Source organism: Luteimonas sp. KH_071 (genome assembly GCF_057838005.1).
Genome location: NZ_CM174458.1, coordinates 1,247,300 through 1,357,074 on the forward strand (window position 1 = coordinate 1,247,300; position 109,775 = coordinate 1,357,074).

A 109,775-nucleotide genomic window follows, 5' to 3' on the forward strand; every position below is an offset into this window, starting at 1 on the left:
CTGCAGCACGCATCCGAACTGCGGCCGAAGCTGATTATCGCCGATTCGATCCAGACCCTGTGGACCGAATCGCTGACCGCAGCGCCGGGCTCGGTGAGCCAGGTGCGCGAATCCGCCGCGCGTCTGGTGCGCTACGCCAAGGAAACCGGCACGGCAGTATTCCTCGTCGGCCACGTGACCAAGGAAGGCGGCATCGCCGGTCCGCGCGTGCTCGAGCACATGGTCGATGCGGTGCTGTATTTCGAAGGCGACAGCGGCAGCCGCTTCCGGGTGATGCGTGCGTTCAAGAACCGCTTCGGCGCGGTCAACGAACTCGGCGTGTTCGCGATGGGCGACAAGGGGCTCAAAGAGGTGCCGAACCCCTCGGCGATCTTCCTGTCCGGCGGCAGCACGCCGCAGCCGGGCAGCTGCGTGATGGTGACGCGCGAAGGCACGCGGCCGTTGCTGGTCGAAGTGCAGGCGCTGGTCGATGCCTCGCCGCTGTCGAATCCGCGCCGCGTCGCGGTGGGCATGGAAGGCAACCGGCTGGCGATGCTGCTGGCGGTGCTGCATCGCCACGGCGGCATCATGACCGGCGACCAGGATGTGTTCGTCAACGTCGTCGGCGGCATTCGCGTGCAGGAGACCGCGGCCGATCTGCCGGTGCTGCTTTCCGTGCTGTCGTCGCTGCGCGATGCGCCGCTGCCGGACAAGACGATCGCGTTCGGCGAGGTTGGCCTGAGCGGCGAGATCCGGCCGGTGCCCAACGGCGAAGAACGTCTGCGCGAAGCGGCGACGCATGGTTTCAAACGCGCGATCGTGGCGAAAGCGAATGCGCCCAAGACCGGCAGCTTCAAAGGCATGGAGGTCATCGGCGTCGAGCGCCTGGCCGAGGCGCTGGAACACATCTGACGCGGCGCGCCCGCTACCATCGGGCGATGCCCCGCACGTCCATCACGACGACCGCCGCGCGCGTCGTCTCCATCGCCCTGCATCCCTTCCTCGTGCTGGCAGCGCTCGCGCTGCTGGCCGCGTGGCGCGTCGATCCCGCATCGCTGCCGCGCACCGCGCTGGGGATCGGTGTCGCCATCGCGATCGTGTCCGTCTTCATCTGGCAGCGCCGCCGAGGCGGGCACTGGCAGACCGTCGATGCGTCACGGCGACAGGAGCGGCCGCTGCTGTACGCACTCGCGCTGCTCGTCGCCGGGGCCTACTGGCTGTGGATGGGCGGCCGCGCGTCGGCGACGTCGAGCGGTGTGCTTGCTGCAGTCGCGATGCTGTGTGTCGCCGGCATCGCCAACCGCTGGATCAAGCTGTCGCTGCACATGGCGAGCCTGGCGTTCGCCGGCGTCGCTGCGTGGCCGCTGTGGCCGGCGGTGGGCATCGTCGCGCTGGCCGCATTGCCGCTGCTCGGATGGGCGCGGTTGCGGATGGCGCGGCACACGCTGCCGGAGGTCGTCGGCGGCGCCGCATTGGGGCTGGTGACGGGCGCGACACTGCTCTTGTAGGAGCGCGCTGGCGCGCGAGGGCCTTCACCGTAAATGGCGATCGCGCGCCAGCGCGCTCCTACAGGGGCTTGAGTCCCGGTTTAACGCCGCCGCTGGCCGGGGCGTCGCGGTGGATGGCGCGACCTACCGGGGCCGAAGCCGTCGGCGGTACTACTGCAGTGGGCCTGGTAACGGCAGGACACTGCTCTTGTAGGAGCGCGCTGGCGCACGAGGGGCGTTCAACGCAAATCCAATCGCGCGCGAGCGCCTTCCTACATGGGGAGTCACGTCTCAATGGCCGCCGGCCCCAGCGCCGCCGACCTTGGCCGCGAACGGCGGTTTCGCCATCCAGACGAAGGCGATCACCACCAGAAACAGGATACCCAGCAGGTGGAAGATCTCGTTGAAGCCGATCTGCGTGGCCTGCTGCGCGATCATCTGCTCGAGCAGCAGTGCGCCGCGCTGCACATCACCGTTGCCGAGCGCGCTCACAGTCTGTTGCATCGCGGGATCGTGCGCGGGGATGTGTTCGGTCAACTGCGCATGGTGGAGGGTGCTGCGCTGGTTCCAGGCCCAGGTCGTCAGTGACGCGGCGAAACTGCCGCCCAGCGTGCGGCAGAACGTCGCCAGGCCCGAGCCCGCGGCGATCTCGTGCGGCTCCAGATCCGACAGCAGAATCGTCAGCACCGGCATGAAGAACAGTGCGACGCCGAGCCCCATCCACAGCTGCACCATCGCGACGTGCTGGAAGTCGACGTCGAGATTGAAGCCCGAGCGCAGGAAGCTGGTGAATGCCATGACCATGAAGGCGAAACTGGCGAGGATGCGCAGGTCGAAACGCGTCGCGTACTTGCCGACCAGCGGCGTGAGCAGCACCGGCAGGATGCCGATGGGAGCCGTCGCGAAGCCGGCCCAGATCGGCGTGTAGCCGAGGTTGCGCTGCAGCCACAGCGGGATCAGCAGGCCGACGGCGAAGAACGCCGAGTAGCCCAGCACCATCGCGATCGTGCCGAACGCGAAGTTGCGGTGCCGGAACAGGCGCAGATTGACGATTGGATCCTTCTCGGTGAGCTCCCAGATCAGGAACACCGCCAGGCCGATCACCGCGGTGATGCCGAGCCAGACGATCTTGGTCGATTCGAACCAGTCTTCCTCGTTGCCGAGATCGAGCAGCGTCTGCAGCGCGCCGACGCCGATGATCAGGGTGAATAGGCCGACGTAGTCCATCTTCGGCGTCTCGAGCTTCTCCGGCCGGCCGCGCAGCTGGCTGGCGACGACGAGGCTGGCGAAGATGCCGATCGGCACGTTGATGAAGAAGATCCATTCCCAGCTGTAGTTGTCGGTGATCCAGCCGCCGAGGATCGGCCCGCAGATCGGGGCGACCACGGTCACCATCGCCAGCAAGGCGATGGCCTGTCCGCGTTTGGCGGGTGGATAGATCGAGATCAGCAGCGCCTGGGTGACCGGATACATCGGGCCGGCGACGAAGCCCTGGATCGCGCGCGCGGCCACCAGGAATCCCATGCTCGATGCGAGGCCGCACAGCAGCGAGGCGACGACGAACGCGAACGTCGCCCGGACGAACAACTTGCGCTCGCCGAAGCGCCGGGTCATGTAGCCGGTCAACGGCAGGGCGATTGCGTTGCTGACCGCGAACGAGGTGATCACCCACGTCGCCTGGTTGGAACTCGCGCCGAGATTGCCGGCGATCGTCGGCAGCGACACGTTGGCGATCGTGATGTCGAGCACCTGCATGAACGACGCCAGCGCGAGGCCGATCGTCGTCAGCGCGAGGTTCGGCGGACGGAACGCAGGTTGCGCGGCCGGGGCGGAAGCACCCGGTGCGTCGGCAGTGGTCGTGGACATGGGAGAATCCGGTGCCGTTGGGAAAGGCGCGCGCCAGCGCGCCATGCGGGGATCAGCGGCGCGCGAGCGCGCCTTGCGGCAGGTTCTGCGCGATGGTGCGTTCGATCAGCGCGTCGGCCTGCGCCAGCTGCTTCGCATAGGCGTCGGTCGACAGCAGCGGCGTGCTGCGCGGCGCGTCGACCGAGGCGAGTACGGCGCCGTCCTGGTCGCGGATGGCGACATCGACGTGCATCGACAGGCCGAGTCGCAAGGGATGCTCGACGACCTGCTTCGGATCGAGTTCGATCCGCACCGGCACGCGCTGGACGATCTTGATCCAGTTGCCGCTGGCGTTCTGCGCCGGCAGCAGCGAGAACGCACTGCCGGTGCCCATGCCGAGACTCGCGACGCGGCCGTCATAACGCACGTCGCTGCCGTAGAGATCGGCGTGCACGTCGACCGGCTGGCCGATGCGCATCTTCGTCAGTTGGGTTTCCTTGAAGTTCGCTTCGATCCACACCTGTTCCAGCGGAACGATCGTCATCAGCGTGTTGCCCGGCGCCACGCGCTGGCCGAGCTGCACCTCGCGCCTGGCGACATGGCCCGACACCGGCGCGACGATCGCCATGCGCTGCAGGTTGAGCCACGCTTGGCGCAACTGGCCGGCGGCGGCCTGCACCTGCGGCTGGCTGGCGATTTCGGTCGCATCCACCAGCGCGCGGCTGCGCGAGAGTTGGCCCTGCGAACCGGAAAGCGCCGCTTCCGCGCCGGCAAGGATGTCGCGCGCATGTGCGAGTTCCTCGCGCGACACCGCGCCGCTGGCGACCAGGCCTTCGCGACGCTTCACGTCCTCGCGCGCCTGGCGCACGGCGACCTGGCGCGCGACCAGATCGGCCTGGCCGGATTCCACGCTGCTGTAGAGCCCGCGCACCTGGCGCACGGTGCCGGCGAGATTCGCGACGGCCTGATCAAAGGCCACTTGCGCGTCGTTGGGGTCCAGATGCACCAGCGCCTGGCCGGCTTCGACGCGCATGCCTTCGTCGGCATCGATCGAGACCACCGTGCCCATCGTCTGCGGCACGATGCTGACGACGTTGCCCTGGACGTAGGCATCGTCGGTGTCCTGGTGCCAGCGCGCGACCAGCAGATACCACGCGCCCCAGCCGATACCGGCTGCGATGGCGACGGTGGCGAGGATTGCGAGTGCGCGACGGCGCTTGCCGTTCGTCTGCGGCGCGGTGGCGGCAGCAGGGGATGTGGAGTCGGAAGTCATGGCGTGGTCGCCCCGGCAAGGTCGTGCGTGGAAGAGGTGGGTGCGGTCGACACGAGGCCGCCGCCGAGTGCGCGATCGAGATCGACCGCGGCGCCCAGACGCTGCGCGCGCAGCGCGGCGAGCTGCTGTTCGAGCTGGAACAGCGGACGTTGCGCGGCGAGCACATCGAGCTGGTTGCCGAGCCCCGCGCGGTAGCGCGTGTCGGCGAGCGCGAACGCCTGGCGCGCGGCTTCGGTGGCGTCGGTGACGGTCGCGATCTGCGCATCGAATGCGCGCGCCGACTGCAGCGCATCGGTCACTTCGCGCAGGGCGCTCACCAGGGTCTGGTTGTAACTGGCGACCGCGAGGTCGTAATCTGCATCGCGCTGCGACAGCCCGGCGCGCAGGCGGCCGCCATCGAAGATCGGCAGGCTGATCGCCGGTCCGCCGAGGCCCAGCGCCGCATCGCTTCCGAACAGGTCCGACAGATTGCCGGCGGCAAGGCCGACCAGCGCGCTGAGATTGACGCTGGGCTTGAACGCAGCCTGCGCCGCATCCACGCCGCGCGCCGCGGCTTCGACCCGCCAGCGCGCGGCGACCACGTCGGCGCGATGGCCCAGCAGTTCGCTCGGCAGCACGGCCGGCACGTTCGGCGCGGTGGCCTGCAGCACCTGCGGGCGCGCGATGTCGAGGCCGCGGTCTGGCCCCTTGCCCAGCAACGCGGCCAGCGCATTGCGCAGCGCGTCGATCTGCTGCTGCGCGGCTTGCGCCTGCTGGCGGGCGATGCCGATCGAGGTGTCGGCGTTGCGCAGCTGCAACTGGTTGTCGAGACCGGCGTCGACGCGCTGCGCGGCGAGGTCGCGCAGGCGGGTCGCGCGAGTCTGTTCCCGCGCGGCGACGTCCTGCGTGTCGAAGGCCTGCGCCAGCGCGATATAGGTGCGCGCGACGTTCGCCGACAGGGTGAGTCGCGCCGCCTGCGCGTCCACCTCGGCGGCACGCGCTTGGCCGGCGGCGGCTTCGAACGCGGCGCGCTGGCCGCCCCACAGATCGGGCGTCCATGCGAAGTTCAACAGCAGCACGTTGCTGGCCTGGAAGTCGCCGCCCAGTGGCTCGGGCGCGAGGGTCCCGGGCAACTGCAGGCCACTGACGCGCGCGCTGGCGCCGAGCGTCGGCTTGCGCTGCGCATCGGCGAGCCCGGCCTGCGCACGCGCGCTGCGGGCGCGGGCATCGGCCGCGGCCAGCGACGGGCTGTCGCGCAGGGATTCTTCGATCAGCGCATCGAGCTGCGGATCGGCGAATGCGGTCCACCAGTCGACCTGCGGGAAGTCGGCCGCGCTCAGCGAAGTGCCGCCGAGGCTGCGCGCGCTCGCGAGCGTGTCGGCGTCGGTGGCGGTCAGTTGCGGTGCGAGTCCGTGGCTGCTGGCGCAACCGGCAAGCAGCAACGCGGCGGCAAGCCCGGCGAGGAGCGGAAACGGCGCGGCCTGCGCCCGTCTCGGGGCGCGCGCGGTGGAAGGAGACATGGTCACTGTCCGGGGAAGGAGAGGTTGTCGCGAACCTGTTCGAGGACGCGGATGAACTGCAGGCGCTGCGCCTCGTCCATGCCCGACATCGCGCGCTCGCGCACGCGGTTGCCGCACTGGTCGATATCGCGCCAGATCGACTGGCCCTGTGCGCTGAGCTGGATGCGCACCACGCGCCGGTCGCCGGGATCGGCATGCCGCTCGACCAGGCCGCGCTCGATCAGCTTGTCGATCAGCCGTGTCATCGCGCCGGGATTGAGCTCGGCCGCGCGCGCCAGCTCGGTCGCACCGGTGGTGCCGAGGGCGAGCTTCTTCAGCGTGATGTACTGGCTGAAGCTCAGGTCGTGGCCGGCGTTCGACAGCTCATCGGCCATCCGCGCCCACATGGCATCGCGGACCTGCCGGAACAGCAGGCCCAGCGAAGAACCGCTGGCGGAAGCGCAAGGGCGGGTGGTGTCCATGGCGCGCATACTCCTCGCCTCTGCAATTGTTGTCAAGGCAAGTAATTGGGATGGGCTGTAGGTTTAGGTGGGGTTGCGGAGATGTCGTAAGAGTTAAGCGCCTGATCAACGCGCTGCGGGCGCCGTTAGCGCCGCGTCGTGTGCTTTCAGGATGGCAGTTGGGCCACGTAAAGAGCGACAAGCGCCCTTAGGGTCTTCGGCGCATTGCGGCGCGCCGCATCTAGATCGGCGGCGAGAGCGCCAGAATCGAACCGGAATCCACGCTTGATCGTCGGGTCGACGAGACGTAGAGCCTCGGCGGACTGGCTCAGCGCCCGGTGGAAGGGTTTCAGCGCGAGCGCCTGGCCGGCCTCGCGCTTGAGCTGCCTATCGCTTGGCCAGTGCACAGGCAGGCATATCCGCAAGGAGTGACCGCGATCGTGGCTGGACACCTGCGGCAGGGTCGAACGCCATTGCGCGAACTCGGCATGGAGGTGTTCTAGGGTACCGGCCGGCGGGCCGTCGCTCGGGCAGCAGAGCTCGACAACGAGGGTCTCGAATGCGTCGCCGTAAGCACCCGGCAGGCCCGCTTCCAGCCACTTCGAGAGTGTATGAAGCGTGGGGTCGGGCCCGTAAAGGCGATAGGTGCGGTGGACGAACTCGAATTTCATGCCATCGTGCTTGTCAGGCTCATGCCCGCTTTGTTTTGTACGGAACTCGCTTCAAATGTTGCGCTGCAGCACCAGTTCCAGCACGAACTTGCTGCCGAAGAACGCCAGCACCAGCAGGGCCATCGCCGCGAGCGTCCAGCCGACCGCGCGGGCGCCGCGCCAGCCGTGGCGCCAGCGGCCGAACAGCAGCGCGCCGAAGGCCAGCCACGACAGCACGCTGAGCACGGTCTTGTGCATCAGGTGCTGGGCGAAAAAATCGTCGACGAATACAACGCCGGTGACCAGCGTCGCGGTGAGCAGGGCGAAGCCGACCCAGATCGTGCGGAACAGCAGCGATTCGAGTTCGGTCAGCGGTGGCAGCGCGCGCAGCCAGCGGTGGAACTCGCGCCGGCGCAGCGCGCGCTCCTGCGCCCACAGCAACATCGCGAGCAACGCGGCGACTGCGAGCGCGGCGTAGGCGAGCAGCGCGAACCAGGCGTGCATCTGCAGGCGCCAGTCGAGTGTGTCGGATGACGGGTGCGCGGCCTGGCCGTAGCCGAGCAGGGTGAGCGCGGCGATCGGAAACACGATCACGCCCAGTGCCGCCATGCGCCCGCGCGCGTCGTAGAGCACCGTCAGTGCCGCCATGCCGAGGCCGACGAGGGACAGCGCAGCGAAGAAATGCAGCTCCGCGCCGACATCGCGCCATACCAGTAGATGCGCCGTGATGTGCAGCGCAATGGCACCGAGCGCCGGCGCTGCCCACCACAGCTTGGCGGGCGCCGGCTCGCGCCCGACGCCGCGCACGAGCGCTGCGGCCGCCAGCAGATAGAGCAGGGCTGCGATGAGAACGATTGTCATCGCGCGAGTGTCGCACGCCCTGCGCGTTCCGGGCAGCGTCGCGACGTTCCGAGGGAGCCCTGAGCGCGGGCCGCGTGGGGCTGCGGGCTATAATCGGCGGCCGTATTCCGCCGCATCGAGTTCCGTATGTTCGAGTCCCTGACCCAGCGCCTGTCCGGCACCATGGAGCGCCTGCGCGGCCGCGGTCGTCTGACCGAGGAGAACATCCGCGAGGCCACCCGCGAAGTGCGCATCGCGCTGCTGGAAGCCGACGTCGCGCTGCCGGTGGTGCAGGCGCTGATCGAGCGCATCAAGGTCCGTGCGGTCGGCCAGGAAGTGCTGAAGTCGCTGACCCCCGGTCAGGCGCTGATCAAGGTCGTCCGCGACGAGCTGACCGCTGTGATGGGCGCGCAGGCGACCGAGCTCAACCTCAACGTGCCGGCGCCGGCGGTGATCCTGATGGCCGGCCTGCAGGGCGCCGGCAAGACCACGACGGTCGGCAAGCTGGCCAAGCTGCTCAAGGAAAAGCGCAAGAAGAAGGTCATGGTGGTCTCGGCCGACGTCTACCGTCCGGCGGCGATCGAACAGCTCAGGACGCTCGCCGAGCAGGTCGACGTGACGTTCTTCCCGTCGGAGTCCTCGCAGCAGCCGGTCGACATCGTGCGCGCGGCGATCGCTGCGGCGAAGAAGTCCTTCATCGACGTGCTGCTGGTCGACACCGCCGGCCGCCTCGCCATCGACGAAGCGATGATGGACGAGATCAAGGCGCTGCACGCCGCGGTCAATCCGGTCGAAACCCTGTTCGTCGTCGACTCGATGACCGGCCAGGATGCCGCCAATACCGCCAAGGCCTTTGGCGAAGCGCTGCCGCTGACCGGCGTGGTGCTGACCAAGACCGATGGCGACGCCCGTGGTGGCGCGGCGCTGTCGGTGCGCTACATCACCGGCAAGCCGATCAAGTTCGTCGGTACCGGCGAGAAGGTCGACGGACTCGACGTGTTCCATCCCGAGCGTGTCGCCAGCCGCATCCTCGACATGGGCGACGTGCTGTCGCTGGTCGAGCAGGTCGAGGGCCAGGTCGACAAGGACAAGGCGCAGAAGCTCGCCGAGAAGGTCGCCAAGGGCAAGAAGTTCGACCTCAACGACATGCGCGACCAGCTCGAGCAGATGCAGAACATGGGCGGCATCGGCAGCCTGATGGACAAGCTGCCGGGACTGGGCCAGGTGCCCGAGCACCTCAAGCAGCAGGTCAGCCAGGGCAAGGAAGTCCCGCGGATGATCGCGATCATCAACTCGATGACCAAGAAGGAACGGCGCAACCCGAACCTGCTCAACGGCTCGCGCCGCTCGCGCATCGCCGCAGGTGCAGGCACCACACCGGCCGAGGTCAACAAGCTGATGAAGCAGTACATGCAGATGGAAAAGATGATGGGCAAGATGGCCCGCGGCGGCATGAAGGGCATGATGCGCGGCCTGCAGGGCATGATGGGCGGCATGGGCGGCGGCCGCATGCCGTTCCGTTGATGGCATGACCTCCGCAGCCCGCCAGCGCAGCGACGCCTTCTGTTCGCGCTTCGGGCTGCGTCTGCCGGTGCTGTTGTCGCCGATGGCCGGCGCCTGCCCGGTCCCGCTGTCACGCGCGGTGATCGGAGCCGGCGGCATGGGCGCCATGGGCGCGGTGCTGTCCCAGCCCGATGACATCGGCGCGTGGATGCACGATCTGCGCGCCGCGGGTGGCGGACCCGCCCAGATCAATCTCTGGATTCCCGATCCCGCGCCGGTGCGCGATACCGCGGCCGAAGCTGCGTCACGCGCTTTTCTGGCGCACTGGGGGCCGGCCGCGCCTGCGGAGGCAGGTGATGCGACGCCAGCCGATTTCGATGCGCAGTGCGAGGCGCTGCTCGCCGCGAAACCAGCGGTGGCCTCGTCGATCATGGGCGTGTTTCCGGCGTCGTTCGTCGCCCGGTTGAAAGATGCAGGCATCGCCTGGTTCGCGTGTGTGACGACGCTCGGCGAAGCGCTCGCCGCCGAAGCCGCCGGCGCCGACGCGGTGGTCGCGCAGGGTTTTGAGGCGGGCGGTCATCGCGGTGCCTTCGATGCGGCGAATGCCGACACACAGCTGGTCGGCCTGTTTTCGCTGGTCCCGCGACTGGCCGACGCACTGCGCGTGCCGGTGATCGCCGCGGGCGGGATCGCCGATGGGCGCGGCATCGCCGCGGCGCTGACGCTCGGCGCGAGCGCGGTGCAGATCGGTACCGCCTTCCTGCGCACGCCGGAGGCCGGCATTGCACCGGCCTGGGCCGAGGCGCTGGCTTCGGCGGCACCCGAACAGACCTGGCCGACACGCGCCTTCAGCGGTCGGCTCGGTCGCGCGCTGGCAACGGATTACGTTCGCGCAGCCGCGTCCAAAGATGCACCGCGGCCGCAGCCCTATCCCGTGCAGCGCGCATTGACCGCGCCGATGCGCGCGGCCGCAGTGCGCGACGGCCGGATCGATGCGATGCAGGCCTGGGCCGGCCAATCCGCTGCGTCTGCGCGGGCGCGTCCTGCGGCCGAACTGGTCGCGGCCTGGTGGCGCACGGCTGACGCGCTGCTGTGAATCGCATCGCGTCGGTCACCCGTCTCTGGATCGACGGCCGGCCTGCCGATGCGGCCACGCTGTCTGCGCTGCAGACCAACTACGGCCACCTGTCGACGATGCAGGTGCGCGGCGGCGCGGTGCAGGGATTCGGGCGCCATCTGGCGCGGCTGCAATCGGCCAACACCGAACTCTTCGGCGGCGCGCTGCCTGCTGCGCGTATTCGAAGCGAGCTCGCATCGGCGTTACGGGCGGCGGAGATCGAAGACGCCACGCTGCGGGTTTCGGTCGGCGCACTGGATTTCGCCGCGGTGGAGCGGGGCGATGCCGCCGAGGTGGTGCTGCTGGTCGCACTGTCCCCGCCGCGCACCGCGCCCACAGCGCCGCAGCGTCTGCAGACATGTCGACACCAGCGCCCACTGGCGCATCTCAAGCACCTCGCCACGTTGCCACTGCTGCATGCCCGCCGCACCGCGCGCGCAGCGGGTTTCGACGATGCGCTACTGGTTGATGACGCGGGCTACGTGCTCGAAGGTGCCTTGTGGAACATCGGCTTCGTGGATGCCGAAGGTGGCGTCATCTGGCCGGATGGCGATGCGCTGCGGGGCGTGACGGAAGGTCTGCTGCGGACCGGGCTGGAGGCCGCGGGCATGTCCCAGCGGATCGAGCGGATTCGACTCGTGGACTGCGCAGGTGTCGGCGCGGCGTTCGCCTGCAACAGCAGCGGCCTGTGGCCACTGGGCTCGATCGACGGGCGGCCATTCACAGGTGAACCGCGCGTGCCGGGGGCGCTTGAAGCCATTCTGGCGGCCGTGCCGTGGGACCCGCTGTGGCCCTGAGCGGCCCCGGCTTGCCGAGCAGGCGGGGGTTTCCGCTATAATCGCGGGCTTACCTCGCCACCCTGGCGACTGGGCAACACAGGAAGCAAAGCAATGGTCAAGATCCGTCTGACGCGCGGCGGCGCCAAGAAGCGTCCGTTCTACCACATCATCGTGACCGACTCGCGCAGTGCGCGCGACGGCCGCAACATCGAGCGCGTGGGTTACTACAACCCGGTCGCCACCGGTGGCGAGCAGCGCATCGTCCTCGACACCGCGCGCGTCGACCATTGGGTGTCCAAGGGTGCGCAGATGACCGACAAGGTCCGCGCCCTGTACAAGGACGCCGGCAAGGTCGCTGCCGCGACCGCGACTGCCGCTGCCTGATTGACGGGCCGCGCCTTCGGGCGCGGCCGCTTTCGACATGAACGACCCGACGCGCCAACCTCCCCGCCGGATGATCCAGGTGGGCAAGGTCCATGGCGCGTTCGGCGTGCGTGGCGAAGTGAAACTCGAATCCTTCACCGAGCCGCGTAGCGCGATCTTCCGCTACCAGCCCTGGGTGCTGCGCGACGCGCGCGGCATCGAGCGCGAATGCGAAGGCGCGAAGGGCCGCGAAACGCCCAAGGGCGTCGTCGCGACGCTGCCGGGTGTCGAGGATCGCGATGGCGCGGAAGCGACACGCGGGCTCGAGGTCTTCGTGCCGCGCGAAGCGCTGCCGCCGCCGAAACCCGGCGAGTACTACTGGGTCGACCTCGAAGGCCTGCGCGTGCGCAACGTCGAAGGCGTCGACTTCGGCGTCGTCTCGCACCTGTTCTCGACCGGCGCCAACGACGTGCTGGTCGCGCAGGGCGACCGCGAGCGCATGATTCCCTTCGTGCTGCCGGACTACATCGTGTCGATCGATTTCGACACCGCGCTGGTGACGGTGGACTGGGATCCCGATTTCTAGGACGGTGCGCCGCGCCTTCGAAACGGCCGCTTTGGCCGTCGATACACCGCTGCGCGGGCAGGCACCGCACGCGCGGCGCGATGCGACCGCCAGGGACACGCCATGACGTCCGACATCATCCCGACTCCAGAAGACGCCCCGTCCGCGGCTGAAGCGCGCGTGCCTGCGGCTGCACGCGCCATCCGCATCGACGTCGTCAGCCTGTTTCCCGACTTCATCGACCAGGCCGCAGCCGTCGGCGTGGTGGGCCGTGCGCGCGAGCGCGGGCTGTTGACGATGCAGGGCTGGAATCCGCGCGATTACGCGGAAGGCAACTATCGCCGTGTCGACGACCGCCCCTTCGGCGGCGGTCCGGGCATGGTGATGCTGATCGAGCCCCTGCGTGCCGCGCTGGCCGCTGCCCGCGCAGCGGACCCGGCGCCGGTGCGCGTGATCTACATGAGCCCGCAGGGACGACCGCTGACCCAGGCCAAGGTGCGCGAGCTCGCGGCCTTGCCTCGCCTGCTGCTGCTGTGTGGCCGCTACGAGGGCGTCGACGAACGCCTGCTGGAGGCCGAGATCGACGAGGAACTGTCGATCGGCGATTACGTGCTGTCGGGGGGTGAACTGGCCGCGGCGGTTGTGGTGGACGCCGTCGCGCGGTTGCAGGACGGCGCGCTGGGCGATGCGGAATCCGCGGTGCAGGACAGCTTCGAAGGCGATGGCCTGCTCGACTGCCCGCACTACACCCGCCCGGTCACGCATGCGCTGGGACAGGTGCCGGACGTGCTGCTGTCGGGCAACCATGCCGAGATCGCCAAGTGGCGGCGCCAGCAGTCGCTGGTCCGCACGCTGGAACGACGTCCCGACCTGATCGACGAGGCCGCGCTGGGGAAAGCCGATCGGCGCCTGCTGGCAGCCTGGTGTGCGGCGCAGGGCGGGGATGTGTCGGGTGGCTCTGACGCCTGATCCCGTCCGCTCTGGTGCTGGCATTCGTCCCGCGACCCCGTCTATAATGCGCGGCTAACCCGTTTCACCAGAGCCCAAGAGCTCGCCGAAAAGCCAGAGCGTGCGTCCACGTGCACCACGCCAATAACGACACCAACAGGCCAAGACCATGACCAACAAGCCCTCCCTGCACACCCTGCTGCAGAACTTCGAAAGCGCCCAGACCACCCGCGAACTCCCCGAGTTTGGCCCGGGCGACACCGTTGTCGTCAACGTGAAGGTCAAGGAAGGCAACCGCGAGCGTCTGCAGGCGTACGAAGGTGTGGTCATCGGCAAGAAGAACGCCGGCCTGAATTCCGCGTTCACCGTCCGCAAGATCTCGCACGGCTTCGGCGTCGAGCGCGTGTTCCAGACCCACAGCTCGATCATCGATTCGCTGGAAGTGAAGCGCCGTGGCGCCGTCCGCGCCGGCAAGCTGTACTACCTGCGTGGCCTGGAAGGCAAGAAGGCGCGCATCAAGGAAGACCTGTCCGCTTCGGCGAAGGCGAAGAACGAGAAGGCGCGCGCCGACAAGGCCGCAGCCGCTGCAGCACCGGCTGCCGCCGCCGAGTAATCGGACCGCTCCGAGTCGCACGACGGCCGCCGCAAGGCGGCCGTTTGCGTTGGGGGGTAAGTAGCGTGCTGCCGTGGTCTTGCGCGCGCGAATACGCCGCACAGGTCTACCCGCACCTCTCCCTTTGGGAGAGAGCCTGCCCCGGACCTGATCCGGGGTCGACGCGCATGCGCGTCGGGTGAGGGAAGGATTTCAGCAGCGTGTCGCAGGCGAGCGTCTGCATCGTGAGCCGAAGACGCCTCATTCGATTCGCTGCCATTCGCCGGCCGCAAACAGTTCCGCCAGCTTACAAAAAAGGCGCTGGATCAAATCCAGCGCCCTTCGTTCCGGCAGTCTGCCGTCGAACGATCAGTCGTAGTCGGTCTCCAGCAGGCGGCCTGTGCGAGCCGAATATTCCAGTTCGACGATGCGGCCATCGTCCTGGCGGATGTCGATGTCGTACTCGCCATCGTCGTAGGACACGTCGATGACACGACCCGGGTGACGGCGCTGCGCATCAGCGAGAATGCTGTCGAGCGACGCGCTGTTGGCGCGGAAGCGCGGATCGGCCTTGGCGGCGGCCGCGGCGTGCACGCGGTCATCGTCGCCGCGGTCCTGGGCGAACGCGAGCGGTGCAGCGACGGCGAACGCGGCGGCGGTGATCAGGCTGGCAATGGCGGTACGGGTCATGGCGATTCCTCGGTATGGATGGAGAGCACCGGTCTGCAACCGGTTGACGCCAGTCTCCCCATCCCGCTTAACGCGGTTCTGATCGAGCCGTTCACGGTTTTGTTAATCCGCGTCGCCACACTTGCGCCCATGCGTACTCTCATCGCTCCCATTGCACTCGCCGCCGCCCTGGTCGCCGCGCCGCTCGCCGTGCCCCTGCACGCCGATGCGCAGGATCCGCAGGGCACCGCCGACTACGCCCGCGACGGTGTGCGCAGCGGCGAGTTCGTGCGGCTCGAACGCCTGCTCGCCGATGCCGAACGCCGCTATCCGGGGCGCGTCATCGAGGTGGAACTCGACCAGGACGATGACGAGTACGAAATCGAGATCCTGATGCGCGACGGTCGCGTGGTGGAGCTGAAGTACGATGCGCGCTCCGGGCGCCTGCTCAAGGTCGAGATCGACGACTGATGCGCATCCTGCTGGCCGAAGACGACGTCGAACTCGCGGCGCGCGTCGCCGCTGCGCTCGGGGCCGCGGGCTTCGCGGTCGACCGTGCGGAAGACGGCGCGGATGCCGAGTTCCGCGGCCAGACAGAGGCCTATGACGCGGTCGTACTCGACCTCGGCTTGCCGAATCTCGATGGTGTCTCGGTGCTGCATCGCTGGCGCGAAGCCGGCGTGGCCCTTCCGGTGCTGGTGCTCACCGCGCGCAGCCGCTGGCACGACAAGTTGGCAGGCTTCAATGCCGGCGCCGACGACTACCTGACCAAGCCCTTCCAGATCGAGGAACTGGTGCTGCGACTGCAGGCGTTGATCCGCCGCAGCGCAGGTCACGCGTCGCCGCGCCTGCGTTGCGGGCCGCTCGAGTTCGATGCGAATGCAGGCCGCTTCGCGCTCGATGGCGATACGCTGGCACTGACTGCACAGGAACACCGTATCCTCGCGTATCTGATCCATCACGCCGGGCGTGTGGTCAGCCGGGGTGAGCTCGGCGAGCACGTCTACGACAACGGTTTCGATCCTGATTCCAATGCGCTCGACGTATTGATCGGGCGCGTCCGTCGCAAGCTGGGCGTCGCGCTGATACACACCGTGCGTGGGCAGGGCTTCCGGTTGTCGGAGACGCCATGAGCGCACGCCGCGTGCTGTCGCTGCGCTGGCGGTTGTGGCTGGCCGGCGCACTGGGCGTGCTGATTTCCGCGGTGATCGCCGGTGGCCTGCTCGGCGCGATGTTCGAGCGCTCCGGACAGCGTGCGCTCGATCGCCGCCTCGACGATGATTTTGCGACCCTCGCGGGCCTGCTCGAAGCACGCGCGGACGGCGGCTGGCAGCTGCGTCGTTCACCGGCCGACGAGCGCTGGGCGCGGGTGTTTTCCGGCTGGTACTGGCGCATCGGTGATGGCGAGGCGGCGGTGCGCTCGCGCTCGCTCTGGGATGACGAACTCGTTGCGGACGATGTTCCCGGCAATGCGGCGGCGTGGTCGATCGTGGAGGGTCCGCGCGGCCAGCAATTGCGTCTGCGCGCGCAGTTGTTGCGGCTACCGGGTGTCGCCGACCCCATTCCCGTGCACGTCGCTGGCGACCGCGGCGATGTCGTCGCCGAGACGCGTGGTTTCCGTCAGGCGGCGATGCTGGCGTTCGCCGGCGCGGCGGCGGCACTGCTGGCGCTGCTGGCCTGGCAGATCGAGTGGGGCCTGCGTCCGCTGCGGCGCATGCGCGGCATCCTGCAGCGGGTGCGCAACGGCGACGACGTGCGGTTCGGTGCCGAGCGCTGGCCGGCCGAGGCGGCGCCGCTGGCGGAGCAGATCGACGATCTGCTCGACGAACATGCACGCCGCGTCGCCCGTGCGCGCCACGCTGCCGAGGATCTCGCGCATGCGCTCAAGACGCCGCTCGCCGTGCTGTCGGCGGAGGCGCAGCGACCAGGAGACGACATCGCCGATGTGGTCTCGACCCAGGTGCAGCGCATGCGCAGCGAAGTGGAGCGCAGGCTTGCCGGCGGCTTCGCGGTGGATGCGCGCCAGCGCACGCGGATCGCCCCGGTGGCCGAGGCCTTGTGCGGACTGTTCGCGCAGACCGCAGGCGATCGCGTGAGGCTGCACTGCGAGGTCGCGCCGGATCTGGTGTTCGCCGGTGCGCGCGAGGATCTGGAAGAGATGCTCGGCAACCTCGTCGACAACGCAGTGAAGTGGGCGCGCGCGCAGGTGCGCATCCACGCGAGCATCGCTGACGGACGCGTGCGGATCGCAGTCGACGACGACGGCCCCGGCATGCAGGCCGACGCGATGGCGCAGGCGCTGCAGCGCGGCGTGCGCCTTGACAGCCGGATGCCGGGGCATGGCCTGGGGCTGTCGATCGTCGACGGAGTCGCGGTGTCCTATGACGGCACGCTGGTGCTCGAGAATCTGCAGGGTGGCTTCCGCGCGCTGCTTGATTTGCCGGCCGGCGCACCGATATCGGGCGCATGAGCGAAGCCCTGGTTCCCAACGCCGCCGACAGTGTCCGCCTCGACCTCTGGCTCTGGGCGGCGCGTTTCTTCAAGACCCGCGCGCTGGCCAAGCAGGCGATTGAAACCGGAAAGGTCGATGTCGGTGGTCAGCGCGCCAAGCCTGCGCGCGCGGTCCGCATCGGTGATGCGCTGCGCGTGGCGCGCGGCGAGGAAGTGTTCGACATCGCGGTCGCCGCACTGTCGGACAGGCGTGGCCCGGCAAGCGTCGCGCAGACGCTGTACACCGAAACCGACGCCTCGCGTGAAACGCGCATGGCGCGGCTGGCCGAGGCGCGCGCCGCGCGTGCCGGTTATCAGGCGCCGGAGCACAAGCCCGACAAGCGCGCGAGGAAACTGATCCGCGCACTCGGCGACATCGACGCGCTCTGAGGCGCGCCTGTTCAAGTCGAGGCCGGTGTGTTGCGGCATGCTGGCACCACCACCCACGGAATGGCAGGTGCACGATGCGGATTCGGCAGGCGATGGTATTGGCGGGCGTGATCGGGCTTTCAGGATGTGCGAGCCAGGACGAGATGCGGGCGGACGCCGGATCGCGCTATCCCGCCTGGTGCGCCGACGCCGCGCGGCAGTTGCGCGAGGCGCAGTTGCCGGGTTCGCCCGCCCCGAGCGCTGAATCGCTGCCCAGGGAATGCCGGGAAGCCGCGCCCGGGATCAGGATAGGCGGCAGGCCGTAGCCCGGCTGAGCGACATCGTCAGCCCGGCAGCCAGTCGCTGACGAGGCTCTCGGAGACGGCCCACAGCCGCGCCGCCATGGCGGCATCGCGCTGCGCGTCGCTCTGCGGCGCCGGTGCGAAATCGCGGTAAAAGGCGCCATTGATGCCGGATGCTGCGGGCGAGGCCGCCAGCCAGCACGGCGTGGCCGCACCCTGTTGCACGCTGCGCGCATCGTCGCGGTAACGGCTGCCGACGTTGCGCAGGATGTTGCTGCGCGTGTGGCCGGGCGAGACGCAGTTGGACGTCGCGCGCGTACTCGCCAGGCGCCGCGAGAGTTCCAGCGAGAACAGGCCGTTCGCCAGCTTGGAATGCGCATAGCGCGCATCCCAGCTCGCCCCGGAAAGATCGTCGAACTGGATGCCGCCCGTCGGCGCGTTGCGTTCGTCGCCGCTGCCCAGCACCACCACGCGGCCCTGCGGCGCGGCGGTCACGCGGTTGAGCAGGCGCCGCACCAGCAGGTAATGACCGAGATGGTTGACGACGAAGGTCTTTTCGATGCCGCGGACCTGCTCCAGTTCGTCGAGCACTACCCCTGCGTTGCAGACCAATGCATCGACCGGCACGTCGAACCCGCGGATCGTGTCGCTTGCGGCCACCACCGAATCGAAATCGGCGAGATCCAGCACCACCGGCGTCGCGCGGCCTTCAACCGCAGCGCAGGCGGCTTCGCCGGTCGCGCGCGAGCGCGCGGTACCGATCACGTGCGCGCCGCGCAATGCCAGCACGCGCATGGTCTCCTGGCCGATGCCGGAGTTGCAGCCGGTGACGACGATGGTGCGGCCACGGAGGTCGAGACCGGCGGTCGCTTGTTCGGCGGTGGTCGTCGCATCGAATGCCGGTTTGTGCGCGAAGCCGGGCAGGGCGGTCGACAGTGCGGCCAGCGTGCCGGCCTGCAGCAGGCGGCGCCTGCGGTGATCAAAATGCATCTGTGTTCGGGTCCGTGACGGCTCGGGTTGTCGAGTGTAGGACGACCGCGCGACGACCTCACGAAGAGGCGATACCCGCAAACGCGAACGCCGATGCGTGTGCATCGGCGTCCGGTCACACCGTCGCCCGAGGGCGACATCTTGCTTCGATCAACGCAGGTCGTAACGATCCAGGTCCATGACCTTCGTCCATGCCGCGACGAAGTCGTGCACGAACTTCTCCTGCGCGTCATCACTGGCGTAGACCTCGGCCAGTGCACGCAGGACCGCGTTCGAACCGAAGACGAGATCGACGCGCGTGCCACTCCATCGCGTGGTGCCGGTGCCGCGTGTCCGACCCTCGAACGTGGTGCGGCCCGACGGCGCCCACTCGGTGCCCATGTCCAGCAGATTGCGGAAGAAATCGTTGGACAGCACGCCCGGGCGATCGGTCAACACGCCGAGCTGCCCACCGTCGTAATTGGCGCCGAGCACGCGCAGGCCACCGACCAGCACGGTTGTCTCCGGCGCGGTCAACGTCAGCAGCTGCGCGCGGTCGATCAGCAGATGTTCCAGCGGCACTTCCGAGTGCCCCTTCGCGAAATTGCGGAAGCCGTCCGCCCAGGGTTCCAGTGCATCGAAGGATTCGACATCCGTCTGGTCCTGCGAGGCATCGCCGCGGCCCGGCGAGAACGGCACGGTCACCGACACGCCGGCGTCCTGCGCGGCCTTCTCGACCGCTGCCGCGCCACCCAGCACGATCAGGTCGGCCAGCGAGACCTCTTTGCCGCCTGCAGCCTTGCCGTTGAAATCCGCCTGCACGTTTTCCAGCGCCGCCAGTACCTTCGCCAGCTGCGGCGGATTGTTGACCGCCCAGTCCTTCTGCGGGGCGAGCCGGATGCGCGCACCATTCGCGCCGCCGCGCTTGTCGCCGCCGCGGAACGTCGAGGCCGAGGCCCATGCCGTGGAGACCAGTTCGGAGACCGACAGGCCGCTGGCGAGGATCGCCTGCTTCAGCGAGGCGACATCGGTATCGTCGATCAGCGCGTGTTCCACCGCCGGCACCGGATCCTGCCAGATCAGCGCTTCCTCCGGCACTTCGGGGCCGAGATAGCGCGCGCGCGGACCCATGTCGCGATGGGTCAGCTTGAACCACGCCCGTGCGAACGCGTCGGCGAACTGGTCCGGGTTTTCGAGGAACCGGCGCGAGATCTTCTCGTAGGCCGGATCCACGCGCAGCGACAGGTCGGTCGTCAGCATGGTCGGCACCAGCTTCTTCGATGCGTCGTAGGCGTGCGGAATCGTCGCCTCGGCGTTCTTTGCCACCCACTGGTGCGCGCCGGCCGGACTCTTGGACAGTTCCCACTCGAAGCCGAACAGGTGTTCGAAGTAGTCGTTGCTCCACTGCGCCGGCGTCTTCGTCCAGGTGACCTCGAGGCCGCTGGTGATCGTGTCGGCGCCCTTGCCGCTGCCGAAACTGTTGTGCCAGCCGAAGCCCTGGGCTTCGAGTGTGTTCCCCTCCGGCTCTTCGCCCACGTGCTCGGACGGCGCCGCGCCATGGGTCTTGCCGAAGCTGTGACCACCGGCGATCAACGCGACGGTCTCCTCGTCGTCCATTGCCATGCGGGCGAAGGTGTCGCGGATGTCCGCTGCTGCGAGCAGCGGATCGGGATTGCCGTCCGGGCCTTCGGGATTCACATAGATCAGGCCCATCTGCACCGCGGCCAGCGGATTCTCGAGCTTGCGCGTGTGCACGTCGCCGTCGGCGTTGTCATCCGACACCAGCACGCCGTCGTCGCCGCCCTTCGGCACGCCGTGCGAACCGTGCGCATAGCGCACGTCACCACCGAGCCACGTCGTCTCGCGGCCCCAGTACACGTCGAGGTCCGGCTCCCAGGTGTCGTCACGGCCGCCGGCGAAGCCGAAGGTCTTGAAGCCCATGGTTTCCAGCGCGACGTTGCCGGTGAGGATCATCAGGTCCGCCCAGGAAATGGCGCGGCCGTACTTCTGCTTGATCGGCCACAGCAGGCGGCGTGCCTTGTCGAGGCTGACGTTGTCGGGCCAGCTGTTGAGCGGGGCGAAGCGCTGCTGGCCGCGACCGCCACCGCCGCGTCCGTCACCGATGCGGTAGGTGCCGGCGCTGTGCCAGGCCATGCGCACGAACAGGCCGCCGTAGTGGCCGAAATCGGCCGGCCACCAGTCCTGCGAATCGGTCATCAGCGCGGCGAGGTCGCGCTTGAGGCCGTCGTAGTCGAGCTTGGCGAATTCGGCGGCGTAGTCGAAATCCGCGCCCATCGGGTCGGACTTCGACGAATGCTGGTTGAGCAGGTCCAGGCGCAGTTGCTGCGGCCACCAGTCACGATTGCTGGTGCCGCCGCCGGCGGTCTGGTGGAACGGACATTTGGCTTCGGTCGACATGGCTGGAATTCTCCCGGGTGATCGAGCGGCGAGGGCGCGCCAGAGAGGCGGCCATCGGGTCAGGTATACGGAACGCAGGTGACGGTCGAGCCGCAGGTGACGGTCGAGCCGCCGGTGGCGGATCGACGCGAAGCGCGGGTCAGCCCGCGGATCGAGCGAACGGTGGGGGACGGCGTGACCGGGCTCGGTGTCGATCGATGTGCTGGCGCATGGCTGGCGACCTCCCGGACTGGACGTTCAGGGTAGGCCCTGTCATTGCCGGGAGGGAAATCGATTGTTCGGGCCTATTCGATAGGTGTGGACTATCGGAAGTTGCGCGCGCTCTGCCGATTCGATCCAGTCGTGCGCGTGCGTGCCGGAAAGCGCCAATGCGCGTCGTCGTGTTGCATGCAGGCTCATCCGCTCTGATGCTCGCCCGGTGCGCCGCGATCAGAATGGGCCCCGGCATGCGTTGGGGCGACGGTCCTCGAGGCGCGCGGAAGCGCAGGTCGAACGCGTGGAGGCGTGAGTCGGACGAGCCGCGCTTCTCAGAGCAATGCCCGCAGCCGGTACAGCGCTTCCAGCGCCTGCTTCGGCGTGAGTTCGTCGGGATCGAGTCCGGCCAGCGCTCCCATGGCCGCCGATGGCGGCGCGAACAGCCCGATCTGCTGCGGACTGTCGAGCGTGCCCGCCGACATCGGCGCGGCCGCGGGCGTGTCGTGGCGACGCTGTTCGAGTTCGGCCAAGCGCGCGCGGGCATCGCGGACGACGGCCCTGGGCAGACCGGCCAGCGCGGCGACCTGCAGACCGAAACTGCGGTCGGCCGGACCGGCCTTGACCGCGTGCATGAACACCAGCGTCTCGCCGCCCTGCTTGTCGCGATGCTCGACCGCATCCAGATGCACGTTGGCGATGCCGCTGCCGGGCTGGGCGAGCGCGGTGAGTTCGAAGTAGTGCGTCGCGAACAGCGTGTAGCTGCGGTTCGCGGCCGCCAGATGCCGCGCGCAGGCGTCGGCCAGCGCAAGGCCGTCGTAGGTCGAGGTGCCGCGGCCGATCTCGTCCATCAGCACCAGCGACTGGTCGGTGGCGTGATGCAGGATGTAGCTGGTTTCGGCCATCTCGACCATGAAGGTCGACTGGCCCTTGGCGAGATCGTCGCCGGCGCCGATGCGGGTGAGGATGCGGTCGATCGGTCCGATCACCGCGCGCGACGCGGGCACGAAGCTGCCGATGTGCGCGAGCAGCACGATCAGCGCGTTCTGGCGCATGTAGGTGCTCTTGCCGCCCATGTTCGGGCCGGTAATGACCAGCATGCGGCGCGCGTCGAATGCATCGCCGTCGCCGAGCACCAGATCGTTGGGCTCGAACGGTTCACGGCGCACCGCTTCAACTACCGGATGGCGGCCGCGTTCGATGCGGATGCCCGGCGCGTCGTCGAGCTGTGGGCGCGACCAGTCCAGCGCCTGTCCGCGTTCGGCGAAGCAGGCCAGTACGTCGAGTTCGCTGAGCGCGCCGGCGCAGTGCTTGAGCGCTTCGATGCGGTCGTTGAGCGCGTCGAGCAGCTGTTCGTACAGCAGCCGTTCGCGGGCCAGCGAACGCTCGCGCGCCGACAGCACCTTGTCCTCGAAGGTCTTGAGTTCCTCGGTGATGTAGCGCTCGGCGTTGGTCAGCGTCTGCCGGCGCGTGTAGTGCGCCGGCGCCTTGGCCGAATGCGCCTTTGAGACTTCGATGTAATAGCCGTGGACGCGGTTGTAGCCGACCTTCAGCGTCGGAATGCCGCTGGCCGCGCGCTCGCGTGTTTCCAGATCCACGAGGAACTGGTCGGCGTGCGTGCTCAGCCGCCGCAGCTCGGCGAGTTCTGCGTCATGACCATCGGCGAACACGCCGCCGTCGCGCGCGAGCACCGGCGGTTGCTCGACCAGCGCGGTGGCCAGCAGATGCGCTTCGCCTGCGTGCTCGCCGAGGCTGTCATGCAGGGCGCGCAGCCGCGGCGAATCGAGGGCGCCGAGAACGCCGCGCAGATCCGGCAGCATGGCGAGGCCATCGCGCAGCGTGGACAGGTCGCGCGGGCGCGCCGAACGCAGCGCGATTCGCGTGAGTACGCGTTCCATGTCACCGAGCGCGCGGAAGCGCTCGCGCAGGGTTTCGTCGCCGCCCGAATCGATCAGCGTCTGCACCGCATGCAGGCGTTCTCCGAGCACGACGCGGTCGCGCAGCGGCCGGTGCAGCCAGCGCCGCAGCAGACGTCCGCCCATCGGCGTGACGGTGGAATCGAGCACGCCGAGCAGGGTGTTGCGGGTGTCGCCGTCGACGCGCGTGTCGAGTTCGAGATGCCTGCGCGTCGCGGCGTTCATCGCGATCGCGCCGTCTCCGCTTTCGACGGAGATGGAGGTCAGATGCGGCAGCCGCTGCTTCTGCGTTTCCTCGACGTAGCCGAGCAGCGCCCCCGCGGATGCGATCGCCAGCGGTTTGTCGTCGATGCCGAAACCGGTGAGGTCGTGCAGGCCGAAAAACTGCAGCAGCTGGCGGCGGCCGGAGTCGGCATCGAACAGCCACGGCGGTCGACGACGCGCGCCTGTGCGCTCGGAGAGAAACGCCGGCCAGCCATCCTCATCCGGCACCAGAAGTTCAGCCGGATCGAGCCTGGCGATTTCCGCTTCGAGCATGTCTTCGGTCGCGCATTCGCAGACCAGAAAACGGCCGCCTGCAAGATCCGCCCAGGCGATGCCGTAGTGGCCGGCGCGGTTGCGCGCGACCGCCATCAGCAGGGTGTCGCGCCGTTCCTGCAGCAGCGCCTCGTCGGTCACCGTGCCCGGCGTGACGATGCGCACCACCTTGCGTTCGACCAGACCCTTGCTCGCCGCGGGATCGCCGATCTGCTCGCAGATCGCGACCGACTCTCCGAGCGCGACCAGGCGCGCCAGATAGCCTTCGGCCGCGTGGTGCGGCACGCCCGCCATGGGGATCGGCGCGCCGGCCGAATTGCCGCGCTGTGTCAGGGTGATGTCGAGCAGCCGCGCCGCCTTGCGGGCGTCGTCGTAGAACAGCTCGTAGAAATCGCCCATGCGGAAGAACAGCAGCACATCGGGGTGATCGGCCTTGGCGGCGAAGAACTGCTGCATCAATGGCGTGTGCTGGGGCGCGGACATCAAATCGCTCGTGTAACCGGTCGCATAGTCTGCCCGAAACCCGGTTTTCCCGCGGTCCGGAACAGGGGGCCGAGGTCCTCGCGCCGCGGCGCAAGAACTCCATGCGCACGCGTGTGGAAGGTGTGTTAGGTTTCCGTTCACGGCAGGCGACTGCCGGACGTTCCGGTCCGTCCCCCACGCTGACCGGAACGGCGGGGAATCCCGATGGCGCAACGCCGTCGGGCGTCGGTTTTTGAGAACGGACCACACCACGTCACTCGGGGGACAACATGGATTCACGTAAGTTGCAGCGCAGCCTGCTCAGCCACGCCGTCGTCATTGCGTTGGCGGCCACTGCGACCGCGCCCGCGCTGGCGCAGTCGACCACCACGGACAGCGAGACACCGACCACGCTGTCGGCGATCACCGTCACCGCGCAGAAGCGCGAAGAAGCGCTGCAGGACGTGCCGATCGTCATCAACGTGCTCCCCGAGCAGTTGCTGCAGGACACCGGCGTGCGCGACATCAAGGACATGCAGGTCCTGGTGCCCGGCCTGACGGTCACCAGCACCCAGTCTGCGGCGCAGACCACGGCGCGCATCCGTGGCATTGGCACGGTCGGCGACAACCCGGGTCTGGAATCCTCGGTCGGCATCGTCATCGACGGTGTCTACCGCGCGCGCAACAGCGTGGGCTTCGGCGATCTCGGCGAGATGGAGCGCATCGAGGTGCTCAAGGGCCCGCAGGGCACGGTGTTCGGCAAGAACACCTCGGCCGGCGTGATCAATGTGATCACCCGGCGCCCGAGCTACACGCAGGCGGTCGAGGGCGAGGTCACGGTGGGCAACTACGGCCTGATGGGCGTGTCGGGTTCGTACAACGACGCGCTCAGCGACAACGCCGCGTTCCGCATCTTCGCCACCAAGCGCAAGCGTGACGGCGTCGACAATGTCGACACCTCGGGCGGCCCGCGCCAGGAGACCGACGACGGCGACCAGAACTATCACTCGTTGCGCGGCCAGCTGCTGCTCGAACCGTCGTCAAACCTCAACATCAACTTCATTGCCGACTACACCAGCCGCGAAGAAAACTGCTGCGTCTCGATGACCACGTTCCGCGGTCCGACCGCGGCCATCATCGACGCGCTGACGCCGGGCGGCGAGGGCATCATTCCGGTCGTCGATCTCGATCGTCGCCTGGCCTATGCCAACCGCACGACCGAGCAGGACCTCAAGGACAAGGGCGTCTCGGCCGAGGTCAACTGGACCACGCCCTGGGCCAACGATGCGGTGCTGACCTCGATCACCGCGTTCCGCGACTGGGAAGCGATCACCAGCATCGACTTCGATTACAGCGGTGCGGACATCCTCTATCGCCCGCCGAATCCGGATGGTTCGCTGGTGAAGTTCGAGAACTTCAGCCAGGAATTCCGCCTGACCGGCGCGACCGACCGCCTCGACTGGATGGTCGGCTTCTTCTATTCCGACGAGGACCTGGGGCGCAACGACTCGTACTTCTTCGGCCCGGCCTACGAGCCCTACCTGTCGACGGCCGTCGCCTCGCAGGTGCTGCCTGCGATCGCCGCGCAGCTGGCCCCGCTCGGACTGACGGTCAACACCGCGAATCCGGCGACGTTCCTGTCGCAGGTCAGCGGCCGCCCGTTCGGCACGAATTTCACCGGCCAGGGCGCGCTCGACCGTTACGAGCAGAACGCCAAGAGCGCTGCGCTGTTCACCAACAACACTTTCCGCGTGACCGACGCGCTCGACATCACCCTGGGCCTGCGCTACACCCGCGAGAAAAAAACCCTGCAGTCGGATTTCACCAATCCAAACGGCGCGCAGGGCTGCGCGGCGACGCTGGCCAATCCGGCCGCACGCGTCGGCGGCGCGCTGGCGCAGCGCATCAACGGCTTCGGCAGTCTGCCGCCTGCGTTGCAGCAGCAGCTGCTGGCGGGCCTGGTGCCGGCGGTCGCGCCGCAGGTCGCGGGCTTCATGTGCCTGCCGTGGGCGAACATCGCCCACAACGGCCGCAGCACGTTCCAGGAGCGCACCGAGAAGGAATGGTCGGGCACGCTGAAGGTCGCCTACGACTGGTCGGACGATGTGATGACCTACGTCTCGGCGTCGCGTGGCTACAAGGCCGGCGGCTTCAATCTCGACCGCGTGCAGGTCGGCATCACGCCGGTGGACGACACCTCGTTCGACGGCGAGTTCGTCGACAGCTACGAGCTGGGCCTGAAGACCAGCTGGGCCGGGGGCAACCTGGTGTTCAACGGGGCGCTGTTCCACCAGACCTACGAGGACTTCCAGCTCAACAGCTTCCTGGGGACCGCGTTCGTCGTGCGTTCGATCCCAAAGGTCACTTCGCAGGGCATCGACGCCGAAGTGCTGTGGCAGACCCGCATGCCCGGCCTGATGCTGCAGGGCGGCGTGACCTATGCGGAAACCGAATACGGCAACGACATCGTGCCGGACCTGCCGTTGCTGCCGGGCAACCAGATGAGCTTCGCGCCGAAATGGTCTGGCAATGCGTCGGCGACCTACCAGTGGGACATCGGCTCGGCGCTGCAGGGCCGCTTCAACATCGGTGCGAAGTACATGTCCGAGTACAACACCGGCTCGGACCTCAAGCCGGAGAAGATGCAGGACGCCTACACGGTGCTTAATGCGCGCGTCGGTTTCGGGCGCCAGGACCAGCGCTGGATGCTGGAGTTCTGGGGCCAGAACCTGACCGACGAGACCTACAAGCAGGTCGGCATCGATGCGCCGATCCAGACGGGCTCGTTCAACGCCTTCCTCGGTGCGCCGCGCACCTACGGCATGACGTTGCGCATGCGCTACTGATCCATCGTGTCGACGCGACGGCCGGCCCGCGAGGGTCGGCCGTTCGCGTTTCAGCGCCCTTGAAATGCAGCATCACTGTGGCGCGGGGCGACGCGCGCACCGCGATGCGGTACAACGGCCGCTTCCCTCACCGGGCCGATCCATGCACGACACCCACACCGATGCCGCGCTGCACGGACTCGCCGAAGCCACCGGCGCGCTGCTGCGCAACCATCACCATCGTCTCGTCACGGCCGAGAGCTGCACAGGCGGCTGGATCGCCAAGGCCGTAACCGACATCGCAGGCTGCTCGGACTGGTTCGACTGCGGCATGGCCGCCTACAGCTACGAGGCCAAGCAGGCGCTGCTGGGCGTGAATCCGCACACGCTGGAAACGCACGGCGCGGTCAGCCGCGAGACCGTGATCGAAATGGTCTCCGGTGCGCTGGTGAACTCAGGCGCCAGCGTCGCGGTTGCGGTGACCGGCATCGCCGGGCCCGGCGGCGGCAGCGAGGACAAGCCGGTCGGCGCGGTATGGATTGGCTGGAAACGTCGTGGCGGCTATGCGCGCGCGGAACTGTTCCAGTTCGACGGCGACCGTGATGCCGTGCGTCGCCAGACCGTGGTGGCCGCGCTGCAGGGACTGGTCGAGACCGTGGGCGAGCGCTGATGTGGGAGACGCTGGCCACCGTCCGTGATCTTGGGCGGGTGCAGGAAATCGGCGCGGTGCTGGTGCGCTACGGTTTCGGCGATCTGGTCCAGCGCATCGGTATGGCCGGCGCCCTGGAGCGTGCGGGACGCCTGTTGCACATCGGGCACGGCGGCGAGGATTCCGTGCTGCGGCTGTCGCCACCCGAACGCGTGCGTCATGCCTTGCAGGATCTCGGGCCGACGTTCGTCAAGCTCGGCCAGGTGCTGGCCACCCGCGTCGACCTGCTGCCCCCGGAGTGGATCGAAGAACTCGGTCGCCTGCAGAGCCATGTGCCGGCGGTGCCGATCGAGGCGCTGCGCGCGCAGCTGGAAGAGGATCTGGGTGATGCGCCCGAACGCGTGTTCGCACGCTTCGAGGACGTGCCGATGGCCGCGGCCTCACTGGCGCAGGCGCACCGCGCATGGCTGCATGACGGCACGCCCGTGGTGCTGAAGATCCGCCGCCCCGGCATCCGCGAAGTCGTCGAGGCCGACCTGCGCCTGCTCGCGCGGTTGGCCGAGATCGTGCAGTCGCAGGCGCCCGACCTGCGCCGCTACCGCCCGGTCGAGGTGGTGCGCCAGTTCGACGCGTCGCTGCGCCGGGAACTGGATTTCGCGCGCGAATGCCGCAATGCCGAACGCATCGCCGGCAATTTCGCCGACGACACGCGCGTGCTGATTCCGCGCGTGTACTGGGAATGGACCAGTGAACGGCTCAACGTGCAGGCGCTGGTCGACGGCATTCCGGCTGGCGACCTCGCCGCGATCGACGCCGCCGGCCTCGATCGCCACGCGCTGGCGATGACGGGCGCCGACATCGTCATGCAAATGGTGTTCGAAGACGGCCTGTTCCACGCCGATCCGCATCCCGGCAATCTGTTCTTTATGCGCGACGGGCGCGTGGCGCTGATCGACTTCGGCATGGTCGGACGCGTGTCGCCGACGCTGCGCGAGCAGGTCGCCCGGCTGCTTTACGGCCTGGTGTTCCAGCAGCCGCAGACGGTCTGCGACGTGCTGCTGGACTGGACCGAAGGTGCCGAGGTCGACGAGGCACGGCTGCAATCGGAGATCGACGCGTTCGTCGACCAGTACCGAGGGGTGTTGCTCAAGGACCTGCGCATGGGCGCGATGCTCGGCGACGTCACCGCCCTGCTTCGCCGGCACGGCCTGATGCTGCCGCCGGATCTCGCATTGCTGATCAAAGCGCTGTTGACGCTTGAGGGTCTGGGCCGGCAACTCGATCCGGACTTCGACATGACCGGCGCCGCGCAGCCCTGGCTGCAGCGGCTGATGTGGCAGCGCCATTCGCCGCGCGCGCTGGCGCTGCGGGGCCAGCAGTCGCTATCGGGTGCGCTGGATCTGTTGGCGGACCTGCCGCGCGACCTGCGCCGGCTGGTGCAGAGCGCACGTCGCGGACGGTTGCGCGGACAGATCGAGGTGACCTCGCTCAAGGCCTTCGGCGACCAGGTCAACAGCGCCGCGAACCGGATGACGATGGGCGTGGTCGTGGCCGCGCTGATCATCGGCTCATCGATCGTGATGAACGCGGTCAGCGCCGGGTCCGGCAACCGCTGGCTGATGGCGCTGGGCGTTGTCGGCTTCGTCGGCGCCGCGCTGGGCGGGGTGTGGATCCTGTTGTCGATCTGGCGATCGGGCCGACGCCGCTGAGCCGCGGCGCCGATGCGGCGTCAGCGGTGCGGCGTCAGTCGACGCGCACGTCCACCCAGACCAGACGATGGTCGGTACCGTCGACGATGTCGGCATGCGCGGCGTCGCTGCGCGGCCAGAACACGCCGCTGCCGACGAGCGCATGGCCTACCGACGGCAGGGCGTAATCGAGGCGCAGGTTGCCCACGCGCGGGCCGAAGCTGCCCGTGTCGTGCGCGGCCGAGCCGCGATGCTGTGCGTTCGCACCACCGTCCGCCTCGGCGGCCTCGATCGCGCCTGCGCTCTTCGGCGTGGCCATGCGCAGCACGCGTGGATGTTCGAGCAGTTCGACAATCGCCGTGTGGTCGCCAGCGCCATCGACGGGATCGTTGTTGAGATCGCCGAGGATCACGAAGCGTGCGTCGGGTGCGAGCCCACCGCAGCGGCCGGCGTCGTCGCACAGCCACTCGTGCGTGCCCGGCGACAGGTAGTCGGCCCAGAAGCGGATCTCGTCGTGATTGCGTGCGACGTTGCGCTTCTCGGGGCCGTCGAATGCGGGCGGCGTCGGATGCGAGGCGAGTACGTGGAGAACGCCGCCCGGTGCGCGCACCTGCACATCCCAGTGCGATTTCGACGACAGCCGCAACTGCGACCAGGTGGCGTCGGGGTGGAACGCGCGGCCATCGGGATGGCGCGGACGCCGCGCATCCGGCATCGCCTCCCACTTCAGCAGCTGGAAGGTGCGCGCGGTCGCCGCATCGATCGGATAGCGCGACAGCAGCAACATGCCGTACTGGCCTGGGTGCAGACCGTAGCCCCAGGCATCGTTGCCGCGGTCGCGGCCGTCACCGCCGATGGTGCCGTTATTGTCGAGATCCAGGCCGCTCTGCACGCCGGTGTTGACCGGTGCGAGATAGCGGTAGGGATAGTGCAGCGCTTCACCGCCACCGGGCTGCGCACGTTCGAGCCAGCGCTGCTGGAACAGGTCGGCGGCGCTGCCGTCGGCCACGTAGTCGAATTCGTTGAGCAGCACGATGTCCGGACGCACCTGCTGCAGAACGGCGGCGACCTTGCGCGCCCCCGCGTCGTCGCCGCGCAGCCGTTCGATCAGGCCGCCGGCCTCGTCGCTGTTGAGCGAGGTGTTGTAGGTCGCGATGCGCAGTGTCCCGGTCGGATCCGCGTCTGCGGCAGGCCGGGACTGGCCGTGCGTGTTGATGCGCACGCAGGCGGCGAGCAGCACGACGACGGCACAAGCGAGCAGTGCGAACAGCCACGTGCGGCTCATGGCGTCGCGTCCGTCAGCGGTCGCCACTGGTGCCCATCGAAGCCTTCGAGCGGCTGGAAATTGCGTTTGTAAGCCATCTTGCGGTGTCCATCGATCCAGTAGCCGAGATAGAGATAGCGCCGGCGGTCGCGCTGCGCCCACGCGATCTGTCGCAGGATCGCCAGTGTGCCCAGCCCGCGTGACACGACGTCGGGGTCGTAGAAAGTGTAGACGGCCGACAGCGCGTCCTCGATGAGATCGGTCACCGCGACCGCCACCAGTTGCCCGTGCAGACGCAGTTCCAGCAGGCGGCCCTCGTTCCAGCTGCCGATCAGGAACTGGTCGAACTCGTGTGCGCCGTGGTCGTCCATGCCACCGGCGGGATGGCGCGAGACGAGATATTTCCGGTACAGCGCAAGCCGCTCGTCGTTGCGTTCGGCCGGCACCACACGCGCGTCGATGTCGGCGTTGCGCGCGAGCGTGCGGCGCTGGCTGCGGTTGGGTGCGAACGTCTCGACGGGCACGCGCACCGCGACGCAGGCCTGGCACGCCGCGCAATGCGGTCGATAGACGATGTCGCCCGAGCGGCGGAACCCCCAGCGCAGGGACTGTGCGTACACGCGTGCCAGGCGGGGATCGCGCGGATCGAGCACGAGGTCGCGCGCTTCGCGTTCGGGCCAGTAGCCACAGGCATGCGGCGCGGTGTGGAACAGGCGCAATTCGCCTGTGCCGGCATCCGGTTCTGGGGCAGGGCGTGACGGGGTCTGCATGCCGGCAGGATACGCACCGGCGTCGCAGACCACGCGACCGGTTCGCCGACCGCAGGCTGAACCGGACCGTCGGCGGGTCAACGCCAAGCGCGGTGCGGGCGTTGATCCCTGCACAGCGGCACGGTGCCGCGGCAACGGGAACACACCCATGAAGACGAGGCTCATCACCACTGCGCTGCTGGCGGCGCTGTCCATCACCACGATCGGCGCGGCTGCAGCGCAGGCACCCGCCGCCGGCACGCAGGCGGCCAAGCCCGACGGCGAACGTCATCGCGGCCACGGTCCGCGCGGTCACGGCGGCGATCGCGTCGACGCGATGGCGCGGCTCGACACCGACAACGACGGCCGTATCAGCCGTGCCGAAGCGCAGGCCGCGCAGCAGGCGATGCAGGCCCGTCGCGACGCACACCGCGCCGAGCGCGCTGCGCGCGGCGAAGGCGCCCGCAGCGCCGATGCACGCGGCGAGCGTCCGCAGCGTGGGCCGGGCGGTCCGCGTTCGCACAAGGGCGGTGGCTTCGATCTGGTCGCGAACTTCGATGCGATCGACACCAATCGCGATGGGTATCTCACCCGCAGCGAGCTGCGCACGTGGCACACGGCGAAGTCGGCCGAGCGCCGCGCCGAGGGCGAGCGTCGCTTCGCCGCGAAGTTCGGCGAGGCCGACCTCAACAAGGACGGCAAGCTGAGCCGGGTCGAAGTGTCGGAGAAGATGCCGCGTCTTGCAGAGCGCTTCGCCTGGCTCGACGAGAACCGCGACGGCTTCCTGAGCCGCGAGGAACTGCGTCCGGCACGTCCGCAGCGCTGAGTCGCGGGCGACACGTCAACGGAAAGGCCGCGCATTGCGCGGCCTTTTTTTGAACGCGGGATCGCAACGGGCTTTCAAGGCAGCGCATTGTCGGACCGAGTTCTCGTATCTGCTCGGCGCATCCGCGAAACGTGACATGCGCGGGCAAACCCGCTGCGCGACACCTTCGGAAAGACGGATCAGGCGGTCTTGAACCACAGGATCAGCAGCGTGCCTACCAGGCCGAGATTGGTCAGGATCAGGCCGCTCGTGCCGAACATCAGGCGATATCCAAGCGCACGGCGTGCACCGCCTTTCGGGTCCCGGGCGATGTCGCGCGCGATCAGCGGATTCATCAGGCGCGGCATGCTGGTCAGCAGCGGATAGTTGTAGGGAAACAGGGCGATCACGAGCATGACGGACATCCAGCCGACTGACACTTGGCCAAGACCTGCGACGAAGCCGATACACAGCGCCAACAGGCCTCCGGCCAGAGAACCCCACAGGAACCAGCGGTCGTAGAGCTTGAGAATGGCGATGCGCTCTGCGTCGGAATCGGCATAGCGCGCGACCATCTTCCGGCACAGCCACATGGTCAGCCCACCGAACACCAGCGACGCACCAGCGACACCGAGTGCGCTTGCACTGCCCAGCGCTGCCTTGCCGGCGACACCGGCGCCGAATGCGCCGCCGGCGGCGACACCTGCGACCGTGCCCGCCGCTGCCGGCTTCGCGAATGCAGCCAATCCGGCCGTGACCAACAGCGTGAATGCCGTGCCCGGCGCCGAGCTCGCGGCGAATTCCTGGAAGCGCGCCATCAGATCCTCGCGCAGGCTGCGGCGCGCGCGCGACAGACGCTTGCGCACCGCGGCATCCGACAGGCCGAGCAGGGCGGCGACCTGTTTGGAGTTGCCGCCTTCGCGGTAATAGAGCAACAGCACTTCGCGGCTTTCGTCGGGCAGATCGGAAATCAGGTCCGCGGCGACGCGGCCGGTTTCGTCGTCGATGATCTGCTGCATCGGACAGGCATCGGGATCGGCCGCCTGCGCAATGGCGATGTCGGCAGCCTCGCCTGCGACCAGGCGCTCGCGTCGTGCGCGCAGATAATCGCGTGCGAGATTGCGGGTGATCTGGCGCAGCCACGGCAGGAAACTCGTCGTGTTCTGCAGTCTGCCCAACTGCTGCCAGGCCTTGAGATAGGCTTCCTGCGCGATGTCCTGACTGGCCTGGACATCGCGGGTGATCGCCAGCGCGATTGCAGTGGTCGCGTTCTGGCTCATCTGCACGATGCGGCCGTACGCGGCCTGGTCGCCGCCGCGGGCGGCGGGCAGTTCGAGATGGATCCGGTCTTCGAGGCCGAGGTCGGCGGCGATGGCGTGCATGGCGATCCTTGCAGGTCAGGTCGCCTTCTAGGACGCGACCCGGGCGCCGGATGTGACCGGCGCCGTCGATGATGCCTGCGGACGCGCGCGGCTGCGATCAGTCGTCCGCGTCGAACGTCCAGTCGCGACCGTCGCGGCGGACAGCCAGCGTGCGCGTGACCGGTGCCTGGGCATCACTGCCGCGGCTGACCAGATCCACCGTGCCCTGGCCGGAACCGTCGGTGCGGTAGCGGGTGACCTCCAGCGATGCGGCCTGGCCGTCGCCGCCACTGCAGGCCGAGGACGGCCGCACATCGGGATAGCCGGCTTCGAGTTCGGCCAGCAGCGGCGCGGCCGGCGCATCGCCGTCGATGGCCACGCAGACCGGGCCCGCCTGCGTGGCCAGCGCCTCGGCCAGCACCGCCGTCGCCAATGCCCGCGGCACCGGCGCGCGGTATTCGCTCGCTTCGACCGTCGGCGGCACCATGTCGAGGACCGTTTCGGGTGTGGCCACGATGGGCGCCTGGGCAGGCGCGTCGTTCGAAGGCCGGTTCCACCACGACAGCGCGATCACCAGCACCGCGCCCCCGATCAGCGTGTAGCGGACCTTCGCCGCACGCGACATGCCCTGACGCACTTCGGCCGCCGGTGCGAACACCACATCAGCCTGCTGCAGATAGCTGCGCGCAGACGGCTGACTCTGCAGCAGTCCGGCCTCGCGCAGCAGTTCGCGCGCACGCGGCTGTTCGTCGGAGCGCGTGACCCACACCGCCGGCTTCGGGCCGCCGGCATCCTCGCGGTAGCTGAAGTTGCTGCGGCGGTTGCCCTTGTAGGACCGGCCGTTGAGGATCTGCACCTCGATGCCGGCGTCGCGCAGCAGGGCGGCGACGCGCTCGACGTTCTCGAGACGGGGGCTGGAAAAGACCTGACGCATCAGCCGGCCCTCGGCGCGGTATCGCCGCCCGGCAGCACGCGGATCATCCCTTCCTGCGCGGTGCTGGCGACCAGACGCCCGGCGCGGTCGAAGATCTGCCCGCGTGCGAGCCCGCGCGCGCCCTGCGCGCTGGGGCTGTCGAGCGAATACAGCAGCCAGTCGTCGACGCGGAACGGGCGGTGGAACCACAGCGCGTGATCGAGCGAGGCCATCTGCACGTTCGGCTGGTAGTAGCTGATGCCGTGCGGGAACGTGGCGGTGCCGAGCAGCTGGAAATCGGAGGCGTAGGCCAGCAGCGCACGATGGAGCTCCGGTGCGTCGCCGACCGGGCCGGTCAGGCGGAACCACATCTGCTGGAACGGCGGGCGCTTGGGCGGCTTGAGTTCGTCGCGCGGGTAGACATGGCGGAATTCGAACGGACCACTGCGGTCGAGCCAGCGCTGGACCTTCACCGGAAGTTTCGCGAGCACTTCGGCCGGCAGCGGATCCTGCGGCTCGAGATCCTCGGGCGCCGGCACTTCCGGCATGGTGAGCTGGTGCTCGGCGCCGGCTTCTTCTTCCTGGAACGAGGCGGCGCAGAAGAAGATCACCTTGCCGTGCTGGATCGCGGTCACACGGCGCACCGAGAAGCTGCCGCCGTCGCGGGTGCGGTCGACGTCGTAGACGATCGGTGCCTCCACGTCACCGGCGCGCAGGAAATACGCGTGCAGCGAATGGGCGGGGCGCGGGCTGGTCATCGTCGCCTGGGCGGCGGACAGCGCCTGGCCCAGCACCTGGCCACCGAACACGTACTTGGTGCCGATGTCGCGGCTCTGGCCGCGGAACAGGTTGTCCTCGAGTCGCTCGAGGCTGAGCAGGTCGACGAGTTCGGAAACGGGCGGGGTCATCGCAGGGGCCGTGCACGGATGGGGGCGGCGGCGCGGGACGCGCGCCGGATCGTGATTATAGGTGGGGCGGGCCCGGCTCCTGACGCAGGCGTTCAGACGCCGATGCGGTCCAGCGGTATGCGGCGCAGCACGTCCGCCCACGGGAACAGCGGGCCGGGATCGCGCTTGCGCGCGACGGTGCGCGCGGGATCGTCGCTGGCGGCGACGTGCCCGGTGTCCAGATCCTCGTGACCCGCGATGTCGCGCAGGCTCGGCAACGTGGCGCACAGATGCCCGAGCAACTGGCAGAGCGCTTCGATCTGCGCAGGTGTATAGGCCTCGTCCATCGCCTGCCGGTGGCTGTCGTACCAGTCCGGGAAGCGCCCGGTGTTGACCAGCTCGATACCGACCGACTCCGCGTTGTGCCCGTGCACGTGGTGGGCGACGCGCGTCGCCGGCACGTATTCGACGACGGCGCCGTCGCGATCGATGTACCAGTGACCGCTGGCGCCGGTGCCGCTGTCGTAGAGCACGCGTTCGCCGTAGACGCGGGCCGTGGCGAGGTCGGGCAGCTCGGTGCAGTGGATGACGACCAGGGTGATGTCGGATGCTTCGCGCGGCGCCAGCAGGTCCACGTAAGGCAGCGGCTGCAGCGCGATCCGGGGCGCGGACGTGGGGTCGGACATGGCCGGATGCTAGCATTCACACATGAGAAATCCGCCGCCAGACTCCGACCTGCATGCCCTGATGACGCAGTTTCCGCGCGCCGGGCGGATCGACTGGATCGGTCTGCGGCCGGCCCGCGAAACCCAGGCTCGCGCCGTCGACAGCGCGGTTGCGGTGACTGGTGTCGGCCTCGAAGGCGACCGCTACACCGGCGCCAGCGGCAAACGTGGCGTGACCCTGATCCAGGCCGAGCATCTGCCGGCGATCGCCGCGCTCAGTGGCCATGCTGCGGTTTCGCCGGTCACGCTGCGCCGCAACCTCGTGGTGTCGGGTATCCCGTTGATTGCGCTCAAGGGGCGGCGTTTCCGTGTCGGCGAGGTCCTGCTGGAAGGCACGGCTCCGTGCGACCCCTGTTCGAAGATGGAAGCGGCGCTCGGCCCCGGCGGCTACAACGCGATGCGGGGCATGGGCGGCCTGTGTGCGCGGGTGATCGAGGGTGGCGCGCTGAAGGTCGGCGACGCCGTCGAATGGGTGGATGCATGAGCGTGCGTGGCCACTGCATCCTGTCGCACGGGTTCGAAAGCGGCCCGGATGCGACCAAGGTCACTGCACTCGCCGAAGCTGCGGAACGTCTGGGCTGGAGCCACGAGCGCCCGGACTACACCGATCTCGACGGCAAGCGCGACGTCAGTCCGCTCGGTGATGTCGCCGCGCGCGTCGAACGTCTGCTGCGGTTGACCCTCGATGCCGCCGCACGTGGTCCGGTGGTGCTGGCCGGTTCCAGCCTCGGCGCCTGGATCGCGGCGCATGTCTCGCTGCAGGTGCCGGTCGCAGGGCTGTTCCTCATGGCGCCGCCCGTGCGGCTGGATGCCGCGCATCCGCTGCAGGCTGCCGACGTCCCGCTGTCGGTCGTGCACGGCTGGGACGACGAGCTGATTCCTGCTGCCGATGTGGTCGGCTGGACCTGCGCGCGCCGCGGACGGTTGCTGCTGGTCGACGACAACCACCGTCTGAGCGCACACGTGGATGCGTCGGCGGATGCATTCGCGGCGTTGCTGCGATCGCTCTGACGGGCGAATCCTTGGTGTTCGCCTCCACTTCCAGACATTCATGCGTCCCGTCCGCGTAGGCGGGAGACCAGCACCTTCGCTCGACACGCGTCTCCAGATCACCGTGCGACGTCACTCGATGCGCATTCCACGGCTCGAAGCCCCGCAAGCGCGGGAGTCATCGTGAAACACGCCGCGAACATCTTTCACGTATCACCCGGATCCCCATGAAATTTTTCGCCAGCTGCCCCAAGGGCCTCGAATATCTGCTCGTCGACGAACTGCTCGCACTCGGCTGCGCGCACGCCACCGCGACGACCGCCGGCGCCAATGTCGAAGGTACGCTGCACGACGCCCAGCGCGCCGTGCTGTGGTCGCGGCTGGCCAGTCGTGTGCTGTGGCCGATCGCCGATTACGCATGCGAAGACGAGGACGCGCTCTATGCCGGTGCGCGGGCGGTGGACTGGACTGCGCATCTCGACGCGACCATGACGCTCGCGATCGATCCGCACGTGTCGGGCAACGCGATCACCCACGCGCGCTACGCCGCGCAGCGGGTCAAGGACGCGATCGTCGATGGCCTGCGCGAAGCGACGGGCGCGCGTCCGGATGTCGATGTCGAATCGCCGGACCTGCGCCTGAGCCTGGTGGTGCGCAAGGGCCGCGCGATCCTCTCGGTCGATCTGGGCGGCGGCCCGCTGCATCGTCGCGGCTGGCGTCGTGCACAGGGCGAGGCGCCGTTGAAGGAAAACCTCGCGGCCGCAGTGCTGATGCGCGGCGGCTGGCCGGCGTTGTATGCCGAGGGCGGCGCGCTGCTGGACCCGATGTGCGGCAGCGGCACGCTGCTGATCGAAGGCGCGCTCATGGCGGCCGATGTCGCGCCCGGTCTGGCGCGCGATGGCGGCGCGGCGACGGCCGGGCGTGCGCCCAGCCGTTGGCGCGGGTTCGATGTCGCGCACTGGCAGACGCTGTGCGAAGACGCGCTCGCGCGCGAACGTACCGGGCGTCAGCACTTGCGCGCCGTGTTCTTCGGCCGCGATCTCGACCCGCATGCCATCCACGCCGCGCGCGAGAACGCGACCGCCGCCGGCCTGCGCGAGGCGATCGACTGGCAGATCGGCGACATCACCACGCTGCAGACACCGGTGCCGCCGGCGTCGCAGGAAGACGCCGCGCTGGCGGAATCGGTGAGGCGCGGTCTCGCGGTCTGCAATCCGCCCTACGACGCGCGCCTCGCCGCCGATCCGGCGCTGTATCGCACGCTGGGCAATGCACTCGGACGCGCGGTGCCCGAATGGCGGGCGAGCCTGCTGTGCGGTGACGCCGAACTCGCGCATGCGACCGGCCTGCGCGCGAAGAAGAAGTACCAGGTGTTCAACGGCGCCATCGAATGCAGCCTGATCGTCTGCGATCCCGTGCGGCCGCCGCAGCGCGCCGTCAGCGAGACGCCGGAAGACTTAAGCGAAGGCGCGACGATGGTCGCCAATCGCCTGCGCAAGAACCTGCGCAAGTTCAAGACCTGGCGCGAGCGCGAGGGCGTGAGTTGCTATCGCGTCTACGACGCCGATCTGCCCGAGTACGCGGCCGCGATCGACGTCTATATCCAGTCCGAGGCCGACGTGAGCGCCGAGGGCGCGCCGCTGTGGCTGCACATCCAGGAATACGCCGCGCCTGCCGAGATTCCCGAAGAGGTGACCCGGCGCCGCTTCGGTGATGTCCTCGCCGCTGCGCGCGACGTGTTCCGCATTCCGCGCGAGCGCATCGCGGTCAAGACGCGTTCGAAGGGCAAGGGCGGCAGCAAGTACGGCCGCTTCGATGCGCGCCACGAGTTCCTGCTGGTCGACGAGGGCCGCGTGCACCTGCGCGTGAACCTGTTCGACTATCTCGACACCGGCCTGTTCCTCGATCACCGCCCGATGCGCCTGCGCATTGCCGACGAGGCGGCCGACACGCGCTTCCTCAACCTGTTCGGCTACACCGGCGCGGCGACCGTGCACGCAGCCGGCGGCGGCGCGCGCACCACGACCACCGTCGATCTGTCGGGCACCTACCTGCAGTGGTGCGCCGACAACCTCGCCGCGAACGGCTACAGCGGCGCCAAGCACCGCCTGGTGCAGGCCGATGCGCTGCAATGGCTGAAGGCCGAGACCGCGCAGTTCGATCTGATCTTCTGCGACCCGCCCACGTTCTCGAACTCGGCGCGCGCCAAGGATTTCGACATCCAGCGCGAGCACGTGCGTCTGCTGGAAGCGGCAGTCGCGCGCCTTGCGCCTGGCGGCGTGCTGTATTTCTCCAACAACTTCCGCCGCTTCAAACTCGACACCGAGGCCGTCGCCGCGTTCGCGCACGTCGAGGACATCAGCCCCGCCACGATCCCGCCGGACTTCGAGCGCAACCCGCGCATCCACCGGGCCTGGCGGATCACCGCGCGCTGACGTCGACGCGGTTTGCGCTCTGCGAGCCCCTCTCACTCCGGGAGAGGGGTTGGGGTGAGGGCAGTCAGAGCGCGGAGGTCTTTATCCGCGCGAAAGGCTTCAAGTGGCTCACGCTTTGCACGCCAGCGCTATTCTCACCGCCCATTCCAGCGCCCACGGAAACCTCCGTTCCACCCACACGCGTAGAAGCCGCCCATTAAGCCCGCATCGTGTCAGCACACCCGACAGGAGCCGCCCGATGACCAGCAGTGACGCCGCCCGTATCCTCCGTATCGTGCGCGGCATGCCCGCCAGCGACGGTGCGGGCGTGAAGCTCACCCGCGTCATCGGCAGCCCGCAGCTGCCCGATCTCGATCCGTTCCTGATGCTCGACGAGTTCGGCACCGACAAGCCTGAGGATTACCTCGCCGGCTTCCCCGAGCATCCGCATCGCGGCTTCGAGACCGTGACCTACATGCTCGACGGCCGCATGCGTCACAAGGACAACCACGGCAACGAAGGACTGCTGGTGCCCGGCAGCGTGCAGTGGATGACCGCCGGTCGCGGTCTCGTGCATTCGGAAATGCCCGAACAGGAAGCCGGCCGCATGCGCGGTTTCCAGCTGTGGGTGAACCTGCCGGCGCAGGACAAGATGACCGCGCCGAAGTACCAGGAATTCGCGCCCGAGCGCATTCCGGTCGTGCAGGCGGGTGAAGGCGTGTCGGTGAAGGTGATCGCCGGCGTCGTCGACGGCGTCGTCGGCCCGATTTCGCAGCCGGCGACCGATCCGCTCTATGTCGACCTGACCCTCGCGCCCGGCGCGACGTGGCGGCACGCGTTGCCGGAAGGCCACAACGCGTTCGCCTACGCGTTCGAAGGGGCTGTCCACATCGGCGAGGCCGACAATGCGCGCGCGCTTGGGGCGCAGGAGCTCGCGGTGCTCGGCGGCGGCGCGCAGCTGATCCTGCACGCCGGGGACGCAGGTGCGCGTTTGATTCTCGTGGCGGGTCGCCCGCTGCGCGAGCCGGTCGCGCGTCACGGCCCGTTCGTCATGAACACCCGCGAGGAACTGATGCAGGCTTTCGTTGACTACGAGCAGGGCCGCTTCTGATGCACTTCAGCCCTCCCGCGTGCGGGGGAGGGCTGGGTGGGAGCCGACCTTGAGGACGCAGGTCAGCCCTCAAAGCAGATCAATACCGCTTACTTGCTCCCCAGCCGCACGTCCGAGAAATGCAGCGATTCGGCATCGCGCAGCGAACGCGACAGCCCGGCCTCGTCGGGCGAACGCACGATGATGTGCGCGTAATCGCCTGAAGTGAGTTCGAGCAGGGTTTCGCGCACCATCATGCCGGCCAGCAGTTCGTTCTGCGGGGCATGCCACCAGGTCCGGGTGCCGTCGATGGTGACCGCATCGCCGATGCGGTCGTTGCGACGCGGTTTGAACGTCGCGCTGCGCCCCACCGTCACCGCGAACGCCTGCTGACCCGTGGACAGGTCCATCGCGCGGCAGAAGACGAAATCGGGCCCCGGCTGCACTTCCCAGCGCACGGTGGCATCGGGTGGCAACTGCGGACATTCACTGGCGGTCTGGGCCTGCGCCGTGCCGGCACAGACCAGCGCGCCCAACAGCGCGAGCGGTCGGATCGAGAGCATCGTGGTTTTCCCCTGTGACACAGCCTTCGACGATACGCCTGCATCTAGGCTGTGATGCTCCAATAATTGTGACGCGAGTCACTTTTCAGGGAGTGGGATGAACTCCGGATCGCCCGGCACCGTGCCGAAACGGCCTGCGCGCCAGTCGTCCTTGGCCTGTTCGATGCGGTCTTTGGACGACGACACGAAGTTCCACCACAGGTGTCGCGGCCCGTCGAGCGGTTCGCCCCCGAACAGCATCGCCTTGAGTGGCGTCTTCGCCCGCAGTCTTGCCATCGCGCCGGCATCGAGCACGGCGAGGTGGCGCGGCGGGATGTCGGCGCCGTCGAGCTGCGCCTCGCCTTCGAGCACGTAGAGCGCGCGCTCGGCGTGCGAGGGCGGAATCGAGAGTTCGGCGTCCGGTTCGAGGTCCAGCGCCACGTTGAGCGTGTCGGCGAACACGCGCACCGGCGATTCCTCACCGAAGCCGCGACCGGCGATCACGCGCACCCACGCGCCATCGCGGCGGAACTGCGGCAGCGTCGCCGCCGCGTGGTGGTGGAACTCGGGCGCGGTCTCCTCGTACGTTTTCGGCAGTGCGACCCAGGTCTGCATGCCATGCAGCGGATGCTCGCCCTCGCGCAGCGACTGCGGCGTGCGCTCGGCATGCGCGATGCCACGGCCGGCGGTCATCCAGTTCACGTCGCCCGCGGTGATGTCCTGCGAGTGGCCGAGCGTATCGGCGTGGTGGATCGTGCCCGACCACAGGAAGGTCACGGTCGCCAGGCCGATGTGCGGATGCGGGCGCACGTCGATGCCGGCGCCTTTCTCGAAGATTGCCGGTCCCATGTGATCGACGAACACGAACGGCCCCACGCTGCGCGCCTGCAGCGTCGGCACGGCGCGACGAACTTCGAAGCCGCCGAGATCGTGGGTGCGGGGATTGATCAACAGGGTCATGACGGCGGCTCCGGCGATGGTGGTTGCAGGGTCTCAGCATGCCAGCGAGGCCGTCTGCTCTACCCTTGATCGGCGGGACGGTTCGTTGCGGACGGAAATGCAGGTGCGCCAAAAGGGGGTCGAGGGCGACATCGCGACCCGTTCGGATCGAGGTGACGTCTCGATCCGAGGAATGAGCACCTCTCCCTATGGTTGAGGTCGGCGCGCCTGGCGCGCCGGGTGAGGGCAGGGGCCGAGCGCGTGATATCGACGCCGCTCAGACGCCAGCCAATCCCTCACGCCACGCTGCCAGTTTCGCCTCGAACCCCAGCGCAGCGTGCGCTGGACTCGTCGACGGCAGACGCAGCAGATCGGGCGCGAAGTCGAGCGTCGGCAGCACGTGCCGCCGGAACAGGGACTCTGCGGCGGCCCCGTTGAACCGGATCCGCGTGATGCCCGGATAGCGCGCAAGCAGTCCGCGGATATCGTTCGGCACGACGGTGCCCGATTCGATGCGGGCATCCAGACTGCCCGGTCGCACGCACTCCCCGGCGACGTCCCACAGCGCGATCCCATGTGCACGAACGTGCGCGATGCGTGCGGCGTAGGGCAGGGCCGGATCGAAACCGAGCAGGGTGCCGATGATCGGCCAGAACAGATTGCGGGGGTGCGCGTAGTAGCGGTGCGCGTCCAAGGACGCGACGCCCGGCATGCTGCCGAGCACCAGCACGCGAGGTGCATCGCCGATGATCGGCGCAAAGCTGCGGACGCGAGCCGACGCCATCAGCGCTGCGCACTTCCGCGCATCAAGTCGACGGCACGACATCCCCTGTCAATGCGCATAGGCAGGACACCGGGTCCAGCACCGGGAAGGCGACAAGAGGCAACGGGCTCCCACCGCACAGTGCCGCTCAACGCGAAACAGCCCGGGATCCAGCGGCGCGCGGCCTGCGTCGATGGCCATGGCGTTGGCGACACGGGACCGTCGTGAGAACGCCGCTGCGTCCGACTCTGGCACACGCCGCACGACGTCACTTCGCCGATTCCGCGCATTTGCCGGTCAGCAGGTCGAGTTCCTCGAACAACACCGGATGCACCGATGTGAAGTTGAAGCAGGATTTCCCCCGCATCTTCTTGCGCAGCGCATCACTGATGTGTTCGAGCAGTGCTGGATCCTCGTAGACGGGCATCAGGTGGTAGCTGACGTAGGTCTTCTTGATCTGCGCGGCGCCGAAGAACTTCGGGGGCGCGGCGTGCGTGGCCGATGGCACTTCAACGTACAGATGGTCGGGCTGGTCGATCTTGATCGAGAAGCCGGAAGCGTGCTTCCGGAGCAAGCCCGCCAGGTGGGTGAACGTCGCATCGAAGTCGGTCACGGCCTGCGCCTTCCAGATGTCCGGGAGTCCGGATTCTAACGGTGCGTCGCCGGCTGGCGAATTGCTCTCATCGCCTGCAGCGGGACGCATACAGACCTGGTCCCGGCGGACGTGCGCGATTCCGATGTTCGTGAATGATCGTGCGCTCTCTTACCGCGACACCATCAGTCTCGCTCAGGGTCAGGCGGCGTCCGCTGTGGGTGCGAGTCCCGGGGCTGCGAACCAGCGCATACCGGCGCTGGTCGGAAGATCTGCAGAGCGGGCGTGTCTTGCGGGGGGCATGGTGACGGCTTCCGATGCAAGGACGCACCGAATCTCATGCTCCACAGGCGGTCATGGGCTCGGATTCGTGCACAAAGCCGTGCGTGTCTCGAATCCGCACGACGAACCTGCCCGGACTGCCGGTGCTTGGCGCGATGTCCGAATAGACCTCGAATAGCGCGCTGTCGGATCGCCCCAGCGCTGCTTGATAGGGCGCGCTCATGTAGTGCCCGAGCGCAATATGCCAGCCCTGCGTCCCATCCAATGGCTCGAAGACGATGTTGTTCGGATGAAGGCGAAACGGCTGGTGCTCGCCGTACACAGGAAACGCCACTACGCCGTGGGGGCCGTTCCTGATTTCGACGATCGCAGTGCCGGCCGCCAGAAGCGCAAGGCAGTCAGAGGGAACTGACGCGATGGCGACGCCCGAGTGACTTTGAGGATGGGTGTGCGCGCACCCCAAAATCAGCAGGAAAGTCGCAAGCACGGGAAGATATCGCATGCGGTTCATCTCAAGACGACGCCCGTTTCGAAATATCGGTTTGTTCGATCGTACGGGCTGTGGAGAAATCGCCGGGTCGCAGAAGCGCATGACGAGCCGGCGATTGAACTGATCATTGTGTTCCAAAGTTGGCAACGCTCTAAACCTTCACGCCCCATGAGCACAGAGCCAGACACTTGCATCGCCGTGCAGCGAAGCGGCATCGACTTGAGCAAAGTGTCGAGCCGCGCACTGGAGCGCTAGTACGCGGTCGCTCGTGAACCTCCACGGTGCCGCCTGCCTCATAGACAGGGTTGCCTGAAAGATCGGAACGCGCGTGTTCCAGGTTGGCGGCACGCGAGCGGATATCACCCGAAAGATGCGCGCTGCCTGGTCAAGATTCGCCGGTCTTGCGAAAGGTGAGACCGTCGCCAATGGCACCGCCTCTATCAAAAATCCCATTCTCATGGAGAAGCGCGAAGTAGTTGTCCCACATGAAAGATTCATTCGCGGCAGCCGGGGGGCAGTCGACTCGTTGTGCATCAGCAGGATCGAGTCGTTCATCGAGTCTCCAAGCATTACATGGTTGGCCCTAGTATCCGATCAACCTCTGTGTCACTGCGGGATCGGTCTAAATGAACTGTCAGCCGTGTTGCGGGTCGCGGCATTCGTCCATTGCCTTGGGGCGATCCGCCCAGGCGTGGTTGCCGCTGAAGCGCACGTGGTCGCAGCCGACACCAACTCGAGATCCGTCCGGGCTTGCAAGGCAGGTGAGGACACAATCCGCTGCAGGCGTGCAATGGCCCCTGAGCTTTGAGACGAGAGATTGCTCCTGCTTGGACAACGAACGCTCAGGCAGCGCTTTGCAGGCATGAAACGTGCGGATGTCTCCAACTTGAGGCTCAGGCGCGAGGAAGAGGTGCACACGCCGTTTTCCCGCATCAATCGTTCAACCCGGCGGCGGCTGACCTGTTCGCCAGCCTGTTGCAGGGCCGCGTGCACGCGTGGGCTGCCATAAGTCTCGCGGCTCTGGGCATGCACGTCCTTGATGCGCTCGACCAGCACCGCGTCCTCCACAGGGCACGAACTTCGCGGACGCTGCTGCCAGGCATTGAAGCCGGACGCGCTGACGCCATGCAGGCGACACATCGTCCTCACCGGGCCATCTTCCTGGTGGTGAGCGATGAAGGCGAAGAGGTTGGCCTTGGACTCGAAGTGAACAAGATGGATTTTTTTAAACGTCATGCTCGACCTGCAGCCGCTTTTACTTCCGCTTTACCTCGCGCAGTGCTTTCAGCTCTGCGAACATAGTCTTGTCCAGCTCCACACCCATGGTCACGATCACTCCCTCGCGTGCCAGTTTGCGCCAACGAAGCAGCATGAAGAGATGGATGTAAAGCGAGTCCGCGACGTCGCGCACTGAGACACCGGCAAGCTCGCTCAGAGGGACAGCTGTCGCCTTGAAATGATCGCTGTAGCGATACGTCGTTCTGGGTCCTGGCGTTGGCATGCAATCACTCCTGATCGTGAGGTCAGGGTGTCCACTCAACCGAAGGAACTATCGATTCGGCTTGAATGAATTGTCAGGCCGCACGCCGAGTGACTGCCCAACCAAAAAGCGAGCCGGCAATGCCGCCCCAGATGATGCCCAGAGTGAAGCGATAGCCCAGATAATGAGCAATGAAGGCGCCAATGCTCGACCCGATCAACACGAACACTGCCACGCGGCGCTTATGTGCAAGATACGCACTCTCCTGAGCTCGCTTGAGACGGATCTCCTCTTGAGCGCTCACGTCCGGCTGGAGAATGGCCTGCGCGATCGCGTCTGCTTGATTCTTGTCCATGGTTCTCTTGAAGCTCCTTGTGCGGTCCAAAACCGGAGTTAAGCCGGCCCGCACTGACCGACCGTCAAGTCGCGGCAGCGACGATGCGGGCTTGGCTTGAACGAATCGTTAGGCCGCTGGCCCATGTCTGTTGGCCTTCAGGGCCCGTACGAATGTAGGCAGCAACAGAAAAGCGCCAATCAGTACTGTGAGTGCAGCAATGACGACTGCAGGGCCAAGCCAGGCTGGTGAGGTTTGCAGAGTTGAACCAACTAGATGAGCCAGCAACGTGCCTGCAGATGCCGCGAGGACGCTCAGACCAAAGACCCTTCTGATCTTCCGCCCTGAAACGGCTGTTGAATCCTTCATGATCTATCTCCTGCCTGGCGGCTGATTTAAGCCGCGCCGCGAAGCGGCGTCGGTGATGAACTGTTAGGTGTCATTTCTTCCAGTCGAGCAGTCTTGGCACATGCCCGCTGGCGTTTCGCCAACAGTCCAAATCTTTATAGAGTTGTCGTAGCGGAAACACACATTTTTCCCAGAAAGTTCATTGAACCTAAATTCGATCGTCTGAGTCGTCAAGCCGTCGACCTTGAATACTGCGCGATGTTGTCCTGAGGATTTGAGCACAACAGCGGAAGCAAACGTGTCTGGGCCGAGAATATCCGGCAGCTCTTCACCATCATCGAACGAAACGCTATGAAGCTCGGCAGATCTTCCCGGAGTTCCGCCGCTTATACATGCTACTGCCTCATCTTCCATGATGGGCCGCGAGCCGTGTGCTGAAAGCGAGAGAAATGACAGAATTACCACCGCGAGTGTTCTCATGGCATCTAACGCCTTATGTCTTCAAGTTTCCCTACTGTAAGCGCCGAGAGCCCGGCGTGTGCGCCCGATAACGCCTCGGTGTAACGGCACCGTAATTCAGCAGGGGCCACACGCCGGATCTCGCGCCCTGCGCCCGGACAGTTGCACGAGGGTTCCCTCGAACTGCTAAGCGTGGGCCCGGGCGCGATGCTCTCGACCGGCCAACTCTAGCGGAGAATCGAGATGACGGCAGTCGGGATCGACGTAGGCAAGGCGGCGCTGGATATCGCTATTGAAGGCGTGGCCAAGGTAACGCGGTTCGCCAACAGCGCAGCGGGCATCCGCAAGCTGATTCGGAGACTGGATGACGTGGCGGATGCGCGCATCGTCGTCGAGGCCACCGGCGGCTACGAGGATGCATTGCTCGTAGCGTGCTGCGATGCAGGCCTGTGGGTCGCACGCATCAACCCCCGCCAGGCACGCGACTTCGCGCGTGCCACCGGCGAGCTGGCGAAGACGGATGCAATCGACGCAGCCGGCGGTGCGCAAGGTCACGATTTCTGCACTCACGCGCGAGCTCGCCGCCATCGATCGTGAGATGCGCACCCTGCTCCAGGTACACGCCACGCCGGCGCTGCAATCGTCGAAGGGCATGGACCCGATCTTCCAGGCCACGAGCCTCGCGCTGCTCCCTGAGCTCGGCACTCTGACGCGCCACCAGATCGCGAAGCTCGTCGGCGTGGCGCCGATGAATCGCGACAGCGGCCAGATGCACGGCAAGCGTCGCATCCGCGGTGGGCGGGGTCCGGTGCGCGTGGCGCTCTACATGGCCACGTTCGCGGCCGTGCGCTGGGACCCGACGCTGCGTGCGCACTACCAACAACTCAGGGCGCGCGGGAAGCTCGGCAAGGTGGCGCTGGTAGCCTGCATGCGGAAGCTGCTGACGATCGTCAACGCCAGGCGACGGGACGAATTGAAGGGCGCGGGAGGTGCGATAGCCGCCTGAAATCGACCCTGTTCAAGACAGTTGCTGAATCAAGCTAAGCCGCGAAGCGGCTTCGGCTTGAACTAATGGTTAGGCCTACGGGATGTGGAGCTGAGCACAGTAGTTGTAGACCGTCCAGAAGGTGACGGTTCTCGTACCACCGCCGGCATCTTCTTCCTCGCTGCTCTGCTGCTCGGGATTAGCGACACAGAAGGTACCTCTTGGCTTAAGTAGGCCGACATAGGAACGATCCTTGCGCCATTGAGGATCTATAACGAAGTATCCGCGCTCTGAGTAGTCGTAAGACCCAGACCGCTTCCGGTAGGCGAATGAGCCAGATGCATCGCCCTTTTCGACTCTAAGAAGCCAACCCTCAGGCAACTGCTTAGACTCGTAGCGCAGGTCTACAGTGAGACGCGTGCCGTCGTGCCCGGACCAAGAACTGCCGGCGATGCTGGGAGCCCTGAGGCTAGCGCAGCCAGCTAGGCCAACGAGCAAAAGCGCCAATGGTGAGCTGAGACCCTTCACAGTAGGCCTAACGCCTGGAGTTAAGCCGCGCCGAAAGCCTCGGCTTGCATGATTGGTTAGGCGCAAGCCAAGGCTGCGTCCTCGCGCTCGCCGTTCGCGAGGTCTCCAAGCTCTGCAATGAAGGTGTCCAGCAGGACCGGTTCACTGACCAAGTACATCCTAGCCTCGCTCGCGACCTCACCAGTAGAAAAGCTAGCAAACGCGGATTGCTGCTGTGTAGAGATATACAGCTTGCCTGGCGCGCGGAAATGCAACCTTGCCTGGAGCGCCCCTTTAGCGTACTCCGGCCCGAACTCTCCAAGGCGAATGTCTTTGATTCCGCCGTGTATGTGATTCCTAAAGGTGCTGAGTTGCTTGGCCAACTCTCCCAGCTTCCCATGAGCAACATAGACCGTATTGCTGAAAGATGAAGCATGGTCAGTAACGACGACGCGGAGTTCGTCAATATCGTCATCTGACCAGATCTTGGAGATGGAGATGCCGTTTTGCATCGTGCGCCTAACGCTTGAATTAAGCCGTGCCGCGAAGCGGCATCGGCTTGAATGGATTGTTAGCAATCATCGCAGGAAACGTAACGCGATTGCGGCAACGAGGAGCAGCGAACCCAGAATGGTTGCATAGCTGGCCGGTACGTGCTGAGGCTCAGTAGCTGAAAATCCGTTCTTGAGCGCACCGTAAACCAGAAGCGAGAAGCCGAGGCCAGAAAGAAGATTGCGAAGCTGCTGGCCGTAGAAGGTGTAGTCAATGAATCCGACAATGGCGAACAAGGCAAAAAGAAAGACAAAGATATTCCCCGCAGTCGTGAGTGGTTGCTTGGCTGTTGAAGTCACCGTCATCTCTCCATGAGTGCTAACACCTGAATTACGCCGCGCCGCGAAGCGGCGTCGGCTTGAATGAATTGTTAGCGCCCACGCAGGGCTCTACAAGTCTGACTTTGTACGGCCTCATCTTGTACCTCGAAGCCACCGGACGACTCATAGACCCGGCTACGGACTGACCTTATAACCGCACGGTCACACTCCCACACGCGAGACGAACGATTGATCTTGATGTCCGAAACTGTCCCATCTGCTAGAACATTGAATGATGCGGTTGCAGCGCAGGTTGCTTCTGGATCGGCATACATGATGCAAAAGTCTGGCGGGATGATGACCGGCTCCGAGCTTAGGAGCCTAGGTGGAGCGGAGTCGTCCTCCGTTCCGCTGAGCAACGAATCCTGAAACGCAGCCAAAAGTAGCAGTGAGATGATCATGGGCGCTAACACTTGAACTAAGCCGCGCCACGAAGTGGCGTCGGCTTGAATGAATAGTTAGGGCTCACTGCCGGTATCTCCAGCCTTACGAGAGCGACGCAGCTCAAGAGCCACTTTGAGTGGAACATCCGGTTGCTTGCGCCAATTGTGGCGTGTAGTGGAGGCTACGATGGACTCAACCGCCTCCGGGTCCGCAGGCGTGCTACCAGACAAAGCGGAAAGCTCCTGATGCACAGCTTTGCGATGGGCTTGATTGACCCACTGCTTGCGCTTGGTAATCGCATCGCGGCCTCCCCACTGACTCTCAGCGACAACGTTGCGCCGATCGTTCTCGAGGCTCAGGGCCTTCTTTTCCTGTGGCGTGCGGGAGCGCTTCATGTGAGGCCTAACGCCTGAATTAAGCCGCGCCGCGAAGCGGCGTCGGCTTGAATGAATTGTTAGGCGCGCTCATGGGCGGGCCGCTTTGAGATCACCGTGGAATATTGCGTTGCCAGCGATTGCTACACTCTCAAAGAACATTGCTGCTTCATTAACAACATCAGTTGGCCACTCAACCCCACCGCCGCCGAGTTGCTGCACCCCATCTGCGGCGGTGTAGGGGTGAGCGTGAAGCAATTTGTTGCGGCGAGCGATGGCTGCCAAGTAGCTCTCATGAAACTTCACCAGTCCGCGGCGCAACTTGTCCGGGAGCGGCGGCTCTGTAGCGGCAATCGCCTTGATGAGCGCCTGTGCGATATGGGAGGCCGTTTGACCTTTTGGCACGCTCCCGAAGCCGTCCGCACTTAACTTGACGATGGTCCAGACGACGATCCACTCAAGATAAGTGAAATTGTAGAACGCACGGCCCACGGCGTGCAGGTAGTCGGGATCGGCTGGAATACGAGAGTTGTACGTCATGTCGATGAGCGCCTAACGCCTGAATTAAGCCGCGCCGCGAAGCGGCGTCGGCTTGAATGAATTGTTAGGCATCGCACAGCGGACGCAGCAAAGCCAGAGCTTGTGCATGCTTGTCCGATACGAGGCCCACGCCGGGATGGTAGCGGAATCCAGAATGGTCACGGCTTGCAGCCTCAAGGGCAGGTCTAGCCTCGGCGCGAGCATCGGCGAGGTTCCCTTGGGCAGAGAGGATGATTGCTTTTGTTGCATGAAACACAAAGTGATCCACGGAAAACATGAGGTTCTCAGCGGCTTTGGAAAGTAGGGCCATTGCCTGATCGTAGCGATGAGCTGCGCCCCGTAGGGCTATTTGATATGGCAGCTCCAAGTATGCGCCGGTGCGCAAATTTGGGAACTCCGCCTCGCGATTTAGAGCTGCCTCGTAAGACGTGAATGCATCTTCTAAGCGGCCAAGAGTTATGTAGGCCGCCGCACGATCAACATGAGCTTGAGCATGGTCAAAGTCTTCACCAAGTGCAAAGTACCGATCAAGCAGATCTAAGGCTACCTGCGGATTAGTTTGCGTGAGGGAGTAGGCCTGAATCCGAAGATACTGGCTTTTGCGACGAGCGCGCCGCAGCTTCTCCTCAAAGAGAGATGCGATATCGGCATCCCAGCTCTTGTTCCGGCACCAGCGATCATCTGTCATGCGATGCCTAACGCTTGAGTTAAGCCGCGTCGCGAAGCGGCGTCGGCTTGAATGAATTGTTAGGCCAGACCTTCAATCTTTCCATGGCGATACCTGAGGATGAGCCGCTTGATACCTGTACTGCCGAATACAAGCCAGATGGCGAGAACCAACTCTGCGACTGTGGTGACAATATGAGCAATCTGCTCACGCCCCCACTCAAAGTGTCCAAACTCGGGGCCGCGAGTTAGCAGAAAAATCGTTGTCCAATAGATCGCATCTGGTAGCGCATAGGCCAAGACCCACACACCCAAAAGCGTCAGTCCTACGGATAAGGCTATCGAGCCGCTCATAGAGGTCTCTGAGCGTGGCTCACTCATCGCCGGCAGCAGCTTTTTTGCGATGGTGAGGGGAAAGAACCAGAGGATGGCGCAGACAGCGATGCTAGATGCCAGTACAACCCCCACGAGTATCAGCGATGGTTGTGGCCCATCTTGTCCGATGAGCGCGACCGCACTCGGGAACGAGCGCACAACTGTCACCAAGAGGAAAACCGCGAAGACTCGGGCGGCTATGGCAATGACATCTTCCCTGCTCACGACAATCTCTCCTGGCCTAACACCTGAATTAAGCCGCGTCGCGAAGCGGCGGCGGCTTGAATGAATTGTTAGGCGCGTCTACCACTCGCGCCACTCTTCGGTGATGTCATCACCGTTCCCGACTCCGACATCTAACGCAGCTTTGATAATCAGATCGCAGATCTCCTCGCGCTGATCTGTCTCAATCAAGCTGTGGTCGCAGGTCTCATTGAGCGCGTTTAACGCCAGGACCGTGTCCTTGACGGTTGCCATGACGGACTCAGTGTCGCCGTGAGGGCTGCTCTTAACTTGGGCGAGGAAGAGATCCAAGATCGTCTTGCACTTCTGGATGTCTTCCTCCGTGTAGGAGAAGTCATCCTCGCTCTCGCCGTCCTCCAGCGAGTCCCTCATGAAGTCGCGCATGCCTTCGAGCAGATTCTCATGGATCTGCTCAAGACTCCGCTCGTGTGACTCTTCCATGCTCTCCTCCTCCTGCGGTGAATCAGATACGCGCCTAACACCTAAATTAAGCCGCGCCGCGAAGCGGCGTCGGCTTGAATGAATTGTTAGGCCCCAAACCGCTGCACCACCGACTCGCAGGCCGGCAGTGCTTGCGGTGTTGCCCATGCAATCGCTGATTGTATGTCCGGCTCCAGTCTTGCCAATGCGTCAGGGGCCCAATGAACTCGAACAGCTCCTACTGGCAGAGCGTCAATCTCCGAAGAAATCATGGCGAAGGTGACAAAGTCAGGGTCGCGATCCTCAATTTCGACCTCCCAACGCAGTGCGGCAAGTGAGTGACAGCCCTCCAGGATTGGCACCTCACCAGCAAGGATGCCTGCAGCGATCTCAGCGGCCTGCCGGCGGACTGACAGTACGTACTGCTCGTGTGTCATGCGCTCGATCATTGGGGCCTAACGACTGAATTAAGCCGATCCGCGAAGCGGATTCGGCTTGAATGAATTGTTAGGCGCCATTGGAAGCGCCAGAAGGAATTGGAACTGTGACGCTCTCTTGCAGATGCTCATGATGCCAAGTGCTAGGCCCACGAGCATGTCCGGTAATGCGAACCGCGGTATGCGCCTCGTCATGCCACGCGACTAGTACCTCTAGCTCAATGCGCTGTCTGCCAGTATCCACCACGCGCTCGATAGCCGGTTTGCCTGTAAGCGCGACGAGCTCCTTCACAGGGAGCTGCCGGATGGCTTCCATTTCCTTGGCCAAGGCTGAATATGCGTCTGAGGTTTGCATAGAAATCGGTATGGCGCCTAACGCCTGAATTAAGCCGTGCCGCGAAGCGGCATCGGCTTGAATGAATTGTTAGGCGTCACCGGTAACCCCTGACCGAATGGGGACTGGGAAGCCCAGTTTGCTCCTGGCCGATGATCTCTAAGCCCGCAATAGACCCACCTTGCGACCAGACGATCACAGTAACCGTCTCATCACCCAGAGAGGCAAGCGCCTCAGCAAGGTTGTTCCCGACGGTGGCGTCGCTGTCAGGCCCAAACCAGACTGTGGCACAGCCGCATTTGCATGTGGCGGTGACTCGGAGCGCTGGAATAGAGGCGACGACTCCAGGAATAGTCTGGTCACGCGCGCCGACGGCCAACACCCGCTCCAAAAGCTCGGCTTCTTCTTGTGAGATCTGTCGAGACATTCAGTGTGACGCCTAACGCCTTGAGTTAAGCCGAACCGCGAAGCGGTTTCGGCTTGAACGAATTGTTAGGCCGCGCCGCCCGACAGCCTGGCCCAAGATTGCCGAAGCCCCACCAAGTGGACCACGCCGATGAGTAGACAGATCGCGGAGCTCACTATCCAGAACGTCACGCTGTTCCCAGGGAAGTAGGCCATGACCGGCACGAACGCAACACTCCGAGCAATGTAGATGGCTGTGACCGCGCAGAGTACGGCGCGGCGCAGAGGCAGCTTACGGATCACACCCGCGCCGGAGAGAGCGTATGCACTCCACGCACCAAGCACGCCGGCAATACCAAGGGTAACGACGGTGGGGTACCAATGACCCGTTGTGTGTAGCTGGGCCATTTGCTCTCCCGCCCCCAAGAGACGGTACAGCGGCGCGCCCACTACCAAGCATGCGAGATGCAACAGCGCTGCAAGTCCGCTTAGTGCGGCCCCGGCAACGAGGAGCTTGTTGGTTGGGTTTGCCACACGACTCCCTAGCGGCCTAACGCCTGAGTTAAGCCGCGCCGCGAAGCGGCGTCGGCTTGAATGAATTGTTAGAGCGCAACGCCACACTCCTGGTTGGCGCTATTGAGTTCAGCAGTTGCACCGGCTACGTCTGCCGCGGCCCCAGCAACTCTGCCAAACATTTGAGGGGTCGGCTCCTTTTCCGCGGCAGCACTAGCTGCATCAAGTTTGCTATTGGCTGCGTCTAAAGCGGCCTGTAGTTGGCTGATGTGGGTTGAGCATTCAGAAGAGATCCGGCTGCTGGCGCAACCAGAGATCAGGATGGCAACTGCAATTGCGAGAAGAATTTTCATGCGGCCTAACACCTGAATTAAGCCGCGCCGCGAAGCGGCGTCGGCTTGAATGAATTGTTAGGCCTGGGCCTGCCACCACTCGGGCGGGTACTCGCCGGCCGCGACCATAAGCTGCGCTTCCGAGCCTACCAGCTCGAAGTACTGGTGGGCAGGCGCGCCATGTGCCACGGCGCGGAGCTGTTCGGCAACTCGCGCGACCTCAGATGGCGTGACAAGCCAGCTTAGATGAACGTCGCGTGGCATCGGCGCTTTGGTTAGCCGGAGCTGCGCTCCGCCTATGCGATAGCCCTGTAATTGCAGCACCAGAGACTGGTGTTCGGAGGCAACAAAGGACTCAAGGGCTCTTGCTAAGCCTTCGATCTCTGCGGGCTGGCCCGCAACCAGCAGGGTGTTCCCGCCTTTGAATTCTTCGAAGTAGCCAAGATCTAGCTGCACGGGCCTAACACCTGAGTTAAGCCGACTTGCGTAGTGGAGGCTTTGGTGTGGCAAGCTTTTCCTGCCACGCCAAAGCTGTAACGAAGCAAGTTCGGCTTGAACGAATTGTTAGGCGCGCTGCCACGCCCCGTAAGTGGAGAGCATATGCGACTCAAAGGCCTGAGAGCCAGTGACCTCCCAGAACGACGAATCAACTGCAAGTAGCTCGAACGCCTGCTCCCCGGCAGATAGACCTACAAATCGTCCATCGATTGTCTGGTAGATGCCGCGATACAAGGAGCGGAACTCAATGTCATCCACCAATAGCCCGGTAGACGTCAGTGTCTCGATCTCCGTAGCCCGATCGCCCATGCACTCATCGATGGTGATGCGCCAGGTATCGGGCGGCGCAAAACGATCCACATCAGCGAGAAAGTCCGCAATGTCGAACAGCTCGCCGTTACTCCCGTGCTGCCGAATAATCACCATGTGCGCCTAACGTTTGAATTAAGCCGTGCCGCGAAGCGGCATCGGCTTGAATGAATTGTTAGGGCGCATCCTTGGATAGGCCGTGCTTATGCGCCCAATCTTGAGTCCAACCATATAGCTTCAGGTGATGGACCTGCCTGCAACCGGAAGACTGCTCTTGTAGCAACATTGACTCTGTAAGCTCTGCGCCACCCCATGACTCGCTAAAGAGATGGCTGTCTTCACACTCGCCCTTTCCGACCCGCTGACGCAAAGAAGAGATAGCTTTCTCCAGGACTTCGAGTCCTGCCAAGTCTGCGTGCAGGTAAACCACATCTCCCGACTGTTCTGCGACGATGCTTAGCATGTGATCTCCAAGATCGCGAATGCGCCCTAACGGCTGAGTTAAGCCGTGCCGCGAAGCGGCATCGGCTTGAATGAATTGTTAGCGCCCACGTAGGTCCCTACAAGTCTCACTTTGTACGGCCTCATCTCGTACCTTGAATCCTCCGGACGACTCATAGACCCGGCTACGAACTGACCTTAGCACTGCACGGTCACACTCCCATACGCGGGAAGAGCGATTGATCTTGATGTTTGAGACAGTCCCATCCGTCAGAACGTCGAATTCTGCGCTTGCAGCACAAGTTTTTTCGGGATCCGCGTACATGATGCAGAAGTCTGGCGGAATGATGACCGGCTCCGAGCTAAGGAGCCTAGGTGGGGCAGCGTTGTCCCCCGAGTCGCTGGGTAACGGAGAATGAAACGCAGCTAAAAGTAGTAGTGAGATGAGCATGGGCGCTAACGCCTGAGTTAAGCCGACCCACGAAGTGGGTTCGGCTTGAATGATTGGTTAGGCGGGCTCAGGCAGACCAGCAATAGAGCGGCTGACCGAACACGCCGTGTGCGCCTAGGTTGCTACGGCTCTCCCCCCAGAAGCAATAGAAGCAGTCGTGGTCCGGCTGGTACACCAGCCAATAGCTCTCGCTGTGGGCGACACACTGGCCGGAGATAGAGTTGCCGACCTGCGCATCCGGAAAGCCGGGAGCCATGACCGTAGCTGACAGTTGAAACGGCGTGCAGATGTGTGCGCGGATGTCCGAGGCTAAGCCAGCCAAATAGGTATCGGCGTCGACGCCAGGCCCAATGTAAACGCCGGTCGGATCCGAAAGGGCGTGCTCCAACTTCTCAATCGCCGGTTCGATCACAACCTTGCCTAACGCCTGAGTTAAGCCGAACCGCGAAGCGGTTTCGGCTTGAACGATTTGTTAGCCGCTTTGGCCGCGATGATCACACGACACCCCGCAGTTGAGTGGCGACCTGATTTAGAACCTTGTGGCGGAAGTCGAACAGGTCAGATTGCACGGCAACTACCTGCTCAAGGATTTGTCCGGCTTGCTCCGCTTTGTCCAGATGCCGCTTGCGAGTGCTGCCAAGGAACGCGCCGTGAGCGAGCGACCGCTGCTCGGCGAGGACGCGATGACACACCGCAATATGGTTGGATATTTCAGCAAGCCGCTTATCAACAATGTTGAGCATGCTCAGAGGATCTCGCTCTCCATTTCGGAGCATCTCGTCATAGATGGCGATGGAGTCTCGGAACTCATCAACAATCATCAGATCACCAAGTACGTGGCTGAACGGCTAACGCTTGACCGAATAGTTAGCCGTGAGTGCCACTGCTACGACACACAAACGGCGATATAACAGAGGACCGCAAAGCAAGCCCACCCAAGAAGTCGGAGCCCCTGCAGGCGACGAAGAAGTGCGTGCTGAATGACCAACGTAGCAGCAACATCCTCGCGCCCATGGCATGCGGCCCTCAGGCCCTGCTGCATTGTGTAGCGGCTCTCCCCGTATTCGTCGATGGCCGGATACAGATCATCGTGTTTGGCCCACTGAGCTGCCGAGTATGTGGCGCCGAACCAGTCACGATTTACAGAACCTTTTCTTGCGGCTTGCGCGGCCAAGGCCTCTGATTCGGATTGCCCTTGAGCACGTAAAGCGCGCCAATCGATAGATTCGCTCACGGATCCCCCTCGCGATGATGACTCATGCACGGCTAACGCCTGAATTAAGCCGAACCGCGAAGCGGTTTCGGCTTGAATGAATTGTTAGGCGCCACCCTAGGGGCCGAACCCGGCAGGAAGCAACCTAACCTCTGTGGCCATGCAAATGCCGTTGCCGCCGGAGAGCGGGCGCACCCCCAAGATGATGCCGTGAGGCGCAATCTCTGCTTGGACAATGACCACGGGTTGCTCGGAGCCATCCTCAAGCGACTGGATTGCACAGCAAGGCAGCGCCATTGAGGCGGCGGTGGACTCAGCCGGCACGAAGAAGACTGCGGAGCCGGCAGCTACGTCGGCCTCTGTAGCCGGACGGCCGACAACACATGGTGTGCTGCGCCACTCACATACTGCGATTGAAGCCCAGTGGTCGACCATGATTGTTGTGGCGCCTAACGCCTGAATTAAGCCGCGCCGCGAAGCGGCGTCGGCTTGAATGAATTGTTAGGTGTGCACTCAGCTACGGTCAACGATCTTACTGATCTGCCCACCCTTGAAACAAAACTCTGACTGACCTTTCAGGTCAAGTACGGTCCCGGCTGAAGGGCCGCCGGGTATGTCGGGTAGCGAGCTGGCCCCGGTAAGCAATGTCAGCAATCGCTGAGTCTTGGCCGAGCGTTAGCTTAGTGATGCGCTGCTCACGCTCAGAAAACAGGGACTTGGATTTCTCCGCTAGCTCTCTGAACCCCTCAATGTCGTTTGTAGCCTCAGTGAGTTGCCCACTAGAGTAGTTCTCAAAGCAAACGTCTGGCGATAGAAGCGCAAGCATGCCGTCAATGTCGAAGGAGTTGTAGGCAGCCAAATAGCGGTCTATCAGCTCCTTATTGGTTGAGTTGCTCATAATATCTCCATGCACACCTAACGCCTGAATTAAGCCGACACGCGAAGCGTGTTCGGCTTGAATGAATTGTTAGAGGTCATCTTCTAGGAGCTCCCTAAACGCCAGGGTCTTCATTAAGGATTCCTCCGTTCCGAAAAGTGAGAAAGCGTTTATATTCATGGAATCGAGCTGGCGCAACATCCGAGTACGCGCCTCAGGGACGATTTCAACTTTCACCAGCCGGTCGCTCTCGTCGCTCGGACCACCCAAGGCGTCCTCGTGGGGGTGATATACCCATACTTCATCTTGCCTTGCGACACATGCCGTGTAGTTGGATTGTTGGATCCAGTGGCGCTTGTGAGCCGTTACATACTGGCCGATCGTCGATATCTCAGGTGAACCTACGACACCACCCTTTCCGTGTCCGAGGTTCTCTATGTACATGAAGAGCGCCGCGTTCTCATCCCTGGGCTGTTCTGACAAAGCGAAGTAAAGTGCAACGTAAAGCGACCGGCTCCAGTCAAGTAGTGGGGTGGGGAATCCGTGGTGACGGAGGTAGACCATGAACTCGTACTGTCCCGCTCGCAGTTTCAGCTGCGAGAGCATAAAGGTGTGGCCTTCTTCCTCAGGATTGTCCCATTTGAATGCGAATTTCCTCTCAAGCATTGACTCGATAGCGGGTTTGACTTTGGAGAGGTATCGAACGTAGTCATCAAAGCTGAAGTTGACTAGCCCAAAGCGCTCGAGTGTAGTTTCTAGCCGATAGCTGGCGCGCGACTGCCCGCGGTACAGAGTAGGAGAAACATATGAATGTTCGTGAGGCCTGCCGCCTATCGCCTCGGCAGTCAGATCTGCGGCGATCTTCTCAATGCTTTGTAGTGAGTCAACGGTAAAGTCAGACAAGATGACCTCTAACTAGTATTCGACCCCGGATGCGGGGTGTTGCGCCGAGTATGCGGTGGAACTCGGGTGCTCGCAAAGCGGAGAAATCCGACGGCGGATCAACAGTTTGCCGCAGTTGCATCGGTTGGGGCGCGGATTAGCCTGCCGATGTTATCCGGCGCATGGAGGCGCACCGTGTTATCCGACGGAAGCGGGGTGGTAACGGCAGCCGCGGCGCCGCGCTTGCTGGATCAGGTGCGGGCGCGCTGTCGGGTGCGGCATCTGAGCGTGCGTACAGAGCGGGCCTATGTCGGCTGGATCCGGCGTTTCATTCTCGCGAACGGAAAGCGGCATCCGCGGGAGATGGGCGGACCGGAGGTCGAGGCGTTTCTGACCGTATTGGCGACGCGGCATCAGGTGGCCGCGGGCACGCAGAACCAGGCGTTGGCGGCCCTGTTGTTTCTCTACCGAGACGTGCTTGGTATCGAACTGCCGTGGATGGATGACGTGGTCCGCGCGAAGCGGCCGCGGCGGGCGCCGGTCGTCTTGAGTGGCGAGGAGGTTCAGCGCCTGCTGCTGGCGATGGAAGGGCGACCGGCCTTGCTCGCGAGTCTGTTGTACGGCACCGGCATGCGGCTGATGGAGGCCATGCGCCTGCGGATCAAGGATGTCGATTTCGCGCAGCGACAGATCATCGTCCGTGAGGGGAAGGGCGGCAAAGACCGTCATGTGCCGCTGCCGGACCGCCTGGCGGCCGGTCTGCGCGACGAGATTGCGCGTGCCTTGCACTTGCATGCTGCCGATCTCGCGGCGGGCCAGGGGGCGGTGTGGCTCCCCGACGCGCTGGCGCGCAAATATCCCGGCGCTGCGCGGGAGCCGGGATGGCAGTACGTGTTTCCGGCGCTGCAGCAGTCGCGTGACCCGCGTGAGGGTGTGTTGCGGCGGCATCATCTCGACGAATCGGTCCTGCAACGCGCGATACGCACGGCGCGCTTGCGTATCGGCCTGCACAAACCGGCCAGTTGCCACACGCTGCGGCATTCGTTTGCGACGCACCTGCTCGACGCAGGTCAGGACATCCGGACGATCCAGGCCCTGCTGGGTCACAAGGATCTGTCGACGACGCAGATCTACACGCATGTGCTCCAGCGCGGTGGACTGGGTGTGCGCAGTCCACTGGACCGGCTGCCGGCCACGTGAGCGCGCGGCGGGTGCCTGGACTGGGGCTGGGCGTCGCCGCAGGGCTGGTGTTCGGCGCGATCGCCTGCCTGCAGTTGCCCGGTCTGCCGCCCTGGTGGGTGATGGCGTTTGCACTCGCTGCTGCGTTGGCGGCCTGGGCAGTCGGGCGCGGGCGAGTGGTTGCGGCTGTCGTTGTCGGCGCAGCGCTGTGCGGGTTGCACGCGGCGCATGCCTTGTCGCTGCAGTTGCCGGCGTCGATGGAGCGGGGTGATTTCGGGGTGCGCGGGCAGATCATCGGGCTGCCGGTCCACGAGCCGCAGCGCACAGCGTTCCTGTTTCGCGTGGCGGGCGACGCGTCGATGCCGGCACCGTTGCGCGGTCGACTGTTGCGCCTGTCCTGGTATGACGATCGTCGCGTAGGTCCGGACCTTCGCCGGTATGGGCTGCAGGCCGGCAGCGACTGGATATTCACAGCGCGGCTGCGGGCGCCGCGCGGGCTGCGCAATCCGGGCTGGTTCGATGGGGAGAAACGCGCGATGGCGCAACGCGTCACCGCGGTGGGCTATGTACGCAGCGCCGAGCCGGTCACGCGCCTCAAGGGTGCGCGCGGCGTGGACGGATGGCGCGAACGTGTTGCAACGCGTATCGACGCCGTGGTCGAACGGGACAGTGCGCGCTATGTGCGTGCACTTGCGATCGGCGATACGCGGGCATTGAGCGATCTCGACTGGGAAGCCCTGCGGGCGACCGGGCTGACGCATCTGATCGCGATTTCGGGATTCCACGTCGGCATGGTCGGCGGGTTCTTCGCACTCGTCGCCACAGGCGTGTGGTGGTGCCTGCCGTGGCTGGGGCGGTGGCTGCCGCGGCCGCAGGCGGCGGCGATCGTCGCGTTGCTGGCGAGCACCGTGTACGCCGCAGTCGCGGGCTGGGAGCTGCCCACGGTACGCACGGTGCTGATGATCGCGGTAGTCGTGATCGCGCGGATGGCGCGCCGACATCTGCGTATTGCCGATTCACTGGCCTACGCCGCGATCGCGGTGGTGCTGGTCGATCCGATGGCGGTGCTCTCCGCCGGCTTCTGGCTCAGCTTCGCCGGTGTCGCGTGGCTGGTCTGGTGCCTGCCGGACGCACGCGATCAATCGAAGCTGCGCGGCCTGCTGGTCTCGCAATGGGTGGCGACCATCGGCCTGCTGCCGTTGACGGTGGTCCTGTTCGGGCAGGCCTCGCTGGCGGGGCCGATCGCCAATCTCGTCGCGATCCCCTGGTGGAGCCTGATCGTGGTGCCCCTGGCGCTGATCGGCACGGGGCTGGAGGCGCTGCAGTCGGGCGCGGGTGACTGGGCCTGGCGCAGTGCGGCCTGGGCCTTCGATCTGAGCTGGCCACTGTTCGACTGGCTGGCCGCGAGTCCGGTCTCACTCTGGTGGCTGCCCGAGCCGCACGGGCTGGCGCTGCCGCTCGCGCTGCTCGCCGCATTCTGGATGCTCCTGCCGCGTGGGGTGCCCGGAAAATGGTTGGCCGCGCTGTTGTGGCTGCCGTTGCTGTGGCCGGACCGGAACCTGCCACGCGACGGCGAGGCCGAGCTGGTCGTGCTCGACGTCGGTCAGGGCCTGTCGGTGTTGATCCGTACCGCGCGCCATGCGGTGCTCTACGACACCGGGCCGGCGATACCCGAAGCCTTCGATGCGGGCGAACGCGTCGTGGTGCCGGCCCTGCAGGCGCTGGGCGTGCGCCATCTGGATGCCATCATCGTGAGCCACGGCGATGCCGATCACGCGGGCGGCTTCGGCGCCGTGCAACGCCGCTTCGCAGCGCCGGTGGTCTTCGCGCCGCAGTGGGACCGGGTGCCGGGCGCGTTCCCGTGCCTGATGGGCAGTGCCTGGCGGATGGACGGTGTGACGTTCCGGTTCCTGCATCCGGACCTGCATTTCCCGGCGTTCCGTAACCCGTCGAGTTGCGTGCTCCGCGTCGAGACGCCACACGGCGCGGCGCTGCTGCCGGGCGATATCGATGATCTGGTTGAGCGGCTGCTGGTGCGGCGCGATGCATCGGCGCTCGCGGCCGATGTCGTGATCGCTGCGCACCATGGCAGCCGCAGCTCGTCCGATCCGGCGTTCGTGCGTGCCTCCGGCGCCGCGGTCGCGATGATGTCGGCGGGTCACGGCAACCGCTTCGGGCATCCGCACGAGGAGGTGGTCGAGCGCTGGTCGAGGGCGGGGACTGCGGTGGGCAGCACCGCGGGCGGCGGGGCGACCCGGTTCCGGTTGCAGGCCGGTGGACTGGCGGTCACGCAGGAACGCGTCAGCCGAGCCCGGCTGTGGGACGCCGCACGCCGCGCTGCAGAGCGCGAAGCGCCGCCGGAGGCGGCCGGGCAGGCTGGGCTATCCTATTCCCCGGATTGAACAGGCCATCGGCCGAAGGGGTGGGTGTGCTCGAACTGGTGAAGGCTGGCGGCTGGCCGATGCTGCCCCTGCTGCTGCTGTCGGCTGTCGCGCTGGCGATCATCGTCGAGCGCTTCTGGGCGCTGCGCCGCAAGGCGGTACTGCCGCCTGGCCTGGGCGAGGAGGTCCGCGCCTGGGCTGCGCGCGGCACGCTGGACCCGGCGCACATCGAGTCGCTGCGCGGCACTGCGCCGCTGGGCGCGCTGCTCGCCGCCGCGCTCGACGTGCGAAGCCGCCCGCGCGAGGAGATCCGCGAGCGGGTCGAGGATGTCGGCCGCCACGTCGCGTTCCGCATGGAGCGCTATCTCAATGCGTTGGGCACGATCGCCGCGGCCGGGCCGCTGCTGGGTCTGTTCGGCACCGTGGTCGGCATGATCCAGATGTTCATGGGCGTCATGGACCACGGCGTGGGCGATGTGAACCAGCTCGCCGGCGGCATCGGCAAGGCGCTGGTGTGCGCGGCGGCGGGCATGATCGTCGCCATTCCGGCATTGATGTTCCACCGCCATTTCCGTGCACGCATCGACGGCTACATCGTGCAGATGGAGCACGAGGCGATCGCGCTGATGGACGTCATCGACCCGCGCAACCGCCGCCCCGTGCAGGCGCCGGTGCAGGGCTGACGCATGCGCATCCGCGACCGCCGCGCCGAGGACACGCCGGAACTCAACCTCGTGCCGCTCATCGACGTGATCCTGGTGCTGATCATCTTCTTCGTGATCACGACCACTTTCGATGCGCGCTCGGTGCTGAAGCTCGAACTGCCGCAGGCGACCGGCGAGCGCAACGATGCGCAGGACGGCACATTGAGCCTGCTGATCAATGCCGACGGTCGCTACTTCGTCGACGACCGCGAAGCGCTGCGCACCGATGTCGAATCGCTCAAGCGCACGATCGCGGAAGTCGCGGGCGACGATCGCGACCGCACCGTGCTGCTGCGCGCCGATGCGCGCACCCCGTGGCAGGCGGTGGTGACCGCCTACGATGCGCTGGGCCAGCTCGGCTTCAAGCGCATCGCGAATGCGACGGCGCCGCAGACGGCGGCTGCGCCGGCGGCGGCCACGCAAGAGGAATGAGATGAGTAGTGTTGTGGACAAGGCGCAGCACGACGCGCCGACGCCGGGACCCGCGCGCGCCGATCGCGCCTGGCCGGTCTATCGCCGGCTGCTGCAGTTCGCCACCGACTATCGTGGCCTGCTGTCTGTCGCGCTGGTCGGCATGCTGATCGAAGCGGCCGCGGGCGGCGCCTTCACCAAGATGATGGAACCGATCATCGACGAGACCTTCGTCGGGACGAACGCGGGCGTGAACCTGTGGCTGCCGGCGGCGATCATCGGCCTGTTCGTGATGCGCGGCATCGCCGGCTATCTGGCCGACTACAACATGGCCAAGGCCGGCCGCGGCATCGCCCGCGATCTGCGCGTCATGGTGCTCGGCAAGTACCTGCGTCTGCCGGGCATGCGCTTCGATGCCGAGCCGGTGCCGTCGATGCTGATACGCCTGGGCTCGGACTCCGACCAGGTGTCGCAGGCTGCAGTGGACGCTGCCAAGGTGATGATCCAGCAGTCGCTGCAGATCATCGCCTCGCTGATCGTGATGCTGTGGACCAGCTGGCAGGTGACGCTGACGATCCTGGTCATCGCGCCGCCCTTGTCGTGGATCATGGGCAAGGTCGCGCGTCGCTACCGCCGGGTCAGCCACAACATCCAGGACAGTTCGGCGCTGCTGCTGCAGGCGGCCGACCAGTCGCTGAGCAACCAGCAGGAAGTGAAGATCTACGGCGCCCAGGCGGCCGAGAACGCGCGTTATCGCGCGGTCGCCGATACGCACATGCGGCTGAACCTCAAGGTCGAGGCGACGCGCGCGATCTCGTCGGCGGTCGTGCAGCTGATGGGCTCGGTGGGTCTGGCGCTGTTGATCGTCATCGCGGGCTACGAGGCTTCGCAGGGTCGTCTGACCGCCGGCGGCTTCGTCGCGCTGATGATCGCGATGATGGCGATCATTCCCGCGCTCAAGCAGCTGACCAACGTGCAGAACATGCTGCAGCGGGGTGTGGCTTCGGCCGAGCGCCTGTTTGAAATCCTCGATTCGGACGACGAGCGCGACACCGGCTCGCGGCCGCTGGCGCGTGCGCGTGGCGAGATCGAGTTCCGCAACGTCGGCGCGCGCTATCCGGGCCAGAACGCGCCGGCCTTGCAGGACGTCAGCTTCATCGCCAAGCCCGGCACGGTGACTGCGATCGTCGGTCGCTCCGGCAGCGGCAAGTCGACGCTGATCAAGCTGATCCCGCGCTTCTACGCGCAGGCCGAAGGCGAGATCCTGCTCGACGGGCATCCGATCGATGATTACAAGCTCTCCGATGTGCGCCGTCAGATTGCACTCGTGGGACAGCAGGTGATGCTGTTCGACGACACGGTTGCGGCGAACATTGCCTATGGCGAAATGGCGGGCGTGTCGCGCGAGGCACTGGACGCGGCGATCCGCGGCGCCAATGCGATGGAGTTCATCGAGAAGCTGCCCAAGCAACTCGAGAGCGGCATCGGCAGTCGCGGCGGTCGCCTGTCGGGCGGCCAGCGCCAGCGTCTGGCAATTGCCCGCGCGATGCTCAAGGACGCGCCGATCCTGATCCTCGACGAGGCCACCGCCGCGCTCGATACCGAATCCGAGCGCCTGGTGCAGGACGCGCTCGAACATCTGATGCCGGACCGCACGACGCTGGTCATCGCACATCGCCTGTCGACCATCGAACACGCCGACCAGGTGCTGGTGCTCGACCACGGCCGGCTCGTCGAGCACGGCACGCACAAGCAGCTGCTCGAACAGGGTGGCCTGTACGCGCGGCTGCATCGCATGCAGTTCCGCGAGGGCGACGCTGGATGAAGGCGCCGCGGTACTGGTTCGACGGCAGCCGTCCGCCGTTGCATGCCCGCGCGCTCGCCCGGATCTACGGCGCGGCATCGCGGCTGCGATTGAAATTCGTACGCCCGCGCAAGGTCTCCAAGCCCGTGCTGGTGATCGGCAATCTGATCGCCGGCGGCAGCGGCAAGACGCCGCTGACGATCGCGGTCGTCGCGCGTCTGCAGGCCGCGGGCTGGACGCCGGGTGTCGCAAGCCGCGGGTATGGCCGCGACGACGCCGGCACGCCGCGCTGGGTCGAGCCGGTCACCGATCCGAAACTGGCCGGCGACGAGCCGGTGCTGATTGCCGCGCGCACCGGCGCCAGGGTGCGCGTCGACGCCGATCGCGTCGCGGCCGCCAAGGCGCTGATCGCCGCCGGTTGCGACATCGTGGTCTGCGACGACGGTCTGCAGCATTACCGCCTGCGTCGGGATGTCGAGATCGAAGTCATCGACGGCGCGCGTCGCTACGGCAACGGTCTGCTGATCCCCGCCGGCCCGATGCGTGAGCCGGCGACGCGCAGCGCCGCTGTCGATTTCCGCGTGCTCAACACCGGCAGCGCGACCGACGTGGCCGCCGAATTCGGCGAGTGGCCGATGCGGCTGGAGACCGGGCAGGCGCTGCCGCTGGTGGGTGGTCGTGCGCTGCCGCTGTCGCGTTTCGCCGGTCAGCGCGTGCATGCAGTCGCAGGCATTGGCGATCCCGAACGCTTCTTCGCGACGCTGCGCAGCCATGGCATCGCGATCGTCCCGCACGCCTTCGCCGACCATCACCGCTACACCGCCGAAGACCTGCGGTTCGGCAGCGACCTGCCGGTGCTGATGACCGAAAAGGACGCGGTGAAGTGCATGCGCTTCGCCGGCGAACGCCATTACAGCGTGCCGGTGTCCGGGGAGCTGCCGGAAGCGTTCTGGATCGCCTTGCTGGACCGGTTGACCAAGCTGCGCTGATTGAGCGCTGGCCGACGTGGCTCGCTTCAGGCCCATCTCCCTCGGAAGAGAAAGGCGTAAGGGCTGACGTTCGCCCTACGGGAACAACGAACTTGTTCTGCTTGAGCCCCTCTCCCTTTGGGAGAGGGGTTGGGGTGAGGGCAACGCTCGCGACGCGTTGTGTCCGCGCATCAAGTCTGGTGGGTTTCGCCGCGCTACGGATCGCTGTGCGTTGGCCTCGCCTTGTGCTGGCCAAGACGGCGCCGCACAGCCGCACGCACCGCGATCTGTGACAATCCCCGCATGAGCACATCCACCGGTTTCGTCGTCGCCATTCCCGCGCGTTACGCATCCACCCGCTTGCCGGGCAAACCGCTGCAGCTGCTTGCCGGCGAACCGCTGGTGCTGCATGTCGCGCGGCGCGCGCTGGCGGCGGGCGCGGACGAGGTCTGGGTGGCAACCGATGACGTACGGGTGCGTGAGGCGCTCGCCGGCACGCCGGTGCAGGTGGCGATGACGTCGGCCGAGCACCCGTCCGGCACGGACCGTCTGGCCGAATGCGCCGCGCGCGCCGGCTGGGATGACGCGCGCGTGGTCGTGAATCTGCAGGGCGATGAACCCTTTGCGCCTGTGTCCGGCATCCAGGCCGTCGCCGCGCTCGCGGCGCAGCCGGGCGTGGATCTCGCGACGCTGTGCGCGCCGGTGACGGACGTCGAAACCCTGCTGGATCCCAATGCGGTCAAAGTCGTGCGGAATGTCGACGGTGATGCGCTGTACTTCAGCCGCGCGCCGGTGCCGTGGCCGCGCGATGCGTTCGCGCGCAGCCGCGACGTCATGCCGGATGGCGAGTGGTGGCGGCATATCGGCATCTACGGGTATCGCGTGGGCTTTCTCAAGCAGTTCGCGGCGATGCCGCCAGGGCGGCTGGAACAGATCGAGATGCTCGAACAGCTGCGTGTACTCGAAGCCGGGCACCGCGTTGCGGTCGGCATCGCCAGCGAGCCGTTTCCGCCCGGCGTCGATACGCCCGAGGATCTCGCCCGCGCGCAGGCGCGTCTGGCAGCCGGAGCATGACCCGCCTGCTGGTGGTGTGCCTGGGCAACATCTGCCGCTCGCCGATGGCCGAAGGTGCGTTGCGCGCGCGGATCGAGGGCGCGGGCCTGCGCGACGTGATCGAAGTCGATTCCTGTGGCACTGGCGACTGGCATGCCGGCAATCCGCCGGACCCGCGCGCGATCCGCAACGCCGCTGGTCACGGGGTCGACATCTCCGGCCTGCGCGCCCGCGTGCTCGGTGCTGCGGATTACCGCGAATTCGACGTACTGCTGTGCGCCGACGCCAGCACCTTGCGCATCGTCCGCGACCGCCGGCCCCCGGATGCCACAGGCGAGATCGCGCTGTTCCTCGACTGGGCCGGGCAGGGCGGCGGGGACGTGCCGGACCCCTATACCGGCGACGCGGCCGGCTTCGAATCGGTCTGGCAACTGGTCGATGCGGCCGCCTTGGAGATCGTCGCGCGGCATCGACGCGGCGCCCCAGCCGTTCGCGCATAATCCGGGCATGACCGACGCCGCGACCGCTCCCGAGTTCCCGGCCAGCCTGGAGTGGCTGAACCTGACCGACCCGCTGCGCATGGCGCAGCTGCGGGGAAAGGTCTGTGCGCTCGCGTTCGTGAATCTCGCATCGGCCTGGTCGCAGCAGCGACTGGCCGATCTGGGCCATCTGCGTGCGCGGCATCGCGAGCGGCTCAACGTCGTCGCGGTCCATGTGCCGCGGTTCGATGCAGAGCGCGAGGCGCGTCGCGCCTCCAAACGCGCGCATCGCCAGCAGGTGGAATTCCCGGTCGCCCACGATGCTGACTGGACCTTGTGGCAGCACTACGGCATCGAAGCCTGGCCGACGGTCGTGCTGATCGACGGCGAGGGCCGCGTGCGCGAGCGCATCGTCGGCGAGGGCGGGATCCGCGCGCTCGACGCGCGCGTGAGTGCACTGGTGGCCGAACTCACGCCGTACCCGGTCAGCGTCGATCCGATCCGCATGCGTCGCAGCGGCGAGCCGCCGTTGCCGCTGCTGTTTCCGGTCGGCCTCGCGCTCTCGGGCAATTTCCTCTACGTCGCCGACAGCGGTCATCATCGCGTACTCGAATGCGACACCAGCGGCCGCGTGCTGCGCCAGTTCGGCAGCGGCAGTCCAGGTTTCATCGACGGGCCGATGGAGCTGGCCGCGTTCACCCGGCCGCACGGTATCTACGTCGAGCGTGACGTGCTGTACGTGGCGGACACCGGCAACCATGCGGTGCGCCGCATCGAGCTTCGCACCGGCGATATCGCGACGATCTGCGGTGCGGGTCGCCCGGGGATTACCGCCGACGGCGCGCTCGGCGATCCGCGTGCGGTCGCGCTCGACCAGCCGCGCGACGTCGTGCTCGTCGGCGACAAGCTCTACATCGCGTGCGCCGGCGACAACCGCATCTGGCGGCTGGATCTCGGCCGTTCGGCGATCGAGCTGCTGGCGGGCAACGGCAAGCTGGCAGTGATGGACGGTATCGGCTCGATGGCGTCGTTCGGCGAGCCCGTGTCGCTGGCCTGCGTGCAACAGACGCTCTACGTCTGCGATGCCAGCGGATCGGCGGTCCGCAGCGTGCACACCCGCACCGGCGCGGTCTCGACGCTGGTCGGCCAGGATCCGTGGCAGTTCGGTCGCGTCGACGGGCCGCGCACCGACGCCCGAATGCAGCATCCGCAGGCGCTCGCGCTCGAGCCCGATGCGCCGGTGCTGTGGATCGCCGATGCCGGCAACGACAGTCTGCGCCGCCTGCGTCTGGGCGGCGGCGAACTGACCTCCTTCGAACTGCCGCAGCGCCTGCATGCGCCTGGTGGCCTGGCGATCGGCGGTGATGCGGTGTGGATCTCCGACACCGATGCGCACGCCGTGCTGCGGCTCGACCCGGTCAGCGGCGCCGTGCGGCACGTTCCGATAGGCGAATGACCGGGCCGCGCAAGTCAAGCGGCGGTGGCGTGATGTTCGACGGCAAGGCGTTCGTCGCTGGGCTCAGTACCGCACCGGGCGTCTACCGCATGTATGCGGCGGACGACACCGTGCTGTACGTCGGCAAGGCCGCGGATCTGCGCAAGCGCGTGGCGAGCTACTTCAACGCCTCGCCCAAGGTCACCCGGACCATGGCGATGATCGCGCAGATCGCGCGCATGGAAACCACGGTCACGCGCAGCGAAGCCGAAGCGCTGCTGCTCGAAAACCAGCTCATCAAGTCGCTCAAGCCGCGTTACAACGTATCGCTGCGCGACGACAAGAGCTACCCGTATGTGCTCGTGACCAGCGACGACTGGCCGCGCATCGCGGTGCATCGCGGGCCGCGCAATGTGCCCGGCCGCTACTTCGGCCCGTATCCCGGTGTGACCGCGGTGCGCGAAACGCTGAACCTGATGCAGAAGCTGTTCAAGCTGCGCAACTGCGAGGACAGCGTCTTCCGCAACCGCTCGCGGCCGTGCCTGCAGCACCAGATCGGCCGCTGCACCGCGCCTTGCGTCGGCATGATCTCGGCGCAGGATTACGGCGATGCCGTGCGTCGCGCCTCGCTGTTCCTCGACGGACGCAGCGACGAGCTCACGCAGGAAGTCACGCGCGACATGGAGGCGGCGGCCGAAAAGCTCGATTTCGAGGACGCCGCGCGGCTGCGCGATCTGCTCGGCAACATGCGCAGCATGCAGGCGCGCCAGTACGTCGACGGCAAGGTCGCCGAACTCGACGTACTCGCTTGCGCGATGCAGGGCAGCCAGGCCTGCGTGCTGCTGCTGGCGTTCCGCGACGGTCGCAATCTGGGCACGCGCGCGTTCCATCCGCGCACCAACGGCAGCGATGATCCGGCCGAGGTGCTGGCCGCGTTCGTCTCCCAGCATTACGCCGAGCAGACGCCGCCGCGCGAGATCGTGCTCGACCGTCCGATCGAGGACGTGCCACTGCTCGAGCAGGCCTTCAGCGAATCCACCGGTCGCCGCGTGCAGATCAAGACCAGCGTGCGCGGCGATCGTGCGCGGTACGTGGATCTTGCGCGCCGCAATGCCGAGATCTCGTTGGCGACGGAAATGAGCAGCCAGGCCGCGCAGAACGCGCGCGCCGAATCGTTGCGCGAAATGCTCGGGCTCAGCCAGCTCGCGCAGCGCATCGAGTGTTTCGACATCAGCCACACCATGGGCGAGGCGACGGTTGCCTCCTGCGTGGTGTTCGACGCCGCCGGGCCGGTGCGCGGCCAGTACCGGCGCTACAACATCGCCGGCATCGAGCCGGGCGACGATTACGCGGCGATGCATCAGGCGCTGACCCGGCGCTTCCGCAAGGCCGCCGACGCGCGCGCTGCCGAGGTCGCCGCGGTGGAGGCGGGCAACGACGTGCCCGCGGCCGCGGAGGGCGCAGGCATCCTGCCCGACGTGTTGCTGATCGACGGCGGCACCGGCCAGGTCGCGCAGGCGCGCGCGGTGCTCGACACGCTGGGGATCACCGGCATCTGTCTGGTCGGCGTGGCCAAGGGCGAGGCGCGCAAGCCCGGTGACGAGACCCTGCTGCTGCCGGACGGGCGCGCGCTCAAGCCCGGCGCGGCGTCACCGGGCCTGCAGCTGGTGCAGCAGGTACGCGACGAGGCGCATCGGTTTGCGATCACCGGTCATCGTGGACGCCGGCAGAAGGCGCGCACCACCAGCCGGCTCGAGGACATTCCCGGCATCGGCCCCCGCCGCCGTGCCAGCCTGCTGAAGCATTTCGGCGGTCTGGGTGGGCTCAAGGCCGCCGGCGCCGAGCAGATCGCCCAGGTCGAAGGCGTCAACGCAGCGCTCGCGCAGCGCATCTATGCGACCCTACACGGGCTCGACCCCGGCCCAGGCGCCGGACACGACTGAATCCCCCACAGGCGTCCGATGAAATTCACGATTCCCACCTGGATCACACTGATGCGGATCATGTTGATCCCGGTGCTGGTGCTGGTGTTCTACCTGCCGTTCCAGTGGACCAACTTCGCCACAGCGATCGTGTTCGCGTTCGCGTCGATCACCGATTGGCTCGACGGCTGGATCGCGCGCAAGTACCACCAGTACTCCGCATTCGGTGCGTTTCTCGATCCCGTGGCCGACAAGCTGATGGTCGCCGTGGCGCTGTTTCTGATCGTGCAGGGCCACCCGACGCCGTGGATGGCGTTCTGGGCGGCGGTGATCGTGGGCCGCGAGATCGCAGTGTCCGCGCTGCGCGAATGGATGGCCGAACTCGGCCAGCGTGCAACCGTGCGTGTCGCGGCGATCGGCAAGATCAAGACCATCGCGCAGATGGTCGCGCTGCTGTGCCTGCTGTACTCGGTGACGCCCGACCAGCCGCCGCGTCCGCTGCCGTGGCTGGGCCGCGAGATCTTCATCATCGGCGACTGGCTGCTGGCGATCGCGGCGATCCTGACGTTGTGGTCGGGTCTGCTGTATCTGCGCGCGGCGTGGCCGATCATGCGCGCTGCGGAGAAGAACAAGTATTGACACCTTGGCGGCGACGGGTAGAATTTCGCCTCCCAAGCGGGAATAGCTCAGTTGGTAGAGCGCAACCTTGCCAAGGTTGAGGTCGAGGGTTCGAGCCCCTTTTCCCGCTCCAGTTTCGAAGACGACGCCCCGGGTTGTATGCGGGGTTTCGTTTTTGTCGACAGGATCCAAAGTCCTGCACGGCGTCACCGGCCTGGTGGCAGAGTGGTTATGCAGCGGATTGCAAATCCGTGTACGCCGGTTCGATTCCGACCCAGGCCTCCAGCCGGCGCACCGTCCAGGTGGCAGGCAGGTTACAATTCGGTTCCATGCGGGAATAGCTCAGTTGGTAGAGCGCAACCTTGCCAAGGTTGAGGTCGAGGGTTCGAGCCCCTTTTCCCGCTCCAGTTCGAAAGGCCCTGCAGATGCAGGGCTTTTTCGTATCTGGCGTCGCGTCTGGCGCGCGACAGTTCCAATTGGCGGCGCACTGGCGCACGCTGTCGATCGCCTGCCCGGATGGCGAAACTGGTAGACGCACCGGACTTAAAATCCGTTGGCCGCAAGGTCGTGCCGGTTCGATTCCGGCTCCGGGCACCATTGTCGGTCGCGGCTTTCGCGAACCGATCTCACAGTGCGCCGCCGTTCGCAGCGGGCCAGCGCGTGTCTTCACCGTCGCATACAGGGCATCGGTTCAGGGTTCGACCAGAGCGGACGCAATACGGGTCGACGGCAGGGACGGACACGCCGCGGGGGTGTCCCGGCAAAGGCGCCACCACGATGATTTCGAGACTCCGGAACAATTTTCGCCTGGCCATCATCACCCTGCTGGGGTCGGTGACTGCCGTCGTGCTCGGCAGTTTCCTGGTCTGGCGGCTCGCGCGTGGTGACTGGGGGGTGGCGGCGCTGGATGCCACTGTCGTTCTCTCGATGATCGCGATCGTGCGGCTTGCCTGGTGCGAGGGCCAGACCGAGCGCGCTGGCGCATGGATGGTCGTGCTGAACTCGGGCTTCGCGATCCTCGCGTGCCTGACGCTCGGGCAGACCGCAAGCGGTTGGGTCTACGTCGTGCTGATGACCAACTTCTATCTCGCGCCATTGCGCGTCGCCACGTGGAGCGGGGCGCTGCTGCTGCTGATCGCGTCCGCAACTCTGTTGTGGCGCGATGTCGGTCCGTATCACATCAGCACGTTGGTGACGTGGTCGCTCGTCTACGCGTTCTCACTGGTGTTCGCGCGGCGCCTGCGTACGCACAGCACCTCGCTGGAGCTGCTGGCCAGCCTCGATCCGCTCACGCGCATTCCCAATCGGGGCATGCTCGAGGCCGATCTGCGCCATGCCATTGCAACCGGCCGGAATGGCCGGGCCGGCCTGCTGATCCTCGACATCGACCGCTTCAAAGCCGTCAACGACACCTTCGGCCACGCCGCCGGTGATGCGGTGCTGATCGACCTGGCCGCGTTGTTGCGCGACGAACTGCGGCAGGACGACGCCGTCTACCGCTTCGGCGGCGAGGAATTCGTGATGCTGCTGTCGGTGTTGTCGGAACAGGCACTGACACGTGCAGCAGAGCGCGTGCGCGATGCAGTCGCTTCGCGACTGGTGGGCCCTGGTGGCGCGATCACTGTGGCGGTCGGCGGCGCGATGCTGTCGGCCGAACGCGACTGGCAGGACTGGTTCGCGCGCGCGGATGCGTCGCTGTACCAGGCCAAGCGCGCAGGTGGCAACGCGATCCACATTGCCGAGCCGCTCTGAGGTGCCTGGGGATCAACTCTGTCCAACGTGTTGCGCCACGTCACCGGTTCCCGCGTCATCCCACGCGTCGGCTACGGCGCGAACCTTCGCGGTACGGACCCGACGTACCGCCGCCAGTCTGCGCCGCCAGCGCAACATCGCACCCGCGATCGACACAATGGCGAGTCCCGCTGCGGCGACGAAGATCCAGGGCGCGAGCGTGGCGAGCGGCGAGAGAATCGACCCCGCGGTGTTGCGCAGCGCGAGGGCGAAGACCGCGCCCGTGATGAGGATGTAGAGCGGCAGCACCAGTACCCGCCAGATGGTGCGCGGCGAAATCATGTGACCTCCCGACGCGGGTCCACCGCGTCCAGTCCGACCACGGGCGCCGCGTCCGGTAATCCGCGTAATGTGCGGAAATGCGCCGCAGCCGAGGGACGCGCCGTATCCCAGCCGATCGCCCGCGGCATCCCTTCCCACTGCGCGCGCAGCACCGGCTCGAGCTCATGCCAATCGGCGTCCGGCAGGTCGGCGTGCGCAGCCCGCGTCATCTCAGCGAGGATCACCGGGTTGTAGGCAGGCTGCGACATGGGGAGGGCGTGGCGGAGGTGGGATCGGATGCGACATTAGGCAGCCGCCCGCCAAACCGCCGTGAAGCGGAAGGACCTGCAACGGAACATTCAGTTTCCGCTGGCCCCGCGACGGGTGGCTACCTACCATGGGTCCAACGTGCAGCACGGGCCGGACCGGCCTGCCGCTGGATTCCACAGTCGTCCGGGGAGGATGGCGGGCCGGTCTCGAGACCGGTGGTCGTTGAAAAGGGAACCCGATGGTCCGCTATCTCATATTTGTACTCTGCGTCGCACTGGCGCTGATCTCGATCGTCATGGCAGCGCTGCAGCAGTCGCTCGGCTGGGCGATCGCGGCGGTACCGTTCATCGCGCTGTCGGTGCTGGGCACGGTCGATCTGTTCCAGAAGCGTGCGACGCTGCGCCGTACGTACCCGCTGATGGCGCACTTTCGCTACGGGCTCGAGTCCTTTCGCCCGGAGATCCGCCAGTACTTCATCGAGGACGACCAGGACGAGGTGCCGTTCTCGCGCCAGCAGCGCGCGCTGGTCTATCAACGCGCGAAGAACGTCAGCGATGTCGTGCCGTTCGGCAGCGAGTTGCCGATGTACGGCCCGCATTACGAGTGGATCAACCATTCGCTGGTGCCCGCGCATGCCGCGTCGCATGACTTCCGTGTACCGGTCGGCGACGAACGCGCGCAGCCGTACACGGCCAGCGTGTTCAACATCTCGGCGATGAGCTTCGGCTCGCTGTCGGCGAACGCGATCCGCGCATTGAATCTCGGCGCGAAGCGCGGCAACTTCTTCCACGACACCGGCGAAGGCGCGATCTCCGATTACCACCGTGAGCATGGCGGCGATCTGGTGTGGGAGATCGGTTCGGGCTACTTCGGCTGTCGCGATGCCAGGGGCCGCTTCGACGAAGACCTGTTCGCACGCCACGCGGCCGATCCGCAGGTGCGCATGGTCGAGTTGAAACTCTCGCAGGGTGCCAAGCCCGGCCACGGCGGCATGCTGCCCGCCAGGAAGGTCACGCCGGAGATCGCGGAAACGCGTGGCATTCCAGTCGGCCAGGACTGCGAATCGCCAGCCGCGCACTCCACTTTCTCCACGCCGCTGGGTCTGCTGGAATTCGTCGATCGCATGCGCACGCTTTCGGGCGGCAAGCCGGCGGGCTTCAAGCTCGCGATCGGGCATCCCTGGGAGTGGTTCGGCATCGCCCGCGCGATGCTCGACAGCGGGATCCTGCCGGACTTCATCGTCGTCGACGGTGCCGAGGGCGGCACCGGCGCGGCGCCGTCGGAGTTCATCAACCATGTCGGCCTGCCGCTGCAGGAAGCGCTGATGCTGGTCCACAACACGCTGGTCGGCATCGGTCTGCGCGACCGCATCCGTGTCGCCGCGGCGGGCAAGATCACCAGTGGTTTCGATATCGCGCGCACGCTGGCGATGGGCGCGGACTGGTGCAATGCGGGCCGTGGTTTCATGTTCTCGCTGGGCTGCATCCAATCGCGCACCTGTCATACCGACCAGTGCCCGACCGGCGTCGCGACGCAGGATCCTGCGCGCTGGCGCCTGCTCGACGTGCCGGACAAGGCGAACCGCGTGTTCCATTTCCACCAGAACACGCTGAAGGCGCTGCGCGACATGATCGGTGCGGCGGGACTGGAACATCCGATGCAGATCGGCCCCGAACACATCCTGCGGCGCGTCACGCCGACCGAGGTGCGTTCGCTGGCGGCGCTGTATCGCTTCCTCGAGCCGGGCGAGCTGCTGACCGGCGTGCCCGAGCACGCGGTGTTCAAGACCTTCTGGCCCAGCGCCCGCGCCGACAGCTTCGCGCCGCCGGCGCGGGCGTCGGCGATGCATGTGGCGAAGCGGACGCATTGAGGCGCCATTGCCTGCCCGTGCAAGCCTGCGCCTGAGCGAGGCGCTGGACGTCAGAGCAGGTCCAGCAACCGCTCCGTCGGCCTGCCGATGACCGCACGTTCGCCGTGCACCAGAATCGGCCGTTCGATCAGGACGGGATGCCGGACCATCGCGTCGACGATCGCATCGTCGTCGACTGCCGCATCTGCGAGTCCGAGCTCGCGACAGGCCGCCTCACCGGTGCGCAGCAAGGCGCGCGGCGCGATGTCGAGGCGACCCAGCAGCGTGCGCAGGGCGTCTGCATCGAGTGGCGTGTCGAGATAACGCACGACATTGACATCGATGCCACGCGTCTGCAGCAGTTCGAGCGCGGCGCGCGATTTCGAGCAGCGCGGGTTGTGCAACAGGGTCCAGGTCATGCCGGTGGTAGGTCCGCAGAAGCCGATGCGTCGTTGTAGCGGCTGACGACCGCGGTCGCGGTGACGTGGGCGGTGGTGTTGGCGACGGTGGCGAAGGCGTCGGGCAGGGTGTCGACGGCGAGCAACACGCCCAGCGGTTCGATCGGCAGGCCCATCGCCTGCGTGACCGGCAGGTTGTTGGTCATGAAACTCACCTGGCCCGGCAGTCCGACCGACCCCATGCTGATGACGATGCTCAGACCCACTGCGATCGAGAGCTGCGCGGGCTCCAGCGCAGCGCCGTACATCCAGGCGATGAACACCACGACGCTCAGATACTGCGTGGGACTGGCGATGCGGAACAGCGAGACCGCCATCGGCAACACCAGCGAGGTCACTGCCAGCGGATACCCCAGACGGTTGCGCGCGCTGTCGATCATCACGGGCAGCGATGCGAGCGAGGATTGTGTGCTCGCGGCGATCGCCTGCACCGGCAGCAGTGCGGCGGCGAAGCGCGGCAGGCGTTCCCTGGCGACGGTCACCGCGACCACGTACATCAACAGCGTGATCGCCACGTACAGCACGCACTGCAGTGCGATGTAGTAGCCAAGTGCGGTCAGCACGCCGAGGCCGACATGCGCGCAGACCGCCAGCACCAGGGCGAACACGCCGACCGGCGCGGCCCACAGTACCCAGCGCACGACGACGATCATCGCGTCCCCGATCGTGCGCACCAGATCGAGCATGCGTGCCCGGCGCTCGGGTTCGAGCCGGGTCAGCGCGAAGCCGAAGAACATCGAGAACACGACCAGCGGCAGCATCGCGCTGGCGGCCGCGGCCGCGATCGCATTGCTCGGAATTACGCTGGTGATCCACAGGCCGAAACTGGGCGCCTGTGGCAGCACTTCAGGGGCCTGGATGGCGGCGCGGAACGCGGCGACCAGCGATTCGTCGCGTGGCACCAGTGACAACAGCGCAGGCGCGGCGATCGCGGCGAAGGTGCCGCAGACCGCCAGCAATACCGCGAACGTGGCCATCGCCATGCGCGCGTTGCGACCGGAGGCGGCTGCATCCGCCGCGCCATTGATCCCGACCACGACCAGCGCCGCGACCAGCGGCACGACGGTCATCTGCAACGCGTTGAGCCACAGCTTGCCGACGGGTTGCGCAAACTCGGCGACGCGCAATGCGGTGTCAGGGTTCCATGCCGCCAGTGCGAGGCCGACCACTGCGCCAGCCAGCAGCGCCAGCAGCACACGGACGGAGGCGGGGAGGGTGCGACGTGCAGGAACAGCATCGTTCATGGGGCGTGGTCGAATCGGCAGACCACCGCAGGATGCCATGCGGCGCGACGATCACGCGGTCTGCGCTGCATCAGCTGTGCGGGCCCAGATCGAGCGCGAGCGTGTCGCGGATGCCGTCGACGAAGCCCGCACGCAGGTACAGCGCCTTCGCACGCGGATTGTGGTGATGCACTTCGAGCCGCAGCACGGCCGTGCCCCAGAGGCGCGCCTGTGCACTGGCGATCTCGAGTGCCTGCGCGCCGAGTCCGCGGCCGCGCGCGGTCGGTGCGATGTAGAGCTCGTCGAGCAGCGCGTGGTGACCGCCCTGTTCGAGGCTGAAACCGCGGGTCAGCGCCATGTAGCCGGCGGTGCCATCGTCGCCAAGCAGCAGCAGCGCACCACAACCAGGATCCGACAGCAGCGCAGACACCGCGCGCGGTGTGGCGACGTCGTCGAAGCGCAGGCGGTCCTCGAGGTAAAAGGCGCGCATCATCGCGAGTACCGCGGGCAGATCGTCGAGTGTGGCGATGCGCGAGACCAGCGGCGTCGCGGGGCTCATCGCGGCAGCGCCGGCAGCTGCCAGGCTGCCTGTAGACGCGCGTACTCGGCGTCGGGCAGCAGCACGAAGCGCGGCGTACGCGCCGGATCCAGCCAGCGCAGCAGCGCATCCATCGCTGCATCGCTCATCGCTGTACAGCCTGCGGTGGTCTCGTCGGGACGCCGCAACAGGTGGGCGAAGATGCAGCTGCCGCGGCCGGCTTCACCGCTCGCGTTGTGCTCGATGACGAAGCCCTGGCGGTAGCGCACGTCGCCATCGTTGTGCAGATCGAGACGCATGCGTTCGCTGGAGCCTTCCACCGCGGCCGCGCCGACGTCCTGCTCGTCGACGATGCGGTTGTAGAGCGGTGACGCCGGCACGTCGATGCAGTAGTGCGAGGCCTGCATCGGCAGGTAGGGCAGGGCGCCGACACCGGTGGGTGCGTAGCCGAAGGCCTCGCCGATCGCGAACACGCCGGCGGGCGCGCGGCCATCACCTTCGCGTTTCTGCGGCTCGCCCGTCTGCGCCGGATGCAGGCCGATGCCCCAGCCGCTGCCGCTGCGGCCGAGCATCACCGGCACCGCATCGCCAACCGCGCGCCAGGGGCCGTCGCCATCGCGTTCGAAACGCTGCATGCGCGCCCGCGCGGCGTCCCAGTCAGCGGACGTCACGACGACGAGCTGCTGCGCGTCTGTCAGCGGTGCCGCACCCGACGTCCGTGTGGTGCTGCAGGCGGCGAGCAGCAGTGTGGCCAGCAACAGCGCAGCGCGCGCGGCACATCGATGGAATCGGGGCATGGAAGCGTCCTCGGAAGTCATGGGTCAAGCAGGGAGCGCATGCGCACCAGTGGGCCGACGGCCGCGCTTGCCGGCGCCGCGGACGCACCGGTGCGGCGTTCGATCGCCGGGAGCCGGACGTGTTCGGCGCGGATCGTCAGCAGCGGCGCGGCGATCTGCATGTCAGCAGGCGATGGGCTGCACGCCGCGTATCGACACGATGCCCAGGCCCGGTGCATCGCCGATCGAGATCTCGGCATCGTCGAAGGTCACGCCGCCATCGACCGGATTCCATGCACACAGCGAGGGTCCGTCGAGATCGACCTTGGTGATGACATCGGACCTGGCCACGGCCAGATGCGCGGCCGCAGCGACGCTGATGCTGGTTTCGATCATGCAGCCGATCATGCACGTCACGCCGTGCAGGCCGGCGATGTCGGCGAGCTTGATCGCGTTCGACAGCCCGCCGCTCTTCATCAGCTTGATATTGACGATGTCGGCCGCGCGCATGCGGATCAGCTCGATCAGTTCGACCGGGCCGAACACGCTTTCATCCGCCATCACCGGCACGTGCACGCGATCGGTGACGTATTTGAGACCCGCCAGATCGTGCGCCTTGACCGGCTGCTCCAGCAGTTCCGGTTCGATGCCCGCGTCTTCGAGCTGGCGCATCGCGTGCACGGCCTGCTTCGGCGTCCAACCCTGGTTGGCATCGAGCCGCAACACGGCGCGACCATCGACCGCGGCATGGATCGCACGGATGCGTTCGAGATCGACGCCCGGATCCTTGCCGACCTTGATCTTCAGCGCGCCGAAGCCGCGCTCCACTGCCGACAGTGCATCGGCGATCATCTTGTCGATGGTGTCGACGCTGATCGTGATGTCGGTGCGGATCACCGGATCGCCGCCGCCGAGAATCCGGTACAGCGGCGCGCCAAGGCGTTGCGCGAACAGGTCGTAGAGCGCGATCTCGACCGCGGCCTTGGCGCTGGTGTTGCGCTCGAGCGCGGTCTGTACCAGCCGGATCAACATGTTGAAATCGGCAATGTCGCGACCTACCAGCCGCGGCGCGATGACGGTCGAGATCGCTGCGACGATCGAGCCGTGCGTGTCGCCGGTGATCACCGGGGTCGCTGCGGCCTCGCCGTACCCGGTGTGGCCGGTGTCGGTATGGATCGACACGATGATGTCGTCGACGCTCTCCACGGTGCGCAGCGCGGTCTTGAACGGCGTCTTCAGCGGCACGCGCACCATGCCCAGCTGGATGTCGGTGATCTTCATGAGAGTCCGATGGGACGCGCGTCAGCGCACGCGCTGGATGCTGGTGATGCGGTCGATGATGGTGCCGTTCTCGCCTGACAGCATCGGCGTCACCGGCGTGACCACCACACCGTTGAGCGGCAGGCGCGCGATTGCACCGTCGCCATCGCGCACGCTCATGCCGGCGGTGTCGTGGATCACCCACGGCTCGCCGTCGATGTGGCCGATGACCATCATCACGTGACCCGGAATGAACACCATGTCACCTACGTCGGCCTCGCGGAGCAACTGCAGCCGCTGGGCGGGCGGCATGTCGGCGGTGACCTCGATGCGGTTCAGCGCGGGGCTGGTCGCCTGCGCGCTGGTATTGCGCGGCAGCAGGATGCCGACGCTGCGATAGATCTCCGACACGAAGCCGCTGCAGTCGCGCGCGTTGTACGCATGCCCCCAGCCGTAGCGCTCACCGAGGAACTTGAACGCCTGGCGGATCAGTGCGGCGCGCGTGTAGGGCAATACATCGTCGGCCACATCGGCAGAGGCCGGCAGCAACGCGGGTGCGAACGACAGCGTGCCGTCGTCGCCGCGTACCGGCAGTTCGACAACATGGCCGAAAGTCGGCACCTGGCCATGCAGGACGCGGCTCGCGTCCCATTCGGCACGCGGCACGCGCACGCCCATCTCCAGCTGCACGTCCGAGACCGCCGGCGCCTCGGGCGTGAACACCGTGCGCGCGGTAGCGCCGGTGACGACAACGCCATCCGACGCGCGCGCGGTGTAGCCGGCGACCGCGTCACGCGTGCCGATCGCGACGTGTCGTGCCTGGACCCAGGCGCGATAGCGTTCGCTGACCACGAACAGCCACTGCCCGTCGCGGCTGGCATGCAGTACCGCGACCGGCGCGCCCGGGAAGAGGGCGTCTTCTTGGAAACGGTCGATGTCGGTATCGCCAGGATGGCTGAAGACGCGGGTTGCGATGGGAAATGCACGCAGGTCGGCCCGACGCACGACGAGTCCGAAGCGCGGCGTCACCTGCGCAGGCAGGTCATTGAGCGCCAGTGTGTCCATCCAGGCATCGAGCGTCGCGGCATCGACCGGGCCATCGACGGTGAAGCGTGGCGTCGTTGGGCGCTTCGACAGTGCAGCGATCCAGTCGGCGACCGTGTGCCGCTCGATTCGAGCGGGCAGTGCGAGCGGATCCTGGATCGACGCATCGTCGCGTCGCATCGCCGTGTTCTGCGCGTCGATCGCAGCGGCGTCGAGCACCATGGCATCCGGAGCGTCGAGTTGCGCGATCCAGTAATCCGGCGACAGCATTGAAACGGTCAGGCCCGGAATCGCCGGTGGGGCCGCATGCGCCGCGCCCGGCGCCGGCAGCAATGCAGCGAGTGTCATCAGCGCGGCGAGCGTGCAACGAATGGCGAACGGGGACAGTCGGTTGAAACGCATCGCGGCTCCTGCGACCGATGCGCACGCAGGTGCGCACCGGTCTGCGGTCGAGCGTTCGAGAGTATGGGTTTTCCGCCTCAGAGCAAGTTGGAATGACGAATCGACATTCATTCACTGCGGGTGCTGATCACGGGTCACACCTGTCCGGCAAGGGGGGCTCCACAGGCCGGCCAGGGCGCTGCCGATTACGGCCTTCGCACGTCCGGCGATGTGATCCCGAATGCCGGCGCCTCGCGCCTCATCGCGGACGACGTGACGCGGGGCATCAGGTGCCCGATCGCGGCGTCGACATCGTCGTGCAGATCAACCGCGACGCGTACGAAGCGCGAATCGTGTCGATGCAGGCGCTGCTCGACCAGTGCGCCGGCGCGACAGGTCTGCACGATGTCGCGTACTGCGCCGGGCATCTCGCGGCCGAGCTGCGGCCAGTCGGGCGACCGGGTCCAGTGTTGAGTGCCGTCACGCATGCCTGCACCGCGCGAGATCGATACCGTCGCGGGGCCTTGGCGCAATCCGTGCTGCTGCAACGGCGACGTGCAACTACGTAGAGATCGGATGGGTCTTCGCGTCCGAGCGCTCACCGAAGTTGCAGTGCGACGTCGCCATGGTCGCCGATCGGCTGCAGGTGCGCTGGCGGGACGTCGATGTCGACGCGTGGCTGATCACGTCACCGACGCACCGTGAGACAACCGCGCTGCTGATGGCCAAGGTCGATCCGGTCGCGAACTTCAGTCGCGACAAACGAAAAACCCCTGCATCTCTGCAGGGGTTTTCGCTTGCAAATGGCGGAGCGGACGGGACTCGAACCCGCGACCTCCGGCGTGACAGGCCAGCATTCTAACCAACTGAACTACCGCTCCAAGGCGCGAGATTCTACATGAAACTCCGGGCTTGGGAAGCGCCTGCGCGCGCTTTTTTTTCGCGGCGCTCAAGGTGGACGCGGTGCGGGCTTCGCGCTTGCTCAGGCACGCGTGTTTTCCGGGCCGCGTGCGCAGTGTGAGAGCCGTCGATCCACATGCGTATCACGCAGGGCAGCCATCCGCGGGATGCGTGGCGGCACGCCGTTGCCAGGCGCTCCACGTACGCGCCGAAGTCAGCGATCAGGCGGATGCATCGACGCGCGCGGTCCTGCGGGAGATCGATGCATCCACCCGCAGCGCGCGCGTGCGCGACATGAAAACGCCAGACACAAAAAACCCCGCATCTCTGCAGGGTTTTTCGTTTGAAGAATTGGCGGAGCGGACGGGACTCGAACCCGCGACCTCCGGCGTGACAGGCCAGCATTCTAACCAACTGAACTACCGCTCCGCGCTTTGAAACTTTTGGTGGGTGCTGAGGGTTTCGAACCCCCGACCCTCTCCGTGTAAAGGAGACGCTCTACCGCTGAGCTAAGCACCCATGCGGAACAATCGAGCCGCTTACTTTACTGCATCCTTGAGCGCCTTGCCAGCCTTGAATGCCGGCACGGTCGAAGCGGCGATCTGGATCGGCTCCTTCGTCTGCGGGTTCAGGCCGGTGCGGGCAGCACGCGGACGGGCAACGAACGAACCGAAGCCGACGAAGTTGGCCGCGTCGCCGTTCTTCAGCGCCTCGGTGATCGTGTCGAGCAGGCCGTCGACGGCACGGCCGGCGTCGGCGCGCGACAGGCCGGACTTCTCGGCAACCGAAGCGATGATGTCGGACTTGGTGAGGTTTGCCATCAGTGAATTCCTCTTCTTATTGAGATAGCGACGTGTCGTACGTCTGGAGCATCCGGCCGGCGGCGCGCTGCGCTGCCGGTCCGGACGTGGATTCCGGTCAGGCGCGCATGTTACGCGATCCCCCTGGCGATTACGACCGGATTCCGGATCGCGACTGAACAGGTTGGAGCGCGCTCGCGGCGCGGCGCGGACGGGCGTTGCGTCTGCGCGGTCCCGGCCTTGCGGGTACACTGGGCGGCTCGCCATCCCGTGTCCGGACCCATGCTGCAAGCGCTTCGAGATAAGACCAGTGGTTGGATCGCCATCGCCATCGTGGCGGTACTCGCGGTCCCCTTCGCGTTCTTCGGCATGGAGCAGTATCTGTTCCAGAACAATGCCGACTATGCCGCCAAGGTCGAGGCGCCGCCGAAATGGTGGCAGTCCGCGCCGGACTGGTGGCTGGTGCGGAAGTTCGCGTGGACGTCGGCCGAGGTCAGCGCCGAGGAGTTCCGGCAGACCTTCGACAACGTGCGCGAGCAGCGTCGTCAGCAGGAAGGCGAAGCGTTCGACGCGCGTGCGTTCGAGACGATGGAGAGCAAGCGTGAAGTGCTCGAGCAGCTGATCGACCGTGCGGTGCTCGGTCTCGCAGCCGATCGCGCCAACATCGTCGTCGGCGATGCGCAGGTGCAGGAGATCATCCAGTCGATCCCGGCGTTTCAGGTCGAAGGCCGCTTCGATCCGCAGCGTTACCAGATGGCGTTGCAGTCCACGCAGCCGCCGCGCACGCCGCGCGAGTTCCAGGAGAGCATCCGCATCGATCTTCAGCGCGCACTGGTGCCGCAGTCGATCGCCGAGACCGCTTTCGTCACCGAAGGTGAGTCCTTGCGCCTGATGCGCCTGCTCGGTGAGCGTCGGGACGTCAGCTTCGTCGTGGTGCCGCCGCCGGCCGTCGACACTGCCGAGGTGTCGCAGGCCGATCAGCAGGCCTGGTACGAATCGCACGCCGCGCGTTACCGCGAGCCGGAGAAGGTGGCGCTGGAGTACATCGAACTGAAGTCCGCCACCGACACCGGCGCGGAGAACGCGACGGTCGACGAGGCCGAGGCGCGCGCCCATTTCGAACAGGTGAAGTCGCGTTTCGCGACCGCCGAGCGTCGTCTGGCCTCGCACATCCTCGTCGAAGTGCCGGCCGGCGCCGACGAGGCCACGCAACAGGCCGCGCAGAAGAAGGCGGCGGACATTGCCGCCAGGGCGCAGGCACCGGGCGCCGACTTTGCCGCGCTCGCGCGCGAGAACTCGGATGATCCGGGTTCCAGGGACGGCGGCGGTGATCTGGGCTGGGTCGAGAAGGGCATGATGGCCGGCGCGTTCGAGGACGCCCTGTTCGCGATGCAGCCCAATGCGGTCAGCGCGCCGGTGCGCACCGACTTCGGCTGGCACGTGCTGCAGCTGCGTGAAGTAGACGCCGGCAAGCCGGTTGCATTCGAAGACGTCCGCGAGCAGATGGAGAAGGAAGTCAGCGAAGGCGACAGCTCGCGCGTGTACAACGAGCAGGTCGGTCGCGTCGTCGACGAGATCAACAAGAACCCGATGTCGCTGGAGCCCGGGGCGGCCGCCGCAGGCGTGCAGATCCAGACCATCGCGCCGTTCGCGCGTGGCGCTGGCAGCGGCATCGCGGCCAACAACGCGGTGGTGCAGGCGGCGTTCTCCGAAGCGCTGACCCAGGACGGCACGGTCAGCGATCCGATCGAGATCGGCCCGAACCAGACGGTGTTCATCCGCGTCACCAGCCACACGCCCGAGCGTGCGCAGCCGCTGGAGCAGGTGCGCGCGCGCGTGATCGCCGAGGTGCGTGCCGACCGTGCGCGCAAGCAGGCCGAGCAGGCCGCCGATGCGATGGTCGCCGAGATCGCGGGCGGCAAGACCCTGCAGGCGCTGGCCGGCGAACGCCAGTTGCAGGCGCAGGACGTGCCGGGCATTCCGCGCGGTGCGCCGGTGCCGGATGCCACTGCAAGCCAGGCCTACTTCCGCGCGGCGCCGCCGACCGGTGATGCGCCGACGCCGGGCAAGGTGATGCTGGCCGACGGCAGTGCGGTCGTGTTCGTGGTGAGCAGGGTCGAGCCGGGCAATCCCGAAGACGCGAGCGAGCAGGAGCAGGCGATGCTGCGCCAGCAGCTCGGCAGCCTGCTGGGCAGCGAGGATGCGGAAGTCCTGCAGCGCAGCCTGCGCCGACAGATGAAGATCACGGTCAACGAAGCGCGCATGTAAGTGCGCTTTCGCGGCACATAAAAAGCCCGGCTCGCGCCGGGCTTTTTAGTGGGCAGGGATGCGGAACGATTCGCCGGGACGCACCGGGCCGGATCAGCGCTCGTCGATCAGCAGTTCCATGCCGGGCCGCAACACGCTGCGCGCATCGAGTGCGTTGCGTGTCAACAGTTCCTGCGTGCGCATGCCGTAGCGCTTGGCGATCGACCACGGCGATTCGCCTCTCGCGACCGTGTGCATGCGCGGCGTCGGTGCACTCGCGTCGCTGGCGGTCGGCACAACGTCGATCTCCGGCGGCGCCTCGGCCATGAAGACCGGCGGCGCGGCCGCGGCCTGCGGCACGAGCAGGGTCACCGGCTGGCCGATCCGTGCCAGTCGACCATCGACATGCGCGGGATTGAGTCGTTTGAGGCGCGCCGCATCCGTTTCGTGGCGACTCGCCAATGTGTCGAGATCGCGGATGCCGTCCGGCACGGTGATCGCCGTCAGCGCCGGCACCTCGCGGTCCATGGAGGCCATCCAGGTTTCGTGCTCGCCGGCTTCCTTGATCAGGCATGACAGTGCATGCAGCTTCCGCACATAGGCTTGCGTGTGCTGCGGCATCGGCAGAGTGCTCGGCGTTGCGTTTCGAGGCTCCTGCCCGGCGCGCTTGAGCGCACCGAACACGCGATACTCGCCGGCGTTGTAGGCCATGACCGCCAAGCGCCAGTCGCCGGCGAACATGCCGTGCAGGGTCTTCAGATAGCGCACCGCCGCCCGGGTGGAATCGGCAGGCGACAGCCGGCCGTCGTACCCCGGGCGGATCGGAATCTCGTGATTGCGCGCGGTCACCGCGATGAACTGCCACAGGCCGGCGGGTCCGGATGCGCTGCGGGCACCGGGGCGATAGCCGCTCTCGACGAAGGGAATCAGCGCGAATTCGGTCGGCAGGTGCTGGGCGCGCACTTCTTCGACCACATAGGCGAACAGCGGCAGCACATCATTGCCGCGCGAGGCCAGCTGGCGCGGCACATGACCGAAGTGCGAGCGCCAGCGTTCGGTGGCATCCGCGGTGCACTCCGGCTCGGACAGGCCGTCGAGAAAACGCCGGTAGACCTCCTGGCCGTTGCGCGTGACCGCCGGGGCGGAACTGCCGGTGGCGAGCGTGGCCGGAACCAGTGCGGCGGTGGAATCGTTGGAAGGTGCGCTGGTCGCGAAGCTGGACGTCGCCGGTGCAGCGAGTACCAGCAGCGCCGCGGCGAGCCGGGTCATGCGCCCCGGCCTCATGCGCGGAAGCCGTCTTTCCAGCGCCGCAATGCGGCGAAGACATCGACCCGGTCGGTCAGTGCAGCACCGGCCTGACGTGAGGCGGCGGCGCTGACCGCGCCGGTATCGACGCGCAGGAAGGGGTTGCAGTCGAGCTCGCTGGCGAGCGCGACGGGCAGAGTGGGGCGCGGGACATTGCGCATGTCGAGGATCTCCTGTTCACGGCGCCGCAGCGCTGCGTTGTCCGGGTCGACCACGCGCGCGAACGCGGCGTTCGACCGGCTGTATTCATGACCGCAGCAGACGAGTGTATCGGCAGGCAGGGCCGACAGCCGATCGAGCGAGGCCAGCATCTGGGCCGGAGTACCTTCGAACATCCGCCCACAGCCGAGGCTGAACAGGGCATCCCCGCTGAACAGATGCCCGTGGCCATGGAAGGCGACATGGCTGCGGGTGTGGCCCGGCACTGCGAGCACCTCGAAGCGCCAGGCGTCGATTTCGACGATATCGCCATCGCCCACGCGGGCCGTCGCCTGCGGAATCCGCGGATCGTCGGGCGCGAACACCGGCAGGTCCGGCCAGCGTGCCAGCAGTGCGTCCACACCGCCGATGTGGTCGTCATGGTGATGGGTCAGCAGCAGGGCCACGGGCATCAGACCGGCTGCGGCAGCGGCCAGCACCGGCCCGGCTTCGCCGGGATCGACCACGATGGCGCGGCCGGACGCATCCGAGAGCGTCCAGATGTAGTTGTCTTCGAAGGCGGGTAAGGGCTGCAGTCGCATCGGTTCGGCTCGGCGGCGGCTGGAAGCCATTACAATGCCGACCATGCCCGCGATCTCCCCGGCCGGTCAACCCGGCAGTGCCCGCAACTGGTTCGAAAGTCCCGCCGGCCGCGCGATTCTCGACAGCGAGCACGCGCTCGTCGTCGACGCGCTGGCCTCGCATCCGGGCCTGCCGTGGCTGTGGCTGACCCCGGCCGTGCCCGGGGTGCAGGTCGAAGGCCGCGGCCTGTGCCTGGTGCGCCAGGGCGACAGTCTGCATGGGTCCGTGCGCTGCAGCGTGCCCTTGCCGCTGCCGAGCGAAGCCTTCGGCGCGGTCGTGCTGCAGCATGTGGTCGGCGGTCGTGGCGATGCGCTCGGTCTGCTCGACGAGGCTGCCCGCGTGCTCGCGCCCGGTGGACACCTGTGGCTGCTGGTCCTCAATCCGCTGACGCCGTATCGCTGGCGCTGGCGCGGGAGCGGCATCGACAGCGCCGAACCGCTGACATGGCGTCGCCGTATGCGCGATGCCGGCCTGGCGCCGGACGCGGTCTCCAACGGCGTAGGCCCGAGTTGGCGTATCGAGGCCGTGACCGAGTCGCAGAACGGGCCGGGCCTGCGCGCGGCTTACGCGCTGCGCGGGCAGAAGCGACATCTGCCGCTGACGCCGATGCGCAGTCGCCGTGCACTGCCGATGCCCTTGGCCGCGCCGGCCGCCTGATCTTTTTTCCGGAACACCCATGAAGTCGATCGAGATCTATACCGATGGCGCCTGCCTCGGCAATCCCGGCCCCGGCGGCTGGGGCGCGCTGCTGCGCTACAAGGCGACCGAGCGCGAGCTGTCGGGCGGCGAGCCGCTGACCACCAACAACCGCATGGAGCTGATGGGTGCGATCGCCGCACTCGAAGCCCTGAGCGAACCCTGCGAGATCGTGCTGCACACCGATTCCCAGTACGTGCGCCAAGGCATCACCGAGTGGATGCGCAACTGGATCAAGCGCGGCTGGAAAACCGCCGGCGGCGGCGCGGTCAAGAACCAGGACCTGTGGCAGAGGCTGCAGATCGCCTGCGAACGCCATCAGATCGACTGGCGCTGGGTGAAGGGCCATTCCGGCCATCCCGAGAACGAGCGCGTCGATGCGCTCGCCAGTGCCGCCGCGCGCGAACAGCGCACTGCCGCGGCCTGACGGAGAGACACGCATGCGGCAGATCGTCCTCGATACCGAAACCACCGGCCTGGAATGGAAGAAAGGCAACCGCGTCGTTGAAATCGGCTGCGTGGAACTGGTCGAGCGCCGCCCGACCGGTCGCACCTATCACCAGTACATCAAGCCCGACCGCGAGTTCGAACAGGGCGCGGCCGAGGTCACCGGCCTGAGCCTGGAATTCCTCGCCGACAAGCCGCCCTTCGCCGATATCGCCGATGCGTTTCTCGAGTTCATCGAGGGCGCCGAGCTGATCATCCACAACGCGGCCTTCGACGTCGGCTTCCTCGACAACGAACTGTCGCTGCTCGGTCCGGACTATGGGACGCTGCGCCAGCGGGTCACGGTGGAGGATTCGCTGCTGCTCGCGCGCCAGCGCTATCCGGGCCAGCGCAACTCGCTCGACGCGCTGTGCCGCCGGCTCGGCGTCGACAATGCGCACCGTCAGCTGCACGGCGCGCTGCTCGATGCCCAGTTGCTGGCCGAGGTGTATCTCGCACTCACCGCCGGCCAGCACGAGATCGGTTTCGGCGCGTCGATCGAGCTGGAGCGCACAGCAAGCCACATCGTGCTGGCACAGCCGGCCGGCGCGCGGCCGGTGCTGCTGGTGCAGGCCGACGAACTCGCCGCGCATGCGGCGCGGATCGAATCGATCCGCAAGAAGGCAGGCGTGTGTCTGTGGGAACCGATCGCGTCGTTGCCGGAACTGGAACCTGCCTGAAATCCGAGCCGGTGCTCAGTGCCGGCGGATCAGGATGACCGTGACGTTGTCGGAGCCGCCGCCATCGAGCGCGGCGGCGACGAGTCCGTCGACGCACTCCTGTGCGCTGCACTCCAGATGCGCCAGCACGCGCGCGATCGCGCGGTCGTCGACTTCCTCGGTCAGACCGTCGCTGCACAGCAGAAGCTGGGTGCCCGGGGCCAGCTCGCCCGACAGCGTCTCGACATTGAGCGTTTGCGGATCGGTGACGCCCAGCGCCTGGGTCACCACGTTGCGATGCGGATGGCTGCGCGCCTGGTCGATGCTGATCGCGCCCTGGGCGATGAGCTCCTGCACGTAACTGTGATCCTGCGACAGCTGCGCGAGCTTGTTGTCGCGCCAGAGGTAGACCCGGCTGTCGCCGACCCACGCCACTTCGAACCGGTTCGCGGTCACGCGCGCAGCCACGACAGTGGTGCCCATCGGCAGGCTGTCATTGCGCCGGCGCGAGGCGCGGATGATCTCCTCATCGGCGATGCGGATCGCCTGCGGCAGGGCGGTGCCCTGGCGGATCTCGCGGACGATGGTTTCACGGGCCAGCGCGCTGGCGACCTCGCCGTACTCGTGACCACCCATCCCATCGGCGATCAGCCACAGGCCCAGCTCGCTGTCGCCGTAATAGGTGTCTTCATTGAGGTCGCGCCGCAGGCCCACATGCGTCAGATGGCCGAACTCGATCATGCATGTCCCCTGGCGAAGCCGGGTTGGGGTGCCTGTCGCTGAGAACGCGACGATTCCCCGGTTTCGGCCAGCATGGGGCGGCAGACGGCGCGAGACACGATAGGGCGCGTCCGGAACGGGGAGGGAAGGCGCATTCGGTATTGTGACGGTGGACCCGTCCGTGAGCATAGGGCAAGCGTCGTGCATGTAGTGCATTGCGTGGAGTGATCGATGCACCTCGGACTGTCGGCCCGGCAGAAGCTGGAGGTGACTTTCAACAACCCCAGGGCTGGTCAGCCATTTTTGATCCTGGTGATCGGAGCCGGTAATTCGCGAAGTTCTACGCATGGTGTCTTGGGCGTAGGGGTGAAACACGGCCTCGCGTCTGGCAGCAGTCAATCGCGTCGTCTACCGGGACATTGTTCGGCCCATCCATCGGCCTCTCCCCTCCAGCGCTTCGCGCTTTCGGGGCCAGCCGTCTGGCTGTCCGGATTCGCTCCCGGCGAATCCGTGGTTGGGCCCATCCGTGGGCCTTACCCCTCCGGCGCTTCGCGCTTCCGGGGCCGCCCGTCCGGCTGTCCGGATTTGCGCCCGGCACATCTGTCGAGCCTGCGGTTCTCATCAAATCCCCCTCTCCGCCAGAAACGCAAAACGCCCCTTGCGGGGCGTTTGCGAATCTGGCGGAGAGGGGGGGATTCGAACCCCCGAGGCGCTATAAACGCCTGCCTGATTTCGAGTCAGGTACATTCAACCGCTCTGCCACCTCTCCAGATGGTCCCCGATCGCCTCGCGGCGTCCGGGGGCGCAATCATACGGGCGCTCCGCGTGGGCGACAAGCGCGGCGTTACACTGGCGGGCCCGTTCACCTCCACGGCGCTGTCCATGTCCGAAATCTCCGTCCCCGTGTCCTTCGGCGAACTTCTCGACAAGCTCTCGATCCTGCAGATCAAGTCCGAGCGGATGGACGATCCCGCCAAGCTCGTCAACGTGCGCACCGAACTGAGCGCCCTTGAGCAGACGTGGATGGCGCATCCGGCCGCGGGCCATGACGTCTTGCGTTTGCGCGCGGACCTCAAGGCGGTCAACGAGCGCCTGTGGGACATCGAGGATGCGGTGCGGGTCAAGGAGCGCGCCGGCGAATTCGGCGATGACTTCGTGCAGCTGGCGCGCAGCGTGTATCTCGAAAACGACGAGCGTGCGCGGATCAAGAAGGCGATCAATCTGGCGCTGGGATCGGCCTATGTCGAAGAGAAGTCCTATGCCGACTACCGGGGCGGCAAGGCCCCGACGTGAGGCTCAGTCGGCAGCCGTCGCGCCCTCGCGCCGTACTTTCTGTTCGATGTACTCGTCCATGCGGCTGAGCAGCCGCCACCACTCACTGCCATCGTCGCGATAGGTGCGCACCGCGCCGGCGCGCACGAGGATGCGCCGCAGTTCGTCGTCCTCGAAGCCGCCCAGATGCTTGCGCAGGACATCGAAGGAGCGGTCGGTATAGCCGCGATGGCCGAGAAAATGCCGGGCCGTGTCTTCGGCGGCGAATTCCGTCTTGTGTTCGGTGCGCAGACGTTCGAGCTGCTGCGCGTGCAGTTGCCGGTTGAGCAGAAAGCTGACACCTCCGCCGACGATCGCACCCACAAGAGTGGCGAGCAGGCCGGCGATGAGGGGATCCATCAGCTGCGCTCCAGATCGGCGCGGCGCCGTTCGAAGGCTTTGATCGCATCGTCAACCGTGACCAGCGCCATCACGTCGTCGAACTCGATCTTCGTGCCCCACTTGAGATCCGCGGCCGGCTTGCCGAGGAACTTGCGCGCGGCATCGTCGTAACGGTCCACGCAGAAGCGGCGGTCGGAATACGGGCCGCTGCGTTCCGGGTTGCTGGCCGCGTGCAGGCCCAGCACCTTGGTGCCCATCGCATTGGCGATATGCATCGGCCCGGAATCCGGTGTGACCAGCAGTTGCGCGCGCGACAACAGGGCCGGCAGTTGCTTGAGCGTGTCCTTGCCGACCAGGTCGAGGGCGTCGTGGCGCATCGCCGCGAGGATCGCGTCGGTCGTCTCACGCTCCAGATCGCTGCGACCGCCGCACAGCACGATCCGCCAGCCGGCACTGGCGGCGTGATCGGCGAGCGCGGCGTAGCGGTCGGGGTACCAGTTGCGGCGTACGTGGCTGGAGCACGGCGAGATCATCAGTACCGGGCGGCCATCGTCCGGCCACTGCGCACGCGCCCAGTCGAACGCCTCCGCCGGCACCGGCATGTCGTCCCATTCGACGCGGTCCTGCCGCAGCCCGAGCGGTTCGCAGAAGCTGCCCAGCGCGTCGAGCACATGGATGCCGGGACGGTCAGGGATGCGGGTATTGATGAAGAGCCCGTGCAGATCCTTTGAGCGCGCAGCGTCGTAGCCCACCCGCACGCGCGCGGGAATGAACGCCGACAGCAGGTTTGCGCGCGCGGCGACCTGCATCTGCAGCAGGACGTCGAACCGGCCTGCTGCGCCCAGGCGCGCCTTGAGTTCACGGCGCAGCGCGCGCATGCCCGCGACGCCCGTTTTCTTGTCGTAGACCAAGAAGTCCACGCCCTGCAGGCCTTCGAGCAGGCGATGTTCGCCCTTGCCGATCACCCAGGTCAGCGCGACATCCGGCCAGGCCGCGCGCAGGGTGCGGATCAGCGGCAGCACATGGGTGACATCGCCCAGCGCGGACAGGCGCAGCAGGCAGATCGAACGCGGCGGCGAGAGCGGGCTGGCAGCCACTGTCGAGGTGTCGGAACCGGGCAGGGCGGGCGTCAAGGCTTGATAGACTCGCTTCGATGAGCAGATTCGATCCCGCCGAGAGCCTGACGCCGATACCGGCGGGCGATCGCGCGAGCGGACAGGCGGGCACGTACGGCGCCATTCTGTTCGACGGCACGCAACTGCGGCAAGCCGATCCTCGCTGGTTCGATCCTGATGCCTGGGGAGCGCGCGCGCAGCGCGTCGACGGCAGCGGCCGTGGTGGCGCCTGGTTCATCGATGCCTCGCACGGACCTTGCGTGCTGCGGCAGTACCTGCGCGGCGGCATGGTCGGGCGCTTCAACCGCGACCAGCATCTGTGGCGTGGCACGCAGCATGTGCGCAGCTTCGTGGAGTTCCGTCTGTTGCGCGAACTGCTGCGACGCGATCTGCCGGTCCCGCAGCCGATCGCCGCAAGCTATCTGCGGCGCGGACTCGGCTACCGCGCCTGGATCCTGATGGAGCGGATACCCGACGTGCGCTCGCTGGCCGATCACATGGCCGACGCGCCCGCGGATGCGCCGCTCGAACAGACCGGACGTCTGATCGCACGCTTCCACCGCGCCGGTCTCGATCATGCCGATCTCAACGCCCACAACATCCTGTTCGATCATGTCGGCAAGGGCTGGCTGATCGATCTCGACCGCGGTGCGCTGCGCATTCCCGAGACGCGCTGGCGCGAACGGAATCTCGCCCGGCTCAAGCGCTCGCTGCTGAAACTGCGCGGCGCGCGACCGGAGGCGGACGTCGAACAGGACTTCGCGCGCCTGCGCCGGTCCTACGACGCGCTGTGGAGTCGGGGCACCTGATGACGATCGATGTCGATTGGGCGCTGCGGTTCCAGGGCGTCGGCAACGCGTCGGCGGTGTCGCTCGGCTCGCCGATGGCCACGATCGAGCGCGATGGCGCCCCGTGGCTGACGATCGACTGCGGCGCCGAAGGCCTGACCGCGTATCTCGATCACTACGGAGAAGCGCCGCGGGCGCTGTTCGTCACCCATGTGCATCTGGATCACGTCGCCGGATTCGAGCGCCTGTTCGTCGACCGCTACTTCGATCCCGCGCGGCGCGGCCGTCTGCCGATCTACGTGCCGGCGCAGGTGGTGCCGCTGCTGCACCGGCGTGTGGGCGACTATCCGAACGTGCTGGCCGAAGGCGGCGCGAACTTCTGGGATGCGTTCCAGCTGATTCCCGTCGGCGAAGCGTTCTGGCACGAAGGCGTGCGCCTGGAGGTGTTCCCGGTACGCCATCACTGGCCGGAGACGGCCTATGGCCTGCGCCTGCCGGGCAGCCTGGTGTGGAGCGGCGACACGCGGCCGATCCCCGAGATGCTGGCGCGCTTCGCAGCGCAGGACGAACTCGTCGCCCACGACTGTGGCCTGCACGGCAATCCCTCGCACAGCGGTATCGACGATCTGGACCGCGAGTATCCGCGCGAACTGCTCGCGCGCTGCGTGCTGTACCACTACGCCTCCGAAGCGGACGGCGCCGCCCTTGAAGCGCGCGGACAGCGTATCGCGCGCCCGGGCGCCCGTTTCGCGCTGCGTCCACCGGTCCAGGCGCAGGCTTCGATCGCATGAGCGCCCTGCCACATCCGCCCCAGGCGCCGCTCGACCGGCTGGGACGTCCGCTGCACGACCTGCGCCTGTCGGTCATCGAAGCCTGCAATTTCCGCTGCGGCTACTGCATGCCGGCCGATCGCGTGCCCGACGACTACGGTTTCGACCAGGCCGGACGGCTGTCCTTCGACGAGATCGAGACGCTTGTGCGCGGCTTTGCGCGGCTGGGCATGCACAAGCTGCGCCTGACCGGCGGTGAACCGCTGTTGCGCAAGGGCCTGCCGGCGCTGGTGGAGCGCCTGGCGAAGGTGCCGGGCATCACCGACCTGGCGATGACCACGAACGCGTCGTTGCTGGCGCGCCATGCGCAGGCCCTGCGTGATGCCGGTCTGCAACGGCTGACGATCAGCCTTGACGCGCTCGATCCGGATCTGTTCCGTGCGTTGTCGGGTGGACGCGGCGAGATCGACGATGTCCTCGCTGGCATCGCCGCAGCCGAGCGCGCAGGATTCCCGGCGATCAAGTTCAATTGCGTCGTGCAGCGCGGCGTCAACGACCACGAGGTCGAGCGCATGGCCGCGCACTTCCGCGGTAGTGGTCACGTGCTGCGTTTCATCGAATACATGGATGTCGGCACCTGCAACGGCTGGGACCGCGCGCGCGTTGTGCCCTCGCGCGAACTGCATGCGCGTATCGACGCCCGCTGGCCGCTGCGCGCGCTGGATGCGAACTACCGCGGCGAAGTCGCCGAGCGCCACGCCTTCATCGATGGCGCTGGCGAGATCGGCTTCATCAGCTCGGTCACCGCGCCGTTCTGCGGCGACTGCCAGCGCGCCCGTGTCTCCGCCGACGGCAGCCTCTACACCTGCCTGTTCTCCGGCAGCGGCCAGCCGATGCGCAGCTGGCTCGGCGATGGCGAAGCGGCGTTCTCGTCACGGCTGGCCGACCTGTGGTCCCGTCGCGCCGATCGCTACAGCGAACTGCGTGGCAGCGTCCGTGCGCCCCGCAAACACGTCGAGATGTTTCTGGTCGGCGGCTGAGCTTCTTGGTATGGGGCGCTAAGATTCCCCTCGCATCCTTGATCTCGTCATTCCGGCGAAGGCCGGAATCCAGTGACTTAGCGCGGGTCTCGGCGACTGGGGCGAAACGGCCTGAGAGAGAGGCAAGTCGCTGGATCGGCCTTCGCCGGAATGACGGGAAGGAAGGTTTAGCTGGTGACAAGCCTTCCGGACTTCTCGTGATCGAGCCGCGCATGTCGCGGCCTGGATGTGGCCATGGAACTCAGCGCGTCGCGACCCACTTCAGACCAGCCCCGGTAACATCCGCTTTCCGCAGTCACGACGCAGGCGCATGGCCCGCACGAAATCTCCAGCGAAACCAGCGCTGACCCATATCGACGCCGCTGGCCGACCGACCATGGTCGATGTCTCCGCGAAGGCGACCACCGCGCGCGTCGCCAGCGCGGAATGCCGCGTCCGCTTTCCCGCGGATGTCGCCGCGCAGTTGCACGCCAACGGTCTGAAGAGCGCGAAGGGCGGCATCGTCGACACCGCGATCATCGCCGGCACGATGGCGGTCAAGCGCACGCACGAACTGATTCCGTTCTGTCATCCGCTGCCGATCGACGGCATCGCCATCGCGATCGACTGGCAGGGCGAACGCGAACTGCGCATCGAGTGCACGGTCAAGACCACGCACCGCACCGGCGTGGAGATGGAGGCGCTGACCGGCGCGACCATCGCCGCGCTGACCGTCTACGACATGTGCAAGGCGCTGTCGCACGCGATCGTGCTGGGTCCGGCGAAGCTGGTCGGCAAGCGCGGCGGCAAGCGCGATGTCGGATCGATCGCGGGCGGTGCGCGATGAGCCACGTGCGCGTGCTGTATTTCGCCAGCCTCCGCGATGCCGCGGGGCAGGGCGAGGAAACCTGGACCACCGACGCGTCCGATCTGCGCGCGCTGTACGCGGAGTTGCGTGCGCGGCATGGCTTCGTGTTGCCGGTCGAGCGCTTGCGCGTCGCTGTCGATGGCGCGTTCGCGCGCTGGGACGATGCACTGCTGCCCGGCAGCGAGATCGCCTTCATTCCACCGGTCAGCGGAGGCTGAAATGCAGGACCGAGACTTCTGGCTGGCCGATGCGCCGGTCGATCTGGCGCCCCTGCGGCATCGCGTGCAGCACGACCGCGCAGGCGCGTTCGCGAGTTTCGAAGGTTGGGTGCGTGATCACAACGACGGGCGCCCGGTGCGTGGTCTGCGCTACGAATCCTACGTGGCGCTAGCCGAGGCCGAAGGCGCGAAGGTCGTCGCCGAGGCGCGCGCGCGGTTCGACCTGTGCGCGGCGCTGTGCGTGCATCGCATCGGCGATCTGGCGATCGGCGACATGGCGGTGTGGGTCGGTGTGACCGCCGCGCATCGCGGCGCGGCCTTCGACGCCTGTCGCTACATCATCGACGAGATCAAGGAGCGCGTGCCGATCTGGAAGCACGAGCGCTATGTCGACGGCGATGCAGGATGGCTGCACCCGGAGTCGCCACGCGGAGGTGATGCATGAGGCGGCTGATGCTGGCTGCGGTGTTGCTGGCGATCACGTCCGGCGCGCACGCAGCGCCGCGGCTGCTGGTCGGCAACAAGGCGGCCGACACGGTCTGGGCGCTCGACCGCGCGAGTGGTGAACGTCTTGCGGAATACGCGACCGGTCCGGCGCCGCACGAGATCGCCGTTTCGCATGATGGTCGCACCGCCGTCGTCACCACCTACGGCCACCAGGATGCACACCACGCGCTGACCGTGATCGATCTCGTCTATGGCAACACGCGCTCGATCGATCTGGGCACGCACGGTCGGCCGCATGGTCTGCAACTCCTCTCCAACGGCGACGCACTGGTCACGACCGAGGCCAGCGGATCCCTGCTGCGCATCGATATCGCGCGGGGTGCAGTGACAGGCGTCGCGGACGTGGGCGACGGCATCGGTCATATGGTCGCGGTGTCGGAAGACGGCGGCTCGGCATACGTCAGCAAGATCCGCGCGGGCACCGTCGTGCGCGTGGACCTGGCGACGATGCGTGCGACTTCGGAAAGGGCGGCAGGGGCGGGCGCGGAAGGCATTGCGGTCGCGACTGACGGCCGTGTCTGGGTCACCAATCGCGCCGACGACACCGTGACCGTGCATGCGCCGGAATCGCTGGACATCGTCGCGACGCTGCCCAGTGCGGGCTTTCCGATCCGCGTCGCGTTCACGCCGGATGGCCGGCACGCCCTGGTCACCAATGCGACCGCCGCGACGCTGTCGGTGTTCGATGTCGCCTCGCGCCGCGCGGTGGCGTCGGTCGCGCTGTCGCCGACAGACGCTGCGTTGCAAACGACGCTGCTCGGCAACGGACCGCTTCCGATCGGCGCGATCGTCGATCCCGACGCGCCGCGTGCGTACGTCGCCATCAGCGGCGCGGATCGCATCGCGGTGATCGACACGCGCCACTGGAAGGTCCTCGAATACTGGGCGACCGGGCGAGAACCCGATGCTTTGGCGCTGGTGCCGGGCGGGTCCTCGCCTTGATCTGCCGCGTCGGGTGGTTCGTCTGCGTCGCGGCCTTGTGCGGCTGCGCTTCAACGCCGCCGATCGCATCGCTTCAACCGCCCGAGCCGTCACCCCAGGGCGCGGTCGGTGCGGCCTTGATCGAGCCGGCCGCTGACACACGCCGCATGGACATGCAGCGCAACCGCCGTTTCATCCATCCCAACCTCGACACGCCGGCCGCGATGCCGGTCTATCCGGCGGACCAGTTGGCGCTGCGTCTCGCCCCGGTCGTGGTGTGTATCGACGCCGCCATCGACGCGACGGGCGCGGTATCCGCGGTCGCGGCCCGGACGGATGCGACGTGCGAAGCGCCCGCAGGGATCGAAGTCGCAGGGTTCGTCGACGCAGCGCTCGCCGCCGTACGCCAGTGGACCTATGCGCCCGCACTGCTGTGCGTGGCGCCAGTGACGTTTGAAGGCACCGACGCCTGCCAGGCGGACGATGTCGTTGAAACCCCGACCGCCGTGCGCCTGTCCTACGCGTTCCGATTCAGCCAGCAGGCCGGCACGCCCGAGGTCGAGCGCATCGGTGCGCCGTGATGCATCGAGGCGGATAGTCGAGCCGCCGCAGGCCTGCTAGACTCCGCGTCCCGTCGACACGGCGGGGTCGGGCGCAAGGCCCGATGCGTGTCTCCATGGTGGCCCCGTCGGCCCCTCGCGACGCTAGATCGAAAATCCCGCCAGGGCCGGAAGGCAGCAACGGTATCGGTCGATGCGGGCGCCGAGGTCAGTCGGCGGGGTCATCACCTTTTCCGGCCTCCGGCAGGCGCCTGTCCCGTGCCGCAGTGCGTGCGCTGCGGCGGATCGACGTTGCGCCGATCCCCGCGTCGGGGTTCAACGCGTCTCGCGTGCGCGTTCGAAGGTGATGATGCTGCGCGTCTCGCCCTTGTCGGCCCAGTTCGGCATCACCCGCCACGGCGTCAGCACCTGCAGGCGATCGCCGTCGAGCTTGAACTGGCGGCGTTGCTCGGTGCCGACCCATGCCGGATTCCAGGCCACGTCGACCGCGGTGATCCAGGTATCGCCCTCGATCCTGTAGCGGCCGGTGTAGGCGATCACGGTCTCCAGCAAACGCGCCTTCTCCTGCGCGTGCTCGCCCGGCTCGCGCCCTTCGCCGGTCAGCATGAACCACACGCGGCCTTCGGGCGCGAACATCACGTAGCCGGTCGGGTGGTCGCCCATGGGTGGGAAGGTCTCGCCGCCGTCCTTGACCTCGACGTCGTAGGACATGAGTCGCCAGCTGCCTTCGAGTGACGCAGCGCTCGCGGTTGCGGCGGCCGGCGTGTCCTGCGGGGTCGGGGTGGTCGAAGTCATGGCATGTGTGGATAGCGGCAAGGCGATGGGCATCAGGCGCGGCGCGACAGGGCGGCGGGTCAGCATGGCCGATCTCCGGCCGGGATGCGATGCGGGTAGGTGCTGGATGGGGATTGGGGGCGTGAGCCCGTCTAGTCACTTTGATTGCGCATTCGACCAGCGATGCGGGCGAGCAACCCGTGCAGCGAGGGGATTGCTCGGCCCATCCATGGGCCTCACCCCTACGGCGCGATGCGCCTGCGGGGCCAGCCGTTCGGCTGTCCGGATTCGCTCCGGGCGAATCCGTCGAACCCGCGGGGGTTCTCTCAACCCCTCTCTCCGCCAGAAACGCAAAACGCCCCACGAGGGGGCGTTTTGCGTTTCTGGCGGAGAGAGGGGGATTCGAACCCCCGAAGCGCGGTTTAGACGCTTACACACTTTCCAGGCGTGCTCCTTCAACCGCTCGGACACCTCTCCAGAACTGGCCCTTCGCGGAGCGCCTGGGCGCTGCGCAACGGCGTCGGGACGCCGCGGGCCGGCCATTCTATCCGCCGGCGCCTGCGGTCACAAGGAACTGTTGGGGGCGTGGCAGAATACCGGGATGTCCTATCTCGTCCTTGCCCGGAAGTGGCGTCCGAAGCGGTTCGCCGAACTCGTCGGTCAGGAGCATGTGGTCCGTGCGCTGACCAATGCGCTGGAAACCGGCCGCGTGCATCACGCCTTCCTGTTCACCGGCACGCGTGGCGTCGGCAAGACCACGATCGCGCGCATCTTCGCCAAGAGCCTGAACTGCGAGACCGGCACCTCGTCCGATCCCTGCGGCGCGTGCGAGACCTGCCTGGCGATCGACGCCGGCCGCTATATCGATCTGCTCGAGATCGACGCCGCCAGCAACACCGGCGTCGACGATGTGCGCGAGCTGATCGACAACGCGCAGTACATGCCCTCGCGCGGCCGGGTGAAGGTCTACCTGATCGACGAAGTGCACATGCTGTCGAAGTCGGCGTTCAACGCGCTGCTCAAGACGCTGGAAGAGCCGCCGGGCCACGTGAAGTTCCTGCTGGCGACGACCGATCCGCAGAAGCTGCCGGTCACGGTGCTGTCGCGCTGCCTGCAGTTCAACCTCAAGCGGCTCGACGAGCAGCAGATCCAGGGCCAGATGACCCGGATCCTCGAAGCCGAGGGCATCGCGGTCGAAGCCGGTGCGATCCGCCAGTTGTCGAAGGCTGCCGACGGCAGTTTGCGCGATGGTCTGTCGCTACTCGATCAGGCCATCGCCTACACCGGCGCGGGCGGCGAGGGCGGTGCGCTCGGCGACGCCGCGGTGGCGACGATGCTCGGCAGTGTCGATCGCACGCGCGTCGGCGCGCTGCTGTCCGCATTGGCCGATGGCGACGGTGCGGCGCTGCTGTCGGAAGTCGCGACGCTGGCCGAATTCTCGCCCGACTGGGGCGGCGTGTTGGACGCGGTGTCCGAAGCCCTGCATCGCATCCAGGTGCGGCAGCTGGTGCCGGAAGTTGCAGTGGAGAGCGACGGCGTGGATGTCGATGCGATCGCGTCGGCGGTGCGCCCGGAAGTCGTGCAGCTCTGGTACCAGATGGCGCTCAACGGCCGTCGCGATGTCGGCCTGGCCCCGAGTCCGCGCGCCGGTTTCGAGATGACTGTGCTGCGCATGCTCGCGTTCCGGCCTGCAGAAGGTGGCGCTGCTGCCCCGGCAGCGGGCAGCGGCAATCGCGCGAGCGGTCCGGCTGCGGCGCGTGCAGCGCTCGGTGCACAGGTGGCGCCCGCTTCCGCGCCTGCACCGCGCGCTGCACCGCCGTCTTCGCCCTCGCAGGTCGCATCTGCGCCGCCGCCGACGGTTGTGGTCGCGCCGCCGCCTGCGCGTCCGGCGCCGGAGCCGGTGTGCACCGCGTCGCCTGTCGACGAGCCGCCTGCTGTGCCACCGCGTGCCGAAGCACCGCCGCCGGCTGCGGCTGCTCAACTGCGCACGCTTGACGCGCACCAGTGGCTCGATCTCGTCGCCGATCTGCCCTTGCGCGGCCCGGTGCGCGAACTTGCCGCGAGCGCCGCCTTTGTCGCGCTCGACGGCGCGGTGCTACGGCTCGCGCTGCCGGAAGCGGACGAGCATCTGAAAGCGCCGATCATGGTCCACCAGCTCTGCGAGGCGCTCACTGGCCCGCTCGGAGGCGCGCCGCAGATTCGCTTCGAGACCGCGGCCGCGAGTGAAACCGTAACGCTGCACGAACGCAACGCGCGCGAGCGCGATGCGCGGCAGTCGAACGCCGAAACCAGTTTCATGTCCGATCCGGACGTGCAGCGGCTGATGTCGCAGCAGGGCGCCAGACTGGTGCCCGATTCGATACGCCCTTTTGAAGACCGAGGATTTCAGTGATGCGTGGAAACATTGCCCAGTTGATGCAGCAGGCGCAGAAGATGCAGGAAAACATGCAGCGCGTGCAGCAGGAACTCGCCAGTCTCGAAGTCGAAGGCAGCGCCGGCGGCGGCATGGTCGCCATCACCCTGACCGGCAACAAGGAGTGCCGCAAGGTGCGCATCGATCCCAGCGTGTTGTCGGATCCGGAAATGGCCGAGGACCTGATCGCCGCCGCGTTCAATGACGCGTCGAACAAGGTCGACGAAGAGTCGAAAAGCCGCATGTCCGGTGCAACCGCCGGGATGCCACTGCCGCCGGGCATGAAGCTGCCGTTCTGATCGACCGGGCGTGTGGATCCCGATCCCGCCAACCGGCGCATGCGTTGACCGCGTCGGCGCACCGCCCGTGGCCAGCCTAGAATTTCCGACCGAATGTCCTCCCTGCTCGAACAGCTGATCGATGCGTTGCGTGTGCTGCCCGGTGTCGGGCAGAAATCCGCGCAGCGCATGGCCTATCACGTGCTCGAACGCGGGCGCGAGGGCGGGGCGCGCTTGGCGGCCGCACTGGCCGAGGCGGTCGAGAAGATCGGCCATTGCCAGCGGTGCCGCGACTTCAGCGAAACGCCGGTCTGCCCGACCTGCAGCAGTGCCGCGCGCGATGCGCACACGCTGTGCGTGGTCGAGTCACCGGCCGACCGGCTCGCGATCGAGCAGGCCACCGGTTTTCGCGGCTTCTACTTCGTGTTGCAGGGGCGGCTGAGTCCGCTGGACGGCATCGGTCCGCATGAGCTCGGTCTCGACCTGCTCGGCGCGCGGCTGGCGGAAGGCGAAGTGCAGGAACTGATCATCGCGACCAATCCGACCGTCGAAGGCGAAGCCACGTCGCATTACCTGGCGCAGATCGCCCGGCAGCACGGCGTGCGCCCGAGCAGGCCGTCGCATGGGCTGCCGTTGGGCGGTGAACTGGAATACGTCGATCGCGGCACGCTGTCGCATGCATTCGGCAGTCGCAGCGAAGTGGTTTGAGGGCCGCTACCCGGATGCTGCGACCGGAGTCGCAAACGCGTGCGCGCCGGACCGTGACGTATGCTTTTCGGAATCCCCGATTCCGATGACTGACGCCATGACGACCATCTTCCACAAGATCATCCAGCGCGAGATTCCGGCCGACATCGTCTTCGAGGACGACCACGTCATCGCGTTCCGCGACATCGCGCCGCAGGCGCCGATGCATGTGCTGTTCGTGCCCAAGCAGGATTTCGCCACGCTCAATGACGTGCCGGCTGACGCGCCCGAGATCATCGGACGACTGGCGGTGGAGGCCGCGCGTTACGCGAAGCAACAGGGATTCGCCGAAGACGGCTACCGCATCGTCATGAACTGCAATGCGCACGGCGGGCAGACGGTGTTCCAGATCCATCTGCATCTGCTGGCCGGTGCGCAGCTGGGGCGCTTCGGCACTGCAGGGTGACTTTGCAGGCGAGCGCTCGCGCGCTGGCCATGACCTGCAACGCCTATCGTGCGCGAGCGCCTTCCTGCGCGACCACGATCACCAGTAGCCCCACCACGGCCAAGGCGCCGGCCGCGTGATCACGTCGACACGTTCGCGCTTCGGCCACAGGTAGACCACGTCGGCCTCGACGCGCGGGAAGCGATAGTCGTATTCGCCGACCCGGCGCGAGTCGTAGCCGGCGATCCGACCGGTGAAGGTCACTTCGCGGTTGACCTCGAACACCGCCGGATCGTAGAAGCCGGCGCGGCAGGCGATGAAACGGCCGTTGGTGTCGTCGCTGGCCCAGTACGGACGACCGGTCGCGGTCAGCCGCGTGGCGATCATCTCGAAACAGGTCGCGTCGGTGCGCGGTTCAACCTGCACGATCCGTCCGCCCCAGCGCACCATTGTGCCGGTGTGCTCGCCCAGTACGGCGGCGTGTGGCGTCAGCGCTTCGACGTAGCCGCCCTGCAGCGGTTTCGGTTGGGATGCGCACGCGCCGAGCAGAAGGGCGCCGGCAACAACGGGCAGCAGGCGAAGGACAGTCATCGAGTGGTCTCCCGGGCTGGACGGTGCGCGCGCAGTGCCCGCACCAGCGTCGCGTCGGACGCCGAAGAAGCGTAGCGGGCCGCGACGAAACGACGGGTGAGGGCGACGAGCCCAGCTTCCTGCGGGCGCGCGGCGCTGACGCGCTCGGCCCAGGCGACCGCAGGCTCGTGCCGTTCGCGGGCCAGTCCGAGCCGGGCATAGCGGCGGCCCAGTCGATGCCAGGCGCGCAACAGCGGATCGCGTTCGCGTTCGGTGCGCGCGACCAGCCACAGCATCCAGGCCAGCGCAAGCGCCGAGCACAGCGAAAACAGGGCGGCGAGGCCCCGGGTGTCGATGTTCTCGAAGCCGATCCGCTGGAGCATGCGCTGCTGGCGCGCGGCATCGAAACCGAGCACGAAGTCGTTCCACGCGCGGCGCGCCCAGTCGCCCAGATCGGCCATCGGCAACAAGGTCTCGCCACCGTCCGTGCCAAGCCGGTCCTCAAGCGTGTCGTAGATGCGTTCGGGTGCGACGGCCGCGGTCGGATCGACGCGCACCCAGCCCCGTCCTTCGAGCCACACTTCGTTCCAGGCGTGGGCGTCCATGCGCCTGACGATCCAGTAGTTGCCGTAGCGATTGCGCGTGCCGCCGGTGTAGCCGGTGACGACGCGCGTCGGAATGCCGGCTTCGCGCATCAGCACCGCGAACGCGGAACTGAAGTGTTCGCAGAAGCCGGCGCGGGAGTCGAACAGGAACTCGTCGACCGCATGCCGGCCGGGCAGCGGCGTGGTGAGCGTGTAGGCGAAATCGCTGCGGATCCAGGCGAGCGCGCGTTCGACGAGGGCGCCGTCGTCCGTGGTTTCGGCGCGCCACTGTTGCGCCAGTGCACGCGTACGCGGGTTGAAGTCCATGGGCAGCTGCAGCGCGAGCCGGCGCAGCGGATCGGGCAGGTCGGCTTCGAAGCGGGTCGGAGGCGCCGAACGCAGTTGCCAACGCGTCACCCGGTCGAGCCGGCGTTCGCTGGTCAGCGTGTAGTCGTGCGCCGCGCGCATGCCGACGGGAAAGTCGAGCGGCATCTCCAGCGCGACGAGCAGATTGCGCTCGGTCGGCTCGAGCGCGATCTCGTACTCCCAGGTCGGCGTGCCGTGCTCGAGCGTTGCAGGCGGCAGGGCGCGCAGCCATGGCGACGCGGTCCAGGTGCGCCCGTCGTACTGCGTCAGTGTCGGGCCGCGCCAGTACATCTCGCGCGTCGACGGTTCGGCGCCGCGGAAGGTCACGCGCATCGCCGGTGTGTCGTCGGCGATGAGATCGATCCAGTCGCCGGGTGACATTTCGTCCGACAGACCGGGGCGCGCGGTCGACAGATCCGGAATGCCCCAGAGCGGACTCGCCAGACGCGGGAACAGCCAGAAGGCGGCCAGCGCCAACGGCAGTCCGATCGCGATCAGCCGCGCGACGATGCCGACGCGCGTGAGGTGGCGCACGCGCGCGGCGGGCAACCCCGACTCCTGCTCCGACAGCCGCGCGAGCGCGGCCAGCACCAGCACTGCGCCGCAGAGGCCGAGCGCGAGCGACAGCGGGCCCTGGTCGAGCAGGAAGGTCGCGAACGGCGCGAACAGGGCGAAACCCAGCAGGCTGCGCGCATCGCGCATGGTGCGCAGTTCGGACGGTTTGATCGCGAGCATTGCGGCGAGCAGCGCGCATCCGGTGTCGCGACCGAACTGCATGCCGCCCTGCGCGAGTACCAGCCCGAACACGGCGAGCGCGAGGATCGCGCGCAACCAGCCCGGCGCTGCGCGACGCGATGCCATCGCCGCAGCGATCAAGCCCGCGGCCGCGATGACCACCGGCAGCGGCATCGGCAACTGCAGCAGCAGCGGCAGCAGGCAGACAGCGGCCGCGATCAGCGACCAGCGGCGGCCGTCGGCGTCGAGCGCGTGCGAAGTGCGTGCCATCAGCCGGCGTCCGGCAGCAGCGCGAGGGCTCGCAGGCAGGCGTGGCGATGCGTCGCGCCGCGATCGGGGCCGATCATCTTCGGGCCTGGCAGCAGCAGGCGGTAGCGCACGGACTCCCGCTCGGCTTCGTCGACCCAGCGCGCGAGCCGGCGGATCTTCGATTCGTGGTCGAGCGCGCCGAGGCTTTGCCAGTCGAGCGTCAGGTCATCGCCCTGTGGACGTTCGAACTCGCGCACGATCAGTGCATCGCGACGTGCCGATGCCTTCCAGGCGATCGTCCGCGGCGCATCGCCCGAGCGCCAGTCGCGTAGATGGTGCAGTTCCTCGCCGGACGGATTGAGCCGCGCCTGCGCCTCGTCGCCGCCACCATCGGGCAGCGGTGGTCCGGAGACTTCGGGCGCCGGATACACGAGACAGCGCGTCGTCGGCCAGACCCAGGCCCACGCACGCGCGAGGCCGAGCGGGCGGGTCGTGTCGATGCGCAGCCGCGGCAGCAGCATCCACCCGCGACGTGAGGTGGGCAGCAGCACTGTCGATTCGCCGCCCGAGTCGTCCAGCGACAGCGGGGCCTCGCTGTCGCCGATCGCCACGCGCAGACCAAGACGCTCGCGTCCCGGCGCCGCTTCCACGTGGACGTGCAGTGGCATCGGCATGCCGGCCGCGACCGGCTCGCCGTGCACCGCGCGGATCTCGAGACCGCTGAGCTGCAGCTGGGTCCACAACAGGCTGGCCAGCGCTGCGCCGACCAGCAGCAGGCACAGGAGCAGGGCTGGGTTGTTGTTGTAGTTGAGCGCGCCGATCGCCATCGTCGCCAGCAACGCAGTGACGAACGTGCCGAACCCGGTGGGCAGGATGTAGATGCGCCGACGGTCCAGGCGCGTGGGCAGCGTCTCCGGACGCCTCGGGCGCGCCCAGCTTTCGACACGACGGCGCAGGCCGGCGAACGCGGGCATCAGTCGACCGGCACGGCCTGCAGGATCGACGCGGCGAGTCCGTCGGTCGCGGTATCGGCCTCGGCGACCAGGCGGTGGCTCGCGATCAACGGGAACAGGGTCTGCACATCGTCGGGCAGCGCGTGATCGCGCCCCTGCAGTAGCGCGAAGGCGCGTGCCGCGCGCAGCAGGGCGAGACCGGCACGCGGCGACAGGCCGACGCGCGCGCCGGGGTGCTGACGGCTGCGCGCCATCAAGGCCTGCACGTAATCGATCAATGCGGGACTGGCATGGATCGCCGCAACGGCCTGGCGCAGCGCAAGCAGATCATCCGCGCCGAGTCGCGGCATGGTCTCGGCGATCAGCGTGCGACGGTCGCTGCCCGACAGCAGTGCGCGCTCGGCATCGCGGTCGGGATAGCCCAGCGTGAGCCGCAACAGGAACCGGTCGAGTTGCGAATCGGGCAGGGGATACGTGCCCGACAGGTCGACCGGGTTCTGCGTGGCGATGACGAAGAAGGGGTCGGGAAGCCGATGCGTGGTGCCGTCGACGGTGACCTGCTGCTCTGCCATCGCTTCGAGCAGCGCGCTCTGCGTGCGCGGCGGCGCGCGGTTGATCTCGTCGGCCAGCAGCACATTGGTGAAGACCGGTCCGCCGTGGAATTCGAAGCGGCGTGCGCTGCCCTCGTACACCGAGACGCCGATGACATCCGACGGCAGCAGGTCCGATGTGAACTGCACGCGCTGGAAATCGAGGCCGACCGTTGCGGCGATCGCATGCGCCAATGTGGTCTTGCCGAGACCCGGCAGATCTTCGATGAGGATGTGGCCGTCGGCGAGCAGGGCGACGAAGCTCATCGTCACTGCCGTCTCCTTACCGAGCACCAACCGGTTCACCTGGGCCAGCGCTGACGACAAGGCTTCACGCCGGGCGTCGGTTAGCATGACGGGCGTCGTCGGGTCGGGCATGTAGATGTTCCTTCGGCGGTCCCCCCGAGTGTAGCGAGGTCGAGTTCAATGCGGCGGATGGAAATTCGCACGGTGTTCGTCGTGTTGTGGACGACGATCGTGCTGCTGAAACTGGCCATTGCCGCGCGGCTGCCGCTGTTCGTCGACGAGGCGTTCTATTGGCTCGAAGGCCAGCATCCCGCGTTCGCCTACTCCGATCTGCCGGGCCTGACGGCGTGGCTGATCCGTATCGGCACCGAAGTCTTCGGCGATGGTTTGCTCGCCGTGCGTCTGCCTTTCATCGCGATCTCGGCGCTCGTGCCGTGGCTGGTCGTACGCCTGACCGCACGCGAGTTTGATCCGCAGGCGGCGTGGCTGTCGGGCTGCGCTGCATTGCTGCTGCCGCTGCTCGGCTCGCTCGGCGTGATGGCGCTGCCCGACGCGATGCTGGCACTGGCGACGGTGCTGTGCCTGGACGCGGGCGTGCGTCTGCTGCGCGGCGTGACCCATGGCGGCGCGTTGTTGCTCGCCTTGGGCCTGTCGCTTGGCGCACTGAGCCACTACCGTTTCATCGCGGTGATCGGCGTCGGCATCGTCGCCCTGCTTGCGATCGCCAAGGGCCGCGAGGCCCTGCGCGACCCGCGCGTGTGGATCGCCATCGCAGCTGGCGCTGCCGCATGGATCCCGCTGCTGGTCTGGAACGTGGACAACGCCGAGGCGGGCCTGCGCTTCCAGATGGTCGACCGGCATCCTTGGGCACTGCATGCCGACGGCTGGCAGTTCATCGTGATCCAGGCGGTGATGGTGACCCCGTTGCTGTTCGCCGCATTGCTGATCGCGGCCTGGCGTCTGCGTCGGGCGCCGGACGATGCGGCGCGGTTCCTCGCGATCTCCGGCGGCCTGATGGTGCTCGGGTTCTTCGCGCTCGGCTTCGTCGCCGACACCGAGCGCGCGAGTTTCCACTGGCCGCTACCGGGCTATCTCGCCCTGCTGCCTCTGGTGGGTTTTGTCCTGATGGCGTGGCCGCGCTGGCTGCGGATCGCGACGTGGGTGACGCTGGCGCTCGGCTTCGTCGGCGTGGTCGGCTACTACGCGGCGGTGTCGACGCCCGAGGTGCGCGAGCGCAGCGCGGGGCTCAAGTGGTATCCGTCGAATTTCGCCGGCTGGGACACGCTGGCAGGCGCGGTGCGCGAGGAACTCGCCGCCATGCCGGCCGATACCGTACTCGTCGCCGACAACTTCAAGATCGGCGCTGAACTCGGATTCGCGCTCGGCGATCCGCGCATCCGCGTCCTCGACCATCCGCTCAACCGCCATCATGGTCGTGCGCCGCAGTTGCAGCTCTGGCATCTGCAACTCGACGATCGCGCAGAACTGGCCGGACGCCCGGTGCTGCTGGTCACCGGCGCCAACGACGTGAAGTTCAGCGCGCTGCTGCAGCGCTACCAGACGATCTGCGCGCGCATGGGCGCGTTGCCGGTTTCGCGCGTCGTCAACGCGGATCGCGGCGCGCAGCGCTTCATCCTGTCGCGGTTCGATGCGGCTCCGGATGCGGATGCGGATGCGGGGGCAGGCGAAGACGAGTGTGTGACACCCGCGCTTGCCTACGTCGACACCCCGGTGGCGGGCGCGCGTGTCGACGCGCCGTTCGAGGTGCGCGGCTGGGCGGTCAAGGACGGCAGCGGCGTCGCCTCGGTGACGGTCACGCTCGACGGCGTGCCGGTGGTCGAGGCGCAGTACGGCGCGCCCAATCCGTGGATCGTCGAGCGCTTCCTGCAGGGCGCTTCGCGCGATCCTGCCGGACAGAACATCGGCTTCAGCGCAACGGTCGATCCGACTGCGCTCGCACCCGGACGGCATTGGCTCGGGCTCGAGATTATCGGTCGCGACGGCTCTATCGAGCGCTGGGCCGAACACCCGATCGAGGTCGCGCCGGTGCGGTGACGCGCGCCGCGTCAGGGAAGCGCGTAGCCCGCTGCGCGCAGCAGTCGCGCGGTCGCGATCAGGGGCAGTCCGACCAGCGCGGTCGGATCCTCGCTGCGGATCGCCTCGAACAGCACGATGCCGAGCCCTTCGCACTTGAAGCTTCCGGCGCAGTCGAACGGT

The 109,775-nt window shown here is 66.8% G+C and carries 114 protein-coding genes, 9 tRNA genes, 1 other RNA gene and 1 pseudogene (2 of these 125 running past the window's edge); 58 read left to right on the top strand and 67 right to left on the bottom strand.

Going from position 1 to position 109,775, the window contains the following annotated elements; translation table 11 throughout:
• Together radA and AC3IRM_RS05760 are read left to right on the top strand one after the other, a co-directional pair.
• Nucleotides 1–891, top strand: partial view of a DNA repair protein RadA gene (gene radA / locus AC3IRM_RS05755; RefSeq protein ID WP_232136102.1) — the 3' portion only. It extends 498 nt beyond the left edge of the window; only the last 891 of its 1,389 coding nucleotides appear in the window; its start codon lies beyond the left edge, outside the window; its stop codon occupies nt 889–891.
• Between the two features lie 26 nt (nt 892–917).
• Nucleotides 918–1,487 (top strand): hypothetical protein, encoded by a 570-nt coding sequence (locus AC3IRM_RS05760; protein ID WP_489205268.1) that lies wholly within the window; start codon nt 918–920, stop codon nt 1,485–1,487.
• A gap of 270 nt (nt 1,488–1,757) precedes the next feature.
• Here AC3IRM_RS05760 and AC3IRM_RS05765 read toward each other — a convergent pair whose 3' ends face one another.
• The 6 genes from AC3IRM_RS05765 to AC3IRM_RS05790 form a co-directional block, all read right to left on the bottom strand.
• Entirely contained in the window at nt 1,758–3,332 is a 1,575-nt protein-coding gene (locus AC3IRM_RS05765) for a DHA2 family efflux MFS transporter permease subunit (RefSeq protein WP_489205269.1), read from the bottom strand.
• 52 nt (nt 3,333–3,384) lie between these two features.
• Nucleotides 3,385–4,584: an EmrA/EmrK family multidrug efflux transporter periplasmic adaptor subunit gene (locus AC3IRM_RS05770; protein ID WP_489205270.1), complete on the bottom strand. Its 1,200-nt coding sequence runs from the start codon at nt 4,582–4,584 to the stop codon at nt 3,385–3,387.
• Complete coding sequence (locus AC3IRM_RS05775; protein ID WP_489205271.1) at nt 4,581–6,083, bottom strand: efflux transporter outer membrane subunit; 1,503 nt, start codon at nt 6,081–6,083, stop codon at nt 4,581–4,583. Before AC3IRM_RS05775 ends, AC3IRM_RS05770 begins: the two co-directional genes overlap by 4 nt.
• A gap of 2 nt (nt 6,084–6,085) precedes the next feature.
• Complete coding sequence (locus tag AC3IRM_RS05780; RefSeq protein WP_310154395.1) at nt 6,086–6,544, bottom strand: MarR family winged helix-turn-helix transcriptional regulator; 459 nt, start codon at nt 6,542–6,544, stop codon at nt 6,086–6,088.
• 146 nt (nt 6,545–6,690) lie between these two features.
• On the bottom strand, nt 6,691–7,194 hold the full coding sequence (locus AC3IRM_RS05785) for a hypothetical protein (protein ID WP_489205273.1): 504 nt from the start codon (nt 7,192–7,194) through the stop codon (nt 6,691–6,693).
• Nucleotides 7,195–7,245: 51 nt separating this feature from the next.
• Nucleotides 7,246–8,034 carry a cytochrome C assembly family protein gene (locus AC3IRM_RS05790; RefSeq protein WP_489205275.1) on the bottom strand — a complete coding sequence of 263 codons (789 nt, stop codon included), beginning with the start codon at nt 8,032–8,034 and terminating at the stop codon, nt 7,246–7,248.
• 126 nt (nt 8,035–8,160) lie between these two features.
• Between AC3IRM_RS05790 and ffh the strand changes: the two genes are divergently transcribed.
• The 7 genes from ffh (at nt 8,161) to rplS (ending at nt 13,901) form a co-directional block, all read left to right on the top strand.
• On the top strand, nt 8,161–9,537 hold the full coding sequence (gene ffh / locus AC3IRM_RS05795; protein ID WP_489205276.1) for a signal recognition particle protein: 1,377 nt from the start codon (nt 8,161–8,163) through the stop codon (nt 9,535–9,537).
• Between the two features lie 4 nt (nt 9,538–9,541).
• Entirely contained in the window at nt 9,542–10,612 is a 1,071-nt protein-coding gene (locus AC3IRM_RS05800) for an NAD(P)H-dependent flavin oxidoreductase (RefSeq protein WP_489205277.1), read from the top strand.
• A complete protein-coding gene (locus tag AC3IRM_RS05805; protein WP_489205278.1) occupies nt 10,609–11,430 on the top strand; it encodes an aminotransferase class IV in 822 nt (273 codons plus the stop codon). Before AC3IRM_RS05800 ends, AC3IRM_RS05805 begins: the two co-directional genes overlap by 4 nt.
• 93 nt (nt 11,431–11,523) lie before the next feature.
• The gene (gene rpsP, locus AC3IRM_RS05810) at nt 11,524–11,796 is read left to right on the top strand and encodes a 30S ribosomal protein S16 (protein WP_159679338.1); all 273 of its coding nucleotides are present in this window, start codon (nt 11,524–11,526) and stop codon (nt 11,794–11,796) included.
• A 37-nt stretch (nt 11,797–11,833) separates the two neighbouring features.
• Nucleotides 11,834–12,361, top strand: a complete 528-nt coding sequence (rimM, locus tag AC3IRM_RS05815; RefSeq protein ID WP_489205279.1) for a ribosome maturation factor RimM — start codon at nt 11,834–11,836, stop codon at nt 12,359–12,361.
• Nucleotides 12,362–12,541: 180 nt separating this feature from the next.
• A complete protein-coding gene (gene trmD / locus AC3IRM_RS05820) occupies nt 12,542–13,309 on the top strand; it encodes a tRNA (guanosine(37)-N1)-methyltransferase TrmD (protein ID WP_489205853.1) in 768 nt (255 codons plus the stop codon).
• A gap of 148 nt (nt 13,310–13,457) precedes the next feature.
• Complete coding sequence (gene rplS, locus AC3IRM_RS05825) at nt 13,458–13,901, top strand: 50S ribosomal protein L19 (protein ID WP_232136089.1); 444 nt, start codon at nt 13,458–13,460, stop codon at nt 13,899–13,901.
• 348 nt (nt 13,902–14,249) lie between these two features.
• Here rplS and AC3IRM_RS05830 read toward each other — a convergent pair whose 3' ends face one another.
• Nucleotides 14,250–14,570: a PepSY domain-containing protein gene (locus AC3IRM_RS05830; protein ID WP_489205281.1), complete on the bottom strand. Its 321-nt coding sequence runs from the start codon at nt 14,568–14,570 to the stop codon at nt 14,250–14,252.
• A 129-nt stretch (nt 14,571–14,699) separates the two neighbouring features.
• On the opposite strand from AC3IRM_RS05830, the gene AC3IRM_RS05835 reads away from it, so the two are divergent.
• The 4 genes from AC3IRM_RS05835 to AC3IRM_RS05850 are packed head-to-tail and all read left to right on the top strand — an operon-like array spanning nt 14,700 to nt 17,429.
• Complete coding sequence (locus AC3IRM_RS05835; RefSeq protein WP_489205283.1) at nt 14,700–15,020, top strand: PepSY domain-containing protein; 321 nt, start codon at nt 14,700–14,702, stop codon at nt 15,018–15,020.
• Nucleotides 15,020–15,682 carry a response regulator transcription factor gene (locus tag AC3IRM_RS05840; RefSeq protein WP_489205284.1) on the top strand — a complete coding sequence of 221 codons (663 nt, stop codon included), beginning with the start codon at nt 15,020–15,022 and terminating at the stop codon, nt 15,680–15,682. Before AC3IRM_RS05835 ends, AC3IRM_RS05840 begins: the two co-directional genes overlap by 1 nt.
• Nucleotides 15,679–17,019, top strand: coding sequence for an ATP-binding protein (locus AC3IRM_RS05845; RefSeq protein ID WP_489205285.1), 1,341 nt, complete (start codon nt 15,679–15,681; stop codon nt 17,017–17,019). Before AC3IRM_RS05840 ends, AC3IRM_RS05845 begins: the two co-directional genes overlap by 4 nt.
• Nucleotides 17,016–17,429 (top strand): RNA-binding S4 domain-containing protein, encoded by a 414-nt coding sequence (locus AC3IRM_RS05850; protein WP_489205286.1) that lies wholly within the window; start codon nt 17,016–17,018, stop codon nt 17,427–17,429. The genes AC3IRM_RS05845 and AC3IRM_RS05850 overlap by 4 nt, the downstream gene beginning before the upstream one ends.
• A 323-nt stretch (nt 17,430–17,752) precedes the next feature.
• Here AC3IRM_RS05850 and AC3IRM_RS05855 read toward each other — a convergent pair whose 3' ends face one another.
• The 3 genes from AC3IRM_RS05855 to mutS all read right to left on the bottom strand — a co-directional run bounded on the left by AC3IRM_RS05855 (nt 17,753) and on the right by mutS (nt 24,225).
• Nucleotides 17,753–18,700, bottom strand: a complete 948-nt coding sequence (locus AC3IRM_RS05855; protein WP_489205287.1) for an SDR family NAD(P)-dependent oxidoreductase — start codon at nt 18,698–18,700, stop codon at nt 17,753–17,755.
• Between the two features lie 150 nt (nt 18,701–18,850).
• On the bottom strand, nt 18,851–21,097 hold the full coding sequence (katG, locus tag AC3IRM_RS05860) for a catalase/peroxidase HPI (RefSeq protein WP_489205288.1): 2,247 nt from the start codon (nt 21,095–21,097) through the stop codon (nt 18,851–18,853).
• A gap of 527 nt (nt 21,098–21,624) precedes the next feature.
• Nucleotides 21,625–24,225 carry a DNA mismatch repair protein MutS gene (gene mutS, locus AC3IRM_RS05865; protein ID WP_489205289.1) on the bottom strand — a complete coding sequence of 867 codons (2,601 nt, stop codon included), beginning with the start codon at nt 24,223–24,225 and terminating at the stop codon, nt 21,625–21,627.
• A gap of 269 nt (nt 24,226–24,494) precedes the next feature.
• On the opposite strand from mutS, the gene AC3IRM_RS05870 reads away from it, so the two are divergent.
• The 3 genes from AC3IRM_RS05870 (at nt 24,495) to AC3IRM_RS05880 (ending at nt 29,387) form a co-directional block, all read left to right on the top strand.
• On the top strand, nt 24,495–27,050 hold the full coding sequence (locus tag AC3IRM_RS05870; protein ID WP_489205290.1) for a TonB-dependent receptor: 2,556 nt from the start codon (nt 24,495–24,497) through the stop codon (nt 27,048–27,050).
• A gap of 142 nt (nt 27,051–27,192) precedes the next feature.
• Entirely contained in the window at nt 27,193–27,699 is a 507-nt protein-coding gene (locus AC3IRM_RS05875; RefSeq protein WP_489205291.1) for a CinA family protein, read from the top strand.
• Nucleotides 27,699–29,387, top strand: coding sequence for an ABC1 kinase family protein (locus AC3IRM_RS05880; protein ID WP_489205292.1), 1,689 nt, complete (start codon nt 27,699–27,701; stop codon nt 29,385–29,387). The genes AC3IRM_RS05875 and AC3IRM_RS05880 overlap by 1 nt, the downstream gene beginning before the upstream one ends.
• Before the next feature lie 34 nt (nt 29,388–29,421).
• Here AC3IRM_RS05880 and AC3IRM_RS05885 read toward each other — a convergent pair whose 3' ends face one another.
• On the bottom strand, nt 29,422–30,651 hold the full coding sequence (locus tag AC3IRM_RS05885; RefSeq protein ID WP_489205293.1) for an endonuclease/exonuclease/phosphatase family protein: 1,230 nt from the start codon (nt 30,649–30,651) through the stop codon (nt 29,422–29,424).
• Nucleotides 30,648–31,565, bottom strand: coding sequence for an arginyltransferase (locus tag AC3IRM_RS05890; RefSeq protein WP_489205294.1), 918 nt, complete (start codon nt 31,563–31,565; stop codon nt 30,648–30,650). Before AC3IRM_RS05890 ends, AC3IRM_RS05885 begins: the two co-directional genes overlap by 4 nt.
• On the opposite strand from AC3IRM_RS05890, the gene AC3IRM_RS05895 reads away from it, so the two are divergent.
• Nucleotides 31,549–32,205, top strand: coding sequence for an EF-hand domain-containing protein (locus AC3IRM_RS05895; RefSeq protein ID WP_489205295.1), 657 nt, complete (start codon nt 31,549–31,551; stop codon nt 32,203–32,205). The genes AC3IRM_RS05890 and AC3IRM_RS05895 overlap by 17 nt on opposite strands.
• Before the next feature lie 179 nt (nt 32,206–32,384).
• Here the strand turns inward: AC3IRM_RS05895 and AC3IRM_RS05900 are convergent, their stop codons facing one another.
• From AC3IRM_RS05900 to AC3IRM_RS05915, 4 genes are all read right to left on the bottom strand, one after another.
• On the bottom strand, nt 32,385–33,566 hold the full coding sequence (locus AC3IRM_RS05900) for an RNA polymerase sigma factor (RefSeq protein ID WP_489205296.1): 1,182 nt from the start codon (nt 33,564–33,566) through the stop codon (nt 32,385–32,387).
• A 97-nt stretch (nt 33,567–33,663) separates the two neighbouring features.
• Nucleotides 33,664–34,479, bottom strand: coding sequence for a putative signal transducing protein (locus tag AC3IRM_RS05905; protein WP_489205297.1), 816 nt, complete (start codon nt 34,477–34,479; stop codon nt 33,664–33,666).
• Nucleotides 34,479–35,366, bottom strand: a complete 888-nt coding sequence (tesB, locus tag AC3IRM_RS05910; RefSeq protein WP_489205299.1) for an acyl-CoA thioesterase II — start codon at nt 35,364–35,366, stop codon at nt 34,479–34,481. The genes AC3IRM_RS05905 and tesB overlap by 1 nt, the downstream gene beginning before the upstream one ends.
• 92 nt (nt 35,367–35,458) lie before the next feature.
• Nucleotides 35,459–36,031 (bottom strand): N-acetylmuramoyl-L-alanine amidase, encoded by a 573-nt coding sequence (locus tag AC3IRM_RS05915; RefSeq protein ID WP_489205301.1) that lies wholly within the window; start codon nt 36,029–36,031, stop codon nt 35,459–35,461.
• A 22-nt stretch (nt 36,032–36,053) separates the two neighbouring features.
• Here AC3IRM_RS05915 and AC3IRM_RS05920 point away from each other — a divergent pair, with 22 nt between their 5' ends.
• The 4 genes from AC3IRM_RS05920 to AC3IRM_RS05935 all read left to right on the top strand — a co-directional run bounded on the left by AC3IRM_RS05920 (nt 36,054) and on the right by AC3IRM_RS05935 (nt 40,585).
• On the top strand, nt 36,054–36,554 hold the full coding sequence (locus AC3IRM_RS05920) for an MOSC domain-containing protein (protein WP_489205302.1): 501 nt from the start codon (nt 36,054–36,056) through the stop codon (nt 36,552–36,554).
• On the top strand, nt 36,551–37,081 hold the full coding sequence (locus AC3IRM_RS05925) for an alpha/beta hydrolase (RefSeq protein ID WP_489205303.1): 531 nt from the start codon (nt 36,551–36,553) through the stop codon (nt 37,079–37,081). Before AC3IRM_RS05920 ends, AC3IRM_RS05925 begins: the two co-directional genes overlap by 4 nt.
• A gap of 206 nt (nt 37,082–37,287) precedes the next feature.
• Complete coding sequence (rlmKL, locus tag AC3IRM_RS05930) at nt 37,288–39,495, top strand: bifunctional 23S rRNA (guanine(2069)-N(7))-methyltransferase RlmK/23S rRNA (guanine(2445)-N(2))-methyltransferase RlmL (RefSeq protein WP_489205304.1); 2,208 nt, start codon at nt 37,288–37,290, stop codon at nt 39,493–39,495.
• 238 nt (nt 39,496–39,733) lie between these two features.
• The gene (locus AC3IRM_RS05935) at nt 39,734–40,585 is read left to right on the top strand and encodes a pirin family protein (protein ID WP_489205306.1); all 852 of its coding nucleotides are present in this window, start codon (nt 39,734–39,736) and stop codon (nt 40,583–40,585) included.
• Nucleotides 40,586–40,674: 89 nt separating this feature from the next.
• On the opposite strand, the gene AC3IRM_RS05940 is transcribed toward AC3IRM_RS05935, so the two are convergent.
• From AC3IRM_RS05940 to AC3IRM_RS05980, 9 genes are all read right to left on the bottom strand, one after another.
• The gene (locus tag AC3IRM_RS05940) at nt 40,675–41,127 is read right to left on the bottom strand and encodes a hypothetical protein (protein ID WP_489205307.1); all 453 of its coding nucleotides are present in this window, start codon (nt 41,125–41,127) and stop codon (nt 40,675–40,677) included.
• A 78-nt stretch (nt 41,128–41,205) separates the two neighbouring features.
• Complete coding sequence (locus AC3IRM_RS05945; RefSeq protein ID WP_489205308.1) at nt 41,206–42,066, bottom strand: pirin family protein; 861 nt, start codon at nt 42,064–42,066, stop codon at nt 41,206–41,208.
• Nucleotides 42,067–42,322: 256 nt separating this feature from the next.
• Nucleotides 42,323–42,775 carry a DNA-deoxyinosine glycosylase gene (locus AC3IRM_RS05950; RefSeq protein ID WP_489205309.1) on the bottom strand — a complete coding sequence of 151 codons (453 nt, stop codon included), beginning with the start codon at nt 42,773–42,775 and terminating at the stop codon, nt 42,323–42,325.
• Nucleotides 42,776–43,076: 301 nt separating this feature from the next.
• The gene (locus tag AC3IRM_RS05955) at nt 43,077–43,421 is read right to left on the bottom strand and encodes a hypothetical protein (protein ID WP_489205311.1); all 345 of its coding nucleotides are present in this window, start codon (nt 43,419–43,421) and stop codon (nt 43,077–43,079) included.
• A gap of 316 nt (nt 43,422–43,737) precedes the next feature.
• A complete protein-coding gene (locus AC3IRM_RS05960) occupies nt 43,738–44,184 on the bottom strand; it encodes a hypothetical protein (protein ID WP_489205312.1) in 447 nt (148 codons plus the stop codon).
• Between the two features lie 594 nt (nt 44,185–44,778).
• Complete coding sequence (locus tag AC3IRM_RS05965; RefSeq protein ID WP_489205313.1) at nt 44,779–45,408, bottom strand: IS3 family transposase; 630 nt, start codon at nt 45,406–45,408, stop codon at nt 44,779–44,781.
• A gap of 19 nt (nt 45,409–45,427) precedes the next feature.
• Complete coding sequence (locus tag AC3IRM_RS05970; RefSeq protein WP_489205314.1) at nt 45,428–45,673, bottom strand: transposase; 246 nt, start codon at nt 45,671–45,673, stop codon at nt 45,428–45,430.
• 73 nt (nt 45,674–45,746) lie between these two features.
• On the bottom strand, nt 45,747–46,007 hold the full coding sequence (locus AC3IRM_RS05975; RefSeq protein ID WP_489205315.1) for a hypothetical protein: 261 nt from the start codon (nt 46,005–46,007) through the stop codon (nt 45,747–45,749).
• Nucleotides 46,008–46,418: 411 nt separating this feature from the next.
• Nucleotides 46,419–46,814, bottom strand: a complete 396-nt coding sequence (locus tag AC3IRM_RS05980) for a hypothetical protein (protein WP_489205316.1) — start codon at nt 46,812–46,814, stop codon at nt 46,419–46,421.
• Between the two features lie 222 nt (nt 46,815–47,036).
• Here AC3IRM_RS05980 and AC3IRM_RS05985 point away from each other — a divergent pair.
• Nucleotides 47,037–47,799: pseudogene (locus tag AC3IRM_RS05985) on the top strand (transposase).
• A gap of 563 nt (nt 47,800–48,362) precedes the next feature.
• On the opposite strand, the gene AC3IRM_RS05990 reads toward AC3IRM_RS05985, so the two are convergent.
• The 15 genes from AC3IRM_RS05990 to AC3IRM_RS06060 form a co-directional block, all read right to left on the bottom strand.
• Nucleotides 48,363–48,797 (bottom strand): hypothetical protein, encoded by a 435-nt coding sequence (locus AC3IRM_RS05990; RefSeq protein WP_489205317.1) that lies wholly within the window; start codon nt 48,795–48,797, stop codon nt 48,363–48,365.
• Between the two features lie 66 nt (nt 48,798–48,863).
• Entirely contained in the window at nt 48,864–49,136 is a 273-nt protein-coding gene (locus AC3IRM_RS05995; protein WP_489205318.1) for a hypothetical protein, read from the bottom strand.
• A gap of 479 nt (nt 49,137–49,615) precedes the next feature.
• Nucleotides 49,616–49,936, bottom strand: coding sequence for a hypothetical protein (locus AC3IRM_RS06000; protein ID WP_489205319.1), 321 nt, complete (start codon nt 49,934–49,936; stop codon nt 49,616–49,618).
• Nucleotides 49,937–50,005: 69 nt separating this feature from the next.
• Nucleotides 50,006–50,455, bottom strand: coding sequence for a hypothetical protein (locus AC3IRM_RS06005; RefSeq protein ID WP_489205320.1), 450 nt, complete (start codon nt 50,453–50,455; stop codon nt 50,006–50,008).
• A gap of 64 nt (nt 50,456–50,519) precedes the next feature.
• Entirely contained in the window at nt 50,520–51,143 is a 624-nt protein-coding gene (locus AC3IRM_RS06010) for a hypothetical protein (protein WP_489204219.1), read from the bottom strand.
• A gap of 59 nt (nt 51,144–51,202) precedes the next feature.
• Nucleotides 51,203–51,721, bottom strand: a complete 519-nt coding sequence (locus tag AC3IRM_RS06015) for a hypothetical protein (RefSeq protein ID WP_489205321.1) — start codon at nt 51,719–51,721, stop codon at nt 51,203–51,205.
• 78 nt (nt 51,722–51,799) lie between these two features.
• Nucleotides 51,800–52,180 (bottom strand): hypothetical protein, encoded by a 381-nt coding sequence (locus tag AC3IRM_RS06020; RefSeq protein ID WP_489205322.1) that lies wholly within the window; start codon nt 52,178–52,180, stop codon nt 51,800–51,802.
• Nucleotides 52,181–53,937: 1,757 nt separating this feature from the next.
• Entirely contained in the window at nt 53,938–54,201 is a 264-nt protein-coding gene (locus tag AC3IRM_RS06025) for a hypothetical protein (protein ID WP_489205323.1), read from the bottom strand.
• 57 nt (nt 54,202–54,258) lie between these two features.
• Complete coding sequence (locus AC3IRM_RS06030; protein WP_489203801.1) at nt 54,259–54,636, bottom strand: hypothetical protein; 378 nt, start codon at nt 54,634–54,636, stop codon at nt 54,259–54,261.
• Between the two features lie 108 nt (nt 54,637–54,744).
• Nucleotides 54,745–55,104, bottom strand: coding sequence for a hypothetical protein (locus tag AC3IRM_RS06035; protein ID WP_489205324.1), 360 nt, complete (start codon nt 55,102–55,104; stop codon nt 54,745–54,747).
• A 58-nt stretch (nt 55,105–55,162) separates the two neighbouring features.
• The gene (locus AC3IRM_RS06040; RefSeq protein ID WP_489205325.1) at nt 55,163–55,450 is read right to left on the bottom strand and encodes a hypothetical protein; all 288 of its coding nucleotides are present in this window, start codon (nt 55,448–55,450) and stop codon (nt 55,163–55,165) included.
• Nucleotides 55,451–55,946: 496 nt separating this feature from the next.
• Nucleotides 55,947–56,291, bottom strand: coding sequence for a hypothetical protein (locus tag AC3IRM_RS06045; protein WP_489205326.1), 345 nt, complete (start codon nt 56,289–56,291; stop codon nt 55,947–55,949).
• Nucleotides 56,292–56,373: 82 nt separating this feature from the next.
• Nucleotides 56,374–56,700 (bottom strand): hypothetical protein, encoded by a 327-nt coding sequence (locus AC3IRM_RS06050; protein ID WP_394001996.1) that lies wholly within the window; start codon nt 56,698–56,700, stop codon nt 56,374–56,376.
• A 972-nt stretch (nt 56,701–57,672) separates the two neighbouring features.
• The gene (locus tag AC3IRM_RS06055; RefSeq protein WP_489205327.1) at nt 57,673–57,990 is read right to left on the bottom strand and encodes a nuclear transport factor 2 family protein; all 318 of its coding nucleotides are present in this window, start codon (nt 57,988–57,990) and stop codon (nt 57,673–57,675) included.
• 69 nt (nt 57,991–58,059) lie between these two features.
• Complete coding sequence (locus AC3IRM_RS06060) at nt 58,060–58,872, bottom strand: FRG domain-containing protein (RefSeq protein ID WP_489205328.1); 813 nt, start codon at nt 58,870–58,872, stop codon at nt 58,060–58,062.
• 174 nt (nt 58,873–59,046) lie between these two features.
• Here AC3IRM_RS06060 and AC3IRM_RS06065 point away from each other — a divergent pair, with 174 nt between their 5' ends.
• The 16 genes from AC3IRM_RS06065 (at nt 59,047) to AC3IRM_RS06140 (ending at nt 73,557) form a co-directional block, all read left to right on the top strand.
• The gene (locus tag AC3IRM_RS06065) at nt 59,047–60,051 is read left to right on the top strand and encodes an integron integrase (RefSeq protein WP_489205329.1); all 1,005 of its coding nucleotides are present in this window, start codon (nt 59,047–59,049) and stop codon (nt 60,049–60,051) included.
• Nucleotides 60,048–62,432: a DNA internalization-related competence protein ComEC/Rec2 gene (locus AC3IRM_RS06070; RefSeq protein WP_489205330.1), complete on the top strand. Its 2,385-nt coding sequence runs from the start codon at nt 60,048–60,050 to the stop codon at nt 62,430–62,432. The genes AC3IRM_RS06065 and AC3IRM_RS06070 overlap by 4 nt, the downstream gene beginning before the upstream one ends.
• Before the next feature lie 26 nt (nt 62,433–62,458).
• On the top strand, nt 62,459–63,094 hold the full coding sequence (locus AC3IRM_RS06075; protein WP_489205854.1) for a MotA/TolQ/ExbB proton channel family protein: 636 nt from the start codon (nt 62,459–62,461) through the stop codon (nt 63,092–63,094).
• A 3-nt stretch (nt 63,095–63,097) separates the two neighbouring features.
• Complete coding sequence (locus AC3IRM_RS06080) at nt 63,098–63,547, top strand: ExbD/TolR family protein (RefSeq protein WP_489205331.1); 450 nt, start codon at nt 63,098–63,100, stop codon at nt 63,545–63,547.
• A 1-nt stretch (nt 63,548) separates the two neighbouring features.
• Nucleotides 63,549–65,351 (top strand): lipid A export permease/ATP-binding protein MsbA, encoded by a 1,803-nt coding sequence (gene msbA, locus AC3IRM_RS06085; RefSeq protein ID WP_489205332.1) that lies wholly within the window; start codon nt 63,549–63,551, stop codon nt 65,349–65,351.
• Nucleotides 65,348–66,319, top strand: coding sequence for a tetraacyldisaccharide 4'-kinase (lpxK, locus tag AC3IRM_RS06090; RefSeq protein WP_489205333.1), 972 nt, complete (start codon nt 65,348–65,350; stop codon nt 66,317–66,319). Before msbA ends, lpxK begins: the two co-directional genes overlap by 4 nt.
• A gap of 282 nt (nt 66,320–66,601) precedes the next feature.
• Complete coding sequence (kdsB, locus tag AC3IRM_RS06095) at nt 66,602–67,372, top strand: 3-deoxy-manno-octulosonate cytidylyltransferase (protein ID WP_489205334.1); 771 nt, start codon at nt 66,602–66,604, stop codon at nt 67,370–67,372.
• Nucleotides 67,369–67,851, top strand: a complete 483-nt coding sequence (locus AC3IRM_RS06100) for a low molecular weight protein-tyrosine-phosphatase (protein WP_489205335.1) — start codon at nt 67,369–67,371, stop codon at nt 67,849–67,851. Before kdsB ends, AC3IRM_RS06100 begins: the two co-directional genes overlap by 4 nt.
• Nucleotides 67,852–67,858: 7 nt before the next feature.
• The gene (locus tag AC3IRM_RS06105) at nt 67,859–69,286 is read left to right on the top strand and encodes a thioredoxin-like domain-containing protein (protein ID WP_489205336.1); all 1,428 of its coding nucleotides are present in this window, start codon (nt 67,859–67,861) and stop codon (nt 69,284–69,286) included.
• Between the two features lie 32 nt (nt 69,287–69,318).
• Nucleotides 69,319–71,208, top strand: a complete 1,890-nt coding sequence (uvrC, locus tag AC3IRM_RS06110; RefSeq protein ID WP_489205855.1) for an excinuclease ABC subunit UvrC — start codon at nt 69,319–69,321, stop codon at nt 71,206–71,208.
• An 18-nt stretch (nt 71,209–71,226) separates the two neighbouring features.
• Nucleotides 71,227–71,826, top strand: a complete 600-nt coding sequence (gene pgsA, locus AC3IRM_RS06115) for a CDP-diacylglycerol--glycerol-3-phosphate 3-phosphatidyltransferase (RefSeq protein ID WP_232136035.1) — start codon at nt 71,227–71,229, stop codon at nt 71,824–71,826.
• 36 nt (nt 71,827–71,862) lie between these two features.
• Nucleotides 71,863–71,938: transfer RNA gene (locus AC3IRM_RS06120), tRNA-Gly, on the top strand.
• 78 nt (nt 71,939–72,016) lie between these two features.
• A tRNA-Cys gene (locus tag AC3IRM_RS06125) sits at nt 72,017–72,090 on the top strand.
• 46 nt (nt 72,091–72,136) lie between these two features.
• Nucleotides 72,137–72,212 (top strand) — tRNA-Gly (locus AC3IRM_RS06130).
• Between the two features lie 103 nt (nt 72,213–72,315).
• Nucleotides 72,316–72,402 (top strand) — tRNA-Leu (locus AC3IRM_RS06135).
• A 180-nt stretch (nt 72,403–72,582) separates the two neighbouring features.
• Complete coding sequence (locus tag AC3IRM_RS06140; protein ID WP_489205337.1) at nt 72,583–73,557, top strand: GGDEF domain-containing protein; 975 nt, start codon at nt 72,583–72,585, stop codon at nt 73,555–73,557.
• Nucleotides 73,558–73,569: 12 nt separating this feature from the next.
• On the opposite strand, the gene AC3IRM_RS06145 is transcribed toward AC3IRM_RS06140, so the two are convergent.
• Complete coding sequence (locus tag AC3IRM_RS06145; RefSeq protein WP_489205338.1) at nt 73,570–73,878, bottom strand: hypothetical protein; 309 nt, start codon at nt 73,876–73,878, stop codon at nt 73,570–73,572.
• The gene (locus AC3IRM_RS06150; protein WP_489205339.1) at nt 73,875–74,126 is read right to left on the bottom strand and encodes a hypothetical protein; all 252 of its coding nucleotides are present in this window, start codon (nt 74,124–74,126) and stop codon (nt 73,875–73,877) included. Before AC3IRM_RS06150 ends, AC3IRM_RS06145 begins: the two co-directional genes overlap by 4 nt.
• A 296-nt stretch (nt 74,127–74,422) precedes the next feature.
• Between AC3IRM_RS06150 and AC3IRM_RS06155 the strand changes: the two genes are divergently transcribed.
• Entirely contained in the window at nt 74,423–75,997 is a 1,575-nt protein-coding gene (locus AC3IRM_RS06155; RefSeq protein ID WP_489205856.1) for an FMN-binding glutamate synthase family protein, read from the top strand.
• Between the two features lie 50 nt (nt 75,998–76,047).
• Here AC3IRM_RS06155 and arsC read toward each other — a convergent pair whose 3' ends face one another.
• The 12 genes from arsC to AC3IRM_RS06215 all read right to left on the bottom strand — a co-directional run bounded on the left by arsC (nt 76,048) and on the right by AC3IRM_RS06215 (nt 83,377).
• Nucleotides 76,048–76,395, bottom strand: a complete 348-nt coding sequence (gene arsC, locus AC3IRM_RS06160; protein WP_489205340.1) for an arsenate reductase (glutaredoxin) — start codon at nt 76,393–76,395, stop codon at nt 76,048–76,050.
• Complete coding sequence (locus AC3IRM_RS06165; protein ID WP_489205341.1) at nt 76,392–77,678, bottom strand: dicarboxylate/amino acid:cation symporter; 1,287 nt, start codon at nt 77,676–77,678, stop codon at nt 76,392–76,394. The genes arsC and AC3IRM_RS06165 overlap by 4 nt, the downstream gene beginning before the upstream one ends.
• A gap of 70 nt (nt 77,679–77,748) precedes the next feature.
• Entirely contained in the window at nt 77,749–78,216 is a 468-nt protein-coding gene (locus tag AC3IRM_RS06170; RefSeq protein WP_489205342.1) for a GNAT family N-acetyltransferase, read from the bottom strand.
• On the bottom strand, nt 78,213–78,992 hold the full coding sequence (locus AC3IRM_RS06175) for a L,D-transpeptidase family protein (protein ID WP_489205343.1): 780 nt from the start codon (nt 78,990–78,992) through the stop codon (nt 78,213–78,215). Before AC3IRM_RS06175 ends, AC3IRM_RS06170 begins: the two co-directional genes overlap by 4 nt.
• A 17-nt stretch (nt 78,993–79,009) precedes the next feature.
• Nucleotides 79,010–79,153 carry a hypothetical protein gene (locus AC3IRM_RS06180; protein ID WP_489205344.1) on the bottom strand — a complete coding sequence of 48 codons (144 nt, stop codon included), beginning with the start codon at nt 79,151–79,153 and terminating at the stop codon, nt 79,010–79,012.
• A gap of 1 nt (nt 79,154) precedes the next feature.
• Nucleotides 79,155–80,252, bottom strand: coding sequence for a dipeptide epimerase (locus tag AC3IRM_RS06185; RefSeq protein WP_489205345.1), 1,098 nt, complete (start codon nt 80,250–80,252; stop codon nt 79,155–79,157).
• A 21-nt stretch (nt 80,253–80,273) separates the two neighbouring features.
• The gene (locus AC3IRM_RS06190; protein WP_489205346.1) at nt 80,274–81,677 is read right to left on the bottom strand and encodes a C40 family peptidase; all 1,404 of its coding nucleotides are present in this window, start codon (nt 81,675–81,677) and stop codon (nt 80,274–80,276) included.
• 185 nt (nt 81,678–81,862) lie between these two features.
• Nucleotides 81,863–82,144, bottom strand: coding sequence for a hypothetical protein (locus tag AC3IRM_RS06195; RefSeq protein ID WP_489205347.1), 282 nt, complete (start codon nt 82,142–82,144; stop codon nt 81,863–81,865).
• Nucleotides 82,145–82,460: 316 nt separating this feature from the next.
• A tRNA-Asp gene (locus AC3IRM_RS06200) sits at nt 82,461–82,537 on the bottom strand.
• A 371-nt stretch (nt 82,538–82,908) separates the two neighbouring features.
• A tRNA-Asp gene (locus AC3IRM_RS06205) sits at nt 82,909–82,985 on the bottom strand.
• 15 nt (nt 82,986–83,000) lie between these two features.
• A tRNA-Val gene (locus AC3IRM_RS06210) sits at nt 83,001–83,075 on the bottom strand.
• A gap of 20 nt (nt 83,076–83,095) precedes the next feature.
• The gene (locus AC3IRM_RS06215; RefSeq protein ID WP_159679230.1) at nt 83,096–83,377 is read right to left on the bottom strand and encodes an HU family DNA-binding protein; all 282 of its coding nucleotides are present in this window, start codon (nt 83,375–83,377) and stop codon (nt 83,096–83,098) included.
• Between the two features lie 249 nt (nt 83,378–83,626).
• On the opposite strand from AC3IRM_RS06215, the gene AC3IRM_RS06220 reads away from it, so the two are divergent.
• A complete protein-coding gene (locus AC3IRM_RS06220; protein WP_489205348.1) occupies nt 83,627–85,624 on the top strand; it encodes a SurA N-terminal domain-containing protein in 1,998 nt (665 codons plus the stop codon).
• Between the two features lie 93 nt (nt 85,625–85,717).
• Here AC3IRM_RS06220 and AC3IRM_RS06225 read toward each other — a convergent pair whose 3' ends face one another.
• Together AC3IRM_RS06225 and gloB are read right to left on the bottom strand one after the other, a co-directional pair.
• Entirely contained in the window at nt 85,718–86,887 is a 1,170-nt protein-coding gene (locus tag AC3IRM_RS06225; RefSeq protein WP_489205349.1) for a lytic transglycosylase domain-containing protein, read from the bottom strand.
• The gene (gene gloB, locus AC3IRM_RS06230; protein WP_489205350.1) at nt 86,884–87,648 is read right to left on the bottom strand and encodes a hydroxyacylglutathione hydrolase; all 765 of its coding nucleotides are present in this window, start codon (nt 87,646–87,648) and stop codon (nt 86,884–86,886) included. Before gloB ends, AC3IRM_RS06225 begins: the two co-directional genes overlap by 4 nt.
• A 43-nt stretch (nt 87,649–87,691) precedes the next feature.
• Here gloB and AC3IRM_RS06235 point away from each other — a divergent pair, with 43 nt between their 5' ends.
• Genes AC3IRM_RS06235 through dnaQ form a run of 3 tightly spaced genes read left to right on the top strand, consistent with a single transcriptional unit; the run spans nt 87,692 to nt 89,550 of the window.
• Complete coding sequence (locus tag AC3IRM_RS06235; RefSeq protein WP_489205352.1) at nt 87,692–88,345, top strand: methyltransferase domain-containing protein; 654 nt, start codon at nt 87,692–87,694, stop codon at nt 88,343–88,345.
• Nucleotides 88,346–88,364: 19 nt separating this feature from the next.
• Complete coding sequence (rnhA, locus tag AC3IRM_RS06240) at nt 88,365–88,811, top strand: ribonuclease HI (protein ID WP_159679220.1); 447 nt, start codon at nt 88,365–88,367, stop codon at nt 88,809–88,811.
• Between the two features lie 13 nt (nt 88,812–88,824).
• Nucleotides 88,825–89,550 (top strand): DNA polymerase III subunit epsilon, encoded by a 726-nt coding sequence (gene dnaQ, locus AC3IRM_RS06245; RefSeq protein WP_489205353.1) that lies wholly within the window; start codon nt 88,825–88,827, stop codon nt 89,548–89,550.
• A gap of 15 nt (nt 89,551–89,565) precedes the next feature.
• On the opposite strand, the gene AC3IRM_RS06250 is transcribed toward dnaQ, so the two are convergent.
• Entirely contained in the window at nt 89,566–90,270 is a 705-nt protein-coding gene (locus tag AC3IRM_RS06250; RefSeq protein WP_489205354.1) for a PP2C family protein-serine/threonine phosphatase, read from the bottom strand.
• A gap of 657 nt (nt 90,271–90,927) precedes the next feature.
• Nucleotides 90,928–91,018: transfer RNA gene (locus tag AC3IRM_RS06255), tRNA-Ser, on the bottom strand.
• A gap of 113 nt (nt 91,019–91,131) precedes the next feature.
• Between AC3IRM_RS06255 and AC3IRM_RS06260 the strand changes: the two genes are divergently transcribed.
• A complete protein-coding gene (locus AC3IRM_RS06260) occupies nt 91,132–91,542 on the top strand; it encodes a DUF6165 family protein (protein ID WP_489205857.1) in 411 nt (136 codons plus the stop codon).
• Nucleotides 91,543–91,545: 3 nt separating this feature from the next.
• Here AC3IRM_RS06260 and AC3IRM_RS06265 read toward each other — a convergent pair whose 3' ends face one another.
• Together AC3IRM_RS06265 and AC3IRM_RS06270 are read right to left on the bottom strand one after the other, a co-directional pair.
• A complete protein-coding gene (locus AC3IRM_RS06265; RefSeq protein ID WP_489205355.1) occupies nt 91,546–91,920 on the bottom strand; it encodes a hypothetical protein in 375 nt (124 codons plus the stop codon).
• The gene (locus AC3IRM_RS06270; RefSeq protein ID WP_489205858.1) at nt 91,920–92,999 is read right to left on the bottom strand and encodes a glycosyltransferase family 9 protein; all 1,080 of its coding nucleotides are present in this window, start codon (nt 92,997–92,999) and stop codon (nt 91,920–91,922) included. The genes AC3IRM_RS06265 and AC3IRM_RS06270 overlap by 1 nt, the downstream gene beginning before the upstream one ends.
• Before the next feature lie 56 nt (nt 93,000–93,055).
• On the opposite strand from AC3IRM_RS06270, the gene AC3IRM_RS06275 reads away from it, so the two are divergent.
• The 9 genes from AC3IRM_RS06275 to ffs all read left to right on the top strand — a co-directional run bounded on the left by AC3IRM_RS06275 (nt 93,056) and on the right by ffs (nt 98,890).
• Nucleotides 93,056–93,826, top strand: a complete 771-nt coding sequence (locus AC3IRM_RS06275) for a 3-deoxy-D-manno-octulosonic acid kinase (protein WP_489205356.1) — start codon at nt 93,056–93,058, stop codon at nt 93,824–93,826.
• On the top strand, nt 93,826–94,596 hold the full coding sequence (locus AC3IRM_RS06280) for an MBL fold metallo-hydrolase (protein WP_489205358.1): 771 nt from the start codon (nt 93,826–93,828) through the stop codon (nt 94,594–94,596). Before AC3IRM_RS06275 ends, AC3IRM_RS06280 begins: the two co-directional genes overlap by 1 nt.
• Nucleotides 94,593–95,615, top strand: coding sequence for a GTP 3',8-cyclase MoaA (gene moaA, locus AC3IRM_RS06285; protein WP_489205359.1), 1,023 nt, complete (start codon nt 94,593–94,595; stop codon nt 95,613–95,615). Before AC3IRM_RS06280 ends, moaA begins: the two co-directional genes overlap by 4 nt.
• A 310-nt stretch (nt 95,616–95,925) precedes the next feature.
• Nucleotides 95,926–96,441, top strand: a complete 516-nt coding sequence (gene moaC, locus AC3IRM_RS06290) for a cyclic pyranopterin monophosphate synthase MoaC (protein WP_489205360.1) — start codon at nt 95,926–95,928, stop codon at nt 96,439–96,441.
• Nucleotides 96,438–96,680, top strand: a complete 243-nt coding sequence (locus AC3IRM_RS06295; RefSeq protein WP_489205361.1) for a MoaD/ThiS family protein — start codon at nt 96,438–96,440, stop codon at nt 96,678–96,680. Before moaC ends, AC3IRM_RS06295 begins: the two co-directional genes overlap by 4 nt.
• Before the next feature lies 1 nt (nt 96,681).
• A complete protein-coding gene (locus AC3IRM_RS06300; protein ID WP_489205362.1) occupies nt 96,682–97,125 on the top strand; it encodes a molybdenum cofactor biosynthesis protein MoaE in 444 nt (147 codons plus the stop codon).
• Complete coding sequence (locus AC3IRM_RS06305; RefSeq protein WP_489205363.1) at nt 97,122–98,129, top strand: beta-propeller fold lactonase family protein; 1,008 nt, start codon at nt 97,122–97,124, stop codon at nt 98,127–98,129. Before AC3IRM_RS06300 ends, AC3IRM_RS06305 begins: the two co-directional genes overlap by 4 nt.
• A gap of 146 nt (nt 98,130–98,275) precedes the next feature.
• Nucleotides 98,276–98,689, top strand: coding sequence for an energy transducer TonB (locus tag AC3IRM_RS06310; protein WP_489205364.1), 414 nt, complete (start codon nt 98,276–98,278; stop codon nt 98,687–98,689).
• 104 nt (nt 98,690–98,793) lie between these two features.
• Nucleotides 98,794–98,890: signal recognition particle sRNA small type (ffs, locus tag AC3IRM_RS06315), an RNA gene on the top strand.
• Between the two features lie 93 nt (nt 98,891–98,983).
• On the opposite strand, the gene AC3IRM_RS06320 is transcribed toward ffs, so the two are convergent.
• Nucleotides 98,984–99,463 (bottom strand): lipocalin-like domain-containing protein, encoded by a 480-nt coding sequence (locus AC3IRM_RS06320; protein ID WP_489205365.1) that lies wholly within the window; start codon nt 99,461–99,463, stop codon nt 98,984–98,986.
• 363 nt (nt 99,464–99,826) lie between these two features.
• A tRNA-Ser gene (locus tag AC3IRM_RS06325) sits at nt 99,827–99,919 on the bottom strand.
• 124 nt (nt 99,920–100,043) lie between these two features.
• Between AC3IRM_RS06325 and dnaX the strand changes: the two genes are divergently transcribed.
• The 4 genes from dnaX (at nt 100,044) to AC3IRM_RS06345 (ending at nt 103,286) form a co-directional block, all read left to right on the top strand.
• Nucleotides 100,044–101,834 (top strand): DNA polymerase III subunit gamma/tau, encoded by a 1,791-nt coding sequence (dnaX, locus tag AC3IRM_RS06330; protein ID WP_489205367.1) that lies wholly within the window; start codon nt 100,044–100,046, stop codon nt 101,832–101,834.
• Nucleotides 101,834–102,154, top strand: a complete 321-nt coding sequence (locus AC3IRM_RS06335; protein ID WP_232135921.1) for a YbaB/EbfC family nucleoid-associated protein — start codon at nt 101,834–101,836, stop codon at nt 102,152–102,154. Before dnaX ends, AC3IRM_RS06335 begins: the two co-directional genes overlap by 1 nt.
• 93 nt (nt 102,155–102,247) lie before the next feature.
• The gene (recR, locus tag AC3IRM_RS06340; RefSeq protein ID WP_489205368.1) at nt 102,248–102,841 is read left to right on the top strand and encodes a recombination mediator RecR; all 594 of its coding nucleotides are present in this window, start codon (nt 102,248–102,250) and stop codon (nt 102,839–102,841) included.
• A gap of 85 nt (nt 102,842–102,926) precedes the next feature.
• Nucleotides 102,927–103,286: a histidine triad nucleotide-binding protein gene (locus AC3IRM_RS06345; RefSeq protein WP_489205369.1), complete on the top strand. Its 360-nt coding sequence runs from the start codon at nt 102,927–102,929 to the stop codon at nt 103,284–103,286.
• A 78-nt stretch (nt 103,287–103,364) separates the two neighbouring features.
• Here the strand turns inward: AC3IRM_RS06345 and AC3IRM_RS06350 are convergent, their stop codons facing one another.
• The 4 genes from AC3IRM_RS06350 to AC3IRM_RS06365 are packed head-to-tail and all read right to left on the bottom strand — an operon-like array spanning nt 103,365 to nt 107,690.
• Nucleotides 103,365–103,856 carry a Slp family lipoprotein gene (locus AC3IRM_RS06350; RefSeq protein ID WP_489205370.1) on the bottom strand — a complete coding sequence of 164 codons (492 nt, stop codon included), beginning with the start codon at nt 103,854–103,856 and terminating at the stop codon, nt 103,365–103,367.
• Complete coding sequence (locus AC3IRM_RS06355) at nt 103,853–105,790, bottom strand: transglutaminase TgpA family protein (protein WP_489205371.1); 1,938 nt, start codon at nt 105,788–105,790, stop codon at nt 103,853–103,855. The genes AC3IRM_RS06350 and AC3IRM_RS06355 overlap by 4 nt, the downstream gene beginning before the upstream one ends.
• A complete protein-coding gene (locus AC3IRM_RS06360; protein ID WP_489205372.1) occupies nt 105,790–106,743 on the bottom strand; it encodes a DUF58 domain-containing protein in 954 nt (317 codons plus the stop codon). The genes AC3IRM_RS06355 and AC3IRM_RS06360 overlap by 1 nt, the downstream gene beginning before the upstream one ends.
• Nucleotides 106,743–107,690, bottom strand: a complete 948-nt coding sequence (locus tag AC3IRM_RS06365; RefSeq protein WP_489205373.1) for an AAA family ATPase — start codon at nt 107,688–107,690, stop codon at nt 106,743–106,745. The genes AC3IRM_RS06360 and AC3IRM_RS06365 overlap by 1 nt, the downstream gene beginning before the upstream one ends.
• A 57-nt stretch (nt 107,691–107,747) precedes the next feature.
• On the opposite strand from AC3IRM_RS06365, the gene AC3IRM_RS06370 reads away from it, so the two are divergent.
• Nucleotides 107,748–109,613 (top strand): glycosyltransferase family 39 protein, encoded by a 1,866-nt coding sequence (locus AC3IRM_RS06370; RefSeq protein WP_489205374.1) that lies wholly within the window; start codon nt 107,748–107,750, stop codon nt 109,611–109,613.
• Between the two features lie 11 nt (nt 109,614–109,624).
• On the opposite strand, the gene AC3IRM_RS06375 is transcribed toward AC3IRM_RS06370, so the two are convergent.
• Nucleotides 109,625–109,775 carry the 3' portion of a Maf family protein gene (locus AC3IRM_RS06375; protein WP_489205376.1) on the bottom strand. It continues 428 nt past the right edge of the window, so only the last 151 of its 579 coding nucleotides appear in the window; its start codon lies off the right edge, out of view; its stop codon occupies nt 109,625–109,627.

Bases quoted from the DNA above. Each gene is read 5' to 3' on its own strand.
- AC3IRM_RS05760 (WP_489205268.1), top strand. From the start codon at position 918: ATGCCCCGCACGTCCATCACGACGACCGCCGCGCGCGTCGTCTCCATC.
- AC3IRM_RS05765 (WP_489205269.1), bottom strand. From the start codon at position 3,332: ATGTCCACGACCACTGCCGACGCACCGGGTGCTTCCGCCCCGGCCGCG.
- AC3IRM_RS05770 (WP_489205270.1), bottom strand. From the start codon at position 4,584: ATGACTTCCGACTCCACATCCCCTGCTGCCGCCACCGCGCCGCAGACG.
- AC3IRM_RS05775 (WP_489205271.1), bottom strand. From the start codon at position 6,083: ATGTCTCCTTCCACCGCGCGCGCCCCGAGACGGGCGCAGGCCGCGCCG.
- AC3IRM_RS05780 (WP_310154395.1), bottom strand. From the start codon at position 6,544: ATGGACACCACCCGCCCTTGCGCTTCCGCCAGCGGTTCTTCGCTGGGC.
- AC3IRM_RS05785 (WP_489205273.1), bottom strand. From the start codon at position 7,194: ATGAAATTCGAGTTCGTCCACCGCACCTATCGCCTTTACGGGCCCGAC.
- AC3IRM_RS05790 (WP_489205275.1), bottom strand. From the start codon at position 8,034: ATGACAATCGTTCTCATCGCAGCCCTGCTCTATCTGCTGGCGGCCGCA.
- ffh (WP_489205276.1), top strand. From the start codon at position 8,161: ATGTTCGAGTCCCTGACCCAGCGCCTGTCCGGCACCATGGAGCGCCTG.
- AC3IRM_RS05800 (WP_489205277.1), top strand. From the start codon at position 9,542: ATGACCTCCGCAGCCCGCCAGCGCAGCGACGCCTTCTGTTCGCGCTTC.
- rpsP (WP_159679338.1), top strand. From the start codon at position 11,524: ATGGTCAAGATCCGTCTGACGCGCGGCGGCGCCAAGAAGCGTCCGTTC.
- rimM (WP_489205279.1), top strand. From the start codon at position 11,834: ATGAACGACCCGACGCGCCAACCTCCCCGCCGGATGATCCAGGTGGGC.
- rplS (WP_232136089.1), top strand. From the start codon at position 13,458: ATGACCAACAAGCCCTCCCTGCACACCCTGCTGCAGAACTTCGAAAGC.
- AC3IRM_RS05830 (WP_489205281.1), bottom strand. From the start codon at position 14,570: ATGACCCGTACCGCCATTGCCAGCCTGATCACCGCCGCCGCGTTCGCC.
- AC3IRM_RS05835 (WP_489205283.1), top strand. From the start codon at position 14,700: ATGCGTACTCTCATCGCTCCCATTGCACTCGCCGCCGCCCTGGTCGCC.
- AC3IRM_RS05840 (WP_489205284.1), top strand. From the start codon at position 15,020: ATGCGCATCCTGCTGGCCGAAGACGACGTCGAACTCGCGGCGCGCGTC.
- AC3IRM_RS05845 (WP_489205285.1), top strand. From the start codon at position 15,679: ATGAGCGCACGCCGCGTGCTGTCGCTGCGCTGGCGGTTGTGGCTGGCC.
- AC3IRM_RS05850 (WP_489205286.1), top strand. From the start codon at position 17,016: ATGAGCGAAGCCCTGGTTCCCAACGCCGCCGACAGTGTCCGCCTCGAC.
- AC3IRM_RS05855 (WP_489205287.1), bottom strand. From the start codon at position 18,700: ATGCATTTTGATCACCGCAGGCGCCGCCTGCTGCAGGCCGGCACGCTG.
- katG (WP_489205288.1), bottom strand. From the start codon at position 21,097: ATGTCGACCGAAGCCAAATGTCCGTTCCACCAGACCGCCGGCGGCGGC.
- mutS (WP_489205289.1), bottom strand. From the start codon at position 24,225: ATGTCCGCGCCCCAGCACACGCCATTGATGCAGCAGTTCTTCGCCGCC.
- AC3IRM_RS05870 (WP_489205290.1), top strand. From the start codon at position 24,495: ATGGATTCACGTAAGTTGCAGCGCAGCCTGCTCAGCCACGCCGTCGTC.
- AC3IRM_RS05875 (WP_489205291.1), top strand. From the start codon at position 27,193: ATGCACGACACCCACACCGATGCCGCGCTGCACGGACTCGCCGAAGCC.
- AC3IRM_RS05880 (WP_489205292.1), top strand. From the start codon at position 27,699: ATGTGGGAGACGCTGGCCACCGTCCGTGATCTTGGGCGGGTGCAGGAA.
- AC3IRM_RS05885 (WP_489205293.1), bottom strand. From the start codon at position 30,651: ATGAGCCGCACGTGGCTGTTCGCACTGCTCGCTTGTGCCGTCGTCGTG.
- AC3IRM_RS05895 (WP_489205295.1), top strand. From the start codon at position 31,549: ATGAAGACGAGGCTCATCACCACTGCGCTGCTGGCGGCGCTGTCCATC.
- AC3IRM_RS05890 (WP_489205294.1), bottom strand. From the start codon at position 31,565: ATGAGCCTCGTCTTCATGGGTGTGTTCCCGTTGCCGCGGCACCGTGCC.
- AC3IRM_RS05900 (WP_489205296.1), bottom strand. From the start codon at position 33,566: ATGCACGCCATCGCCGCCGACCTCGGCCTCGAAGACCGGATCCATCTC.
- AC3IRM_RS05905 (WP_489205297.1), bottom strand. From the start codon at position 34,479: ATGCGTCAGGTCTTTTCCAGCCCCCGTCTCGAGAACGTCGAGCGCGTC.
- tesB (WP_489205299.1), bottom strand. From the start codon at position 35,366: ATGACCCCGCCCGTTTCCGAACTCGTCGACCTGCTCAGCCTCGAGCGA.
- AC3IRM_RS05915 (WP_489205301.1), bottom strand. From the start codon at position 36,031: ATGTCCGACCCCACGTCCGCGCCCCGGATCGCGCTGCAGCCGCTGCCT.
- AC3IRM_RS05920 (WP_489205302.1), top strand. From the start codon at position 36,054: ATGAGAAATCCGCCGCCAGACTCCGACCTGCATGCCCTGATGACGCAG.
- AC3IRM_RS05925 (WP_489205303.1), top strand. From the start codon at position 36,551: ATGAGCGTGCGTGGCCACTGCATCCTGTCGCACGGGTTCGAAAGCGGC.
- rlmKL (WP_489205304.1), top strand. From the start codon at position 37,288: ATGAAATTTTTCGCCAGCTGCCCCAAGGGCCTCGAATATCTGCTCGTC.
- AC3IRM_RS05935 (WP_489205306.1), top strand. From the start codon at position 39,734: ATGACCAGCAGTGACGCCGCCCGTATCCTCCGTATCGTGCGCGGCATG.
- AC3IRM_RS05940 (WP_489205307.1), bottom strand. From the start codon at position 41,127: ATGCTCTCGATCCGACCGCTCGCGCTGTTGGGCGCGCTGGTCTGTGCC.
- AC3IRM_RS05945 (WP_489205308.1), bottom strand. From the start codon at position 42,066: ATGACCCTGTTGATCAATCCCCGCACCCACGATCTCGGCGGCTTCGAA.
- AC3IRM_RS05960 (WP_489205312.1), bottom strand. From the start codon at position 44,184: ATGCGATATCTTCCCGTGCTTGCGACTTTCCTGCTGATTTTGGGGTGC.
- AC3IRM_RS05965 (WP_489205313.1), bottom strand. From the start codon at position 45,408: ATGACGTTTAAAAAAATCCATCTTGTTCACTTCGAGTCCAAGGCCAAC.
- AC3IRM_RS05970 (WP_489205314.1), bottom strand. From the start codon at position 45,673: ATGCCAACGCCAGGACCCAGAACGACGTATCGCTACAGCGATCATTTC.
- AC3IRM_RS05975 (WP_489205315.1), bottom strand. From the start codon at position 46,007: ATGGACAAGAATCAAGCAGACGCGATCGCGCAGGCCATTCTCCAGCCG.
- AC3IRM_RS05980 (WP_489205316.1), bottom strand. From the start codon at position 46,814: ATGAGAACACTCGCGGTGGTAATTCTGTCATTTCTCTCGCTTTCAGCA.
- AC3IRM_RS05990 (WP_489205317.1), bottom strand. From the start codon at position 48,797: ATGCAAAACGGCATCTCCATCTCCAAGATCTGGTCAGATGACGATATT.
- AC3IRM_RS06000 (WP_489205319.1), bottom strand. From the start codon at position 49,936: ATGAAGCGCTCCCGCACGCCACAGGAAAAGAAGGCCCTGAGCCTCGAG.
- AC3IRM_RS06005 (WP_489205320.1), bottom strand. From the start codon at position 50,455: ATGACGTACAACTCTCGTATTCCAGCCGATCCCGACTACCTGCACGCC.
- AC3IRM_RS06010 (WP_489204219.1), bottom strand. From the start codon at position 51,143: ATGACAGATGATCGCTGGTGCCGGAACAAGAGCTGGGATGCCGATATC.
- AC3IRM_RS06020 (WP_489205322.1), bottom strand. From the start codon at position 52,180: ATGGAAGAGTCACACGAGCGGAGTCTTGAGCAGATCCATGAGAATCTG.
- AC3IRM_RS06025 (WP_489205323.1), bottom strand. From the start codon at position 54,201: ATGAAAATTCTTCTCGCAATTGCAGTTGCCATCCTGATCTCTGGTTGC.
- AC3IRM_RS06035 (WP_489205324.1), bottom strand. From the start codon at position 55,104: ATGGTGATTATTCGGCAGCACGGGAGTAACGGCGAGCTGTTCGACATT.
- AC3IRM_RS06040 (WP_489205325.1), bottom strand. From the start codon at position 55,450: ATGCTAAGCATCGTCGCAGAACAGTCGGGAGATGTGGTTTACCTGCAC.
- AC3IRM_RS06050 (WP_394001996.1), bottom strand. From the start codon at position 56,700: ATGATTGTTGATGAGTTCCGAGACTCCATCGCCATCTATGACGAGATG.
- AC3IRM_RS06055 (WP_489205327.1), bottom strand. From the start codon at position 57,990: ATGAGCAACTCAACCAATAAGGAGCTGATAGACCGCTATTTGGCTGCC.
- AC3IRM_RS06080 (WP_489205331.1), top strand. From the start codon at position 63,098: ATGCGCATCCGCGACCGCCGCGCCGAGGACACGCCGGAACTCAACCTC.
- msbA (WP_489205332.1), top strand. From the start codon at position 63,549: ATGAGTAGTGTTGTGGACAAGGCGCAGCACGACGCGCCGACGCCGGGA.
- lpxK (WP_489205333.1), top strand. From the start codon at position 65,348: ATGAAGGCGCCGCGGTACTGGTTCGACGGCAGCCGTCCGCCGTTGCAT.
- kdsB (WP_489205334.1), top strand. From the start codon at position 66,602: ATGAGCACATCCACCGGTTTCGTCGTCGCCATTCCCGCGCGTTACGCA.
- AC3IRM_RS06100 (WP_489205335.1), top strand. From the start codon at position 67,369: ATGACCCGCCTGCTGGTGGTGTGCCTGGGCAACATCTGCCGCTCGCCG.
- AC3IRM_RS06105 (WP_489205336.1), top strand. From the start codon at position 67,859: ATGACCGACGCCGCGACCGCTCCCGAGTTCCCGGCCAGCCTGGAGTGG.
- uvrC (WP_489205855.1), top strand. From the start codon at position 69,319: ATGTTCGACGGCAAGGCGTTCGTCGCTGGGCTCAGTACCGCACCGGGC.
- pgsA (WP_232136035.1), top strand. From the start codon at position 71,227: ATGAAATTCACGATTCCCACCTGGATCACACTGATGCGGATCATGTTG.
- AC3IRM_RS06140 (WP_489205337.1), top strand. From the start codon at position 72,583: ATGATTTCGAGACTCCGGAACAATTTTCGCCTGGCCATCATCACCCTG.
- AC3IRM_RS06145 (WP_489205338.1), bottom strand. From the start codon at position 73,878: ATGATTTCGCCGCGCACCATCTGGCGGGTACTGGTGCTGCCGCTCTAC.
- AC3IRM_RS06150 (WP_489205339.1), bottom strand. From the start codon at position 74,126: ATGTCGCAGCCTGCCTACAACCCGGTGATCCTCGCTGAGATGACGCGG.
- AC3IRM_RS06155 (WP_489205856.1), top strand. From the start codon at position 74,423: ATGGCAGCGCTGCAGCAGTCGCTCGGCTGGGCGATCGCGGCGGTACCG.
- arsC (WP_489205340.1), bottom strand. From the start codon at position 76,395: ATGACCTGGACCCTGTTGCACAACCCGCGCTGCTCGAAATCGCGCGCC.
- AC3IRM_RS06165 (WP_489205341.1), bottom strand. From the start codon at position 77,678: ATGAACGATGCTGTTCCTGCACGTCGCACCCTCCCCGCCTCCGTCCGT.
- AC3IRM_RS06170 (WP_489205342.1), bottom strand. From the start codon at position 78,216: ATGAGCCCCGCGACGCCGCTGGTCTCGCGCATCGCCACACTCGACGAT.
- AC3IRM_RS06175 (WP_489205343.1), bottom strand. From the start codon at position 78,992: ATGCCCCGATTCCATCGATGTGCCGCGCGCGCTGCGCTGTTGCTGGCC.
- AC3IRM_RS06180 (WP_489205344.1), bottom strand. From the start codon at position 79,153: ATGCAGATCGCCGCGCCGCTGCTGACGATCCGCGCCGAACACGTCCGG.
- AC3IRM_RS06185 (WP_489205345.1), bottom strand. From the start codon at position 80,252: ATGAAGATCACCGACATCCAGCTGGGCATGGTGCGCGTGCCGCTGAAG.
- AC3IRM_RS06190 (WP_489205346.1), bottom strand. From the start codon at position 81,677: ATGCGTTTCAACCGACTGTCCCCGTTCGCCATTCGTTGCACGCTCGCC.
- AC3IRM_RS06195 (WP_489205347.1), bottom strand. From the start codon at position 82,144: ATGCGTGACGGCACTCAACACTGGACCCGGTCGCCCGACTGGCCGCAG.
- AC3IRM_RS06215 (WP_159679230.1), bottom strand. From the start codon at position 83,377: ATGGCAAACCTCACCAAGTCCGACATCATCGCTTCGGTTGCCGAGAAG.
- AC3IRM_RS06225 (WP_489205349.1), bottom strand. From the start codon at position 86,887: ATGAGGCCGGGGCGCATGACCCGGCTCGCCGCGGCGCTGCTGGTACTC.
- gloB (WP_489205350.1), bottom strand. From the start codon at position 87,648: ATGCGACTGCAGCCCTTACCCGCCTTCGAAGACAACTACATCTGGACG.
- AC3IRM_RS06235 (WP_489205352.1), top strand. From the start codon at position 87,692: ATGCCCGCGATCTCCCCGGCCGGTCAACCCGGCAGTGCCCGCAACTGG.
- rnhA (WP_159679220.1), top strand. From the start codon at position 88,365: ATGAAGTCGATCGAGATCTATACCGATGGCGCCTGCCTCGGCAATCCC.
- dnaQ (WP_489205353.1), top strand. From the start codon at position 88,825: ATGCGGCAGATCGTCCTCGATACCGAAACCACCGGCCTGGAATGGAAG.
- AC3IRM_RS06250 (WP_489205354.1), bottom strand. From the start codon at position 90,270: ATGATCGAGTTCGGCCATCTGACGCATGTGGGCCTGCGGCGCGACCTC.
- AC3IRM_RS06260 (WP_489205857.1), top strand. From the start codon at position 91,132: ATGTCCGAAATCTCCGTCCCCGTGTCCTTCGGCGAACTTCTCGACAAG.
- AC3IRM_RS06265 (WP_489205355.1), bottom strand. From the start codon at position 91,920: ATGGATCCCCTCATCGCCGGCCTGCTCGCCACTCTTGTGGGTGCGATC.
- AC3IRM_RS06275 (WP_489205356.1), top strand. From the start codon at position 93,056: ATGAGCAGATTCGATCCCGCCGAGAGCCTGACGCCGATACCGGCGGGC.
- AC3IRM_RS06280 (WP_489205358.1), top strand. From the start codon at position 93,826: ATGACGATCGATGTCGATTGGGCGCTGCGGTTCCAGGGCGTCGGCAAC.
- moaA (WP_489205359.1), top strand. From the start codon at position 94,593: ATGAGCGCCCTGCCACATCCGCCCCAGGCGCCGCTCGACCGGCTGGGA.
- moaC (WP_489205360.1), top strand. From the start codon at position 95,926: ATGGCCCGCACGAAATCTCCAGCGAAACCAGCGCTGACCCATATCGAC.
- AC3IRM_RS06295 (WP_489205361.1), top strand. From the start codon at position 96,438: ATGAGCCACGTGCGCGTGCTGTATTTCGCCAGCCTCCGCGATGCCGCG.
- AC3IRM_RS06300 (WP_489205362.1), top strand. From the start codon at position 96,682: ATGCAGGACCGAGACTTCTGGCTGGCCGATGCGCCGGTCGATCTGGCG.
- AC3IRM_RS06305 (WP_489205363.1), top strand. From the start codon at position 97,122: ATGAGGCGGCTGATGCTGGCTGCGGTGTTGCTGGCGATCACGTCCGGC.
- AC3IRM_RS06310 (WP_489205364.1), top strand. From the start codon at position 98,276: ATGGACATGCAGCGCAACCGCCGTTTCATCCATCCCAACCTCGACACG.
- AC3IRM_RS06320 (WP_489205365.1), bottom strand. From the start codon at position 99,463: ATGACTTCGACCACCCCGACCCCGCAGGACACGCCGGCCGCCGCAACC.
- dnaX (WP_489205367.1), top strand. From the start codon at position 100,044: ATGTCCTATCTCGTCCTTGCCCGGAAGTGGCGTCCGAAGCGGTTCGCC.
- AC3IRM_RS06335 (WP_232135921.1), top strand. From the start codon at position 101,834: ATGCGTGGAAACATTGCCCAGTTGATGCAGCAGGCGCAGAAGATGCAG.
- recR (WP_489205368.1), top strand. From the start codon at position 102,248: ATGTCCTCCCTGCTCGAACAGCTGATCGATGCGTTGCGTGTGCTGCCC.
- AC3IRM_RS06345 (WP_489205369.1), top strand. From the start codon at position 102,927: ATGACTGACGCCATGACGACCATCTTCCACAAGATCATCCAGCGCGAG.
- AC3IRM_RS06350 (WP_489205370.1), bottom strand. From the start codon at position 103,856: ATGACTGTCCTTCGCCTGCTGCCCGTTGTTGCCGGCGCCCTTCTGCTC.
- AC3IRM_RS06355 (WP_489205371.1), bottom strand. From the start codon at position 105,790: ATGGCACGCACTTCGCACGCGCTCGACGCCGACGGCCGCCGCTGGTCG.
- AC3IRM_RS06360 (WP_489205372.1), bottom strand. From the start codon at position 106,743: ATGCCCGCGTTCGCCGGCCTGCGCCGTCGTGTCGAAAGCTGGGCGCGC.
- AC3IRM_RS06365 (WP_489205373.1), bottom strand. From the start codon at position 107,690: ATGCCCGACCCGACGACGCCCGTCATGCTAACCGACGCCCGGCGTGAA.
- AC3IRM_RS06370 (WP_489205374.1), top strand. From the start codon at position 107,748: ATGGAAATTCGCACGGTGTTCGTCGTGTTGTGGACGACGATCGTGCTG.